The organism is Eubacterium sp. AM05-23 (assembly GCF_003477535.1).
In the GTDB taxonomy this organism is placed as follows: Bacteria; Bacillota; Clostridia; order Eubacteriales; family Eubacteriaceae; genus Eubacterium; species Eubacterium maltosivorans.
This window is the reverse complement of sequence record NZ_QUDF01000002.1, coordinates 57,308-172,650: the sequence shown is the minus strand read 5'-3', so window position 1 is coordinate 172,650 and position 115,343 is coordinate 57,308. Positions and strand designations below refer to the sequence as shown.

The window sequence follows — 115,343 nt, the reverse complement described above, 5'->3', positions numbered from 1 at the left end:
TGTTTTACTGCTGTGCAGCGGTCTGCTGGAGATAGGCATTCATAAACTGGTCTAAATCACCATCCATAACCGACTGAATATTGCCGACTTCCACATTGGTGCGGTGATCCTTAACCATATTATAAGGGTGAAACACGTAAGAACGAATCTGCGATCCCCAGGCAATCTGGCTATAATCGCCTACGACATCATCCAGCTTTTCTTTCTGCTCCTGCTCCATGATTTCAACCAACTTACCCTTGAGCATGTTCATCGCCACTTCTTTATTCTGGTGCTGGGAACGCTCATTCTGGCACTGCACAACAACACCGGTCGGGATATGAGTGATCCGGATCGCCGACGAGGTTTTATTGACGTGCTGACCGCCCGCACCGCTTGCGCGGTAAGTATCCACACGGATATCATCCGGGTTAATTTCAATTTCCACACTGTCGTCGACCTCTGGTGTAACATCCAGAGACGCGAAAGAGGTGTGGCGGCGCCCTGAAGAGTCAAAGGGTGAGATACGGACCAGACGGTGGACGCCTCTCTCTGTTTTCAGATAGCCATAGGCGTTAATGCCCTCGATAAGAAGTGTCGCGCTTTTGATACCGGCAACGTCACCGGGCTGTAAATCGAGCGATTTAACCTTAAAGCCCTTACGCTCTGCCCAGCGGGTATACATTCTGAGCAGCATTTCCGCCCAGTCCTGGGACTCGGTCCCGCCGGCCCCCGGGTGCAGTGAGATAATGGCGTTATTGCTGTCATACTCACCGGACAGAAGGGTTTCCAGCTTGAATTTCTCAAGCTCTTTCCCAAAAGCCTCAATGGTATCTGGAAGCTCGTCCATTTCTTCTCCCTCATCGACCAGCTCGAACATGACAAGAATATCGTCAAGATTATCCTTGAGCTTATCGTATTCGCCTTTTTTCTGGCGTAGGATTTTCAGCTCTTTTAAAACTTTTTGGGCCTTTTGCTGATCGCTCCAGAAATCTGGCGATTCGGTCTGGGCGTTCAGTACTTCTATTCTTTCGCTGACGGCTGGTAAGTCAAAGTGAATCCCTCAAATCCGTCAGTTCTTTTTCCTTTTCATTGACACTCTGTCTGCATTCATAGAGATCAATCACGACATCACATCCTTACTTTTATAAATTTGCGCCACAGCACTTTTTATACTTTTTACCACTGCCGCACGGGCAGGGATCATTCCGGCCAACCTTCTTATTTCTGGCTGCTGTGGGCCGGCCTTCAATTTCACTTTCGTTGGTTTTAACATCATCCATATTGACGTTCCGCTGTTGTTGGGGCGCCCTCTGGATTTTAATATTATAAAGGTATTTTACTGTGTCCTCCTGGATTCTCAAAATCATATCCTCGAACATGGCAAAACCTTCTTTGGTATATTCCTTAACCGGGTCGTTCTGTCCATAAGCGCGCAGGCCGATCCCCTGTTTCAGCTGTTCCATATTGTCGATGTGTTCCATCCACGCTGCGTCGACGCTTCTTAAAAGAATTGCGCGCTCAAGCTCCTGCATGTTAGCATCGCCCAATGTCTTTTCTTTTTCTTCGTAGTTATTCCGGCAATACTGAAGAATCGCTTCTTTGAGCGCATCCCGGCTTTCTGGCTCTTTTGGCAGATTCAAGGTTGCCCCTTCAGCCACCAGCGTCTTTTCAAAGTAATTGTTCAGACCTTCAAGATCCCAGTCATCGTAATAGTCGCCGCCGTTGGTGTACATTTCCACATAGCTGTCAACCATATCCTCGGTCATTTTCCAGATCTGCTCATGCATGTTCTGTCCGTCGATAACCTGCTGGCGCTGGTCGTAGATGATTTCTCTCTGGCGGTTCATGACATTATCATACTGGAGAACATTTTTACGGATATCAAAGTTGCGGGCTTCCACACGCTTCTGCGCGCTTTCAATCCCCCTGGTCAGCATTTTATTTTCGATGGGCGTATCCTCATCAAGACCAATGCTTTCAACCATGCTCTGAATTTTTTCAGAACCAAAAATACGCATCAGGTCATCTTCCAGTGAAACGAAAAACTGAGAGGAACCCGGGTCGCCCTGACGGCCGGAACGTCCTCGCAGCTGATTGTCAATACGGCGGCTCTCGTGGCGCTCTGTACCGATAATATGGAGCCCGCCCAGCTCCTGAACCCCTTCTCCAAGGACGATATCCGTACCACGGCCCGCCATATTGGTGGAAATGGTGACGGCGTCCATCTGACCGGCATTAGAGACAATCTCGGCTTCACGTTCCAGATATTTTGCGTTCAGAACATTGTGCTTAATGCCTTCTCTTTTAAGATATTTACTTAAAAGTTCTGACTTTTCAATCGAAATTGTCCCGATCAGAATCGGCTGCCCGGTGGCATGGCGCTGCTTAACCTCTTCGGCTACCGCTTTGAATTTTCCCTCTTCACTTTTGTAGACGAGGTCGTTCATATCGTTACGAACCATTGGCTTATTGGTCGGGATCGTCACAACGTTCAGATTATAAATGGTGTTGAATTCTTCTTCCTCAGTCTTTGCCGTACCGGTCATCCCGGAAAGCTTGTTAAACATTCGGAAATAGTTCTGGAAAGTAATGGTCGCCAATGTTTTAGATTCACGATTAACCTTTACGTGTTCTTTGGCTTCAATGGCCTGGTGCAGACCATTGGAGTAACGGCGGCCCGGCATCAAACGGCCTGTAAACTCATCGACAATAATGATTTCGCCATCCTTGACGACATAATCGCGGTCCTTAAACATCAGGGCATTGGCGTGCAGTGCCTGATTGATATTGTGGGAAATTTCCATATTGTCCACGTCAGCCAGGTTATCCAGTCCAAAATATTTTTCAGCCTTTTCCACACCTTTTTCTGTCAGCATAACGGATTTTGCCTTTTCATCCTTGGTGTAGTCGCCCTTTTCATCAATGGGGCGGTCGTCGTCCTTTTCATCTCCGTCCCAAGTGTCTTCCTTGAGGCGCTTGACAAACATATCCGCCTGTTCATACAGCTTGGTGCTTTTGTCACCGCTGCCTGAAATAATCAATGGCGTTCTGGCTTCGTCAATAAGAACGGAGTCAACTTCATCGATAATGGCGTAATTGAGAACACGCTGTACCTGCTGCGCTTTCTGTGAGGCCATATTGTCACGCAGGTAGTCAAAGCCAAACTCATTATTGGTCCCGTAGGTGATGTCCGCATTGTAAGCCTCAATTTTTTCATCAAAGCTCAGACCATGGACAACTAGTCCGACTTTTAAGCCTAAAAACTCATGCACCTTCCCCATCCACTCGCTGTCACGTTTGGCCAGATAGTCGTTGACAGTTACAATATAAACGCCTTTTCCCTCAAGGGCGTTCAGATAAGCCGGCAAAGTGGATACAAGGGTTTTCCCTTCACCCGTTTTCATTTCCGCGATGTTTCCTTCATGGAGGACCATACCGCCAAGCAGCTGGACTGGGAAATGCTTCATTCCAATTGAACGGTAAGCCGCTTCACGAACCGTGGCAAAAGCGTCGACCAGGATATCGTCCAGGGTCTCCCCGTTTGCCAGACGCTCCTTTAATAAAGCGGTCTGATTTTTCAATTCTTCATCTGACATGGCGCTGTATTGATCATCCAACGCCAGGATTTTATCTACTTTTTTTTGCAATCTTTTGATCTCTTTTTTATTGACATCAAATATTCCATCTAAAAACCCCAAAGTATTCACTCCTTACAGTTATATAAAAATTATTTAATTCGATATTAAGCACACTTACAGAACAGTATAACATATTTTATCCATTATACCAAAAAAACTTAAAAGGGATTGAAATTTTTTAACTTCAATCCCTTCGTCTTGATTATTTTAATCTTTTTTCTTACGCCAGAATACAACGTCCTTGCCATCAACGTTCAGCTTGACGCGTTCATATCCGGCTCTTTCGCGTTCTTCATCCGGATCTGATGAGCTCGCCTTCACTTCAACGCTGCTGTTGTGAACGGCTGTCTGCTGGGGAACGGCCGCCGCATTAACAGGCGCCGTCGGTTCTTCGATCGGTGGTGTAATGACCGGTTCAGCCGGCTTTTGAACTGCTGCAGCCGCCTGCTGGGCCGCAATGGTCTGGGCCTGAAGCTCTTCTGGTGTAATCTGACGGTGAACAGGCTGGGCTTCTGTTACTGCCTGAGCCTTGGCGACAGCCGCGGCGCGCGCCACAGCCTTTTCTGCCGCGACCTTTTCACGTTCCGCCTTAAAGGGTTCCTTTACATCGACATATCTGGTGCGGCGGCGTTTACGGGCACGGATACGTTCCTGTTCCTGATTAACCTGCTGCCAGATGCTGAGCATATCATCTTCTGTGCGTTCTTCTTTTTCTGTATTAATCATAGTTGCTCCATACTCCGGATTACTGACAATTTTATCGTCCTCAACAACAAACGGCGTCTTTTCCTCTACAACCACTGGCTGCGGCTGGGGAACCGGCTCGATATTGATCACTGGCTCCTGGATAACAACGCGCTGTTCAGGGATTTTTTCCTCCGGTTTTTCTTCAGTTTTAATTTCTTCCTGTTCCTTTTCAAAGGCCAGCTTGCCCTTTTCCTTTTCAGCATAAAATGATTGGGTAAAGAAACCGGAAACCGGTCCCGTATCTTCCTCTGAAAAATCTTCTTTCGCCTCTGCGGGCTCATAGGTTCCGATATCCTTAATCGCTGTGAATACCTTTGTATCCTGACTCGGATCATACTCGTCCAGGATTGATTTCCCCATGCTTCCGTCGCCATTATTCTGAATTTCAGCGATGGCCTCTGGTGTCAGCTTTGGAATAACATCGGTCATACTCTCAAAAGAGCCTTCGAGGTTTTCAATTGGATCTTCCTCAAAATCTTCTTCCGGGTAGTAATCGTCGTTTTCATCATCGTAATCATCAAAGAAATCATCCTCGTCATCTTCATCCGGCGGCAAAATATAGTCTTCTTCACCAATCGGTTCGTCTTTGTTAAAAACGGAATCTGCGGGAGCACGGTTCATCGCGTACTGAATCCAGCCGATAAGGCCTATAAATACAACTGCGCTGCCAATACTGAAACCGCCGATACTGCCGATATACTGCATAAAACCGCCGACAAACGGGATGGGAACATTAATCCCCAGCACCCAGAGTCCGCTCTGCTGCATAACCGCATATACCGCATTTGTTCCTTCGTTAATACTCGTAGCGAACGCTGATGTCGCTGGAAGCGACTCAACAATTTTTGACGCCACAGGCATCTTGCCGCCGTTGATAAAAGTGACAATAAAATTCGCCGTGATTCCAACCGCCATCATAATGGTCCAGAAATCATCCAGATTAAAGACCAGCATGACCAAAATCAAAATGTAGCTGATAAAATTGACCACTGGTAAGAACGCATCAACCGCTTCGATACCGCCAGTATAATAATACAGATGGAGTCCAAACTGCAAAATAATTCCGATAATTCCCAAAGGCAGCAAGGAGATTTTCTTCGCTTTGAAGCCTTTAAAGCTTCCGCCTCTGATAAAGCCAATGATTAGTCCTAGTATAATTGCTATTAGTACAAACATAACTTCCCTACCCTCTGTATTTATTCTGAAAAGTAAACACGTATTCTAATGACATTATATTACGTCTATTTTAAATCAAAAGATTTATTATGTCAAACAAAAACACCCGTTAAATACTACTTCTTAACGGGTGTCAAGGGTTATTTTACTAGAAAATCGGCTCGATCAGACCATAGTTTCCGTCTTTTCTCATGTAAACAACGTTAACATCCTCGGTTTCCGCATTTAAAAATACAAAGAAATCATGTCCTAAAAGCTCCATCTGCATGGTTGCTTCATCGACTGACATCGGCTTAACGGCAAATTTCTTTGTGCGCACGACCTTTGGCGGATGCTCTTCGTAATCTTCCATTGGTTCAAGACCGTCCAGGTTATATTTCAATGCTTCTTCAGCGTAACGTTTTTGCAGTTTTGTTTTATGTTTTCTTAACTGGCCTTCCAGCTTGTCGACGACAGCTTCAATGGAACCAGCCATATCTTCGCTTTTTTCTTCGGCTCGTAAAATTGTTTTACCCATCGGTATGGTTATTTCCAGCATCTGGAAATTTTTTTCCTTGCTGAATGTCGCATACACTTCTGTCTCCTGCCCAAAGTAGCGATCAAACTTTTCGAACTTTTTCCTGAGTGCTTCTTTTAAACCTTCTGATACATGCATGTTTTTTCCGTAAATTGTGAATTTCATAATGATAACTCCTTTCAAAAGGTCACTGTACCAGCACATTAAAACGATTAACAAAAATCGCCATCCTGTACTGGTGATGGCAATATTATACCATAACTCACACGAAAATGCACATACAAATTGTTACAATAATGTAACAGGGAGGCCAAAGGTCTCCCTGTTTTCCCGTCTGACCTGGTTTTTTCCCCCACACTCGCCAGCTGGAAGTTTAGCTCAAGGTTTATATCACAACTCCTCCTCTCGGCTTTACGCCGGCTGGTCTTACATCTAGGCCGCACTATGATCAGCTTTCCGCTTTTAGAAAGCCTTACGTGGATCGCTTCGCCTGCGACTGGCATCGACTTTCAACCACAGACACGGGACCACTTCATTATAAAGAAACCTTTAAGGACTGTCAAGCGTCCAAAAAATAAAGAAACAGGCACGCTTAAGTTGCACCTGTTTTAATAACCTATCTAAATTTTTACTTCAGTTCTTCAACGTCATCGATGGACAGACCTGTGATCTTCGCTATCTCTGCAACCGGATAATCACGATCAATCATGGTGCTCGCAATTTTCAAGCGAACATCGGCTTCGCTATCATTTCCCATACCAGGCATGGTGTGGTCAACTACAGTTCGGTACAACATCTGATTATCTCCTTTCAGCTTTCGCTCGTATTTCGTCTGCTTTTCCACAGCGATTGAATTGGCAATTCCTATTTACGAAACACATTATATCCATCCCCGATTATTTTTCAAGTGTTTAACGCTTTCAAAAATAGAATTCTTAAGTTTTCTCCATCAATATTATCTTGCTTCATAAAAAAACCTCCATTAAATGGAATGGAGGTTTTTTGTTACTCAACTATTTTATTGTCAGACATTTCCTTCCAGAATGTTGATCATAATGGCGTTTTCTACCCGGCGGCGTTCAATCTCGCAGGCAACATCATAGGGTTCCATCACTGTGTGGTTGAAATTATAGGCGTTTGCGTGGCAGCCTCCGCCGCAGAAATACTTACACCAGCAGTTTTGGCATTTTTCTTTTTGCAGGAGATTCGCTTTGCCGAATTCGTCCTTGATTTCAGGATACTGGATGCCTTCATCCACTGTTCCCATCTTAAATTCCTCATTGCCCACAAACTGATGGCAGGGGTAAATATCGCCTTCAGGTGTTACCGCGACATAGTCGCGGCCGGCGCCGCAGCCTGACAGGCGTTTATAGACACACGGGCCATTGCTCAGGTCAATATTGAAATGGAAAAAATTGTAATCTAAGCCTTTTTCATGGCGGTTCAGATAATCCAGAGCCAGCTTATCGTACTCTGCCAGAATCTGGTCTACATCTTCTCTCAAAATCGCATAATCGTGTTCCTCCTCTGCAACGACAGGCTCTACAGAAATGCTCTTAAAGCCTTCCTCAGCCAAAAAATTCACATCCTCACCGAAGTCCAGATTATGCTTGGTATAGGTACCGCGGACATAGTAGTCCTTCTTACCCTCGCGCATAGCTGCCATTTTCTTAATTTTATCAATAATAATATCGAAGGAGCCCTTATCATTGACGGTTCTCCGCATATTGTCATTCACGCATTTTCTTCCATCAAGGCTTAAAACTACATTATCCATATTTTCGTCGATATAAGCCATATTTTCGTCGTCTAAAAGCACACCGTTGGTTGTGATTGTAAATTTAAATTTCTTGTGATGGCTTTCTTCCCTGCTTCTGGCATAGTCCACCAGCTCTTTAACCACATCAAAATTCATGAGCGGCTCCCCGCCAAAGAAATCGACTTCCAGGTTCTGGCGGTCTTTTGACTGTTCGACAATAAAATCAATGGCTTTCTTTCCGACTTCCAGGGGCATCAACAGCTTTTCGCCGTTAAAATCTCCCTGAGAAGCAAAGCAGTAGTTGCATTTCAGATTGCAGTCATGGGCGACATGGAGACAGAGGGCTTTGACCAGATCGTGGTTTTTGTAGACATTCGGGTCATAGTCGCTTTCAGTAAAAAGCATCTTCTGTTCTTCGAGCATTTCAAGCTCCAGAATAACCTCCAGCAGATCCTCCTCTGGATATTTATGCTTCAGCTTTTCAACGATCTGGTCCCGGCTTATTTTCTTATAATGGTCCAGAACCTCATAGGTCATCTCATCCACTGTCAGTACGGTGCCGCTATTGACATCCAAAACAATATAGAGACCATTCAAATAAAACTTATGTATCATGATTATCTTCTTTCTTATCTTTCTTTTCTACAAATTTTATGCAAAGAAAAAGCAGTAAACACTGTTACTGCTTTTTCGCAAACTCATTATTATTTAGATTGTTTACACTGCTGGTTTCCTACTGTGCAGGAAGTTTTGCATGCAGACTGGCAGGAAGTCTGGCATTCACCGCAGCCTTTGTTTTTAACATCCGCTAGAGTACCTTTTTTAACGATTGTGATGTGTTTCATCTCATTCACGCTCCTTTATGCAGTTTTTATTTTTTGTCTTCGTCGACTTCTTCGCCGACTTCGACATTTTCATCTGTCACATCTTCAAATTCAGCGTCCTCTACGGGGCTGTCATTGTAATCCTGAGTTTCCTGGGATTCTTCTTCAATGGTTTCAGGTTCTGAAACAGATTCGGTTGTTTCTTCCTCGGTATCATCTTCCGTTTCTTCACGTTTGATTACCTTTGAAACAGCACTTTTAACGATCATTGCCTTATGGAAATCCGGAAGCATCTCGAGGACGATGTTTTCATCATCGATTGCATAAATTATCCCATAAAAACCACCAATTGTCAAAATTTCATCCCCTGGCTTCATGTTGTCCCGCATGGCCTGTATTTCTTTTTTCTGCTTGTTCTGTGGACGCATAATAAAGAAATAAAAGAAAACAACGAGCAGGATCAGCGGGAGAAATGTCATTAAACCACCTTGCATTTTTTAATTCTCCTTAATATTATATTCCGTATTTTTGAAAAAAACTTTCCTTGAATGCTAAAAGGCTGTCTTCCATAATAGCATTCCGTACTTTTTCCATAAGCTTAAGTGTAAAGTATAAATTGTGATATGTCAATAACCTTGCACCCAAAATTTCATTGCATTTTACCAAATGACGTAAGTAAGCTCTTGTATAATTTCGACAAACGAAACAATCGCATTCTGGATCTAAGGGCGTAAAATCTTCCTTATAGGTCGCATTGCGCACGACCACCTTTCCCTGGCTGGTCATGGCTGTTCCGTTGCGCGCGATACGGGTCTGGAGCACACAGTCAAACATATCCACACCACGTATTACGCCTTCTAAAAGTGCATCCACCGAGCCGACCCCCATAAGGTAACGGGGCTTGTCTTTCGGCAGAAGCGGGACCGTCGCGTCCAGAATCCGGTACATGGTATCTTTGGACTCCCCAACGCTCAAACCGCCGATAGAATAGCCCGGAAAATCAATTTCAGTCAGCCCTCTCACGCTCTCTGCCCGGAGGTCCTCATACATACCTCCCTGCACGATGCCAAAAAGTGCCTGATCATCTGGGCGCTTATGAGCGTCTTTACAACGCTTCGCCCAGCGCGTCGTCATTTCCATGGATTTTTTGGTGTACTCGTAATCCGCATCTGCTGGAGCACACTCATCAAAACACATGATAATATCAGCGCCGATCGTATTCTGCATATCGATGGATTTTTCCGGAGACATAAAGTGACGGGAGCCATCTAAATGTGAACAAAACTCCACACCTTCTTCTGTAATTTTTCTTAAATCATTTAAGGAAAAAACCTGGAATCCACCGCTGTCTGTGAGGATTGGCCGGTCCCAGTTCATAAATTTATGAAGCCCTCCCGCCTTCTCCATAATTTCCTGTCCAGGCCGCAGGTAAAGGTGGTAGGTATTACCGAGAATAATATTGGCATCCATCTCCTTCAAATCCTCACTGGTCATGGACTTAACCGTCGCCTGTGTCCCAACCGGCATAAAAATCGGTGTGTTGATAACACCATGGTTGGTGTGAATTTTACCAAGGCGCGCCCCGGTATGCTTATCTTCTTTGATTAATTCGTATCTGAACATTCAGTTTTTCTCCTAATAAATAAACATGGCGTCACCAAAGCTGAAAAAACGGTAACGCGCGTCAATAGCGTGCTGATAAGCCTCCAGAACAGCTTCACGATTATAAAAAGATGAGACCAACATCAGCAATGTAGACTCAGGCAGATGAAAATTCGTGATCAGCGCATCAACCACCTGCCATTTGTAGCCGGGATAGATAAAAATATCCGTGGATCCCTCGCACGCCTGAACCTCACCATCAAAGCGGGCGGCAGCGCTCTCCAGCGTTCTGACAGACGTCGTGCCAACAGCAATCACTCTGCCACCCTTTTTCCGGGTTTCCTCGATGAGCTTTGCGGTTTCTTCGGGCACCTGATAGGTTTCCTCATGCATGTGATGATCCAGTATATTATCACATTTTACCGGACGAAAGGTTCCGATGCCCACATGCAGTGTAACCTCAGCAGTTCTGACGCCCTTTTGGCGGAGCGCATTAAGCAGCTCCTCCGTAAAATGCAGACCGGCGGTCGGGGCAGCGGCAGAACCCGTATACTTGGCGTAAACCGTCTGATACCGATCCTGGTCTTCTAAAACCTCATGAATATATGGCGGCAGAGGCATGGTACCCAGCTCCCCGATAATCTCCTCAAAAATGCCGTCATATTCAAATTCAATGGTTCTGAGACCGCCCTCTACCTTATCCTTAATCTCACCCCTGAGCTTATCTCCAAAGACCAGACGTGTGCCAGGCATTGCTTTCTTTCCCGGCTTTACCATGGTTTCCCAGGTTTTATCATCCAGCCGTTTGAGCAGCAGCAGCTCAACCTTGCCCCCGGTTTCCTCTTTTTTGCCAAAAATCCGCGCTGGAAGTACTTTTGTATTATTCATAACCAGCAGGTCACCCTCGGTTAAATAATCAATAATATCGTGAAAATGACGGTCCTGGACGGTTCCCTCCATACGGTTGAGCACCATCAGCCTCGACGCGTCCCTTTTCTTTTCCGGCGTCTGGGCAATAAGCTCTTCCGGCAGGTCATAATAAAAATCCTTTGTCGTTAGTGTTTCCAAATTTATTCCTCTATTTCTAAATCCAATTTCACCTGTTCCTGCATGGCTGCCGGTTCAAGGCCCAGATGCCTATAGCCGCCTGATGTGATCACGCGTCCCCTTGGCGTTCTGGCCAGATAACCGAGCTGAATCAGGTAAGGCTCATAAACCTCTTCGATGGTATTTCGCTCCTCGCCGATGGCAGCCGCCAGTGTGTCGATCCCTACAGGACCGCCGTCAAATTTTTCAACGATGGTCGTCAGCATAATCCTGTCAATTTCATCTAATCCTTTGGCATCCACTTCAAAGAGTTCTAAAGCTGTTCTGGCTGTCTCCAGATCAATAATGCCTTTTCCCTCGATTTCGGCAAAATCGCGCACCCTTTTCAATAAACGGTTGGCAATACGCGGCGTTCCGCGTGAACGCACCGACAGCTCCTCCGCGCCCTTTTCATCCAGATTGACAGACAATATCTCCGCCGACCGGCTGATAATAGTTGCCAGCTCGCTCTGGTTGTAAAGCTCCAGCCGCTGAACCACACCAAAACGGTCCCGCAGCGGCGCCGTCAGCAGGCCAGCCCGTGTCGTGGCGCCGACCAACGTAAATTTGGGCAGATCCAGACGAATGGATTTTGCGCTCGGTCCCTTGCCAAGGATGATATCCAGAACAAAGTCTTCCATTGCCGGGTACAGCACCTCCTCCACACTTCGCTGCAGCCTGTGGATTTCGTCGATAAACAGGACGTCTCCCTCCTTAAGGCTGGTTAAAATGGCGGCCAGATCTCCAGGCTTTTCAATGGCCGGTCCAGAGGTCGTCTTTATATTCGTTCCCATTTCCTGGGCAATAATATTGGCTAAAGTGGTCTTTCCAAGCCCTGGCGGTCCATAAAGGAGAACATGGTCCAGCGGCTCACCGCGCTTCTGGGCTGCCTGAATAAAGATGGTCATCTGGCGTTTAACGCGGTCCTGTCCAATATAGTCCTCCAGGCGCTGCGGCCTCAGGCTTCTCTCAATATCAATATCGGTTTCGGTAAAACCGCTTGTCACTATACGATCCTTCATTTTATTCACCTACCGTCCAAGAGGATTTGCGGACATCAGCGCATTCTTCAGAATATCCTCAATGCTCATTCCCGGCTGTATAATTTTTTCAACCAGATCTGATGCTTCAGCATAGCCATAGCCTAATCCCAGCAGCCCGTTAACTGCTTCGTTAAAGAGATTGTCTGCCTCTCTGAGATTTTCGATGGCGCCCGGCTCTGCCGAATCCGCAAAAGCAAAATTCTTATATTTGTCCTTAAGCTCCAGAATAATTCGATTGGCTGTCTTTTGCCCGATTCCCGGCGCGCGCGCAATCGCTTTGGCGTCCTCATTGACAATGTAGCGAATCAGCTCGTCCCTGGTAAACTGTGACAGCAGCCCCATCGCTGCTTTTGGCCCGATACCGGAAATGGTGATAATGGTTCTGAATATCTCACGCTCCTCTTTTGATGAAAAGCCGTAGAGCGTTACATCATCTTCCTTAAACGCCGGATGGATATAGACCTTTACTTCCTTGTGTAATTTGGGAAGCTCAGACATCGTGTTTGCGGAAACATTGATCCGGTACCCCATCCCCTGATGGTCTACAACGATGTAGTCTGACGCCTGCTCTTCATAATTGCCTTTTATATATTCAAACACGTCAAGCCTCCTGTTTTTTTCGTATTGGTTAATTGTATCAATTCAGCCCTGTGAATTCAAGAACCTTTATTCGTTCAGAACATGAAAAAAGCACCCGAAGGTGCTAAATCCCGAATATGCCGTCCACCATTTTTGACGCCTAGCGGATGCTAGGTGGGTGCCCTGTCTCTAAGGGTCTGTTTTCCACTCAAAGGAGGCTTAACATTGCATAGAGAACATCCGGACTCCCTATAAATAAGTGTAGGTTCAAAAATAAGGTTGTAACGAACATCTCAGGATGATTTCATTATATCTGTAATTATTAGAATTGAAAAGGATAAATTTTTGTTAAGGGATTGCTAAAAAAGACTACAAAAACTATTTGACATTATCCAAAATCCGCATTCTGTTTTGTTACATTCTTACTTCAATATATTTAAAGCCTTGGAGATGTTGTCTACCGGCAGCAGCTCAAGCCCTGTATTCTCCAGGCCCCGGGCATTGCCCTTTGGCATGATGCAGCGCTTGAAACCAAGCTTTGCGCCCTCTTTAAGACGCTTTTCAATGTGCTGTATATTTCTGACCTCACCAGTCAGGCCAACCTCGCCGATAATCATCATATCCTCTGGAATCTCAAAATTTCTGAAGCTTGAGTACAGCACAGACACAACGGCCAGATCGAGAGCCGGTTCGTCTATTTTCATACCCCCGACCACATTGATATAAGCATCGAGATTCTGAAGCTGTAATCCCAGCCGTTTTTCCATAATAGCCAGGAGCAGCACCATACGGTTATAGTCCATTCCGGTGGCCATACGCCTTGGGTTACCGAAGCTTGTCTGAGATACGAGCCCCTGAAGCTCGATTAAAAGCGGACGCGTGCCCTCCATGCAGGGCACTACCACTGAGCCGCAGGTATTTTTCGGCCGACTTGACAACATCATTTCAGAGGGATTTGCCACCTCGTGCAGGCCATCCTGCGCCATCTCGAAAATACCGATCTCGTTGGTTGAGCCAAAACGGTTTTTGACCCCTCTGAGTATCCGGTAGGTATGGTACTTTTCACCCTCAAAATACAAAACCGTATCAACCATGTGTTCTAACACACGTGGACCAGCAATATTGCCTTCCTTGGTCACATGCCCGACCAGAATCATCGAAATATTATCTTTTTTGGCAATCTGCATCAACGCGTTGGCGTTCTCCCTTATCTGGCTGACGCTTCCGGGAGCCGAGGTAATCGTAGGACTGTACATTGTCTGTATCGAGTCAATAATGACAAGATCAGGTTTCTCATTCAAAATAGTATCCACGATATAGGGTACGTTAATCTCAGACAGAAAAAAGATATTCTGGGATTTTACATTCATCCGGACTGCCCGCATTTTGAGCTGCTGCTCAGATTCTTCACCCGAAATATACAAGATTTTAAGCCCCTGGCTTCCAAGATTCTCCGTCGTCTGCAGCAGGATCGTCGACTTTCCAATTCCAGGGTCACCGCCCAGGAGGATAACGCCTCCGGGCACGATACCACCGCCGAGGACACGGTCGAGTTCCTTGTTTTTCGTTTTAAAACGATCCTCTTTCTGAGGAATGATTTCCTCAATACGCTTCGGTTTTGTGTATACCGCCCGTTCAAGGGTATTTTTCTTTCCCTGATCGGTGGGCATGTCCAGCTCCTCCACAAAGGAATTCCATTCGCCGCATTCTGTACAGCGCCCCATCCATTTAGGGGTGCTGTACCCGCAGTTCTGGCATACAAACTTCTTTTTTATTTTCGCCATAAACCCTCCGTCATTCGATCCATTTATAGATCAGGTAACCGATCATACCGCCAATAAAATTCAGTATCAGATCATCCACATCCGCGCTGCGGCTCGACAGAAAGGCAAATTGCAGCAATTCAATCAAGGCCGTGGTGCCGACTGTCACAATCAATATATGGGGAAAACTCACCCGTTTCTTTCTGCAAAGCGGGTACAATAGCCCCAAAGGAATAAAAAGCGCTATGTTTCCCGCCAGATTCCGAAAGGAATAGGTAAAGGTATTGTACAGAATACTCACCGCATCTGTCGGCTTAGTGGCCAGAAACTCCCAATTTATAATCCCGCTGTGCACAATATCATAAATATAATTATCAATATTGGTAAGCGGAAGCAGGTTGTAGCTGGATTCATACGCAATGTTTGATGTGGGCAGCAGCGTGACCATTGCCAGAAAACCAATGTAGAACACAAACACAACCCTCAGTAAAAAACGCTTTCGCGCATCTTTTGTCATTATGCCGCTCCATTCTTAGTCTTTAACGGATCTCATTATACCCCTAAAACCTTAATGATGCCAGTGGTTTATAAGTCCAATTTCATATCGCCGGCTTTAATCCAGCCCGCTCTGGCGCAGAGCTTATAAAAAATCATCGTCACAACTGCCGGCAGAATAATCTGGAGCAGGCCGATGCCAAGCACAATCTGCACCATTGGCTGCCCGGCCTCTGTCATGGCCATAACTGTGCCAATCTGCCCGACAAGTCCACAGGTTCCCATCCCTGCGGCGACCGGCGTATTCTGCATCTGAAAAACAGTGGTTGCCAGAGGCCCCAAGACCGCCGACGCCGCCGTTGGCGGTATCCATATCCGCCAGTTTTTAATAATATTGGGCACCTGAATCATGGAAGTTCCCAGCCCCTGGGCCGCCAATCCGCCAATGCCGTTTTCCTTATAACTCTGAACCGCAAAGCCGACCATCTGGCAGCAGCAGCCCACTGTCGCCGCTCCGGCGGCTATTCCCGAAAGGTTCAGCATAATGCACAGCGCCGCGCTGGAAATCGGCAGCGTGAGCACCACCCCTACGACTACCGAGATAACAATGCCCATGATGACTGGCTGCTGTTCTGTAGCCCACATGATCACATTTCCCAGGGCTGTCATAAAAGCACCGATGGGCGGGCCAACCACCACAGCAACGAATGAGCCGATGAGCATGGTCACAAAGGGGGTTACTAAAATATCCACCTTTGTCTCCCCCGAAACGGCCTTGCCAAACTCCGCCCCGATAACCGCAGCGATCAGAGCGCCGGCCGGCCCGCCCTGGGCGTTGCCGAGAAAGCCCGCCACTGTAATGGAAAATAAGACAAGCGGCGGCGCATTAAGGCCAAAGGCAACAGCGACTGCAATGGCTGGCCCTGTCATCGCCTGCGCAGCGGGCCACAGCGTCTCGTTTAAAAAGGGAATATGAAATAATATTCCGACCTGGTTCAGGATACTGCCCATCAGCAGTGTGCCAAACAAACCAAAAGCCATGTACTTCAGCGCGTCGATCAAATAGCGCTGGACGGAAAACTCAATATCCTTTTTCTTAAGAAAGTCCCGCACATTTTCATACTTAGGTTCTTTTTTCATTTTTCCTCCAACTTATTTTTATGTTTTATCTATCTTCACACAGACAAAATAAAAGGATACAATCTGTATTCTGTCTGCTGTGACAAAAAATAAAAATACCGAGCGAAACCCGATATTTTTATTTTTAAGCAATAAACTAAAATACATTATTGTATCCTTATAATTTAAAACTTTTTATGTTTTTTTATTATACCATAATTAGAGGAGAATTGCAAGCCGCTCAGTGATGATCAATACACTCGATTTGATGGCAGATTTTCAAGCTTCCAGCGAGCTGCTCTCCACTTACCTGATTCACATGGCCGCCCCATTCATGATCCTTTGATAAAAAATGAAAATGCCATCCGACAAAATTTTTCTTGTCTGCCCACTCAGGGCAGCGAACGCCGACAAGCGTTCCGTTAATCGCTTTAAGCGTCACACATTTCTGCCGCGCGACAATTTCATCCAGCGCCTCATAGGGATTTTCAACGGGCCAGACGCTGTGAATCTCAATTTCTTTAAACCACCCGTCCAGACGCCCGATCAAGCAGCGCTCATGAATTTGGGATTTCAGCTGCTCATCCAACTGTCTGCACAGATCATCCATACCAGTAAATTCACCCATTTCAAAATAAGTGTCCGGGATGAAGTCTGAGACTGTGGCAAAGGGTGTCCTCTCATTTTCGTCCGCCCTCAATATGCGGCAGTCGCCGTCAGCCCTGTAGGGCACACCATCCAGGACGATCATTTCTCCATTCAGGGCATGGTAGGTCCCAAAGCCGATATCGCCATATTCAAGGAGCTCCTCAACGGTGCCGCAGCCGTCAAAGCCACGATTTTTAAAAGTTTCAAAAGTCGAAAACTGATAAATCGTACTCATTTTTCATCCCTATCTGAATTCCATGGGCACATCGCCTAAAAATTTTTTCCAGGCAGCGAGCACCTCACTGATAATTTTAATGCCTACCGAAGAAATAATAACAACTTCTGTTTTATCAAGCGCTGTTTTCCATGGATTCATGACTGCAAATTCATTGACGCAGCTGACCTCAAAATCACCGGCATTGGTTTTTACAAAGCCCTTAATCCGGTAGGCATATTTTTTGATATCATGCAGAAAGGCCCCAAACTTCTGATAATCCAAAGGCTCATCTGAGCGCAGAACACTTGTTTTAGGCCGCGATTCCCATGTATTGGTGGTCTCAACCGGAGCGGGCTGCTCACCGTTCATTTTTTCAAGGATTTCTTCCATGGAAACCTCGCAGAAAGCGGCTCTGTATATCTGCGTTCTGCTGTTTACTTCCCTTATCTTTTCCTCAATTTGATTTAACCGCTCTTCGCTCTGTAAATCCGTTTTATTGATAATCACTGCGTTGCTGTAGATCAGCTGTTTATGGAGCGACGGAATCAGATCATACTGCTCCAGAAAATACAGGCCGTCCACAATACAGATAGCCCCAAGATAATCGTAGGCTTTTCCGCTGATTGAGGACACTGTCTCTAAAATGGTTCCCATGTTTGAGGGATCGGCTACACCGGAGGACTCCACAAAAACATATTCTAAATCGTAATCCAGAAAGCCTGCCAGTCCTTTAATATAATTTTCCTTTAAACAGGCGCAGAAAACGGAACCGCCTGTCAGCTCAAGCAAATCAAAATCATCGCTTTTAATGAGTTCGCCATCAATACTTTTTTCGCCAAACTCATTCATTAAAACCCCAATTTTTACGTCGTTAAAGCTTTTTAACAGATTTGTTAAAAAAGTTGTTTTGCCAGATCCCAAAAAACCAGTCAAAAGTACCAGCTTCATTTTTCCCTCCACTGAAAACAGGGTGGGTAACCTGAGGCACCCACCCTGGTGTTATTTTTTATAAATATTTTTTCACTTCGTCCACAATTTCCTGGCGGCTTGGAATGATGGAAGACCACACCAGCTGTCCATTGATATAGATGGACGGCAGATGCTGTACGCCCATTTTCTGTGTACGCGCAATATCTTCTTTAATGCAGTATTTATAAACGGCAATATCGACAGCGTCGCCAAATTCTTCTCTGGCCAGCATCGCTGCTTTTTCCATATATGTACAGGCAGCGCACTGAACCGGATCGAGGGTAAAGACTTCGATAAAAGGTTTATCCAGATTTTCATAGTCCGGCAGCTCTACATCGCCAAGGGTATCGACCGCTTCGTAATTTTTAACCATTTCGCGTACTTCATCGGTGTGCTTAACAGCCTGCACACATGCGATGGTGTTTTCCATAGGCACATTGTATGGCATATCGCAGCCAGGGCTCACGATCAGGTTATGATGGTCGATGTTGTCTAACATATCGACAACATATTTCATATTGTCCTGCTGTGTCCCGAAAAGCATAGTTGTTGTCAGAGGGATATTCCCGCCGATTGTAATATTGTACTGGTCTGTAACTTTCTTGGCTTCATAAATATTAACATTTTCATCGATAGAAACGCCGTCTGGATATGTACGGCACATAACATCCATCTGAATAGTCGCATCGCCGCAGACAAAGAAGCAGCCGAGAGCGCCCTTACTGCGGATATAGTCAAAAGCAGCTTTGAACTGATCCATAAACAGATCCTCAATGGATTTTGGTGAAATCTGGCTGATAATCGGGTCGACCAGAGCAATGACATCCATTCCTGCCTCTACATAATAATCCGTCATGGCGTTACAGACTTCTGTGCAGAAAGCGACCAGCTCTTTAACATAATCTGGATACATGATAATATCCATAAAGAATTCGCTGCCACGGATATGTGAAGCCAGGGTAACCGGTCCGCAGATCAGGCCATATAAAGCGGTATCGTCGCCTACAGATTCCTTTACACGGCGCATAACATCCAGAACCATCGGAATACGTCCGTCGGTTTTCTTTGGAATTTTGCATTTGCACGGCACTTTAGGATCACCTGCAAAGGGATGGCTCATGACAGAAGGCGGATTATCTTCTGCCCAGAGCAGCTCGCAGCCTAAAATTTCAGCTTCGATCTGTAAATCGAAAATGACCGGCATACCATCTGGTGTGTATAATTTATGAACCTCCATCAATGATTCATATAACTTATCGCCGTCCGTCAGCACTTCTCTGGCTGTATAGCCTTTTAAGGAACCTGCGTGCACACCGCTGAACGGCACGAACGGCACACCGTCTGTCTGTTCATGTCTCAATGTTTTTAATAAAAGTTCTTTACCCATTTTTTCCTCCAAAATTGTTTTATTCACAGTGGTTCATTTGTTTTAGCTTGTGTTAAGTATATCGCTTAGAAGAAAAAAATGATTGTAGGCGCCTTGGTATTTTTGGGAAAATCTTCACGAAAAAGAGACTGAAGCCGCATATGTATACGAAATCAGCCTGTTTTTTTGGTAAATTTTCCTTGTTTTTTTGTAAAGGCTTTACATCCGGTAAGTTGGATTCGGGAATCCTGGGCGAAACGCCTCGATAACAAGATTCTCAGCGTTGAACCCAAGGCTTTCACCCAGCGCATTCACCTTTTCATGGGTATATTTTTCAAGCAGTACAGGATCGACAGCTGCTCTCAGATTAATGGTCAGCTGTCCTTTTTTCATTTCCTGCCCCAGGGTCTGGTCCAGTTCCACCGGCTGCCGGACACCCACACAGCTCAGCTTTGACGCTCCCTTGTCCGTATCTAAATAGAGTTTAAGGTGGCCGATTTCGCCGCCTTCCTTCGCTACAGCTTCTTTCAGAGCCTCGCCGAGCGCGCTCATCAGAGCATCGCCATTTACGGTGTCTTTGGCATTTATTTCAGCCTTGGCATTCAGCCAGCCCATTTCGGCCTCTGCGTTGCCGTAGGTCTCATAGACAACCTCCATTTTTTTTGCGTTTGAAGCGGCAATATCCGCTGACAGGACTGCCAAGAGCCAGGTTTCAACACCCTTGCCTTCTCGCGCAGAAATTTCCATTACTCGGCTCGCCGGGTATTTTTCATTTAAATAGCCGACCAGTTTTTCTTTGTCGCCATCGTCGAGTGTGTCGACTTTGTTTAAAACAATAAAATCGGCTTCCTCCATCTGCTTATCCATAATGTAATACACACCTTCTGAGAAGGCTTCGGTATTATTTTCCATAAAATCCTTCAGGCGTCCGGGTTCCACCAAAACAGAAAGGGGCAGGACATAAAGTTCGCCGGCTTTTCCCTCTTTAGAGGGTTTCATGATCGTTGAAACCAGGTCTGTGCAGCTCCCAACTGGCTCTGCCAGAATAAAATCCTCCTGGCGCATCTCATCCACGCGCTCTGCGAAGCCTGGATAGTTACAGCAGAAGCAGCTTCCGGTCAGCTCTGTGACCTCCAAATCATGATTCTCAACATACTGAGTATCCACCAGATAATCGGTCTGATCATTTGTAATAAGACCTACTGTATTACCAAGTGTTTTAAGTGTTTTAGCCACTTCAATCATTGCCGTTGTCTTTCCGGCGCCTAAAAATCCGCCAATTACCATTAGCTTTGTCATATTGATCACTTACTCCTCTGTCAGATTAGAACATTTATTAGATTAAGTACACTAAATGTTTTATTCAATTATATAACCTTTTTCAGAAAATGAATTGTAAATTATTACTTTATTTAGGTAGATTTTTGATAAAATCGTCTATCCCAATATTCTGTGAATCTTTACTAAAAACAAAAAAAGCCCAAATAATGGGCTTTTTAAGTGTTTTTAGAGGTATACGTCGTTTTGGCGTGTACCGAATTATGCCGATCGCCTTTCTGTTTTTCGAAACTCACAGCCAGTATTTGAACAAAGGCGGCAGTCGTGATCCACCTCAGCCGTACAAATTTCATGGTCAGCGCCGTATACATATCCCAGGGTCTTTATGGGATTGTACATATAACCCTCTGTAATATCCACCGCCAGCTGACGCCGTCCATCCACAATCTCTAAAATTTCCTTCTGAAAATGGATCGGGATCAGCTGATCATCTGGAGCAAAACGGACCGTCAGTCCAAATCCTCTGCGTGTACAGACATCTTCTCTGATAATCTGATAAAAATCATTTGACAGATCAAATAGAACCTGGTCGGCGATGCTGTCAATCATCAACCCCTTCAGATAATCCTTTTCCATAAAATAAGCGGTGCAGCGTTCACTGATCCCTGGCCCAAGCGTAACCATGCTGCATACCAGATGGCTGAGGCCTGCAAGGTCTTTATGGATCAGCGTCCCTATTTCATTAGAAACAAGCTTATAAATTCCACGCGTCTCGATAAGCCTCGGCAGCTCTTCTGAAAGCTCATCATATGCCTTTTCATACTCATTAAAATTCCAGAGATCCCTGCGAATATGCATTTGTTCAAACAGCTTTTCCCGATCTAAGCGTACAGGTATTCCTCTATAGCATCCCATCTTTTTCTCTCAATTTCTTTTCAAACATGAACAATCTGCACCGGATTACCGCAGGCTTCCAAAAACTTTTTCAGACCTTCTACACTAAAGTGAACTGTGGCTGTATTGACATTGGGGTGAAAGTTCACAAAGTCCTGATCCACGACGTCCTGGTCAATATAAACCTCTACCTCATGCTCCTGATCATTAATAATACCAAAAACAGAGACGGCTCCGGTGGTGACGCCCAGATATTTGAGAAGCCGTTCCTCAGAAGCAAAGCTCAGATTGCTGATTCCAATCTGTTTGCCAAATTCCTTGATATTCATCTGTTTTGACTCTTCTAGAATCACCAGGATGTGCCGGTTCCCTTTTTTGTTGCGCAGTAAAAGGTTTTTACAGTGCGCCCCTTTCACGCCATCCATATATTGCTCCAGTTCATCACAGGTGTACACAGGCGGATGCTCAATTACCTGATACTCTACACCAAGCCCGTCCAAAAAATCATATACCTTTTTCGCTTCAGTTTCCATTATTATTCCCTCTTTCTGATTTTTTCTTTCTAAAATACCCTTCAAAGGCGATAAGCAGAATAACCGCAAACATCATCAGGCTCCCCAGAAAACTGTAGGCTGTCAGAGGCTCCCTGAAAATGACAACACCGCACAAAAGCGCCACTACAGGCTCAAGCACACAGATCATCGCCGCATAGGTCGGACCAATGGCACGAATGGCAACCGTCGAAAAGCCAATACCGATAATCGACAAAACGGCCACCCCCAGCATTGACAGATAAGCAGCGGACTCGAGACTGACAAGGTGAAGTTCTCCTTTTATCATGCCCCAGGCACCAAACACAAGTACCACCACCAGCGCCAGATAAAAAAGCAAGTTGAGCGGGTCCAGCTCTTTGATACTGCTTTCACTGACACTGACCATATAAAGACCAAAGGCCGCACCGGATAAAAGTGCGATGAGCATTCCCACAGGGTTTACTGTAAAATTAAATTCCATGAGAAATGCAATCCCCAGACAGGTCAGAACCAAAGCAATAGCCTTTACGCCGGTCATTTTCTCCTTATAAAAAACAACCATAAAAAGCGCAACAAACAACGGATATGAAAAGTGAATCATGGTGGCCTGACTCATAGGCATGAAGATATAGGATTCGGCCAGCAGAAAAATCGCTCCACCATAACCGATAACGCCGTATATCAGCAAATCCTTAACCTGACTCTTTGTGGGCTTTACAAGCTTTTTCCTGACTGACAGATAAGCGCCGATCACCAGAAAAATAATCAAAAACCGGCTGACCAGTATGGTATCGCTGGTTACTGACAGATTGACCAGATTCTTAGTGAAAAGTGAAATAAAGCCATAGGCCATAGCGCCGATCACAGCAATAATGATTCCCTTAAACATTTTTCTCCCCTTACTTTTCCAAACATACCTCCGCAGTCTTATTTTAAATTATATTTTTTAAGCTTATAGTATAGCTTCTGTCGGCTCATGCCCATCTGCTTGGCGGTTTTCGCGATATTCCCGCCATTTTTGGTCAGGCTTTCGATTATAAACTCTTTCTCTTTTTCCTTCAATTCCTCAAAAATATTCTGTCCTTTGTCAATCGAGACTGATGTTCGTATCTCGCCAGGCTGTTCCGGCTGCCCTTCGTAATTTCCGATTTTATCCTCACCCAAAATGTATTTGGGCAGATGCCTTATACCAATATAGGTCTCATCCGGATCGATAACGTTCATGGCGGATTCCAAAAGATGGCGGAGCTGTCTGACATTTCCAGGCCAGCTGTAATGATCGAAAAGCTGTTTAACTTCTGAATCGACTCCAATGATTTTTTTATCGAACTGTTTATTATACATCTCGATAAAATATTTCGTCAGCAGGCTTACATCATCCAAGCGCATCCTCAGTGACGGGATTACAATATAGACAACAGCCAGCCGGTAAAAAAGGTCGCTTCTGAAATTATTATCCTGAATCGCCTGTGCAGGATTTTCATTACAGCTTGAAATGATCCGCGCACTTACATGGATCATTTTGTTTGATCCAAGGCGTGTGACGGTCCGTTCCTCCAAAACTCTTAAAAGCTTTGACTGAAGAAACAGGGACATGGAATTGATTTCATCCAGAAAAATAGTTCCGCCGTCCGCTTCCTCAAAAAGTCCCGGCTTGTCGGTCGCGCCGGTAAAGGAACCTTTTGTCGTCCCGAACAGCAGGCCTTCCAGCAGCGATTCTGGTATGGCCGCGCAGTTAATGGCCAGAAACGGCTTGTCTCTCCTTGTACTGTAGGCGTGGATACTCTGGGCAAACATTTCCTTCCCTGTCCCGGTTTCGCCGATGATCAGGATATTGGAATCGGTCTGGGCGGCCTGTTTGGCGGACTGGATGCTTTTCGCCAGCTCCGGATTCACTGTGATAATACTGTCGAAGGTATAGCGTGTCTGTTTGGACTCATAGTTTGGCTGAGTGGTGATCGTTTTGATCCGCTCTTTGCTGGTTTGTTTTTTCTCTTCATCCAGCGTCTGAAGAATCCCATTGTAGTCACGGACAATAGCAGCTGAGCCGAATATCTTTCCATGATAATAAAGCGGAATCACTGAGGTCACACAATCCACGAAGGTCCCTGCCTTGGTATAGTAGCCTTGTCTCACATTTTCGATTGGCTTTTGTGTTTTCAGCACTCTTAAAAGCAGACTGGATTCATAATCCAGCGCGTAGATATCCATGGCGTGCCTGCCGATAACTTGTGAAGGCTCATAGTTATCGATTTTTCCCTGAGCCTCATTATAAACGATTATCTTACCATCCTGATTAACGGCGTGAATCCCATCCTTACTGAACTGCACAATGGTTTCCAAAAGGCTGATTCGGGCATTCTCCAAACCTACCACCTCAAAAATCCAGATATTCAGCTTCGTTTCTTCTCCAAAATTCATGCTCTTAAACCGGACATTCACCTGGTTTTTATCAAGATCATAGAAGTATTCAGAGTCCTCATCAATTCCATACTTCAAAAACAGCTCCTCAAGATGAATTTCCAGAGTATCGCTAACATTTAAATGAAAAATTTCTAAAAAGCGGTCATTGAATTTGACAATTTTACTAAACTGGTCTGTTATAACCAGACCCTTGTATCTTAAATCAATAAAATCGATGAATTCCTGAATTGTATCGTTTACTTTTTTGTCTATTTTTGTCATTATCAATACCTCCTTTAGAAACCGTTTGAAAACTAAGTCGCTGCAATCATTATAACAATTTTAAAAATTGGATAAAAGGGGCGAACGAATCCACCCCTTTATTCCATCACTCAATTTTCTCAACACTATTTCCACTGGCCTCTGCTTCAGCTGCGGCGATCCTTTCCAGCCGCTCCTTTTCAGCCGTATCATAAACAGAAAGGTCGCCTTTACTGTAAATATCATATTCGTCAAGCCGTTTCATCGATTTGAAAAATGACGCCATCATAAAGACCATAATCACACATAGCGGCAGCCCACAGACAATAACGGAAGTCTGTAAAGCGTCTGTTCCGCCGGAAATCAGCAGGGTGTATGCCGCCAGAGCCATGATAGCGCCCCAGAAAATACTGACGATTCTCGGAGGACTTGCTTCACCGGTTTCATCTTCAAATTCCTTAAGTGTCATGGCCGAAATAGACATAGTCATTGATTCGGCAAGGGTAACAAATGACAGGATAACAATGAGCAGGGCAATAACGTTCATAAATTTGCTCCAGGGCAGCTGGTTAAAGAACGCGTAGAGAGCCATATCTGAGCCTACCTGTTCAACGATTTGTCCAATGCTTGTTCCGAAAAATTTTTCAAGAATAATGCTGCCGCCGCCAAACACGCCGAACCATACAAAGGAGAATACCACTGGCGCAATCAGATTAACTGTGACAAATTCCCGAATTGTCCGGCCATAAGCCAATTTGACCAGGAATAAACCAATCAGCGGCGCAAAGACCATCCACCAGGTATTGAAGAATACATTGTTTGCTCCTACCCAGCCGGTTCTGGCAATTGGGTCTAGAAACAGAGAAAGATTAATAAATTCATTAAAGTACTGGCCGATGGCGGTAATGGTTAACTCCGTAACGCCAATGGGATCAACGACAATGAATGAAAAGATTAAAACGAAGAAGTATAAAACAGTGTTCAGATTACTGATATAGGTAATCCCTTTGTGCAGTCCAGAAATACTGGAAGCTGTGTAAAACACCGTCATGATGGCGATAATAATCAGCCAATTGACCATATTGCTCTCAAAGCCGATAATCGTATCCAGCCCGCGGGCGATCTGCAGAGTCGCGAAGCCCAGAGATGTGGCGATCCCGCCGATAATTGCAAAAATAGCAACAGCATCGATAAAATTGCCGATGCCGCCATAGGTTTTTTCACCCAAAAGCGGATACAGGGATGTGCAGACGCGGTAACGCTTTTTCGCATTGTAGATTAAAAATACCACGCAAAGTCCTGCGGTCGTGTAGATGGCATAGGGATGCAGACACCAATGCAGAAAGGTATATTTTAAAGCGTTCAGAATCGCACCGGAGGACAGGGGTTCTACGCCCAGGAATGCCGGAGGATTGTAAACAAAGCTGATGGGTTCATAAACGCCATAATAATTGATGCCGACAGCAATCCCAGAGGTTAAAGCGATGGCAAACCAAACCGGTTTGCTCATTTTGGGCTTTGCATCAGGCCCCCCCAGCTTGATTTTACCAAATTTACTGAAGCCGGCCCACAGGCAGAAGATAACCATAAAGAAAGCGGCCGGTGTAATAAACCACGAAAAATATTTCAGAACAAAATTCAATGCCGCATTGGCACCATTGGCAAAGGTCTGCGGTGCAATGCAGCCAAAAGCCACAAAAATAACAAGGGCGATTCCTGATGAAAAGAATACCCATTTATTTACAATATCAAAGAATCCCTTCTTTTCTGTTGTTTGCTGCTTATCCATTTTTCCCCTCACTTTCATAATTCATTTTATGCCACAAGGAACATTATAGAGGAATTAAGGCAGATTGTCATCTGCCTTAATTCGAGATACACACCTTCTTAATTGTATTTAGCGATTAAAGCTTTCAGGATATCGTCGCAGTCCTTGCTGACATCTGACGGGATTGTTTTAGGCTGATGATTTTCAAGAATATCTCTGACTTTCGCATTGGCGAGGTCTTTAAGCTCTGGCTTTCCATCTGCTTCCCAGTTGGTGTACACTTTTCGGTTAAATAACTGTGGCAGCCACCATTCGGTTTTAAACTTTTCAAAAGTCTGGCGTTCAGCTAAGAAGTTTCCGCCTGGTCCGACATTCTTGATAATATTGACAGCCAAAGACTCGTCTGTCACTTCGATACCGCGGATGATCTGCTTGGTCTGTCCAATGATCTCATCCGCGATGACAAGGGCTTCCATAGAGGTTAACAGGCCAGATTCCATATATCCGACATCGTGGATTAAATTACCGCCGTAAAGCGCAGACATGAGGATACTGGTTGCCTGATCAATACCATGCTGCTGGTCGAGACATTTGGAATCTGAACAGCCGGCCGTTGTGAATACCGGAAGGTTATAAAACTGAGACATCTTGCTCAGACCACCCTGCAGCAGGTTAAATTCTGGTGAGCTGTAGGTAATCTGCATTGAGGACATATCCACACAAGTACAGACGCCGCCCATAATATAAGGTGCACCTTCTTTGATCAGCTGATTGATTACCAGACCGGACAGGGATTCCGCCAGCTCGACTACCATCGTTCCCGCCAGTGTAACCGGTGCAGTCATGCCTGCCTGAGCAGCGGAGGTGTAAACAGCTGGCAGCCCGTGCTCTGCCATGGTCATCATAACATCCAGGCCTTCGTTTTCGTGAATCAGCGGAGTGATCGGTTCGGAATAAACAGAGAAGAATGGATACTTTTCAAGCTCTTCATAACTGCCGCGAACTTTTGCGCCCATATCGATCATTGCCTGAACATTGTCTCGGTTATATGCCCAGTGTAAGATTGGCTTCGGAGAGTTTTCAAACATCGCCTTAAAGCAATAGACATCTAAAACGCTGGTTTCAACACCATCAATGGTTCCAAAGTCCATCAGATAGTCAATATTCGGAAGGGCATCCATTACCTTCACAGCCTTGCAGGTATCTTCATAATGAGGAATTTTTCTTTCTCCGGTATATGGGTCCAGCGTATTGATAACGGTTGGTCCAGGTCCGTAATAAAAACGCTTGCCGCCAAGGATCATCTTGGATTCCATATCCTGGGAATAAAGAGTTACCTGAGAAGGCGCGGATTTTATAGCACTCTCAACCATTGCAGCAGGGAATCGAACGCGTCTGCCATCAACGAAGGCTCCTGCTTTTTTTAGAATTTCCAGCGCCTTGTCATTATAAACATCAACCCCGACTTCCTTTAACACCTCTAAAATTGCCTGATGAATCATTGCGCATTGATCATCGTTAAAAACTTCAATACCTAATTGTTGTCTACTTGTGTAGTTGCATAAGTTATCCATCGTTTTCTCCTTTTTCTTTTGATCAACAAATGCGATCGTTTTAACATAAACCTTTTGGAGTGATGTTAATGCAAGACCCGTGCCATATTCGTAAAATTTTTTGAAAAAGCAGTAGTCTTATCCGGGATTAATGATTTTCTAACCTTTATATACAAAAGTTTCCTGCCTGCCGCAAAATTTTATTCCAGTTTATTAAGAAAGATTTTCGATTGAAAACGTATTAAATTATTTGAATAAAAAACGTCAGCTTTGTCAAAAAATGTAAAAATTATTTTGACATTTTTTACACTTGCCAAAAACGTTAAAAAAATAACAAAAAAACGGTGGTAATCTTTTTAGTTTTGTCAAAAAATGTAAAAATTGTTATTATTTGTCAAAAAAATGTCCGGTTTTGATACGCATTTTTTGTTCAGCGTTCTCTTTGATTTTTTTCTTAACACTTTTCTGAAAATACTTTTTCGTTGTTATTTATTAGGTAATCAAAGTTTAAGACCTTTTCTTTTTACGAAAAACAAAAAGGTTGGCACGAGTATTGCGTCTCTTAGCCAGCAAACATAAACTTTTTTAATCTATCAACTTTTGGAGGGAATATATATGAATTTTGATCACGCTTATTTTGAACAAGACAGAGAAAACATTGCAAAGAAACTGGATATTGGCAAAGAAATCATTTATCTGACAAAACCAGAATGTGAAAATATCGGCCTCACCCGCGATGATATTCTGGATATCACTAAAAAAACGCTGATTTCCCACGGAAAAAAAGAATTTGAGATGCCTGCAAAAATCGGCGTCCACCCCTGGACAGAAGTCTTTTTCCATGCAATGCCAGCCTATGTGCCAGAACAAAGAGCCATTGGATGCAAATGGATCGAATGCTACCCAAACAATCCCAAAAAGTATAATCTTCCACAGACGACTGGCCTTTTGGTATTGAACGATGTGCTTTCCGGCGTTCCTGTTGCAGTGATGGACTGTGCCTGGATTACCGCCATGCGTACACCGGCCGTTACAGTCCTGGCCGCCGCTGCCCTTCATCCAGACGCTGAAAGCTTTGGTATGTTCGGCTGTGGTGTACAGGGGATTGAGCATGTGCGCTATGTCACCAGAACACTTAAAAAACTGAAAAAAATTTATGTATATGATGTCGTGGAAGCAGCTGCAGATAACCTGATTAAAATTGTTCAGCCTGAAATCGATGTTGAAATCGTCAAGGCCGCTTCGCCTCAGGAAATTGCTGAAAAATGTGAAGTCATGAGTTCAGCCACTATCATCCTGAAGGATCCCTTATGTGTTGTTAAGGACGAGTGGATCTCAGCCGGACAGACCATTGTTCCCTGCGATATGAACACCTTCTTTGACCTTAAAACGCAGTACCGGGCAGACAAATACATTGTCGACAGCATCGACGAGCATGAGCTGTTTGCAGAGATGGGTTACTTCCCGGCTGATAAGGGGCTTCCAAAGGTTTACTGCCAGACAGGCGAGATTCTCGCCGGCCTAAGCGAAGGCCGTACCTCCAATGATGAATTGATTGTCTGCAGCAATATCGGGATGTCTGTCTGTGATATGACGGTTGCCCGCGCAATCTTCGATATCGCTCTTGAAAAGGGAATTGGCCAGAAGCTTGCCCTGTAAAAACATTCTTTTATAAAATTTAGAAAAAGTGAGGATAAAATTATGAGTAACTATGCAATGATCAGCGATTATGTTGTAAATGGAAATGAAAACGGCGTTGTCAATGAAGTTAATGCCGCCCTATCTGGCAATGCAGCACCTCTTGAAATTATCAATGAAGGCCTGCTGACTGGCATGAATGTTGTCGGTGAAAAGTTTGCGAACGGCGAAATGTTTGTTCCTGAGGTTTTAATGGCAGCCCGCGCCATGAACGCCGGCATGGACATTGTCAAACCGCTTCTGGTCGAAGGCGACGTTACATCACTGGGCACTGTTGTCATTGGCACTGTTAAAGGCGACCTCCACGACATCGGCAAAAACCTGGTTGTTATGATGCTTGAAAGCGCTGGTTTCAAAGTTGTCAATCTTGGTGTTGACGCTAAAAAAGAAGCCTTTGTTGAAGCTGCCAAAGAAAACGACGCAGATATTGTGGCCATGTCCGCCATGCTGACAACCACCATGACCTACATGGACGAAATTATCAAAACCTGTAAAGACGCAGGCATCGATGCTAAATATATGATCGGCGGCGCGCCAGTAACGCCAGCTTACGCTGAAAAAATCAGCGCAATCTACACTGCCGATGCGTCAACTGCGGCCGAAAAAGCAAAAGCACTGGTTTAAAAGCTGAAAATCATACCATTTTGACAAATTCTTAAACTAAAAAATCCTGCCCACTCTGCTTGTCTTCCTCTTTCTAAACAGGGTGGGCCCATTGATGCGGCTGCCGTTAGGATACCGTTGCATCCGAGAATTCAAAAACACTGGAGGAATCCACAAATGTATATTAATCGAAAATTTTATGAAAATTATATCTCTACCCGCGATGTTGAACTTCTGCATGAATACACCCTGAAAGTTTTAAAAGAAGTGGGTGTCTCCTTCAATTGCGAAGAAGCATTGGATATTTTCAAAAACCACGGCGCAACAGTTGAAGGAAGCATTGTTAAATTCGATGAATCCTTATTAAACGCAGCGCTGGAAACGGTTCCCAAAACCTTCACCATTCACACATGCAGCGGTGAAACCCCAATCGGTGAACCTTTCCGCCCCAAAACAGTCGGCTGCTACGGTCCGTCCAAATTTCTATTTGAGGATGATACCTACCGTGTCGCCCAGATGGCGGACATGATTAAATTCCTGAAGCTCATGGACACCAGCGATGTGACTGATTTTGTCAACAACGCGGCTTTCGATACGCCAGACCTGGACAAAAGCCAGGATGATTTCTACCTGCCTCAGGTCGCCATGTGCCTGAAGTATTCTAAAAAGCCAACCTACGGCAATGTGGCCAACAGCCTGAACACTCGCGGCAAAAGCCTGAAAGAAGCAGCCCGCGGCATTGCAAATCTATACAAAGAGTTTTACGATATCTGGGATAAGCCAGTCCTCCTGACCAACGCGTGTGCCCTCTCGCCCCTTGGTTACTCCTACGAGGTGCTGGATAATATTATCGGCTTATGCGAAGAAGGCCAGCCTGTAACCATTATCACCTGTTCCATGACAAACATGACTGCCCCAGCAGCGCTGCTCGGAACGGTGATCCAGAACAACGCCACCATTCTGGCTGGTATCGTCTTGACCCAGCTCATCAATCCAGGCGTGCCTGTTATCTACGGCTCGGTCTCGAGCGCTACGGATATGCGTGAGGTGGCTCTTGCCATTGGCGCGCCCGAAGCACAACTGATCCAGATGTCTTCTCTGGCGCTGGCACGTTATTACCAGATTCCTGTCCGCGTTGGCGTAGCGGGAACCGACGCCATGAAACCAGACTACCAGGCCGGTGTCGAAACCTTTATGAACCTGATGACTACTTATCTCGGCAAAGCGGACTTTATTCTGCACCATGCAGGCATTCTTCAGTCCTATGCCCTTGGCAGCTATGAAAAATTCGTACTGGATGAGGAAGTCAACCGGATTATGCTCCGCTTGAACAAAGGCATTGACATTTCTGACACTAAAGCAGAAAAAGTTTTTGAACAGATTAAAAAAGCAGGTCCTCTTGGCAACTATCTGTCTGGCAGAACCCCGAAGGAATACCGTCAGGAACACTACCTGACCAAGCTTTTTAACCGCGCCGCCGGCGAACCAAACGCCATCTTCGAAAATATCGGCGAGCTTCGGGAACGCGCGGTAAAAGAAATTGACGAACGGGTTGCAGGCTACACGCTGCCCGATCTAACGCAAACACAGAAACAAATTTTAAACAAATTTTTACCTGAATCTGAAAAATTCTAAAACCTCAGAAAAATCCCTCTTTTCAAAACCGGTATGCCGCCCCAGAAAGCATACCGGTTTTATTTTTGTTATTGATTTCTATGAAATATATTTATAAGTTTGATACAATTATTCTATTTTCAATTCGTTTACAATTTTGTAATAAATATAAAATTATTTTTTTGCTTTTATAAATTTTTTGATATATTTGGGTGTTTTAAAGGATTTTTATGGTATTTTTCAACAAAACTTTTGTAGATATTTTCAAAATATGATATAATAGTAAATAATAAAGACAGAAAGGACAGGAAGGCTGATAATTCTATGAAAGCAACTATTTTTAAAGAAGACCACCAGTTGAACCTCGAGGCCATTGAAGAAATTCTCACCTCATTTTATTACGCGACAGATGTTCCGGTAACTTTGTATGACCAGAGCACCCAGCCGTTGGGCACCTACTTTGAGGATAAAAAAATCTGCCGGTACTTTAATCAGTCCGAGACCGAATCCAGCCTCTGTCCAAACGCACTGCACTTTGCCGCCACCTGGGCGCACCGGCTTGGAGAGCCTTATATTTTCGTCTGTCCTTCAGGCTTTGTCAATATTGCCATCGCTATCCTGGACGACCAGCAGTTTGCTGGCTCCGTCATTGCCGGCCCCATTGCCATGGGAACCATTGAGGAGAGCACCATCCGCGATATGTTCACCATCCACCAAGCCTCGCCCGAGGTACTCTACAACACGACCCTCTTTATTCGGAATATGAAAATTTTTACCCCTTCCCAGGTAAATCATCTTGCCAGGCTTTTAAACGCGGCGATCCTGAGCCTGTACCCCAACACAGAAGCCTACGAGAAGCTAAGCTCTGAATACCACGATCAATCCGAAATTGGGGAACGCATTCACGAGCATAAAAAGAACAACATTCCGCTGGTTTATCCCTATGAGAAGGAACAGGAGCTGGTGCGGCAGGTGAAGGAGGGCGACCACGAGGGCGCTCAGGTAACCCTCAAATTTTTAGTCAATGAAATTTTGCTGATTGAGGGCGGCAACCTTGAGGTTATCAAAGCCAGGATTTTAGAGCTTGTCACCATTCTCTCCCGCGCTTCGGTAGAGGGCGGCGCCTCTCTTGAAAAGATTTTCGGACTGAATCTTGATCTGATCACTGAGCTCAATAAAATTGACAGCATTCAGGTTCTCAGCTCATGGACCGTTAAAATTATTGACCATTTCACCAAAAATATTTTTAATAATATTTATTCTGGGGACTCTTATCTGATCAACCAGGCCATTGAGCACACAAGAGCTAATTATATGAACAAAATCACGCTTCAAAAGCTGGCAGACTACCTGCATGTCTCAGACTCCTACCTGTCCAAGCTGTTTAAGGAAGAAACGGGCATCAGCTTCACGCAGTATCTCAACGAAATTCGGATCAACCGGAGCAAGGAGCTCCTGCAGAACACCAAAATGAGCATCGTCGAGGTGGCGCTTTTTGTCGGCTATGAGGATCAGAGCTATTTTACAAAAGTTTTTAAAAAAATTACCGGTATTACGCCAAAGAAATACCGGTCAGGAAAAAAATAAAACAGGAAACGCCTAAGCCACTCCTCCGAGTGGCTTTAATTGAAAGTTGTCCAGCGCCTCATTGATTTCGTCCAGGTCAAAGACGCGCTGCTCCACACAGTAGCGGATGATCAAATCAAAGGTCTCGCTGCCGGAAAGGGCATAGCCGGCCTCGGACAAGAGGGCCTCCAGCTCGGCCAGATCGGCTTCCAGCGCAATTCCCAGAGCGATGACCGTAGCCTTTGACGGATGATATTCCGGGTCACTGCGAATTTTCGAAAAAAGACGCCGGTCTATACCTGCCCGATGGTAAACCGCACTGTCTGAGACGCCTTTTTCATCGATCATCGCGAAAAGCCTTTTGGGAAATCCCGGCCCTTTATGGCGCTCAATATAGCTGTCCAGGCTGGCTGCTGAAGCCTCAGAATGGCAGGTACTGAGCCCTTCGCCTTCCATATTGTCCTGATTGTTTTCTGGAATATCCATCAGCTTTGCTTTCAAGCTGCGCGTACATACTGCCGCGAAGCTTTTTTGTTTTTTTCTGGCTGCTTCATCGACAGCTTGCCTCTGCTTTGTCTCTACAAATTTTCTGAGCCCGGATAAAAAATTTTGTGACAGCATTATAACCTCCGATGTCGCCTTGCAGGCGACCATTTTTTCTTTTAAAGATGTTATTATCATATCATAAAAAGAAAGGAGACGTCATCATGAATCCAAATTTGACAGAAATCATTTTTATACTGGACCGCAGCGGCTCAATGGCAGGGCTGGAGGCTGACACCATTGGCGGCTATAACCAGTTTTTAAAGACCCAGTCCCAAAAGTCCGGTGAGCTTCGTGTCACCACTGTTCTTTTTGATCATGAATACGAGTGTCTGTACCAGAGCATTTGTCCCGAAAACGCTGTGCTCACAGAGCGCCAGTATTTTGTCCGGGGCTGTACAGCCCTCTATGATGCCGTGGGCCAGGCTGTGACTCACACCAGGCGGCGCCTTGCCGAAACGCCTGAGCCCGAACGGCCCTCCAAGGTGATTGTCGTCATTACCACCGACGGCTGCGAAAACGCCAGTAAAGCCTATACGCATCAACAAATTCAAAATATGATCCGGCAGCAGCAGGAAAAATACAGCTGGGAATTTTTGTTCTTCGGCGCAAACATCGATGTGGAAAATGCCGCACAAACCATTGGCGTGCAGGCTGACAGGGCTTTTTCCTATGAAGCCGACAGTGCAGGTGTCTGCAAAATGATGGCAAGCGCCTGCGATATGGTTTCGACCCTCCGAGAAGCTCTATCCTGCAAAAATGACGCTGAGAGCAATTCGTGATTTCAAACAAAAATTTTCGGCCAAATTAAAAAAGCCCGAATTCCGGGCTTCTCATTCGTTTTATCGGTATACGCTGAAACAGCGTATACCGTTTTTGCTTTACTGGCTGTCTTTTGCCTTCAAACAGACCGGAATTCACAGCTGTAGTTTGAGCACAGACTGCAGTCATGATCCTTTTCCGCGATCTGTATATTTTTATCGGCGCCATATACATAGCCCATGGTTTTCAGAGGATTGTACATAAAACCCTCTGTGACAGAAACGTTTAAGCGTTCGCTGCCGCCTGCTTCCTCCAGAATAACCTTCTGATTTTGAATGGGAATAATATAGTCGTCGGGCTGATAACGAACCGTCAGCGCATAGCCCTGCTTCTCAAAAACATCCTCACGGATAACAGGATAAAAATCATCCGACAAATTAAAGAGCAGCTGGTCCGCAATGGAGTCAATCATCAGACCCTTCAGATAATCCTTTTCGGCAAAATAGGCGGTGCAGCGATCACTGATTTCCGCACCCAGGGTGACCATCGCATACACAAAGTGACTGACTTCGCAGAGCCCCTTGTGCATGGGCTCACGGCCATCTGCCTTTTTCAGGACATAAATTCCTCTGGCGTCAACCAGTTTTGGAATCTCCTCCGCGAGCTCGTTATAAGCGGTTAAAAACTCGTCGTAGTTTGACTGCGTTTCATCAATATGCATCCGTTTGAACACAATATCCCGTTCCATACGGATCGGAATATGATAAACCTTTTCCATTTTCACACCTCCTGCTCTCTATTATAACTCATTTTTCCGCTGCGACCAATGCCTCTTCTGTGTTTTCGCGGGTAATAAAAATCACAGACAGCGTCATCAGGATTGAGCCAATCCAGGTATTCATATTGTAGGGATCGCCAAAAATCAAAATCCCCAGAATTAAGGACACTACAGCCTCAAAGGAAATAATCAACGAGGTTTTCGTCGACCCGATACATTTGATCGAGTAAGCGACTGCCCCCAGCACAAAAACCGTTACTGCCCCGATGCAGGTTCCCATTAAAAGCTGCGGAACATCAACTGCCAGAAACTGCGGCGTGCCCGCCAGGAGTCCCTGTATAAAAAAGAAAACACAGCTGAAGCCTGAGAGGTAAAAGACAATGACCAGATTATCCAGCGACTTGACGCTGCTTTTCTGTATCCCCACCAGATAGATGGCGTAGGCCAGACCCGACCCTATGGCCAGCATACTGCCCAAATTAAAAAGCTCCAGACTGAAATTCATCAGGCAAAAGATTCCGAGAATGGCCAGCGACAAAGAGACTGCCTTTACTCTAGTCAGTTTTTCTTTAAAAAGTATGGTCATGATGACCAGCACAAACAGAGGATAGGTAAAATAAAGCATGGTCGCCAGCCCCATGGGCAAAAAATTAAAGGAGGTGGCCAGCAAAAAGGTCGATCCGCCATAGCCCGCCACGGTCAGCAGCACCAGCGTCACCAGCTGTCTGAGGGTAATCCGGCAATTCTGTTTTTTTATGATAAACCATATTCCTGTAATGATAAATACGAATAAAAAACGGTAAAACAGCACCTCCACAGAGGTCATGCCTGTGTTCATCATCCATTTTGTCAGCACCAGAATCCCGCCGCAGCTAAATGCCGCGGCAATCGAGGCGATTATTCCTAAAGACATATCAATATCACTTCCATTTTTTACATAAAGCCGTAATAAGGCCTTTGGGCAACCGCATTATGAACAAAATTGATCATCGTGATAAAATCAAACACTGGCAGATTAAACTCCGCCTGAATCGCTGCGGAATAAGGCGGCATATCGCTGCATTCCAAAAGAATGGCACCCACATCTTCATTTTCATCTAAAATTTCCCGGACCAGTCCTTTGAGTTCTTCACGAACAGCAGCATTGTCAAAATTGCCTCGACGTTCCATAAAGGCCGAGAACTCTGGAAGCTTTCCTGCGGATTTAATCACACACCGCTTAAAGACTTCCTCTGAAACATTGCATTCTGCAAATAATTCTTTTGTCAGATTCTTGCCATCTGCGCATAAAACGCCGATTTTCTGGCTGCTTTTAAGCCCTGCCGCAATCCATGACGCCTGAATCACACTGGATAAGTAAACTGGAATGTCCAATGCCTCGGCCACCTTTTTCTGGAAATGCCCAAAATAGCCGCATGCGCCGCAGATGGCGCGGCAGCCTTCCAGCTCCAGCTGTCTGGCTGTTTTAATCAGCTCTGGCAGAAGGCTTTCATCACCGCTGTGCATTCTGTTCTGGTCAGCGCCCGGTACCCACGCATGGCGTACCGGATAGCTGTAGGTACTTGCGTTGACCACATTTCCGGGAAGCAGGGGATAATGAACATCCAGCAGCATGATTCCAACCGTATACCCTGCAACCCATTGTCCCTTCGTCACATAAAAATGCTGATCCAGATCTTCCTTATCGCCCAGATAACCATAATTGCGTACAATTTCATCCATTCGCTTCTTCTCCTGATTCTAAAATCTCAATGTAGCCTTCATCACCGTTTACCAATACATAATCGCCTGTTTTTACCAGCTCAAAGACATTTTCCTCCAGATCGGTTACAGTAGGTACACCGGTAACCACTGCGGCCACACCGGTGCGGGAATCAATCTTGGGAAAAACCATTCCCGCCGGCGCCTTTCCGCTCATTTTGGCAGCATGGAAATGGCAGGACCAGCCATTCGAACCTTTTCCTCCAGATATGATTAAAATCGAACCGATGATGCTTTTGCCTTCAAAGGGATGTCCAATTTCCATAATCAGGCCAGTTTCTTCATCAATGCCTGACCAGCCCTGAATCGTCTCCTCGCTTACCATGGCAAACCCTTTGGTAATTCCGCCAACAGCACCGCGCCCTTTTATTTTTCTTCCCATTCCCTGACCTCCCAGTATCCGCTGACTGCACTCTCAAGACAGTCCTCAAGACTTCCGTAAAAGACATCCGCTTCGGTGCCCGGCGCAATATAGTGCGCCTGTTTAGCCGAGTCAAACCCGATATTTCTGGCTCCTTCAGGCATTTTTCCACTGGTCAGCGGACAGCTGCTGGTCAGCATAATGGCGCCGGATTCTTCAATGATTTTTGTGTAGCCGCACCGGTCAGCTGTCTCCTTAATCGGCGGGGCCGTCCAGACATGCAGAACGGTATTGTCCGCAATTTTCCGATTTTCTAAAAGTCCTGCGATCTTGCGAAGCTCCTCGATGCTGTAGTGCGGGCATCCCAGACTGATATAGTCAATGGATTGCTTTCCTGTTTTATACCCATTCAAAATCGCCCAGGATTCTTTCAAATCTTCGCCGGTAATTTCGATCACTGCCTGCGGTTCATTCCCGCCCAAAGCCATGTCCAGCGTTACGGCTTCCGGTGAAATTCCCACAAGATGACACATTTCAGGGCCTGCTGTGGTCGCCATAGCCGCAAAAAAGTATTTTACATTAAAAATATTGGGACGGTCCTGAAGTCCGTTAACGACAGGAACCGCGTGTGTCGGAAGCTTTCTGCCAATGGAATAGCCTAAAAGGTCCCAATCCATGCTTGATTTTATCCGGCATTTCACATTAAAAACATGGGTGCCTTTGCGGTTTTCCATTATATGGTTTCCCCATTTTGGCGTACGCCCACAGGCCGCCGCCCAAAATCCTGCCTCGAGGCCGTCAGAATTACCGCAGGCGCTCCACAATGAATTCATCAGCGTTACCGCGTGGGATTCACTGCTGACATAGTGCTCTCCCCGAAGCGGGATAAAACCGCACATATACGGGACACACGTCCCAACCATGTTAACGCCGCGGTCTCTATAATAGTCCAAATATTCCTGGTTCTTTTTTCCTTCCGCACCGCTCACGCCCATTTCGGCATAACGAGTGCTGTCCATTGGTCCGCAGTCGGACTGGCAGTAGCACACATAATCATCCTTTGGCATCTTCTCATCCGTACAAAACTGCATCTGGGCGACGGTTTCTTCAATATCGTCACTTCCGGCAGCGTTTAAATACTCGTGCGCGCCGCAGAAAACATGGGCCATTGTCACTTCGCACAGTTCCTCCGCACCCAGTACCCCTGCGTATTCCACGACCTTTTTCATCGCCTGCTGCTTGAGCGCTCCGTGGGCGCCCGAGAGCATTTCCTGTTCATATTCGGTCAGCTTGACCATTTCCTTTTCCATCCCTCATTCTATGACAGAATGCCTTTCCTATTTTACTTACTAAAAAGCCCCTTGGATTGTGACCAACGATCCAAAGGGCTACTATATATTTTTAGAAGGGTATATAACGAATCAATTTTTTTAAGCGGTAACCATCTGTTTAGCGGTTTCTACAGCCTGGGAAGCTTCGGCAGCATAGGTTGCACCGATTTTTTCGCTGAACACAGGGGTTAACGGAGCGCCGCCTACCAGGTAGCAGGCATCAACGCCGGCATCCTTGCAGCCGTTGATGATTTCTTCCATCACGGTCATGGTGGTGGTTAACATGGCGGACATTGCGACGATATCTGCGTTGTTTTCTTTTGCAGCAGCGATGAAATCGTCTGGTTTGGCATCGACGCCAAGGTCGACGATTTTGAAGCCAGCGCTTTCTAACATCATAACAACCAGGTTTTTGCCAATGTCATGGAGGTCGCCCTTAACGGTTCCGATAACAATGGTTCCAAGTGTCGGAAGATCGGTATCTGCGATCAGTGGTTTAACAATGGCCATACCAGCGTTCATGGCGCGTGCTGCCATTAATACTTCTGGGACAAACATTTCCCCGTTTTTGAATTTTTCGCCGACAACGTTCATGCCGCTTAATAATCCTTCGTTGATAATCGCAACTGGATCTGCTTTGTCAGCAACCATGGCGTTGACTGCTTCTACAACGCCGCTTTCGTTACCGGCTACAACCAGTTCCCCAAGATTTGCTAAAGTACTCATAATTTTCTCCTATTTTTCTTAATCAATTTCCCAATGATTTAGATTTCTTTTAATAATTTTTCGAGCTCAGCTGCTTCTTCATCTGCGATCACATAGGCGTGTTTGGAGTCGTCCGGGAATGCGCCGCTTCTGACTTCTTCGCAGTATGCTGTAAAGCCTTTTAACAATTCGCCGCCTACATCGGCATATTTCTTAACGAATTTTGGTGTAAAGTCATCATAGTAGCCTACCATGTCTGCGTAAATCAACAGCTGGCCGTCTGTGTAGGAACCTGCGCCGATGCCCAGGACTGGAATGCTTAGTTTTTCGGTGATGGCTTTCCCAACAACTGCCGGAACACCTTCGACTAAGATAAAGGCTGCGCCTGCTTCTTCGATCTTCATTGCCTGTTTTACCAGTTCGATGGCTGCGTCTGCGCTCTTGCCCTGGGCTTTGTAGCCGCCCATCTGAGCTGCGAACTGAGGGGTCAGACCAATGTGGCCCATGACTAAAATACCCACGTCGGCAATCGCTTTGATTCTTTCACAGACGGAATCGGTGCCGCCTTCTAATTTGATGGCGTCGACCAGTGATTCCTTGGTGAAGCGGCCGGCATTGAAAACAGCTTCTTCATCTGAAATCTGGTAGGACATGTAAGGCATATCCCCAACAATAAAGGTATTCGGCGCACCGCGTCTTACAGCTGAGCAGTGTGCGATCATGTCATCCATGGTTACGGGATAGGTGGTTTCGTGGCCCAGGGTAACCATCCCCAGGGAGTCTCCTACCAAAATCATGTCAACGCCTGCGCGTTCTTCATATTTAGCGGTCAGATAATCATAGCCTGTCAGATAAACGATTTTTTCGCCTTCAGCGGCCATTCTTCTAAAATCGATAATACTTCTTTTCACGATAGTCTCCTTTTACTTTTTGAGTTTCACAACTTTCCCAAAGCTCTCAAAATTTTCCGGTATATAACATTTCTTTTTATTTATTTCAAAAACAAGAGGGGGCCGGACAGCCGAGACTGTCCGGTATTCTAAATAAGGTTTATTGATGATGTAAAGTTAATGCGGAAATTTATTTTTCGCCTGTTCTTAAGTAGGTGTTTAATTCTTCAACAGACATGCCGTCAATCCCCAGGTATTCTAAAGTATAGCCGTTTTCTGTCAGGTCTCTGCCGTGGATTGCGTTAGCCAGGTTGATCATAGAGTCAACAACAGGTGTTTCTACGCCTAAAACATCGCCTAACTGCTGGTATACATAGCAGCCAACCGGGATATCTTCAGTGATGTAACGGTTGTTCATGTCGAAGGGGCCGGTACCGTACTGGATTGGATCCTGTTTGTCGAATGGAATTAAGTAATCCAGTCCCATGTATTCCTGGCCAAGAACATTTTCACGTGAGAAGAAGTGTTCTTTTTCGTATGGCTGGATGCCAACGCCCAGTTTTTCAGCTAAGCTGCATTCTTCTTCATAGAAGGTGTACTGTACCTGAGAAATGGATGGGCAGTATGCGTGAGAGTAGATTGAGAATTTATATTTGTCTTCACCGAAGATGGTTCCGAAGTTTTCCATTGTGGATACGCCAAGGATTGCGCCTGGGCAGTGAAGTACAGGGTTAACATTTGAGAAACCAGTATCTAATACTGTGTCGCCTGCTACTGCGCCGTCGCCATTGGTTACAGCGTCCATAGATGGTAAATACTTGGAGCTTTCGATGAAAGCTTCTGTATCGGTCGCTGGCATTGCAGCGCCACGCAGGGTGATTGCACGGTAGTATACTCTGATCTTGTGAGTGATAACACCACCCGGCATATCAACACGGCTGCCGTATGTAGAAGAAGACCAGCCGCCGATGATAACTTTTGCGGTGCAGCCAGCTTCACGCATCATTTTGCGTAAGATTAAAGAACCATAGTTATCTGGGAAGATGTGGATAACCTGTCCGTCTTCCAGACATGGGATTAATTTTTCAAAGAAAGGTTTGTGACCAAAGGTCGGTGTTGCCACAACGATGATGCCTGCGCCCTTAACAGCTTCTGCTACATCGGTTGTAACCTTGTCCATTTTAGCAAAGCCTTCACGTTCGAAGCCGTACAGGTTACACTGTTCGCCGTAGAATTTGATCCCGACTTTGTCAACATTCATTAATGTTTTCTGTGCGAAGGGTTCCATGTCGCAAATTCTTACTTTTGCGCCGCCTAAAGCACAGTCCCCTGCGATTGCTTTACCAACACCGCCTGCGCCCAATACCGCGATTGGTTTGTCTTTTAAATAACTCATATCTGCCATTGTTTTCATTCTCCTTTTTTGTTCCTTTGGATTTTCTTTTACTTTTTTAATTTGTGTGATGCCATTATATAACGCAATATGCGTGCCAAATTTAAAACGGCCTGAAAAGATTCTTACTTTTTTTGTAAAAAGCCTGTTTAAGCCATTTTCCGGAGTCCACTGGCAGCTCAAAGGATTTTTACCAAAAATTCAAACCGCAAATTTTTTTGCTCTTTTTGAGGGAATCACGCTTATTTTCTAAAAAAACCGTTATTCTATGGCGATTTTAAGCCCTTTTTAAAAATGTGTAATCGATTTTTGCACATGCATATTTTTTTGCGCCCTCTGTTATCTTTTAGAATTTGACCAAAAAACAGCGCCTTATTCTTCGATAAAAGGCACTAAAAACGGCGCTGTTTTTATTAAAAACCCCGGAGACCTCCTGTTTTTTCATTCGGTTTTATTTAATAGAGTAAAATTTAGCCCTCTTTTTGAGACCCACCTGCCCGATTCCTCAAAAAAATACTCCAAAATATGGAATGATTTGTTGTTGACAATCAAAATCATTCTCGTTAGAATTAAGGTAGAATAAATATTGGGGAACGGATTCTTTGTAGGCTACAACCTCAAAGGTCCGAGAGAAGGAGTATCATCATTATGAAAAAACTTAAAGTAACCGATCAGTCACTCTGTATGAATTGTCTTGCCTGTGAATGGGCTTGTTCAACTGCTTTCTATAAAGACAGAGCTTATGGTCATGATTTATCCTGTATTAAAGTTGACGTAAAAGACAACGGCGACTTGAAAACCAAGGTCTGTGTGCAGTGCGGCAAATGCGCTAAAAACTGCGAAGCCGGCGCAATCTCCCAGAATCCTAAGGGCGTTTACATGATCAACAAAAAGCTTTGTACAAACTGCGGTAAATGCGTTGAAGTTTGTCCATTCGGCCTGATTGTCAAAGCAGAAGACAAGGACAGCCCATCCAAATGTATCGCCTGTGGTATCTGTGCAAAAGCATGCCCAATGGACATCCTTGAAATTGTCGAAAGCTAAGCGCTTTATCTAAAAATTCAAATTCGATCAATTAAAACGCTGTTTTCTTTTACTTGAAGCAGCGTTTTTTATATGAAGGCATCTAAAAAAAGAAGACCGCGGGGGACGGTCTTCTTTAAATACTAGCAAATTGAGGGAGTAAGCAATTTCTAGCATCATTCAGGCAAACAAGTATTTTTTAGTCGGCATTCCACTCCTGTGGAATGTATTTTTCTAATAATTTTTTCTGGAAATCGGCTAATTCAGGGAGTTTATAATTACCGATTCGTTCTTCTACCATATCAGCTGCCAGAGACTCTACACTTTTCGCGCCGTCTTTCAGCCAGTTTTGTGTCGTTTCGCGGTTCGCCAGTTTAGGAAGCATAAATTCTTCTCGATAAATCTTTGGTGTCCGTTTGTTAATGTAGCTTCCGCCTGGGCCGGCCTTGGCAATCTCTTCAACCATCATATGCTTGTCATCCACTGCAAAACCTTTAAACTGGCGCTTAACACTCAACGCGGTTTCTTCATCCAATACCAGTTTTTCAAAGCTGATGGTATTGTAGGTATCCAAGATACCGCAGGCGTGAATGATAAAATCGATGCCTGCGCCATAGGTTGCAAAGAGATTTAATGCGGTTTCCTTACCAGCCTGGTAATCGACAGCCTTGGCGTCTGTGAGCCCGCCGCCTGCCCGTACCGGCAGATGATAGTAATTGGCGATTTCCTTGGCATAGTATACAAACAACGGCGTCTCGGCGCCCCCGATTGCCATGGAGATTACCTTCAAATCGCCGCTTACGGCAGGGAGGCCGTAGACAACCGGCGTTCCTGGATTCACGAGCTGTGCCAGGGTAATGCCTGCCAGTATACCGGCATTGTTGGATACCAGCGTTCCTGCAATACTCGGCGGCAGGGTAACACCCGGGAAGCCGCCTTCCGCAACCACCACAGGCTGTCCAGCTCTCGCATAGACAATTAACGCCTCACACATGGCGGTGCTGATCCCTAAGGGCGACATTACATTGATCAGGCCTGCAACCACTGGCGTCTGGTCATGGATATCATAAAAATCCTGAGCCATCCGGATACTCATCTCAGCTGCTTCTTTTCCATCAACCATGCCCATGACCGGCTTGGTATGATATTTAAGGGCGGTCGCCATCTGATAGCCGCGCCGGATTTCCCTTGGTACGGCAACCGGCTCCATGACATTGGGGTTCCCGGCGTCAAGCACTGCGCTGCTCTCGTGCAGCTTGGTTACATCCACCAAATCCTGGGGGACTATGTCCTCAATTTTTCCATTTTTCAGGCGGTAGATCGGGCCATAGCATGGAACAGACACGCTGCCCCCATCGCCAATAACAACGCTTTTCTCACGCCCTCTCCATTCGAACTGGGATGGCGCGCTTGACAAGGCTTTTTCAACCATATCGGCTTCTATAAAAACCGTGTTGCCGCTGACTCTGGCCCCATGTTCTTTAAAAATCTGAAGGGCCTCTTCTTCATGAAAATTCACGCCGACGTTTTTTAAAACCTCCAGCGTCGCCTCATGAATTTTGTCGAGCTCTTCTTTTTCTGCAAAATTGAATCTTAATCTCATTTTCTCACTCCAACTTGTCAAATATTTTCTGCTTTTTCTTTCTTAGCGGCACGCTTTGCTTTCTTAGCTTCCAGCGTGCTTGCTTTTTCTTCCATAATGTATCTTCTGCTGTTAATCTTTTGTAAATCGATGGTTCCTTCCATTTCTTCCTGCTTCAGCGACTTAACCATTGAAATAATCATCAGAACCATGACAAACATGATGACAATAGAGGCGACAACCGAGGACAGCTGCAGGCTCTGAATCTGTCCTTTTCCGACAAGAATCATGGTGATCGCCAGCGCAGCAATCGAGATCGCCCAGACAGCTCTTAACGGTTTAGAAGGCATGGTTGGATTCTGGTCTTCCTTGGTTGATACCTGAGCGCAGACATATGAGAAAGAGTCTACGGTTGTTGCTAGGAACAGGAAGATTAAAATCAGGAACAGCACTGCCAAAATCTGGCCAAGCGGCAGATGCGACAGCATGGTAAATACAACAGACTGTGTGCCCATGTCATTCATGGAGGCAACCAGACCTAAGTTCTGGAACATTTCCTGGAAGATGGCTGTTCCGCCAAAGGTTGCAAACCACAGCCAGGTAGCGATTGGGGCAGCGCCCAGATGAACCAGCACGATTTCCTTTAATGTGCGCCCGCGTGAGATGTCCGCTACAAAGAGGCCGGTTGACGGTGCGGAAGCGATCCACCACGCCCAGTAGAAAATAGTCCAGCCCTGGGCAAAGCCAGTCTTATCAATGCTGTCAGTCCATAAAGCCATCGGGAAGAAGTTTCCAAGCATATCACCCAGCGAGCTGCTCATGGTATTTAAAATAAAAGCAGTCGGACCAACAATAAAGACGACTACACAAACGATAATGCAGAGCGGAATATTCAGATTACTGAGAATCTTGATTCCCTTGTCAATCCCGCTGACAGCGCTTGTGGTAAACAGCGCGGCCCATGCAACGGCGATGATAATATAGGTCAGATTGTTTTCCGGAATCCCGAAAAGCGAGAACAGCCCCGACGCCAGCTGAAGGATACCAAGCCCTGTGGCTGTGGTGACACCACCGACAACCCCGTACACCAGAAAACCGTCAAGAATACGGAATCCTTTTGATTTAACCTTATCACCAAAGATGGGTTCCAGCACACGGCTGAAAAACGGCGGCATTCCTTTTCTAAACATAAAGTAGCCCATGGTAACCCCAACAACCATGTAAATGGCCCATGGAACCCAGCCCCAGTGGAAAAACGCCTGTGCCAGCGCTCTTACAGCGGATTCTGCTGTGTAAGGCTCCATACCCATCGGCGGTGTCTGCAAGAAGCTCAACGGTTCTGCGGCTCCCCAGAAGACCAGGCCGACGCCGTAACCGCAGGCAATGATCATGGCAAACCATGAGAAGAAAGAATGCTGTGGTTTTTCATCATCTTTCCCAATCTTTACATTCCGGTAAGGTCCAAAGGCCAGCCAGAGGCAGAAGCCCAGGAACAGCAGTCCCAGCATCAGGTAAACCCAGCCAAAACCGTCTGTTAAGAAATTAAAAATAACATTAATCGCATCGCCCATTCCTGTTGGATCAATCAATGCCCAAGCCATCAGAGCTGCCAGAATGGAAAGTGCTGGAAGGGCGACCCACCAGTCAATCTGCTTCAGCCAACTCACTTTTTTCTTTTCGTTCATTTTTTCTCTCCTCTTACAAAATTTTCATCTGCGTTACTGCTTCGTGTCCCCCCTTCAGCAGTAAACTCCAGCAAAATGAATCGCAATTCTATATAAAGCAAGATCAATGCCAAAACAAAAATGGCTTAAATCAGCCGTTTTTAAGGGTTTATTCAGACGCACCGCATAATTTTTATGCATTTCTTTTGATTTTAATATCTTAAAAGTCCCTTAATCTGTAAAGAAATCAGAGCTGCAAAATAATTTTGCCAGCATAATTATTTTGCGAATTGCTTTGATTTGGTATGAATATTGCATTAAATATAGGAAGATGATTGGAGTGATTTTATGAAAAAAAACAAAAAATTTTTTCTCGACCCGGAAACCATTAAGGTTTTTGAGTTGGTAGAAGATATTGCCATCAATATTATTGATGACGGCGGCCGCTTTGTCTGTTTTTCCCAGGGCAGCGAGCTGTTGGATGGCATGAAGCGGGAGGATGTTATCGGGAAGCATGTGCTGGAGGTCTACCAGTTTTATGATGGTGAGGTTTCTCCCGCATTGAGAGTGTTAAAAAATGGCGAACCCTTAAAAGACTTTAACATCCGTTATATGAATGCCAAGGGGATGACTGTCGATGCGATCAGCTGTGTTTACCCTATCTTCGATAAGGCCGGAAGGGAGATTATCGGCTCCATGTGCATTTACAGAGATAAATCCGATTATATCTACCTCTCCAAAAAAATTGAACAACTTGAGGAAAAGCTCAAAAAACAGGAGAAAAACAACAATGGCACTCGTTACCAGATCTCGGATATTTCCGGCGTATCGGAAAGCATCCGCGACTGCACACAGCAAGCCGAGCTGGCTGCCAAGATTTCAGCGCCAGTGCTGATTTATGGCGAAACAGGCACTGGAAAAGAGGTTTTTGCCCAGAGCATCCACAATGCCAGCAGCAGGAGCAACGCCCCTTTTGTGGCTATCAACTGTTCTGCCATCCCTGAGACGCTGCTTGAAAGTACACTCTTTGGTACCGTAAAGGGCGCTTACACGGGCGCCGGTGACACTAAGGGTCTTTTTGAAGCAGCGGAGAACGGAACTGTTTTTCTGGATGAGATTAATTCCATGGACTTAATGCTTCAGTCCAAAATTTTACGTATTCTGGAAACCGGCACTTACAGGCGCGTTGGAAGCACAAAGGAGCTCACCACCAACGCACAGATCATCAGCGCTATGAACGAGCACCCGCATGCTGCCATTGAAAGGGGACGCATCCGCTCTGACCTGTACTACCGGCTGGCGACCCTCACCATTGCCCTGCCCCCGCTCAGAGAACGGCGCGAGGATATCATTCCGCTGGCGCTCTCTTTTCTGAGTACTGAGTCTGCCTCTATGGGAAAAAAGCTCTATGATTTTTCAGAAGAAACCAGAACACTACTCTATAATTACGACTGGCCCGGCAATGTCCGGGAGCTCAAGCACATTATTGTCCGCGCCATTCTGCTGGCTCCTTACAACAGCAATATTATCACATCTGAGCAGCTGCCGGCAGAGTTGAAGAAAAGCACCACCGGGCGCACGCTTTTGGACAATGAAACATGGTCTGCCAAAAGCCACGCTTCGCTCAAAAACCTGACGGATGATTTTGAACGGAAGGTGATCCTGCAGGTTTTAAATACCTACAATTATAATATCACCAAAAGTGCCGAGGCACTTGGCATGGTACGGCAAAGCCTTCAATACAAAATGCGGACCCTTGGCATCCAGAACAACCGCTATCACCACGCCGATCCTAAATCATAAGCATAAAAATAAAACAGCCTTTCGGCTGTTTTATTTTTGCTTTGGAAGTTTTTCGATGTATGTAATTTCCGGCGTGGTCATGTCACCGGTTATTACCAAATATAATTAGTTATTCTGAAGCAGATGCTTTGCCAAATCTTTTTTTCTTATTCTTTTTGGCCTCTGCCTCTTCTGCGGCTTCCGCCTCAGCTGCTTTAATCTGACGGTCAAGATCGGCCGCGTAGGTAATTTCATCTTGTTTGTTTTTACCAGACAGGAAATACCTCAGGAAACCGATGATCATGGCTATTTCCACAAAGAGCATCGGATAGCCCGCAATGGTCTTAACAATTTTTATGCCATTGATGCCGCCGGTAACGACGAACAGAATGGATACTGCACCGATTAAGACACCCCAGAAAACCTTGATCGGAAGCGGCGCTTCTTTAATATCAGAGGTCTGCTGTCTCAAGGACATCTGCGAAATGGTCGATGTCATGGAGTCGGCCAGCGTTATAAACGACAGGGCCACCAGAACAAGCATGATCACACGTATGATCATTGTACCTGGAACAAATTCGAATAATTTCATCATGAATGCTTCAGCACCGCTGGCATTGTAGAATTCCATTAAGTCATAAACGCCAGTTAACTGAATATTGATAGCGAATCCGCCAAAAATACCAAACCAGATAACGCCAAAAATAGATGGCAAAACAACATTAACGACGATAAACTGACGGATCGTACGGCCATAAGACATTTTTACCAAGAATAAACCAACAATCGGTCCAAAGGACAGCCAGTCAGTCATCCAGTATAAATCCCACCACTGTGGCCACATTTCAGAATCAGCGACAGCTGTTACAACTGGTTCTGTATAAGAGGTTAACGCGATGATATTGTTAATGTAGTAACCAAAGGATTCTACTGTAAGATTACAGATGTACTGTACCGGTCCACAGAAAAACATGAAAATCATCAGCGCGATAAAAATCCACGCATTTTTGTCAGACAACCACTGGATCCCTTTATCGAGACCTGTGGCGCTTGAAATCGTATAAGAAACAATAATGACAACTGCGATGGCAGTCCAGACCATTGGACCAGGTGTGATGCCGAATACAAAATCCAGACCTGCGCCGATCTGTAGCAGACCATATCCCAAAGAGCCGGCAACACCACCGACGATGGCGAATAATACGATCCCATCTAAAATATCATTAGCTTTGTCACTCAGGTCCTTACCGTTTTTCCAGTAAACAAGACCTGCGCTGGAGGCATAGCTTTTACCCATGTTCCAGTAAGCATAGCCACAGCAGATGGCTGCTACTGCATAGATGGAGTATGGCTGGAATGCCCAGTGCTGGAAACATTTTGCCAGAGACCAGATAATGGCTGCATAGCTTCCCGGTTCAACACCAGCAGATGCCGGCGGTGTAAAGGAAATGGTCAGAGGTTCAACAGCCCCCCAGAATACGATCCCGGTACCGATACCGGCACAAAGTGAGATCGCCCACCAGTTCCATGTGCTGTATTTTGGCTTGGCATTCGGTCCCCCAAACTTCGTGCTGCCAATTGGATGCACAAACAAGAAAAACAAGAATCCTAAAAATAACAGGATACCAAGAGCTACCAGCCAGCCACCGCTGTGCATGAGCTCCAAGAAAAATGCAGTCATCGTGTCTGTAAAGTTCGGATCCGTCGCACCCAGGATCAAAACAGCGCCCATTAAAACAATAGGAATACCTACAGTTATCAGTCGGACTTTCTTAAACATAATACTTCTCCCTCTTTTTTAGATTTTCGAATATGACAAGCCTTACCCTTTAACCAGCCTATTACCCATATTATTTTGATGGTAACCTTTTAAACTTCCATTGACAATCGAGTGTTTTGCACCCTATACTATGGGAATAAGCTGGTTTTGGGAAAAGCCTATCATTTAGCGAATGACTATGCAATTATATATTGCAAGGTTCGTGCCAATTCGTAAATCTATTTTTTTCTCCTATTTAAGCTAAATTAAAGGGTTTTTCGTGAAAACGGCTTCTTTCTGCAGTGCAAATTTTTATGCACCATCGTTTTGCAATGCTTTTCAAACCCTCTGTTTAAAAGAGTTTTGAACAATATTGTCATCATTTTTTGCGTGTAATCTTTTTTTGCGTTTTTGGAACCGTTTTTTTCTTCAAAAACTTTAAATTTTTCTGGAAATTTTTTATTTTTTTTATTTCTTCCTTTTAATAAGCAAGTTCTTTCGCGTAAACAGGCATAAAAATCTTTTTTAAATTCATGATGAATGCAGACAAATTTGGCACAAAGCTTGCATTAAATAACAGCAACAAGTAAACAGGCAAACATCAACATTTAAATTCAGGGAGGAATAAAAAATGCAAAGAGATTTAGCCATCAATTACATGACGACACGGAAAAATCATACCTGCTACGGTATGGGGATTGGTATTATGGTACTGGACGACGCTTATCCAGGATTCCCAGGGGATGTCCGCAACGCAAGCGCCTGGGGTTTCCCCATTCAGTATGAAATTGCCAAGGGTGTTGACAACTACACACTCGTATGGGAACAGGATAAGACCCCCTGCCGCGAACCGATTGTGCAGGCTGCCAAGAACCTGGAAAGAATGGGCTGCCGTGCTGTCGCCGCTGAATGCGGATACTTCGCATATTTCCAGCAGGATGTCGCTGCTGCGGTTGACATTCCGGTCTTTATGTCCAGCCTGCTTCAGGTGCCGTTTATCCAGCAGCTGATCGGGCCGAAAAACGCGGTTGGCATCATCTGTGCCCAGAAGCGTTTCTTAACCGATACCCACCTCGAAAAGGTCGGCATTGACTTGAACAGTAATTTCCACATCGCTGGCGCTCAGGATGAGTACGGCTGTCCGCAGTTCGATACCCTCTGGGATCACGAAAAACGCCCGGCTGTTCCGGAAAGCTACTATGATGAATCCGAAAAGGACATGATCCGCATTGCCAAGGAATTCATCGCAAAACACCCGGATATTAAGGCCATTATGTTAGAATGCACGGGTATGCAGCCATTCGCAAGAGCGATCCAGCGCGAAGTGGACCTGCCGGTATTCTCCTGGGGGACGCTGCTTGACTATGCTTGGTCCTGCGTTGCCCACCGCGATTACTACGGACATATTTAATTAATATATGTCAGCAATTAATGGTTTGTGCGGGAGTTCTCTACGGGCTCCCCACAATCTGATTAATTGCTGTCTTTACGGCCTTCTGTTAAACGGATTTAAACCATTAATTGCTATGAAAAGAGGAAAACATATGAAATCTTATGAAAATTATATTTCAAAAGATGATGTTCAGAAAATTCACGAGACTTCTTTAAAAGTATTAGCTGAAGTTGGTGTGATCTTTGAGCATCCAGAAATTATTGAACTGTTTAAAAGTCACGGAGCCCGCGTAGACGGCAACACCGTTTATATGGATGAAAAGCTTGTGATGGACGCACTGTCCACCGCACCCGCATCCTTTACTGTTGAAAATTCCAAGGGCAACCACACCTTTGGCGGCGGCGCGCGCGTGCTCATGCCGGCTGTGGGCAGCATCTACCGCTTGGAATCTGGTAAAATCCACAAGATGACCAACGATGAAACCGTTGATCTCTTTAAAATTTCCGATACCAGTGATGTCATTGACTGTAACTACTTCAATGTTTTCCTGGAAGATAAACAGCTGTCCATGGAAGAACGGATCTACAGTCCCGTTGCCATGGTTTTAAAATATTCCCATAAAACCGGGCTTCACCTGATGCCGAACACGTTCCCAATCCAGGGCGATATCCGCGAGCCTTTCAAAAAAGGGCTTGAACTGATCAACCGCTTTGAAGGCCGCGCGGATGTTTACAATAATATCGTGCATGTCAATTCTTTGTCCCCCCTTTGTTTTGACCACGATCCACTTGTAAAATTCCTGGTTGGGGCTGAAATGAACCAGCCGCTGTGGTTCTCGCCGTGCGCGATGCCAGTGCTCACCGGACCACCGTCTGTGGCCGGACTTCTGGCAATGTCCAACGCTGAAGTCGTTGCTGGCATGGTCATGGCACAGCTGGCCCGCCCTGGCATTCCTGTGGTCTATGGACAGACCTCTGCCTCCACCAACTTAAGAGAAATCCAGCTCTCCATCGGCGCGCCGGAAACCGCTCTGATTTCCTACGCGACTGCCGGTCTGGCGGATTTCTACAATGTACCTTTCCGTACTGGCGGCGGCCTGAGTGACGCCAAGGATTTCGACGCCCAGACTGGCTACGAATCCGACATGATGATCCGTTCTACCTTAGATGCTGGCCCTGACCTGGTGCTGCATTCCTGCGGTATTCTCGGCAGCTTCAACATCACCAGCTTTGAAAAATTCTTAATGGACGAAGATGTCTACCGTATGAACAGACGTCTGCTTTCTGGCATTGAAGTCAATGAGGACACACTCTGCTTCGACACCATTAAAAAGGTTGGTCCAAGGGGCAACTACCTCCAGGGCCGTACACCAAAGATGTTCCGCAAAGAATTTTTCACACCAAAATACTTCAATAAAGAAGACCCGAACCAGTGGCAGCAGAATGGCAACAAGCCGGTTGTCGACACGCTTACACAGGCAGTTAACGAACGTCTTGAATCCTACTGCCCACCGGAAATTACCAAGGAACAGGAAGATATGCTTAACCCGTATATCCCTGAAAAATACAGAGATCACATCTAAACTTTCGTTTTACAGGAGGAGAATAAAATGAAAACCACAAAAAGAAATATTGACTTTGGCGTTTTAAATAAAGAAAAGATTGAGACCATTCATGAAAAGAGCCTGGAGCTTCTCGCAGATTTCGGTATGCGCGTCGCTGGCGACCGCACCCTGGAAGCCTTAAAAGCATACGGCTGTGAAGTAGACGGCAATATGGTTAAATTCCCAAAAGCAGTGGTTGAAAAAGCACTGAACACCATTCCTAAAGAATTAACCTTATACAACCGTGACGGAAGCCCGAGCATGGTCATCAACAGCAAGAACAACGTTTATTTCGGTACGCACTCTGACCAGCTTGAATACCTGGACTACAAGACCAACAAGGCCCGCACTTTCATGAAGGCTGATACCAAAACCATGTGTACGCTTGCCAGCGCACTGGAAAACATCAGCTTTGTCCTGTCTGTTGGGATGAGCGGCGACGTTGACCCGGCGGTTCAGTCCCAGGTCACTTTCATCGAAACCGTTAAAAACTTTGACAAAACCATCAACTTCTCAACCAATGACATCGAATCCTTACAGGAAATCATTGATATCGCAGCTGTTGTCGCTGGCGGTCACAAGGAACTGGCTGAAAAACCATTTATCTTCAACTATTGTGAACCCATCCCACCCATGACCCACCCCATCGAAAGTACTGAAAAACTCTTTATCAGCGCAACCAACAAGATTCCGGTTGTCTACATGCCTTACTGCATGATGGGTGGTACTGCTCCCATCACCATCGCTGGCGCCCTGACACAGAACAATGCTGAAATCCTTGCTGGCGTTGTCATCACACAGGCTGTCAACGAAGGCGCACCGATGATTTACGGCTCCATGCCTACAGTCTTTGACATGAAAACCACGGTCGGCTCCTATGGGGCTCCGGAATTCCACCTGTCCGTCGCTGCTGCCTCCGAACTGGCAGACTACTATCAGCTGCCCTTCTTCGGCACTGCCGGCTGCTCTGACGCTAAAACCGTTGACCCACAGTCTGTCTCTGAAATCCAGATGGAACTCTTCTCTACCATCCTGAGTAAAGCCAATATCGTTCACGATATCGGTGTTCTGGATCACTGCAACAGCGTCGCGCCCGCAATGGTGGTTCTGGCCAATGAAATGATCAATCAGCTCAGCGCATACTCTAAGGGTGTTGAAGTCAACGACGAAACACTGGCCATGGACGTTATCAAACAGGTCGGCCACGGCGGACATTACCTCAACGAAATGCACACCCTCTCAAATTTCAGAAGCGTATGGTATCCTGAATTCTATGACCGCAAGATGGTTAACCCCGATGAATCTGAAATCATGAGTCAGGTTACTGAAAAAATCGACAACATTCTGGCAACACATGAAGTACCCGCTCTGGAACCAGATGTCTTAAAACAGATCGAAGAAATCGAAAAGAAATACATCTAATCCCCTTATTAATAATATGTTTGAATTTTGGGCAGTCTCATTTTGGGCTGCCCTCTACCCATTTTTTGTAATGTGTGCTATGCTTAATACAGAACAGTTAATCGTTGGAGGTAAGCGCGTTTGAAAACTAAGAAAGACACGATTGAAGAGGCATTGGAGCGAGAGAGTCTTCCCGTAAAGGCAATCGAACGCATTGAGGATGTCTGCATCCACGTCGTTGACAATACAGGCAAAATCGTCTGCTATTCCAAGGGCTGTGAAAAGATCGAGAACATGAAGCATGAGGATGTTATCGGGAAGGACACCCATACGCTCTATAACTATGTTGAAAACGAGTCCATGCAGGATTATGTGTTAAAAACTGGAAAAAAGGTTCAGGATGTTCATGTCAAATATGAGTCTCCCTCTGGCAAGCTGGCCGATGTGATCAGCAGCACCTATCCGGTATTTTCAACCGATGGCCAGAAAAATGTGGAGGCTGCCATCTGCATTTACCGGGATATCTCGGACTATATGCACATGGCAAAAACCATCGACAAGCTGCAGAACGACTTAAAAAACCAGCAGCTTAAGGACAACGGCACCCAATTTACCTTTAAGGACGTGGTCGGCTCCAGCGTGGCGACGCTGGAATGCGTGCGGCAGGGTAAAATCGCCGCCCAGACCAACGCCCCTATCCTGCTTGCTGGTCCCACCGGCACCGGTAAGGAAGTCTTCGCACAAAGCATTCACAATGACAGCAGCCGTGCCCACAATCCTTTTGTGGCGATCAACTGCTCTGCCATTCCTGAGAATCTGCTGGAAAGCACCCTCTTCGGGACTGTCAAGGGCTCCTTTACTGGCGCGGTGGACGCTAAGGGCCTGCTGGAAACCGCCAAGGGCGGCACGCTGTTCTTGGATGAAATCAACTCCATGAACATGACCCTTCAGTCCAAGCTGCTGCGCGTACTGGAAACGAAACGCTACCGCAAGGTCGGCGGCAACAAGGAGCTGGAGATGGATGTCCGGGTGCTCAGCGCCCTGAACCAGGACCCGCTGGAGGCCGTGGATGAAGGGCGGCTTCGCTCTGACCTTTACTACCGCCTTGCTGTTTTTTCCATCACCCTCCCCAGCCTGACTGAACGGCGCTCCGATATTATGGAGCTGGTGCATTCCTTTCTCTCCTCCGAGGCGGTGGCCATGGGCAAGAGCCTGTACCAGGTTTCCGACGAAGCTGCCGATATGCTTCTCGGCCACGACTGGCCCGGAAACATCCGCGAGCTCAAGCATACCGTCACCCACGCCATCTACATGGCCCAGCATCAGGACACTGTGCTGACCGCCGACCTGCTGCCGTCCTACATTAAGAAAAATCATACCGAAAAAAAGCTGCATGACAAATTTCTGGCCGACCGCGAGAATGATACCGACCTGAAGTCAACCCTCAACCGCATCGAAAAGCAGATTTTAAACGAAGTGCTGACAAACAATGACTTTAATATCAGCAAAAGCGCCAAGGAACTGGGCATTTCGAGGCAGAACCTGCAGTATAAGCTAAAAGTCTATCAGATCAAACAAAACGGCTGAAAACAGTCTTTATTCTAAAAACAGAGGTATACGTTGTTTCGGCGTATACCTCTGTTTTTAAATTTATTTCGCGAAATCGACCACCGCGCAGTTTACAGTCTCGAATCCTGCATTGGTGGGCAGGTGGGCGCTTTCCGGTATCTGGATGAAGGTGACGTTATCCTTTTGGGCGGCCAGATGCCTGAAAAAATCCGCTGGACCGTAGATATCGCCCTCGGCCTGCAAAATCAACATGGGTACCTCCAGGTTTTCCATGGCCTGCTTTTCATCGGCCTCGTAGATCTGCTGTCGGAGCGTTGTGAAGCGGGAGCCCCCGAAGATGGACGCGTAATAAGCGTGGTAGATATCTGCCAGGCTGAAATCCGGGCTGTAGAACACGCGTACAAAGTAGCCCATGAGCCGTGTGTTGGCAGACAGATCCTTCCAGTAAAACATCCGGCTGGTTTTGAGGGTCACCATCTCCTCAAGCTTTGAAAAGCCCTCGAGATCGTTGCGTTCATAGCTCTCCTCGAGCACTCTTCTGTCCCAATAAGACATATCCTCTGTTTTCAGCGCCTGAAAAGCCATCTCCTGCGCGTCCTTCAGACTGGTGATGGGCCCAAGATTAATGATTCCCGCCAGGTCGCCGCCTACGGTTTGGGCGGCAGAAACCGTCAAAATCGTTCCGTTGGAGTAGCCGAACAGATAAATTTTGCGGCCGGGATACTGTGCTTTCATGGCCCTTACCAGGTCGCAGGTCATGGCGACCTGGCGCTCAAGTGTCACCGACTCTGTATCGTCTGTAAAATTTTTCCCGCAGCCCCAGCAGTCCCAGTACACGACCAGAAAATGCTCTGTGAGCTCTGGCGTGTCGCCCCGGTAGCCAGTGCCGTAAATAATGGGGGACTGGGGACCACCGTGCAGCATGATGAGTACCGGCAGGCCCTCCCTTTTTCCCTCGACGAGCACGCTCTGCTCTTCACCGTCCAGTTCCAGTGTCTCTAGCCGGCTGACCGCGTTGTTCTTAACCGCACGGTCATAAACCGCCCGCATGGCGATCGCGCGGCTGATTAAAAGCACTGTGGCCAGCAGGGCAAGCGCCACCGCTGTAAATTGGACAATCTTTAAAATTTTACGCTTTTTTTCCATTTTCTGCAAAACACCCTTCTCACAGGTCATATTCCTTTAAAAAGCCGCGTATCTGCCGGATGTAGCTGTCCGTTTTCTTAAACAGCGAACGGTGGTGCGCGCCCTTAAAAAGCACCAGACTGGCGCCGGGAATCCACGCTGCCATCTGCTGGGTATGGCCGGTCCGGATAAGGTCCTTTGTTCCCGCCAGCAGAAGCACAGGGCTGTCGATCCGGCTCAGCTCCTCCTCAGAAAGCCGCGGTGACCAGCCCATGAGTCCGTACCGCTGCGTGCGGCTCCCCACCGGGATGCCCAGCTTTTCAAGGAAGCTCCAGAGTCGGTACTGAAGCCTGATGAACAGGTAAGGCAGGGCGCGCATTCCCCTTGGATGGACATTTCCGCTGACTGCAATGACAGCCCGCACCCGGTGCGGCGACTGGACAGCCAGCTCCAGAGCGATATTGGCACCGTCGCTGAAGCCGAGGACAACGGCAGAGGGCAGGCCCAGCCGATCCATCACAGCCAGCACATCCTCTGCCATCAGGCCCGTGGTCAGCCTTAAGGGGCCGGTGTCGGAGCGGCCGTGGCCCCGGCTGTCGATCAGGACGATCTGATAACGTGGCAGAAAATAGTCAATCAATCCTCTGAAATCCTCCTTGTCGCCGCCGTTGCCGTGGAGCATGATAAGCGGCATCCCGTCCCCCACGGTCTCGTAATGGATGCCTGCGCCCCGGTTCCACACCTGGCCTCTGTTATCCTTCATTTGGCTTATCTTTTTTCATCTTTCCCTGGACAAAGGACCGGGCATAGTCGATAACGCCCTGGGGATTCTGGATTTTTATGATGGCGTAGGCCATCTTAGGCGTCATGATTCTGGGCATGAAGGCAAAATAGCCTGGCACCCAGAAGGGATTGTACTTGACCTTTGCCCGGTAAAGCTCCTTGAATCCATAGACCTCGTTGAGGTTTTCGTAGACAAATTCCAGCAGCCTGGTGGTGGTGCTGTCTGGCTTTCCCTCCTCGGACAGGTTGGCCAGGGGCGCCAGGCCCATGGTCGCCCAGTGAATTCCCTCGTCCTTAAATTTCTGAAAGGCCTCGACCATAATGATCTCATTGACGCCCCGGGGCGCGTCCTCTGTCCTTCTCGTGACGTCTGCGTAATAGCCGTCCATGCCCGCAAAGGGTACAAAAACGATAAAACCGACCAGCTTTCCCTCGGCGTTCTCGGCGTAAAAATAGCGCTTGTCCATAGGGTTATCCAGGCCTACGCCGCCCAGAGTAAAGGACAGCTCCCCGCTGTTTTTGCCTTTGAGCCAGTCATTCGAAACAGCGTCGATGGCCTGCTCGATGGCCTCGTCCCTTTTTTCGAGGGGCCTGTACTCGTGCACGGTCACGCCTGCCTTGGTGGCCTTGTTCACATTGGCCCGCACCTTGGCAATTTTTCCGCCCTGCATGGTAAATTCGGTCAGGTCGAACCGAGCCTCCTCACCGCATTTGATGGCACCGAAGCCGAGCCTTTTATAGTCCTCAAGATAGCAGTCGGTGATGCCCATAAAAACCAGGCTGAAAGCACTGTTTTTACAGAAGTCTCTGAACTCCTCAAGCAGCGCAGGAAAGTCGGCGTCGGCACAGATGGGGTCGCCGCCCACGACCACCACATCGTCCACAACGCCGTAGGCCACAACACCGTCTACATTCTTCCCGAAATACAGGGTCTTGTCATCCTCCAGCGTCAGGTATGAAAGCGGATTCTGTCCATACTTCTGAACCAGCCGTCTGGCGTGCTCAAGCCCACTGCTGGTAGTTCCTCTTTTTTCCAGAAAGGGCTTAACCGCAAAGCCAAGCGCGACAATGATACACACCCAGCTGAACCAGAAAACAAAAGTGTTAAATTCCGGGTGCGTAGCCACACCGGCGTCCTTCACGCTGCCTGCAACAAAGATTACCTGAAAGGTCTGGAGCAGGCACTGTCCAAAGCTCAGGCCGCCTGACGGGTCAAAGATATTGGTATCGTCAAAATAGATGGAGGACGCGCTTAAAAAGATAGCGTACAGCCCCATAAGAACGAAAATAATGCCAACCCCCAGCGCCCTTTTGTCCGACGCCCGGTTAAAATCTCTGGCAAAAATCAGCAGCACCACCAGCACCAGCGCCTCAAGGACAATGATGAGAACCCCCACCGCATGGTGTGCCCGGAAAAGGTGGCCTGCCATGTTAATGCCGAGCAGGGCAACAGTCACGATCCATGCCACCCGCTTTCTCTTGTACAGGTTGTAGGTGGTTACCAGAAGCACCACAGCCAGGACTCTCTGGACCAGCTTGCGGCTGTTGATCACATTGCTGACAACCTGCTCGAGGGCCGGGTTCGGGATAAAACTGAATACCAGCAGCACCAGTGACAGAGCAAAGGTAATACCCACAGCGACATTGATCATCTGGTTCCGGTTATTAAAGGTCATGCTCATGCCCGTGTTTCTCCTTCCTGGATCGTCTCCTTCTCATTTAAGACAACACTGATCGTATAAAGCACCGGAAGAGCAGCCACCACAAAATCAGAGGCGTCCAAGGTATCCACCACAAATAAAAAGGCGTAATACATGACCAGCACTACAAGGATTCCAAACCCGATCCTCCCGCAGCGTCTCAACTTCTCCTTCCCAAGGGCCGCATTTCGAAAGCCCATGATACCGGCAACAATACTGGCAACAGCCAGAACAAGGCTGAAAACCCCCATGGTCGCCAGAAGCTCAGAAATCTGACGCGCGCCAAGCTCCACATCGTTCACTGCCATCCGCATGATGGTAAACCCGCCAAACTCAAGAAAAGCTGCCAGAACCATCACGACGCCAAACAGGATCACCAGCACTGAGCTAACCTTCTGAAAGTTGATTCTTCTCTGTTTTGTCATTTTCCAACTCCTGTTAAATAAAATTTCTGCTGCGCTTATACTTATACCCATTTTTCTACGAAAAAGAGGTATACGCTAAAACGACGTACACCTCTATATATTGTGTTTTTTTACTGACTATATTTTATTTTCCCTATATCTTGCAATCACTGGCTGACAGCCTTTTCCATGAGGGATTCAGCCTTTTCAAAGTCGACCTTCAGTCCCGCATGCCCCTGAAGATAGAGATCGCCCAACAGCTCAAGGGCGTCCGGAACGCCAAAATGCGCCGCGGCCTTCACCCAGTCCACCACGGTCTTTACATTATTGGTGGCAAAACGATCCTCGGGCGCCTGGCAGATTTCGTACTGGCAGTAAACACTGCCCAGCTCAATGCCCTTATTTAACCATTTTTTGGCGCGGAACATACCTGTTTTTCCGCTGACATAACGGCCGTAATAACGGTAAAGCGCATAGGCGGCCTCGGTAAACCCAGCGTTCATGGCTTCGTGGTAAAGCTCGCAGGACTCGGCGTTGAGGTTGACGCCGGTTTCCGAACAGGTCATATACTCATGGGCCATGCCGGCATAAAAGAATGCCGCACCGTTTCCAGATTCCGTCGCCTTTTTGAACCAATACAGGCCTTCTTCTGCACCCACCTTTGTGCCCCAGCCCAGAAAGTACATTTTTCCAAGCAGCACCTGGGCGGAGATATCGCCGCTCGCGGCCAGATCCGATACATTTTTAAACACCTTTGCGCCATGGCTGAAAAGCAGCTTCTCAAAGCCCTCCCGGTCTTTGGGGTCCGGCAGGGTATTATAGTGAATGGCTTCTGCATTTAGTTCATTCTGAAAGCTTGCTCTGAGCACATCGACATAACGATCCTTAAAGATAACGCAGAGTGTCTTGTAGTCATTTTCCAAGGTCTCCAGAATTTTTTCATTGTCCCACTGGCATCCGATCATCTCATCCAGGTTATGGCCGATGACCTGACCATCAAGATAGTAGGCAGAATTGACTAACCGCCAGAAATAGCTGTAGCTTTTACTTTCCGGATCATAGACCACACAGGCATAATCCAGTAATCTTTTATATAATCCTATGACTGCTTCACTGTAGATTTCGACCCATTCATCCATCGTATAAGTGACCAGTGCATCCTTTTTTTCTTCAGCCGCCATTTGCAAACTCCTTAATTTATCCATACTGTACGCATTATTTTATATTATATCAATTTTTCTGAAAAACGGATACTGTTTTCAGGAAACTTAATAAAAATTAATGAATTAGCAGCCCTTTATTCTTCCTCGGAACGATCCTTAAATATTTCCGAATAAGAAATAAAATAATCCTTATAAACGGTCACCTTAATCCGCTGAGGGCTGTCATAGATGACCGGAATCCACGGGTTTTTCACAAAATTATAGGAAAGGATCACCTGCTTAACCGGGTCGATCACCCAGTATTCTTTTACACCGGCAGCCATATAAATGTTCATTTTTTCAAGATAAGCGACTTCCATGTTTTCTTTGGACGCGATCTCTACCACCCAAGCTGGAAAGCTCTCATCCTTAATCTGCATGGCGATCTCCGGCCTTAAAATAGTATTCGGCAGCACTTCCGCGTCGATCACGAGCGGGTCGTGGGGCATAGCCAGCTTGTCCAGCGGCCTGTGGGTCAGCACATACCTGCTGGAAGCGGCGTGCAGATAGCGTACGATATCCTTATGCGCTTCATCAAGCTCTGGTTTTTCATAGGCCACGCCGTTAATGATCTCAGAGTTTTCACCCTTCAGGGCATCCTCATTACCTTTTTCCAATCTTAATAGTCTTGTCATATTGATTCGCTCCTTAGTATTGATACCTTGCTGAATTATTATCATTTCGGTTTATTCATTATAGCATTTTCTATCAAACTATTATACCAAATTATGGATGCTTTTAACATTAAATGCTACAGATCTGCTGATTGTCTCTGACAATCAGGTGGAAGACAAATGTTATCGTGAAGGGACAAAGCGTTAAGAAGAGGCCTGTTAAGTTGAAAGTTGATAGTGCATAGTGGATAGTTATGGTACAAATCTGCCACTGGCAGATTTGATTTCTAATCGCTTTTACGTTAGCAAAAGCGTTCATAAACTATCAACTGTCAACTATCAATTATCAACTATTTTTCAGGCTTCCTCCTTAATCCGGCTGATTTCGGATTCCAGTTCTTTTTTCAACAGGATGAGCTGGATCAGATCTTCCTGCTCGGAGAGCTCCTCGAAATCGCGCTCATAGGCAACGGCCTTGTCGGCCTGGTCGAGCTTGTATAAATTGTCGATATTGTCGAGAATGCTGTTAACTGTGCTTGACTTCATCTTGAACAGCTTCTGGGCCTGCTGAATCTCGTCACGGATAGCAGACATCTCCTGATCCAGCCCGATGACAGAATCAGCAGTATTGTGAAGCCGGGTCTTCAGGGCTTCCGGCAGTTTTTCCTTGTATTTATAGCTGAGGGAGTGCTCGATGATGGACCAGAAATTCATGGCCAGAGTGCGAACCTGAATCTCAGCATAGATTTCTCTGTAACCCAGGGCACAGAAAACCGGATAGCGGATGATCAGGTGATAGCTCTGGTAGCCGCTCTCCTTGGGCGTTCCCCTGCCCGATTTCAGACTGGACTGGTCCTCACCCTCCATATAGTTTTTGACATCCACAATGTGCATATCCTTCCCATCGCGCTCGTGGATAATATCGACCACCTCATAAATGTCCTCCACAAACTGGCAGATAATGCGGATGCCGGCAATATCTTTAATATTTGTCTCGAGATCTTCGACGTCAAAGCCGTATTTATTGATTTTTTCAAGAATACTTGAAACGGTTTTCACCCTACCTCGAACCGACTCAATGGGTGAATTCTCTCCCAGCGTCATCGATTGGTTTTTCAGGCTGTTAAATTTCAGGACCAGCTCATCCACCGCCTGCCGGTAGGGAATGAGAAACTCCTGCCAGTATTGTGTACTCAATACAATCACCTCTGGTTTCACTACTTCATAACAGACTGCCGGAAAAACGGATTTCCCGGCAGTCTGTTATCTTATCTATTTTACAATAACGGGCGCCATTTTGCACGTATTATTTCCTGTTTTTCATGAAAATTTTTACCCTGCCATACGCCCTCACAGCGCATACGCTCCTCCAGACTTTCTTTGATCTTCCACCAACTGGTGTTCCAGTTGGTGATGATGCTGTCCGCCTCCGGCGCCCGGCCAATAATGCGCTGAACGACCATATCCGGGTTTAAATGCGTCAGAAATAAAATACAGCGCTCAATGTATTCTTCCTTGGGAAAAAGGCTGATTTCGCCTTTTAAATACATGTCCGCAAGGGCCGTGCGCCGCTCCACATACAGGGCGTGGCATTTGACAAAATCCGACCCCGCCGCCGAGACCACGCCGGCGGTTTCCACCACGTCGTCCCGGTCGTCCCATGGCAGGTCGAGGATCACATGGGTACAGAGCTGAAGCCCATAGCCCTTGACCGCCGCGGCCGCCTCGATATAGTCGGCCAGGCTGTGCCTGCGGTTCAATATTTTAAGGGTCTTGTAGTTGGCGGTCTGCAGGCCCAGCTCAATGGACACGTCCAGCTGTTTTTCCTGCTGGAAGCGGCTTAAAAAATCCAGCTGCTCACCGCTTATGCAGTCCGGTCTAGTGGAGATGGCCACGCCGGCAATGCCCTCGCCGCTGCCCACTGCCTCACGCACCCAGCGTTCAAGCTGCGGTGCGCTGCAGTAGGTGTTCGTAAAGCTTTGAAAGTAGGGAATAAATAATTTTGCCTTATAGCGTTTTGCAATGTAGGCCCGGTTTTTTTCCACCTGTTCGGCTACGCTCAAAGCGTCGGACAGGGTCTCGTTGCCGCCGCCCTTGGCGCCGCAGTAGATACAGCCGCCCTCTCCCGCGGCGCCGTCGCGGTTTGGGCAGGAAACCGGCACGTTAACCGGAAGCTTATAAACCTTACTACCGTAACGCTCTTTGAGCCATTGTGAATAAACCCTGTAAAGCGGGTGCTCTTCCATAATCGTTCCTCCAATTTTTGACAAAATAAAAAAGACGCCCGCAGTCTTACCAGCAAATTCTGGGAGCGCCTCTTCATTTCTTACAGATAATTTTTCACGCAATCTGGAACTGTGCTCTCTTCGCAGCTCAGGCTGAGCACAAATTTGATATCCTGTTTTTTCTGGATTTTATCCAGTTTTTCAAGGATTCCGGAAATGTCTTCCGGACCATCTGCATCAAGAATTCTCAGTAAATTATCGATATAAACAACATCGACGTCATAATTTCCGGCGATTACTCCACTGATAAAACCGTAAAGCTCATCTTCCCCTTTAATTTCAAAATCCTCGGAATTAATAAAACGAATTTTGGTATCAACAGTCACTCTGTATTTGTCTCTGTCGTTGATGAACAGGATATCGCCCTTTGCAGAACCAACCTCTGCGTTGGCCATATCGATCATTTTTTTAGTCTTTCCGCTTCCCTTTGCTCCATATACAAATTCAATCATTTAAGACACCTACTTTCTATGTTGTTATTAACATTATACAGGTGAAAACGATAAAATACAATCCCTTTTCGCCATATTTTAATTATATTATTTTCACAAATAAGAGAAAATATTTTACCACATCTCCACTTTAATTTTCTCACATTAATCTTAATCTGAGCTTGCAAATGTTTATAATACCGAAAACTTTTTCTTCTGTCAAGCCTTATATTTAAAATGCCCTGCAAAATTCGAAGACTCTGCAGGGCCTCGGCTTTTTATAAAGCCGTTTTTAATTCACGCGTTTTCTGTAAACTGCGCAGCCGCCAATAATCAGGGCCAGAAGCGCCAGGCTCAAAAGCGCGGCGTACTGCGGCTGGACGATGACGCCTGTGTTCACGCTGCCCGCCTTGGCCGTCGTACTGCTTTCGTCCGCTGGCGGTGTGATGACACTGCCGCCGGTTTTATCGCCGGGCTGATCCAGGGTGTCTGCCGCTGTGGCGGAGAACACGCGGTGCGCCTCGTTTGTGTTGGAGCCAGCCAGCACATAGAAGTGGCCGCGGTAGGCCGTGGAAGCCGGCGTAATCAGAGCGCTGTCGGCCGCCCGTTTACCGTAAACCTCGAGAGTGTTGCCGCCAGAGGCCAGGGTGTAGGTGTCGGCATTGTTCAGTGTATTGACGCCGCCTGCCAGCTGGTATCCTCCCTTAACCGCAGCGCCGGCAAAGCCATACTGCTGTTCCTGGGTGACGCCTGGCTGCTCGATGATACGGGTACTGCCGTCTTCTGTCACCAGCTCAACATCCTGCACCGCGCCCAAGTTCCAGCCCAAGGCAAAGCCGCCGCTGACCAGGTACTCACCGTTCTGGTAAGCTACCTGAGGGCTGATCCGCCCTGTTTTCAGCGTGATTCCGGTATCTGTCAGCGCGCCGGTTTCCACATTCAGCTCGTAAACGGAGGTGGCGTCGGTGCTATCACTCATATTTAACCCGCCGAACAGCAGCACGCGGCTGCCGTCGTTAATTATGCCGGGAAGCAAAACCTTACTCAGCGCAGCGGTCTGATCTTCACCATATTCCAGCATCTGCCAGTTGCTGCCGTCGTAGAGTGCAAAGTAAATTTTGTTGCTGGTCAAATCCGTCCCATACACCAGCAGCCTGCCGTTCCAGGTGGTTCCGACAATGTTGGTGACAGGGGCAGGCAGCGCCACTGTGCTCCAGCTCTGCTTTTCAGGATCATACCGCCAGATCACATCGGTTGTGGTATTGCTGAGCAAATTGCTGGCAGGCAGGTAGTACAGGCTGCCGTCATAGCCCACCAGCTGGCCGCCGTCCATATTGTAGAAGGCTTCGTCCTGGGGCAGTGGAAGGTTTGTCTGATCGTAGTAGACAACGTCCGTTCTGGCGCCCAGCTCAAAGCTGTCCTGGCCTTCTTTCCCATCGTTTTTGACCACGATCTGGGTCATGCCGCCCCCAAAACCCTCAGGCTTTTCGACGGTGAGCGTGGTCTTGCCATCGGCTGTTGTCTTTGTCTCCTGAACAACCGCATCGCTGCCGCCCAGGGTCACCGCAGGCGTACCACCAAAGAAGTAGCCCTCAACGCTGACCGTATTGCCGTCCTCAATGGCGCGGTTGATGACCGGGTAGGGATCGCTGGCCTTGGACAGATCCACCTGTCCGCCGGAAACACAGAGCGCTGTAAAGGCGTCGTCCCGTTTTACGCTGCCCACAAGGCGGGCCGCCAGGTTTGCGGCGCTCTGATCCGGATATTGGCTTGCCATGACCGCGGCCGCTCCGGCGGCAGACGGACACGCCATGGAGGTGCCGTCCATATAGATGTAAGGCTGAGCGTCGTTCCCGATGCCAAAGCTGTCCAAAACCACGGTGCCCGCGGCAAGAGCAGGCTGCAAAGAACCATGATGGGCATTAATCTTACCTGTTTTCAGGCTGATTTCAACCTTAAAATGGTCATAATCTGTATTGACAGGCAGTTCTCCGGAAAAAGCGGCCCAACCGCCGTAAACGCCAGACGCCTGCTCACCGATGGCAGTCATCTGTTCGTTTCCGTCCTCCCCGATGGTGCGAACTCTGACCGCCATTGCCACCATATCCACATTCTCATTGTCGAGCACTGCGGCCCGGGCGCTGAAATAGCGCTGCCCGGACGTGTCAGCCTTCACCAATTGGGAGAGATCCAGCGGAGCGCTCAAAATCGTCTGTCCATCCACAGATACGTCTGTCTGAAGGCATCCCGGTCCGTCGTAATAGCTATCAGAATCGCTGACAAGCTGTGCGCCATCAAACTGCCAGTAATGATCCTTGTCTTCAAAGTTTTCATAGTAAAGACGGTTGGCGTCAAACTCGGCAAAATACTGTTCGGCGCTCACCAGGCCTGTTCCGGTACTCTGGTTCTGGTGGTAGGTGGACAAAATCCGGGAACCGGGGGCCATGACGTCGGTCACGCGCTGCCCATAGCAGCTGAAGCCCGAGCGGCGTCCCTGATAATCGGTGGCATTCACGGTCACTGCGTAGGAGTTGTCCTTGAGGGCAGCGGCCATAAAGCTGGTGTTGTCAATGTCCAGATCACTGTTGCCTGAAGCAAAAACCGAGATGGCTCCTGCCTCGCCCAGGGTTTCCACGGCCCGGCTCAGGGACTGTGACTGTCCGGCAATGCCCCAGGAGTTGCTGACAACGCGCAGGTTCACGCCCGCGCCGCAGGCCTGTACCATATAGTCGTAGCCCTTTAAAATGCCCGCCGTGTCATCAGGACGCTTGACGGCCATGATCTGGGTGTCTCTGCCAATGCCGGACACGCCGATATCGTTCCACTCGGCGCCGATAATGCCCGCGCAGTGGGTGCCGTGGCCGTTGTCATCGTCGTTGATATCACCGTTGTCCTCTGCCGGGTTGTAGCCGTGAGGGCCGCCGGGCAGCCCCACCGTATTAGTCCACATTTTTCCTGCCAGGTCCGGGTTGTCGGCATCCACGCCGCTGTCAAACACGGCCACTACTACAGGATCGGTAGCGGAAGCGGCGGTGTTCTGGACCTTCCAGGCGTCATAGTTCATGTCAAAGCCTGGCGTGCCGCCAAACTGGCCGCTGTTGTCAAAGCCCCACTGGTAGTCTGTCATTTTATGGGCATTGCGGTTCACATCTTCAGCTTTGATAACCTTAGCCGGCTTCTCAGCGGCGTCTTCATCCGCTTTGGCTTCGGCTGTATTCCCATCGCCTTCGGGCTTTTGAGGCTCGTCCGCCGTCTGGGCAGCTTCCTCGGCCTTTTGGCTCTGGCCTGCCCCGGCGGCTTCCCGGGCTGTCTCCGGCGCAGTGTTTTCATCCATGGCCGAAAACGCCTCTTCGAGGCCCTCCGTCAGGGCCGCGTCATCGGTGTATTCCTCTACCCGGTAATTGGGCTCGGCAAAGACGACCTGATCGTAATTCTCAAGCTCAGCGATCAGCTCGGCCGTGGTTCTGCCTTCCCCTTTAACCAGGGCCAGCACCTGGCTCTGGGAGGCGGCGCTGCGCAGGCCAAAGGTCTGCGGCTGGGCTCCGTCTGTATCGCCGCTGTCCACGGTCATCAGTACTTCGGCGTTTGCCAGAAGCTCCGGAACAGCGCTCCGGCTCCGCATGCCGGCCGCAGACGTTTCCATACACACGATGGCTTCGCCCTCAATATAGTCTCCCGAGAGAGGCTCCGCAGTGCCGCTGTTTTCTGCCAGCGCCGCGGACGGCAGGGCGGTGAAAACCAAAAGGCAGCACAGTAAAAGTGCAGATAGCTTTTTCATTTTTTTCTCCTCCTACTTTCATTTTTAAACTCTGGCACTATTATATCATAAGGGCCTCTCTAATCCATAACCATTCGTCACGAGTTTTGACCGTTCATCACTTTTTTTAAAAATATTCTAAATATTGAATGGCTGCCTGTCAATTATAAATTTTGATTCCTGAAAATCTGAAATTCTGTTTGATTAAGGATATTTATCGTTAATTTTGTTTTAAAGGTTCATAAAGTATGCTATAATCCATCTAGAAGTATAAAAAGTGAGGTCAGAAATTTGGAATCCATTAAAGAGTACAGTGAACTAGTGAGCCTTTTCGATAAACAACTGCAATTTGCCCAGAACATCCAAAAGAAAATTATCCCGCAGCCCAGCGAATTTGTATCGGATACGTATCACCTTTACGCGATGCTCAAGCCCTTCCGCAAAGTCGGCGGCGATTTTTACGATTTCCATAATCTGGATGATGACAAGATCAGCCTGATTCTGGCCGACGCTACCGGACACGGCATCGACGCGGCCATGATTACCAGCATGGTCAAGCTGATTTATTCCTACGCTATGGAAAACGAGCTGGTGCGCGAGCACCCCAGCATGCTCCTGGAACGCATGGAGCGCGACATTGAAAAGCAGCTGACATCCACCTATTTCAGCGCCTTCGCGTTGGTTCTGGACCCCGGCGCAGGCACGCTGCGGTACGCAAATGCCGGCCATCCCTCGGCCATTCTGGCAGGCGACGGCATCACACTGCTCAAACCAAGCCTGCCCCTTGTGGGGCTGCACCAGCTCATGTCGAGCATTAACTATCAGGACATTACGGTTCCATTTAAAAACGGTGATAAGTTTATCATCTTTACCGATGGCCTCATCGACGCGCAGAATACCAGCAACGAGCTTTTCTCCATGGAGCGTCTGACTGGCATTGTAGAAAAACACAGAACCCAGCCCATCAACACCATCTGCCAGGAAATCCTGAGGGAGTACAACCTGTTTACCGAGGGCACCGACGATATGGACGATGTCTGCCTGCTGGGCATCGAGTATGACGACTAAGCATTTATGACAAAATTCTGAACAAATATTAACAATTTATGACGATTCGCTGTTTCTAATGGAACTCTAATAAAAGCCAGCTAGAATAGACTTAACCGAAACGTAAGACTATGAAGAAGGAGGCGGAATCAGATGAATCGCAGCAAAAAAGTTTTAATCCTGACCTGTTCCCACGGATCAGGCCACAAGATGGTGTCCGCAGCCCTGAAGGATGCCTTTGAACAGAAAGGCTACACTGCTGTTGTTCGTGATCTGTTCAATGAGACCAACCGACTTGTCAATACCATTATCGAAAAATCCTATCTTCTTTCCTATAATATTGGCAGCAGCTTCTATAAGAAAATGTACTACGATATGGAAAAGGACGCCCACAGCAAATTTATATACAGACTCTGGACACTGACCGAAAAAACCCTGTTGGACATGGTGGACGAGATCCATCCTGACTGCATTGTTAACACCTACCCTTATACGGTATCCTCCATCCTGAAGCAGGCCCATTATCCGGACATCCCGGTTTACACAGTGGTTACAGACTTCTGCATACCGGCTGCCTGGCAGCATGAGGACACCGATAAATTTTATGTTGCCTGCCAGAATGTGGAAAACCATCTGATGGCCTACGGCATTCCCCCAGAGCGCATTTTGAAGACCGGGATTCCGATCCGGGAGGCCTTTTACGGCCACTACGACCGTCACCACCTCCAGGAAAAATACCATCTGGACCCAGACAAACGCACCCTGATCATCTGCGCCGGCACCTACGGTGTGGTCAAAAACCTGAAAGCCATCTGCGAAAAGGCAGACAGCCTGCATAACCTTCAGACCATTGTGGTCTGCGGCAAAAACAAATCGCTTTACAGGGAGCTGTCCGCAGTGTCCTTTAAAAATACACAGATTTTTGGCTTTGTCTCAGACATCCACGAGCTCTACTGCTGCGGCGATTTTATGATGACCAAGCCTGGCGGCATCACCCTGAGCGAAGCGGTGACCACCCGCATGCCGCTGATCCTGCACAACCCGGTGCCGGGCCAGGAAGGCGAAAACGCCGAATGGTTTAAAAAATGCGGTGCGGCCATCATCACCCACACCACCACCGAGCTGCTGGTGGCCATCGAGGCCCTGAAGGACAATGAGGTCAAACAGTACGCCATGAAGAGCGCCCTGCGCAAAATGTATTACGGCCACTCAGCCGAGCGCATTGTCAGTGATATTCTGGAGCAGCTGCCGTTCTCCGAACCGGTGCTGCCCTTTGAGGAAACCTCGCTTTTCCTTTTAAAAGAAAACTAAAAAAAGAAAGGCTGGAGCCATGCTCCAGCCTTTCTTTTTAGAGTGTAGACAAACTTTAACACGAAGAGATAAAGCGTTAAAAAGAGGCTTTTTAAGTTGAAAGTGGATAGTGGAAAGTTCAAGTGCAAATCTGCCTTTGGCAGATTTGATTGGGTGCGGCCTGCGGCCGCGATTCCAGTCGTTTTTGCGTCAGCGAAAACGTTCCACAACATTCCACCTTCCACCTTCAATTTTCAACCCAAACAGCTTCAAGCTTTCGCTTTGCCGCTCATGACCGGCTTTGTCGACAGCTTTCTTTTTTCATGAAAACCGTTTGAGCTCCTCAAAAAGCTTGCTGATGTCAATGGGCTTGACCAGATAGCTGTTCATACCGGTGTTTATGGCCTGGCGACGGTCCTCCTCAAAGGCGTTGGCCGTCATGGCGATAACCGGTATGGTTTTGGCGTCGCTCCGGTCCAGCTCCCGGATAGCCCTGGTGGCCTCCAGCCCGTCCATTACCGGCATCCGAATATCCATTAAAACAGCATAATAATAATTAATCGGCCGGTTTTTAAATTTATCGACTGCCTCCCGGCCGTTCTCCGCAGTATCCACACACATCCCCTGCATTTCCATCAGGGTTTTGGCGATTTCAAGGTTGAGCTCGTTATCCTCCACCAGAAGCACCTGAAGACCTTCCAGGCTGGAAACCGCCTGTCTTTGCTGCCTGCGCTCATAGGGCTCGATATTGAGGTGCATCAGAGTCTCGTAAATCACCGACTGGAACAGGGGCTTGGAGATAAAATTATTGGCGCCTGCCCGGCGCGCTTCCTCCTCAATATCACTCCAGTCATAGGCCGAGATGATGATAATGGTCGTATCCGGCCCCACAATCTTCCGAATCTGTCGGGTGGTTTCAACGCCGTCCATATCTGGCATCAGCCAATCGATGAGCGCCACGTCGTAGGTGAAGCCAGCCGTTTTCATTTTCTGCACCTCCTCGAGGGCACGAGCGCCGGAATCGACCCAGACCGGCGAGATGCCGATGTTCGACATGATGGCTGCTGTCTGCTCGCCGATCATGGCGTCGTCGTCCACGACCAGCACGCGGATATCCTTTAGCGCGTCCTCGGTCATGCGCCGCCTTTTTTCCTCCTCGGTGTCGTAAACTGGCTCCAGGGGCAGGCTCAGTTCAAAGGTGGTGCCCCGGTTTTTTTCGCTGGTCACCGCGATGGCGCCGCCCATGAGCTGGACAATATTGTAGACAATGGACAGCCCCAGGCCAGTGCCGATCTGGTTGCGGGCTGTTCCGGGGTTCTCCTGCTCAAAGGGCTGGTAAATCTTTTTCATAAATTCCTCAGACATTCCAACCCCTGTATCGCTGACACGAATACTCAGGTAAGCCAGCCCGTTCTCACGCTTCTGTTCCTGTAAATCCACTGTGATTCTGCCGCCGGGCGGCGTGAACTTCACTGCGTTGGAGAGCAGGTTCATCATGATCTGGTTCAGGCGGAGCTCGTCGCCGATGTAAAAGCGCTCCATAGGCTCACGGTGGTGAACCACAAAATCGATGTCCCGTTCTCTGGTCTGGGGATAGATGATGGTGTTAATCTCATTGATAAACTCTGTGAAATCAAACTTCCGCTTTGCCAGAACAATCTTTCCGCTCTCGATCTTCGACATATCCAGAATATCATTGATCAGGGTCAGGAGGTAGCGTGAGGAGGAATCAATCTTTTCAAAGCAATCCCGCACACGGCCTGGCGTACCAGCCTTGAGCTGACCAATGGTGCTCATACCAATGATGGCGTTCATGGGGGTACGGATATCGTGGCTCATGCGGGATAAAAACTCTGATTTGGCCTTGTTAGCCGCTTCGGCCGAGGCCAGCGCGTCCCTCAGCAGCTTTTCCTGCCTTGCCTTTTCGGCCCGCTGCTCATCCAGCACTTTCATAAGGCCGATGGCAAGCATATCATCGCTGTAAGGATTATCAACCCGGATCACATAGAGTGAAATCCAGTGGTATCCACCATCGTCCCCCAGCATCTGTATTTCCATATAAAGCTCGCGCTCACCCTCCTCGTACCGCTGCATCAGCGCATTTCTTGAGAACTGCCGGCCAAAATCCTCCTGGTAGGAGGGGTACGCTCTGCGCATGGTGAGCTCCATCATCTCGTCGTAACGGCCCTTTTCGTCATATTTGACAATGTTTTTTTCCTGAATGAAGCATTCGTAACTGTTCTGTGTCAGGTTAATGCTCATAATTAAGGGATAAGCGGTACAAATCGCTGCCCGCAGCGAACGGTTCTCAATAAGCTGTTCCTGCTCCCGCTCCATCTGGAGCACGCGTGTCTCGGTAATGTCATTGAAAACTGCCTGGATGACCTCGTCACCGTCGGAGTTGTTCAGCCGCTCCATGGACACGCTCACAAAGCACTGCTCGCCGTTTTTACGCCGTCCCTCACGCTCATAGGAGACCCTGCCGCCGTACTGCGAAATGCTGCTGACAATCTGCCGGAACTTATCCTGCTCCCCGGCGAGCACAGCGGTAAAGGGGTCTCTCACCTGTTTCCAGTATTCCTCCTCACTGTAGCCGTAGATCTCCCATGCCCGGCGGTTGGCGTTGATAATTCTATGCTCAGGGCTGGTGGTGAACTGGATGATGCCGCAGGGCACTGTATTGTACAGCTGGGTCAGAAAATCGGTCTGGCGTTTATTTTCAATGCTGGCCTGCTGGATCAGCATATCCTGTTTTTTGCGATGTGTGATATCTGTCACCAGACAGTAGATTACCTTTTCGCCGTCACGGTCGATCACACCCTTTCCAATATCCAGCACCCAGATAACGCTGCCATCCGGACGACTGATCGGGTACTCGACCGAATAGGTCTCATTCTGGTCGACACAGCTCTTAATATCATCATAGACACGCCTGTACTCAGCGGCGTCAACCGGAGCCATCGTCTTTCCGCCGATGGCTTCAATCATCTCCGTTTCGCTTTCATAGCCATAGAGCTCACACAGTCCCTCGCTGATCCACTTGATACTGTAGCCCTCGTTCAGATGGCAGATGGCCATGCCGCCCGGCAGTTGGGACATCATGAGCTCAATCTGCTGGTTCTTTTCCTGCAAAAGCTCCTGTAAATTTTCATAGGCCTCTCTGGCGGCCCTGACCGGGAACAGCTCATCATCCTCTATGGCCGAGAACGGGATAGAGTTGTGGATATGCATACACTTCAGCTCGCCATCTATACGCTTGAACACAAAGGTACAGCGCTGCTGCTCCCGCATGCTGGTCTCTGAGCCCTCCACAGTCTCGATCCGGCTGACGCCCTCGCAGATGTAGCAGTCCTCTGAGATCTGTTCCACCACATATTCCTCTTCTGTCATGGTGCAGGGGATCAGGTCACCCTGCCCCTCCCTGAAGCAGGCGGCCACAGCCTCAGCCCCCTCTGCCTTCTGCATCTCACCGCCGCCCAGCCATACGATATTGGGCGCAAAGGTGGATATTAAAAACTCAACGTCACACTCACAGAAATAACGCCTGAGTATTTTATCGGCAAAGGCGGTAATTTCTCTTTTTTCTTCTGTTGTCACAGGGTTCCCTCTCCTTACGGCAGACCGCTCATACCGGCAGACTGCCCGTTTTTCCTGATTCCTCAATCCATTTTATCGATTAATTCTGAGATCCAAAAAGCTCCTCAAAAATATGCTCCACAGCCTCCCGGCTCCGGCGTTCGAGCTCCTGATACTTTGCCAGAAGCGTTTCACCCTCTGGCGTCAGGCAAGCGCTGCCGCCGTTTCTTCCGCCCTGCTGGCGTTTTGTCACCTTGTAGCCGAGTTCCTCCTCCATGGTGTTGATCATTTTCCAGCCCTTACTGTAGGAGATGCCCATCTGCTCGCAGGCCATCCTGACCGAATCTGTCCGCCTGATCTGCATGAGCAGCTCTGCCGGCCCCGGCCCAAAGAAAATCCGTTCTCTGGCCAGCCTGAGCTTAAGCGCCGGATGCAGCGCGGCGTCAAACTCCTGCGCCTCCCAACCCGCTGATTGTACTTCCCGATTCATCCCTTATCCTCCAATGATAAAAAGGTTTATTCTTTTATTATATCATGATTTTGTGCATTTTTGTCAAAAGCTTGGGATTTATCACAAAAAAAGACACACTGAAATTTTCAGTGTGTCAGAAGCTTTATGTTTTATTCCACGTCCACTTCCTTCAAATCTGTCTCTGCCCGCATTTCGACGGCGCCCGAATCCAGATTTTTCTGATCCTGATTAAGGATGAGAACCGACGCGATGATGATCACGCCGCCGAGAATCACCAGGTTCATGACAACCTCCGGGTTTACCAGGTCACCCAGAGCTACCGGATACAGGAACAGGAAGGGCAGGGTCGTTACCGCGCCCACCACGGCCTGATAGTTCAGGACAACGGTTTTCTCATAGCCGATGTCGTGCGGATCGCCTTCTACCGTACCGATGACAATCTTGCCCAGAGTGGCCACATCACCGGCCTGGAGCTGCGGCTTCAGGTGCTTTAAGCCAAGCTGCATGGTCCCGGCGCAGAGCAGCGCCTCCTGGCAGGCCTGCCGGTAGGAGGCCATGCACGCCTCGCCGCTGCAGGACCGCACATATTCGCAGAATTCGCACTCCCTGCCTTGTAATCGTTATGCCTATTATACCAGAAATTCCATAAAAAACCGGGGACGCAGTATTTTGCATCCCCGGCGCTTTATTCCACCAACTCCACGTGCACGTAGCCACTGCTGTAGTAGGGCAGCACGTTAAGCCCCACTCCCTTGGCCTGGGCGGCCAGATCGCCGACACCCACACCGGGACAGTAAAGGTCCGCGGCCCGGCCGCGCTTGTGAAAGGACCATGAAACCCCGCCGACCTCCTCATTCCTGGGCCCGCAGCGCACCCCCGAGGTCAAGATCACCGGCCGCCCGCAGGCGCAGCGCAGGGCCTCCACCCGGACGGTAAGCTCAGGATCAGGCATCACCGGAAAGCCGGAACAGTAGCCCGCGCAGTCGCAGGCATACTCCCACAGTCCAAAGTGCTCTGAGGCCATGGGCGTCTCTGGCTCCGCCGTTACAGCCTCCTCCTGGAGCGTCTCCTCTGGCTCTGGTACTGCCGGCTCACCGGTCAGTGCTGGCTCTGCCGTCCTCGCTTCAGTCTCCTCCCGGGCGTCTGCCGCAGGCCCCTCCAGACAGCGCACCTGAACCGCGGCAGCCCCGACGAGCAGGCATGCGGTCAGCCCCATAACAATCAAAATCCGCCTGTAAAATTTCTGCATTCTGTAAACCTCCTTTTATGACTCACTACGTCTTTATAGTGGCACGAAGAGCGTTTTCTTACGGTTTGGGATTGACAAAAGCGCGGGCCGCCGATACAATGGTCAGAACGACCCGTTAATTTCCTGCCAGATACCAGAGGAGGCCCCATGAACAAACAAAAGCTGCTCTTTGCCCTGGCCATGCTTATTTTTGGGAGCATCGGCCTCTTTGTCCGCACCCTGCCCTTTACCTCAAGCCAGATCGCCCTGGCCCGGGGGCTTATCGGGAGCGCTTTTCTCTTTGTGTCCAGCTTCATCCTTAAAAAGGGGCTCTCGCTCAGGCGTATCCGAAACAACCTGAAGGTTCTGCTCCCGCTGGGGATCATGCTCGGCTTTAACTGGATCCTGCTCTTCCAGGCCTACCGATACACCAGCATCGCCAACGCTACGGTCAGCTATTACTGCGCGCCGGTCATTGTCATGCTGCTGACGCCCGTGGTTTTTAAGGAACCCCTGACCCGTACCAACGTCCTCTGTATCTTCGCAGCTATGGCCGGTATGGTCTGTATATCCGGCGCGGGCGGCGCACTCGACCGCCAGAACCTGATCGGCATCGCCTATGGCTTTGGCGGTGCTGTCTTTTACGCGGCCATTGTCCTGACCAACAAGTTTTTAAAGGATATATCCGATTTTGAAAGCGCCTTTACTCAGCTGTTTGTCGCAGCTCTGGCCCTTCTGCCCTATGTTCTGCTGACAGATGGCATCTCCCTCGCCGGGGCTTCGGCAGGCGGCGTCCTGCTGCTGTTTCTGGTGGGCGTGGTGCACACAGGCTTCAGCTACCTTCTGTACTTTGCCTCCCTGCCCCGGCTGGATAACCGCACCATCGCTACCTTTAGCTATATCGACCCCATCTCCGCCATTTTGCTGTCAAGCCTCTTCCTCGCCGAGCCCATGACCCTGGTGCAGTCCGCAGGGGCTGTGCTCATATTGGGCGCAACCCTGATAAACGAGCTGGTGGGCATGCGTAATGCGAAGTATTGAGGAAGAAGTGAAAAAAGGTGCTGAGGGAAACGATTTTTTCGAGGTTGCCAAACTGCTGAGAGACAGCATCCATAGGCCGAATCCAATCAAATCTGCCTGTGGCAGATTTGCACCTGAGCTTTCCACCTTCCACTATTTTCAACTTAAAAAGCATCTTTTTAACGCTTTACCGCTTACTGTCAAGTTTTCCGACAACCAAAAAAGAGCGGTTTCCCGCTCTTTTTTTCTAAGCTCCCTCGATGGCGACATCGGTGGTTTTGGTCTCGACCTTTTTGGCGCTGGTCACTGCCGCCAGGCCGATGCCCTCCGGCGCAAAGGCATCCTGCGCCAGAATAGCCTTGGCGCCGGTGTTGATTTCGGCGTCGGTGACGCCCTCTCTCAAATCCGGAATGGTAAGATTAAAATTCTTGCCGTCTGTGCGTTCATAGCTTACTACTAATTCTTTACTGGTTTTTTCTGCCATTTTCTACTCCTCCTTATTCCTGTGTGCGTGTCAGCTCTTCGGCGACAACTTTTTCCTTTTTCTCCATGATGGGCTCCTGCAGCTTGGCGATGGCCTCCGCGGTTGACACAAAGGCCTCGTCGGTGACGTCTGTCCTCAGATCACCATAGGTCTTGGTTTTCTTCACAATTTTTCCGCCTTCCTCTCCAAAGTTCAGGATGGTTTTCATATCCACCGCCCGTACTGTTTTTTCAATTGCCATATTCGCTGGCCTCCTTTATTTTTTTGACCGCTCTCTGCGGCTCATGGTTGTATAATGGCAGCCTGGGCGAAATCTTACGGCGGTTTTGGCGTTTTTTTAAATTTCCTTTATAAGGCTGGCCAGACGCCGAAGCCCGCGGTGAATCAGCTGGCTCACGGCGTTCTCGCTCAGCTCCCATTCTGCCGCCATATCCCTGACCCGGCGGCCCTCAAGGTAGTGGGCGCGGATGGCAGCCTGCTGGCGCGGCGCCAGCTTTTTAACCATTTTTCCGAGACCGGCGGCCTGGCGGGTGCGGGTGTCTGCGGCTTCCCGGCGCTCGATTACTTCCTCCACCGCGCTTTCTGGCGCTGCCAGCAGCTCACCCAGGGGCAGCGCCTCGCCGCCGGCCTCCTCGTCCAGCCGCAGGGCGTTTCGCTCGGCCTGCTTTTCAGCCATTTTTGGCTTCTGCACAAAGTGGTAAAAGAGCTGGCGCTTCACATAGGCCGAAAAGTAAACGCCTCTTTCCGGCGCGTAAGCGCGGATGGCGGTCAAAAGCACCAGAAACCCCTCCTGCAGAGCGTCCTCATAGCTGCCGGTATCGTAGACGTAACGCTTAACCATGCTCTTGACTAGCGGCGTATAGGCGATGAGCAGCTGGGTCTGGGCCTCGGCGACACCCGCCCTGGCCGACAGCACCAGAGCGTTGATGAGGGCGTACTGCCCGTCGCTTTCATTCACATCCACACCTCTCGTATGCCCCTGCAGTCCACAGCGATCTCCGGAAAGCATTCCAGAACGCTTTTAAAATGATCGTTAAAGTAATCCTCTGCCTCCTCGCGGCTGCCTGCCCAGACCTCTGCCTCAAAATTACAGGTTCCCTCGAGAATATAGCGCATTTTTCGTCGGCGCACAGGCCGTCCCGTACCATATCGATTCTGCATTGATGTGTCCTCCTGATTTATAAAAGAATAATATAGGTATTGTTAATAAAGTATTTATGGTGGACATCTGTGACAGCCAGGGCGCACCCATTTTAGCCTTTTTGGCGTTTTAGGTGTCTGCCCTGTCCGGCACGAAAAATTATCCACAGTTATCCACATTATCCACAGCCATTATCCACAACCCTGTCGACAATCACATAGACCTCCAGCGCCTGGCCCGCCACCGTGGTGCGGACTGCCGGAGCCACGTTGTCTGCAAAGGGGATGAGGGTGTAAAGCCCCTGGGACTTGCCCTTTACAGCTTTCTGATAGCGGATAAGGCCCGCGTCCTCCAGCTCCCTGCGGTGGCGGGCGATGTTGCGGTAGGTGTTGTCCAGCTGTCTTTCCAAAAGCTCTGGCCGCACAAAAAACCGGACGCGCCAGAGCCACTCGCCGTTGGCGGCCAGATAGGCGCAGCGGCTGCACCGGTACAGCAGCAGCTGCCACAGGTTCCTTGCCCCCTGGCTGAGCCTGTGATCCATGAGCCACTCGAGCCAGGCGTCCAGCTCCTTAAAGTAATCCACTGGCCCGCCTACCGGATTTCTTCAAGACCTTTTTCTGCAAAGAGGCGGACAAAATACGCCTGGCCCTTTGGCGTCACATAGGTGGTGTGGTCTAAAAACACCTGCCCCGGCCCGGCCTCAAAGCTGCTCTCCCGCACCTCGAACAGGCCCATCTCCATGGCCCGCTGGGTGGGGATATTTTCCTCCCGGTCGCTGTAGCACAGGTAGCCGTTTTTCCGCAGCCAGCCCATGAGCCGGTTCCGCCCTGTCCGGATCTTTTTTCCGTCCTTCAGGCTTATATTCTGGACCAGTGTGGTAAGCTTTTTCATGGAGATGCTGTCTCCGGACACCATGATGCCCTGGGCGAACCGGGCCAGATCGTTCTGCGCGTCCAAGGTTTTCTGCAGCGCGACGAAGTTCTGGGTCTGGAGTATAAGGGCCTCGATCAGCCGGTTTTCACGCTGCTGCCCGGCGCTGTTCACGCGCACGGCGGGCAGCAGCTCGTCGTAGATCCAGGCCTCGAAGCGTCTGGCGGCTGGAAGCTTGCTGGACGTCACCAGGCGGTAGAGATCGCCCTCGGGAATAAAGAGCATTTCCAGCAGCCGGTTGGGGCTCTGGGGGTGGACGACCAGCCGCTTGTGGGCGTGGCGGCAGTGGCGGCGCACCGCCTCGGCGGGCCGGGCATAGCCCAGAGCGCTGGCCGCGTCGGCGCCGCTTACGAGCACGCGCCCCTTCTCGTCGATCAGGCGGATCATGCCAAATTCATCATTCATAAATTCCTGTAATTGTGTGTTCATTGTTTCCTCCAAAAATAAATTTCGAAGCGCGCTTCTGTACTTAAGTGATTCCTAGTATAGAGCATCTTACGCTCTTTTGCAGACGCAAAAATGGCGTCTTACTGCCTTTAAGCCCGTGGCTGCGCCCGGTTTTCACGCTTTTTTATCGTGATTTCCTGTAAAAACAGGACTTTTAAAAGTTTTTCCGCCATTCTTGCCTGAGATTTTAAAAACCCTTTCAGCATCAAAAGCGGTATACGCTGTTTTAGCGTACACCGCTATATCTTGTATTTTTATCTTTCATTCAATCCTTTTTATACCAGAAATGTGCTTTCGCCTTTTCGAAAAGCTTTTTACTGAGACCCATGAGCTTTTTAAAGCGCTCGGGATGGCTGTCCCGCTTTTTGGGGAAGAAAAAGCCGCAGTACTCCAGTCCCTCGTCATTCTGCACGCCGCCGCACTTCTCGTACAGGGTGGCGTTGTAGCAGCCGTAGGCGGTGTCCCGGCCCACCTTATCGGTCCGGCATTTGGTCTCGACCATCACATCCTCTGTTGCCTGGACATAAAAGGGAAGGTGCCCGCCCTTCTCAAGGCACAAAAGCTTTTTTGTCTTTTCCACAGCCAGCTCCCGGGTCATGCAGAAATGGGCCAGATAGGCCGGAAGCACCACATCCCGGTAGGAAGCGGGCACCATGGCGGGGTCGCGACCCAAAAAGGCCACTGCCGTCACATCACCGTACTCCTCCTGATAAAGGGGATTCATAAAAGACACCACATAATCGGTCAGCGCCCTGTCAAAAGCCTCTAAATCCATCACCTCAGCGCGCTCTTCTTCGATGAGCGCCATAAACTTTTTCATCTTACTACTCCTTCTAAAAAAATTTACACAAAAAAGAACAGCAGGGCAGAAAATAGCCCTACTGTTCTTCAGGTGTCAGTGCAATTAATCCTGTCGGGGGACACAGGCCCCTCTATTCAGCTGTCTCTTCCATAAAAAGCTCGATGCGGGTCGATTTTCGGACAGGGTCTGAAAACCGGCTTTCTCTGATCTGCACCTCGCGCTCATACAATTTATTTTTGACGGCCTGCACGCTCTCCAGCGCCTCGATCAGCTCCTCGACAGCCGCGTCCTCTTTATAAATGACTTTTTTTCTCATGTTCAAGCTCCTGTAATCCAGACCGCTCGTAAAAGCCCCTGGCCCTGGCTACTTCCTCCTCAGAGGTGTTTTGCACTGCCCGCACACGGTGCAGGGTGCGCTTTGGCCTTTTGACCATGGCGCGCACGCCCCGCATCACCCAGGCGGCTGGCAGCAGCGCAGGCCTGCCTTCCACCCAGGGAAAGACCTGGCGCATGTGGTCCATGGCCGGGAACAGCGTGCGCCACAGATAGCGGCGCTGGACAGCCGTGAAATCCTCCTGGGCGTCGTAGACCTTTGAAAAGGCGGAAAGCTCCATATTCTGCGTGGTGCCATAGGTGCCGTTGCCCAGAATAAAGCGGCCCATCTCATCGGTGAGCTCATCGCCCGGCCGCCCATCAAACCAGACCCCGGCCAGGCGCAGGAGGTTATCCCCAAAGGCCCTCAGACCCATGGCCTCAAGCCCCGCGCCGATGGCCGTCCAGTCCACTGTGTCCTGGTAAAAGCGCCGGAACACCCACAGATCCATGATGGAGCGGATACCCGTGCCGCCCTGGGCGTAGTGCTTGGTCAGGTGCGCCAACATGTAGAGGTAGAAATCCTCCGGGGTCATGGCGTAAATGCACCGGGTTCCCTCCTTTAAAACCGCCCGGTCAAAGATATGGTCAAAATAGCCCCCGAAGGCGTATTGCTCCGGCAGGATATTGCGGTGTATCTCCAGATTCATGTAGGGTCTGCGGTAGTAGACATCGTGATTGCCGCCTGCGTGCTCGCAGGAAAAGCCCCTGTCAGCCAGAATTTCGCCCACGGCCTTTGTGTTGGCGTCGTCCACCAGAATATCCACATCGGCCATGAGCCGCATGTCCGGCCGCGGATAGGCGTATTTGAGCACAAAGCCTTTCAGGGGCAGGGCACGGACGCCCCGCCCGTCAAGGGTTTTCAACAGCTCAGTCACGGTAACGTGCTGGGTGGCCTCCTTGGCGATACCCGTAAGCCTGGCCTGCCGGAAGGCCTGTCTGACTGCCTGGGGAGGCTGCTCCTCCTCCGCAAGCCTTTCCAACCCGTAGTCGGCCATCCCCGCCACCGAATGCCGCCGGGCTGTTTTGTACACCGCGTCCCAGTCGCAGCCGGGCGCTGGCGGCTCGGGCCGCCGGTCCTTTAAGACAGCTGCCAGCAGCTCCACCACATAATCTTTTTCGTCTTTTATCATTTTACTTCTCTCAATCTTTTTTCCATGATTATTTTTCCATCCACAATCCGCAGCACCACATCGCAGACCGTAAGAGCAGCCGCCTTGTGGGTAACGATGAGGCAGGTGCGGTTTCTGAGGCCCTGGATGTTCTCAAGCACCCGCTTTTCGGTCTGGGCGTCCAGGGCCGAGGTCACCTCGTCCAGCAGCAGCACCGGCGCGCCGCCCAGCACCGCCCGGGCAATGGCCAGACGCTGAACCTGCCCCTCGGACAGGCCCATCCCCTTCTCGCCAATGAGGGTATCCATGCCCATTGGCAGGGCATCGATAAAATCCATGGCGCAGCTGAGCTCAGCCGCCTGGGTGATCTCTTCCTCCGTGGCTTCCGGCCGGATAAAGGCAATGTTCTCCCGGATGGTGCCCGAGAGCAGAAAATTGCCCTGGGGCACATAGGCAAAAAGCCCCCGGGTCTGCCTGTCCGCCGCGATGCGGAATCCGTCGTCCATTCTCAGCCCGATATGCCCTGAATCCGGCGTGAAAACACCCAGCAGCAGCTTGAGCAGGGTGCTCTTGCCAATGCCCGACAATCCCGAAATCACCGCGAAGCTGCCCTTTTCAAGGTACAGATCTGCCTGGTTAAGCACCGGGTCCCGGTCATAGTGAAAGCTCACCTGTCGCAGTTCAATGCCCAGCATATGGGCGTACAACGCGCCGGCGTCATAGGGCGTGCCGTCCACTGCCGGTTCATTGGGCAGAGCCTCGATATCCATCATCCGCTCAGCCGAGGCCAGGACGCCATAGTATTGGGGCAGCATGCCCGACAGGCCCACAAAGGGCGACTGCACCTGGTTGACCAGCTGCAGCACAGCCGTCAGCGTCCCGAAGCTCACCGTGCCCGCCATCAGCCCGCGGCAGCTCCACACCAGGGCGTACAGGTAGCCCAGGTTAAAAATAAAGCTGATGCCCGTGTTGGCCGCCACGCTGATGGTGTTCTTGCGGATTTTCTCTCTGTAATTGTCCTGCTGAAGCCGCCTGCCCTTGTCCTCCATGGCCCCCTCCACCTGAAAGGTGCGGATGACCAGAAAGCTTGCGAGCAGCTCCTGCAAAAAGGCGCGCACCCGCCCGTCCGTCTCCTGAACCCGCTTGTGCAGAGCCTTGAGCCGCTTTCTGAAAAAGCGGGTGACCACAAACATGGCCGCCCCGGCCAGGGCAAAGATGAGCGAGAATCGCCAGTCCAGCACGCAGAGCACCCAGAAGGCCGAAACGATCTTGGTGATAAGCCCCGAAAAGGTGGGCAGCAGCGAGGTGACGCCGCCCGAGATGGCCTGCACGTCGCTGGTGAGGCGGTTGAGCAGGTCGCCGCTGTGGTAGGCCATAACGGCCTGGTAATCTTTTTTTAAAACAGCCGACAGAAAACGGGATTTAAAGCCCATTTCCAGCCGGCCCTGTATGCTGGCCTGGGCATGGCGGCAGGTGGCCTGCAGAAGCGCCTGAAGCGCGATAATGCCTAAAAAAACCGCGCTGCGCCAGACGAGCGCCTCCATCCCCCCTGTCGTGGCCCCGTCAATGACGCTCTTAGACGCCAGCGCGAAGGCCACCCCCATGCAGGCCAGCCCAATATTGGCAAAAACCAGCAGCACACAGGCCAGAATCTGCCCTCTGGCATTCTGGTAAAGCCAGGAAAAAACTTCTTTATCGGTGTAGGTACGCCTGGGCTGCGCCGGTGCTCCTTTTGTTGACATGGTAAACCCTTTCGTAAATTTAATTGCAAATGGAAAATTGAGAATGGAGAATTAGAAGAACAAAACGCAGACGCGTTTTGAAAGGAATCGTCGCTTGAGCCCGGCGAAAGCGTTCCGACATTCTCCATTTTCCATTCTCAATTCTCCATTTATTTGCCTCAATCCTTCCCTTTTACATCCCACGAACGACCTTGACGAACCCATTTAAGCCCCAATCCTGTACACCCTCGCCATCCCTGAAAGAACGGAATCATCAGGATCGGGACGGTGTGGGCGCACAGGGCCGGGGCTGTTAATGAAAGGCGCGCAGCAGCCGGGAAACCGCCCCGCGCCCCCGCAGCACCACGTACCGCGCCGGGTACAAAAGCCACCAGACCCGGCAGTACAGACGGTACAGCGGGCTATCGCAGGAGATGTAGCGGCCGCCGCGCCAGAAGCCTTTGATGATGCCGATGATCTGGTCGGGGCGGATGCCGCGCTCGATGTGCCACTGGTTATCTCCCAGCATGTTATAGGTGCCGTCACGGTTGACCGACACCACGCGGTGCGTGATATATTTTCCCTCCGGCTCCCTTATAAACAGCGGAAAATCATACTTTTTTAAAATGCCGCCCGGCGCTGCGGTCAGGCAGACCTGATCTCTGCGATGGTGCAGCAAGGGCGCCATGCTGTTGCCGGTGATGGTGAAGATGACTTCGCCGTTTGCGGTTAGTTTTTCGGTGATGAGGGGGTGCAATAGCAACATATTCATTCTTTGTTTATTTATATAGTGCATTAATGATCACTAAGCCTTTCATACGCTACTTTTACTGCCTCCTCAGAAATATTGCACTTTAATTGATAGCACGGCACTGTCTTGATAAGCTGCTCAAACAGTGTTAATAAAAGCGCTACTTTATCCCTTTCCTTTGGAATTACTGTCTGACTTAAAAATTGGGGCAGTACGGTTCCGGGCGTCATTCTGACAATTTTATTCTCTTCTCCCTGCTGCAAAAAGCAAATTCCCTTTAGTGGTGCCGCCGTATTAATGGCCTGGCCTTCTTTACCGCACCAGGGGGTTCCATATGCGTAAAATTCATTGCCAGTCCAACAAATAATCGGTTTGTCACCATTGAGTATTTTTGCTCTTTCTTCAAAATAAGTACACCATAGATTAGCATGTGTTGTCTTTCCCGTTCCACTTTCCCCTGAAAAAGCGTAAGCGCTTCCATCCATCATCACGACTGCTGAATGAAAAAAGAATCCATTGTACTCAACCATCTTTTCACAAATTTTTCTGAAAAGGACATAGCTTTCACAAACGCCCAAGGAAAAACAAGCGCCAGCCTTTTTCTGTTCCTCTAAAATTTCATTTTTTGTAGCTGAAACCACAAACTCAGGCGTTCCACGGTCAAGATAGTCCTCACACTGTATTTTTACAGCTTCATACTCATGTCGCATGCCAATGCGCATATCCACCAATTTTATGATTAGCATATCAAAAGCCCCGCTTCGCTATTTTACAGCATTTCGCCATAAAGCAGCCGATTATTTCTGGCCATCGCCTTTAAATAATCTGTACATTTATCCGCCGATCCTGTTTCTGCCTGCAAAACTGCCGGACATTTTTGACAGTACGCATATTCTTCACAGTTCACACACTCCAAGCAGCCTTCTTCTTCTTTTACTTTCTCTTTTAAATCGAGCCAGGCTGTTTTAAAATCTGTTTCAAAAGGACTGGTATAAAATCCTGTAAAAAAGGCACAGGTGGTCATGAGTCCCTGGGCGTTGATAAAAAAGGAGCTTTTTCCCGCCGAACAGCGAAAGCACTTTTCTTTTCTGGGTTTGTCATCCCGTTCATATTTTGGCAACACGCCAGCGCTTTTAAACATCTTCTGTATTTCCAGTATGTCCTCCGCATTCATACGAACCGCTGTGTCCAGATTTTTACAATACCCTCTTTCTGGCCCCAGATATGGTGAAAAACGAAATTTTAAATGCTTTTGCCGGACATACTCCGCCATTTTAGCATAGTCGTTTTTTAAAGGGGCCATGGCGTTTGTCTTTACCGATACCGGTATATTGTCCTTGAGCAATTCGTCAATGGCTGCAAACACAGTGTAATAAGCGCCGCTTTGGCCGCAGGTGCTTTCATAACTCTTTTCCGACATGCCATACAATGAAATATCCACCCGGTCTGGCGGCCTCTTTTTTAAAAATGCTCTCTGTCTTTCCCCGATCAGTGAACCATTGCTGAAGATCGTTACCTTGGTTCCCATATCATAGGTTTTACAGTAAAGCTCTTCGAAATCTGGTCTTGTAAAAACCTCGCCACCTGTAAAGCAGACCACAAACATTCCCTGATCAGCAGCAGCCTGAATAATATCCAGCCATTCCTGGGTGCTTCTTTCGGCCATCGCCAAACTGCTCTGGCGGTCACAAACGTAGCAAAAGCTGCATCCAAAGTTGCACCGTTCAGTCAACTCAAAGGTGCCTGTAAGGGGAATTCCTTTTTGCGACGCCTTTTTCTGTAATTTTTCAAGCGCTTCCTGATACATCTGTCACATCTCCAAAAAACCAAACTCTGTCAAGCGTTTGATAAAGGCGTCCAGGTCCTGTTCCGCGGTTTCCCGATCCACATCGTAGACTTCCAGAATATTGGTCAGCATTTCTTCTTTCGTACCGCCTTTTTCCAGCTGCTTCCACAAAAAGCCGCCAATGCCTTCCAAGTTAATCATCCCTCTGAAATCAAGGGTGGTGCTGCCTGTGGGTACCACCACGGTTTCACCCACGATTTCTCTCAGATAAAAGCCTTCTTTTATTTTCATTTTTCCTCCCATATTGTCTTATATGCCAGCTGAACCGCCTGGGTATCTGGCCGGCATTTCATCTTATAAACTGGTATTTTTTCAGCCAGCTCGATTAAAAAATCCATCTGCTGTCTGCTCTGGTCAGGCGTACCGCTAAAAAGCTCGTTCTGCCGGTACAAAAGTCCAAAGGCCTCTCCCTGGCTGACGCGCGCTATGCTGTTTTCTGCCGCCTGCTCCAGGTATACGCCCGCTTTAAGCACGGCCCGGTCATTGGTGTTTACAAACTCACGGCCGCACCACGGCGTCCCGTAAACATAATACTGGTGATCGCTCCTCCGGATTGCAGGATGATCACCATTTAAGATCACGGCTTCATCTTTTCCAAAATACTGCTGCCAGAGCCGGCTCTGGGTGCTTTTTCCCACGCCGCTGGGCCCTAAAAACAGCACACACGCTCCCTCCAGCGCTGTTGCCGCGGCGTGCAGCGTACAGCCCCCAAGCTTTAGCAATATTCTCGAAAAAGCAAATCCTGTGTTAATGTACTCCATGTTTTCCATAGAAGCCTTGTAGGAATGCCGGTATACCGCTTCGTCATAATACATGACCTCCTTCAGACCGTCATCATCCTTTAAACGGCCGAAACGAAAGCGTCCGTTTTCCCGAATGAAAAGTCCCCGCCAGCCCTCGCCGACAGTGCTGATCCTCTGTTCATAGCCCGGGTAGTCCTGCCGCCCGACCACCCTGCCTTCCAGCTTGATGGGCGATTTTTTTCGGTTGATGATCTGGCATCGGGGGGCTTCCTCCCCCACCAGCCGGTACCTCTCAAGCTGCTGACCGAGGATTGAACCCAGGGCCTCGACTTCAATGGCGAGATCCGCAATTTTATAGTATCCCATACGTCTTTCCTCTCAACAGACAGAGGAATGGCCTTTTACGCCATTCCTCCCTGTGCCAATTTGTCATCAGTCGTTACCACATTCTAAATCCTGTCCTGATGCCATTATCTCAGTTATTTCAAACTCGACCACTTCAATTTTAGGTGTTTGATATTCCTGTTTCATGTTTTCCCTCCTAACTCAATAGATTGGCAGAGTACCAAGCCCCCTGCCAGGGCCAGAATTTTACGGTAAAATATTAGTTTGCCACTGTCATGGTCGCTGTCACCATATCGGAATAAAGCTTGACCTGCGCGCCGTTTTGATCACGGTAGACGAGATAGGCTCTGGCCGAGATCGTCTGGTCCACTGGAATATTGCGTAATGTTCTGGAATACTGTGCCGTGGCTGTTTGCAGCGTTGACGACTGAACCGTCACGCCCGTGCCCGGGTTATCGTAATTCAGCTCTTCCGTTGTGGCTGTGCCGTTTTTATAGATGAAACCACCCTCGACAAAGCTGCACCCGTCCGGTACCACCCGCTGGGCCATGAGCAGCATGCTGCCCGTGCCTCCCGCGCTACTGGCTGGGGTCACTTTGATGAAATCTTCCATATAGCAGAGCGCTGTCTGTTCAACAGCCACATCCGTCAGGACATAGGTGGCGATATATTTTGTGTTTTGCACAATATAGGAAGTGTAGACCGCATTGTAGTTGACGATGGGACCGCTTGTCTGCGCCAGATCGCCTGTCACTTTTTGCCAGCCGGCAAACTTCATGCCCGTTTTTTCCGAAGCGCGAATCGTAAAGCTTTTACCGAATCCTACTTCCACCTGTTCCGTTCCCGTTTGTCCATCAATGGTGCCGTCCACTACTGTCACTTTAACCGTACCATCATCCTTGTAAACTGGTATAAAGGTTCTGTCGGTGATTATCACCTCTGCCATCAGCTCGTCCACGGTGTAGACCTTGCCTGTAGCCTGATCCTGCCATCCTGTAAATTTTCGGCCTGCAACACTTGGCGCGTCTGGGCATTGTGTAATTTTGCCATTATCATCTATCTGCTGCCGTTCGATAAGGATTCCATTGGCAGCGTTAAAGATAACGGTGTGTTTGTCCACTACTTTTTCGATGTAATTGGCCATATAAACCTTTGGCGTTCCACCAATGATCGTTGCCATTGACGCGTTGGCGCTGGCGTTTGTATTGCTTGTTAAATCCAGCCAGTGGCTAAATTCATATCCGCTTGGCGCTTCGGCTGTTATGGTCACACGTTCTCCTGAGATGATTTCTTCACTAAAGTAGCTGTCACTGGCACTTGGTATCTTTGTGCCCATGCTGTTTACAACAGTGATTTTGCCGATACCGCCGACAATGGTCAGTCTTGTCTTTTCTTTGTCCACTGCCTGAGCTTTCAGATTGGCATCCGCTGTTACCACATATTGGGATTCAAGATCTGTCGCTACCTTTGTGGTATCCTGATACCATCCGGCAAAGTACTGATCTGTTACCAGAACATTATGTACTGCCTTTAAGGTAATCACATCCTTGGCGTAAACTTTTCCGTCTGCGGGTTTGACCACTTCAACACTTCCAAAGTAGCTGCCTGGCGTAATAGCAGGAGCTGCGGTAACCGTAACCGTCAACGGTTTGATTTCCGCCTTTCCGTCCGCCTGGATAAATGGATAAGCCGAGGCGTTGATGTCTGCATCGTAATTCCAATAGCCTGTTTCCTGATTATCGTTCAGCTTAACCGCAAACCGCGCTTTCTGCATATCTTCTTTGGTATAAGTATGCTCGGCTTCTTTGGTTTCTGCACCTTCGTAGTAGCTGTTTGTCAGCGTCCCTTTTTCGGTTTCTTTGACAAGGCCTGCGGTGCTGTTGGTAAAGCTGTTTTTGATGGTTCCGCTGTTGACGGCCGTCATTGTGCTTGTCTCTGGCCGCATGAAGATGGCGGCGTTGTTTTCGAGTGTTCCCTGATTGTCCTTAACCATCTGCGGGAAGGTTCCCGTAACCGTTAATTTTTCGATGACCGCGTTCTTGCCGACGGTTCCAAATAACGGTGAGGTTGAACTGTTGGTGTCAATGCCGTATCCATCGCCGTCGAAATGTCCGTTAAACGCGTTGGTCTTGCCGATCGGCGTCCAGGTATCGACTGTGATGTCATTCGTCAGCTTGTAGTATGCGTCGGCATAGTATTTTTCTACGCCTAATACGGTGTATTTTTCATTGGCTGCGATCTTTTGTGCCAGAACGCTCAGCTGTTCGGGTGTCGCGATGGTAAATGGCGTCGCTTTTTCGCCGTTGCCTTTATCAAAGCGGTCGGTCGGGTGATCGACGGTCCAAACACGGTTTCCGCCGTCCATGCTGATCTTCAAGGTCATATTGCTGCCGACAAAGGAGTTGTCGTCCGTCGTCTCTGCATTTGCTCTGATCTGGGTCGGCGCGGCTGCATCGTAGTCTTTAACTGCAACGCTGAAGAAGTTCGGGATTGGATTAGATGTCGTAAATTGGACTGTTTTGCCGTTTGCGACGGTTAATTTGCATCCGCCGACGCCGCTGCTCCCGTCCACAGTTCCTGTGAAGGTCGTATCGTTATTGACTAACAGGTTTACGCCTGCTTTCAACGTCCAGTCTTCCGTCACTTCATTTACTTGTGCCGGCACTGTCAGGGTATCGCCTGAAACGGCCGTATCCATGCCGGCATTGATGTTCCGCACGGCATTTCTGAGCTGGTTCTTTTCGGTTTCGACCCGGTAAGCGGGAACTGCACCGAAAAGGATACTGCTTCCTGCGTTCACGGTGACGGCGCAGTTTGTATTGTCGGGGCCGCCATTTGTTCCATAGCCGATCATTGCATTGGTCGCCGTATTATTGATATTAAAGGCGGACAGTGCCTGGCCTGGTTTGGGTGTGTCGTCCACGCGGATATCCACGCCGTCGTTTCCACCGTTAAAGATAATGATGTTTTCAATTTGTGGTGCCGCGTTCTCTGCGCTCTGCGCATATACCATTGTATTGTCGATCTTTATTTTCACATTGGTGCTGGCTTCCGCTGCAATCACGCCATAGATGTTTTCCTGACCTCCGCCTGGATTCTGGCCGATTAAGGTTGAATCCTCGATGGCTGCGTTAGTCCCATTCGCCTGATAGAGTGAAAGGGCTGCGTAGCCTTTGACGTAGGAGCCGTTTTTAATCGTCAGGCTGCTGTTTTCTGCTTTTTCTGTATCGATGGCGTAACCCCACGTATCAATGTGTGTGCCGTCGACGGTTAGATTATTATTTTTGCCGTTGAGGACAATGCCTTTGTTAAAGCCTTTGTCGTCTGTACCTTTTATTACTGTAGTGGCAACTGTAACGTTTCGGTTATCGCCGTCGACGGTGATACCGTGTTCCCGTTCCTCTGGCACATCCAGATAGCAGCCGGTAATGCTGTCTGCATCTTTGGTTACAGCCTGATTGCCTTTAAGCACAATGGTGCGCCCATAGTTTGCAAAGTCTGAAGCTCCTGCCGTCGTCTGTTTTGCGTAGCAGTTGGTGATAACTGCGTTGGCGGCGTCATCGACGATCACAGCGCCTTCTCTGCTGGTGCTCATCATACTGAGATTTTCTAATGTGGCGTCTGCCTTTACCAGCAGCTGTCCATTGATGACTGCGCCTGGTTTGGAGGCGCCGTCCTTGACCGGCTGGCTGTCGCCTAAGCCTTTAATGGTCAGCGCTTTGCCGATGGTGATAGCGTCTGCGCTGGTGTAGTCGGTTTGCGCCAGGTTGATGGTATCGCCTGCCTGGGCCTGGTTTTCGACGATGTCTTTTAAGACTGCGCCGCTTCCTGCTGCGTCTTCTTTGCCGTAGAAGGTGATTTCGGCGTTGTTCGGTAAGTCGCAGGTGATGGCGCCGCCGCTGCGCGGTGCGCCGTAGTATTGTCCTTTATAGACAACAATATTGCTCTTTGGTTCATAGCTGATCTCTGTCAGTATCTGAGCGCCTTCCGCAACTGTATTATCTTTAAGTGTGCAGGCATTGGCATTTTCATAGGTACCCAGGATACCGCCGATACCGACATTTAAGTCGCGCTGCTGGAATCCTTCAATCGGGTTGATGTTTTCGATTTTGATCGCGGTCTGTGCGCCGACGAAGCAGTTTGTGATCGTCGTGTGCTGTCTTGCGAAACCCACAATCCCGCCAATGTCACGGACACCGGCGATAACGCTTCCTTGTGATTCCTGCGGTAGTGCAGCATCAACCGTACAATTCTGAACGTCTGCCGTACTGGAGGCCTGTCCAATGATTGCGCCCGCCTTGTCGCCTTCACCGCCTGTAGCATCATTTACGCTGGCAATCGTGCTTCCGTCTACAGAACAGCCTGTGATTTTAGCTGTTTCTGCATCTGTTAATCCTGAAGCAATCCAGCCGATAATACCTGCTGTGTGGCCCTGGGCCTTAACCGTTGAGTTGATGACTTTGACATTCGTAATGGTCAAACCGCCAGCACCTCTGTTTGTGGTGGTCGCGCCAGCCAGAGCGCCGGCATTCTTTTTAGTCGTAATAATATTCGCGCCGTCAATGGTTAAATCTTTAACGGCTGCGCCATTATTAATAGCTCCGAACAAACCGACATTCGCCTTATGTGAATTGATGGATAAACCGGTAATACGATGGTTTGCTCCGTCAAAAGTACCTGAGAAGGCTTTTTCAGCATCTGTCTGGGCATAATTATCAAAACTGCCAATCGGTGTCCAGTTCCCATACGCGCTTAAATCCACATCCTCTGTCAGGGTAATGGTCTTGTCTGCAAAGGTATCCTTACCGGCGTTCACCTGATCGGCGATCCATTTCAGCTGTTTGGCGTTTGAAACTTCAATCTTACCGCCTTCGGGCTTCAGCAGATTGTACTGCACGTTTTCTTCTGTCAGCACATTTGATGCTTCCTGAGTATTGTTCCATGTAACCTGATCGACTGCTGTGCCGTCAAATTTCTGGCGCATACCGATCAGTTTTGTTTGTCCTGGAACGTTGGCACTCTCTCCTGTAACCCAGGTGATATCCTTAAAGTTAAAGGTGTTTTGGCCTGCCGCAGCCGTTTCTTCATACGGCTCCCCGCCTTCGTCATTAACGGTGGAGTAGATCAGCAGGTCGGTCTGGTTGGTTGCGCTCTTTTCAAAGCGGCAGTTGTTCAGCTCGATGGTACAGCCGTAGGGCCGGACGGTTAAGCCGTATTGGTAATGACCTGGATCTTCCCCATAGCTTGCATTAATGCCGGCATAAAACAGGGTGTTTTCCGCCTTAAAGGTCACGCCCTCGTAGTTTTCCTGGAGCGTCACGGTACCGTAGGCTTCGCCTGGGGTTCTATCTGAGGCATGATAGCCCATCAGCTTTGAATCTTTAACAATAATTTGGGTGTTGGTGGGCGTCTTGCCCTGGTCTTCATTTTTTAAGTCGCCGGCTGAGGTCATGATGGCCGCCCAGCCTGTGATGGTGGAGCTTTCGACGTTCAGCGTCTGGTTCTTATTTCTGACGCCGATGCCGTAGTATCGTTCCGCCTTGATGTCCGCGTTTTTGACGGTCAGGCTGTCGTTTTCGCCTTCCATGCGGATGCCGCAGGCGCCGGTAGCTGCAGTTGTATTGACAATTGTCATATTCTCCAATGTCGCCCCTGCGCCGCCTTTGGTAACTACCACGCCGTTCCTTTCACCGGCGGCCGTTTCTGCGTCCATATTTTTGACGGTGACGTCTTTTGCGGTGATCGTGATCTTGCCATCAAGCTTGGTCGCATAAGTTGCTCCGGCTTTGGCCGCGCCCTCAAGGGTTAAGGCTTTGTCGATGGTGATGCTTTCTGTAAAGGTCTTACCTTCCAGTCTTAAGACGTCGCCCGCCTGTGCGTTTGCGATGGCGTCGGTGATGGTGGTATAGCCGTCCACGTCATTGCCGCCTCTTGAGATAACGACTGGCGCGCTGAGCTGTGTCATCGCTTCGTCCAGGTAGTACGGTACTTTCCGGACGAGATCGCCGGTATATTCAGCTTTAAAATCTTCGGTTGGTTTTTCTGTTGAATCCGCGTCCTGAACATGCGGCAGGGTCCCGGCTGCTTCTTCTCCAAACTGGTAATAGTTCTTGGAGAGGTCAAAGCTGCCCGTGTTCTTTGTCGGACTCAGCTCAAACGCGTAGCGCGTGTTGATGAATTTGTTATTTTTTATCGAGATATTTTCCGGATTGTCGCCTTTGATATTGTCGACGCCAATCCCACGGTTTGCGCCCTTAAAGGTATTGCCCTCAATTTTGACGCTTCCGCTTTCCGCCACAACGCTCAGCACGCTGGTGCGGCCGTCGCCATCAATGGTTTCCTGACCAATGTTAAAGGCATTGCCGGTCACTTCGCTGCCTTTGCCCAGTGAGGTAATGCACACACGGTAGGGGACGTCCACGACATTGTCCTTGAAGATGACCGTCGCCTTTGGATTTCCGCCGCCGTAGATTAAATTGTGGCCGTTAATGCCTTCTGCTCCGGTGAAATGACAGTTTTCAACGGTCAGTGTGCCCTCGCCGCTAAAGTTGATCGCGGACTGTTTTGGCTGTGTCACTCTGATTTCGAGGTCCTTTAAAGCGGCGTTTTTACCCTCGCCCATCAGGATCATCGTGTTTTGATCTCCGTGGCCGCCTTTTGGTTCTTCATTGCAGGTTAAAACGGTTTGCTGTCCGCCTTCGGTGCTGCCGACCAGGGTGACGTTTTTACTTAGGGTGATACGATTATCTTTTAAATCATAGGTTTCCGCTGGAATCAGGATGGTGTGGCCGTCTTTTGTCTCATTAGCATCAATCGCTGCCTGAATGGTTTCAAAGAACGCGCCCGTATCCTGATTGACGACCATTTTCTGCCAGTTTTCAGACGGACCGCCGACCAATGGACCGGCATTGTCTTCCTCAGATGAGGTTACTTCCGCTTCCGCGCTGCATCCGCCAAGCTTATTGCCTGCGTATGCGACGCGCCCGATAAGGCCGCCGGCGTAGATCGCTTTTCCGCTTTCGGCGCCTTCGCCTGTCGCAGTAACCGTATTGAGGTAGCTGCCATTGTCGGCTACTTTACAGTTAATATAGACATTTTCTGCATTACTGTTACCCACCATGCCGCCGACGTCGCGGACGCCGGTCACGGCGCAGCCGGTTACGGTACAATCCTTGATCTTATAGCCTTTTTCGCCGATAAAGCCAATGAGCCCGCCGGCTTTGTCGCCGTTATCGTTATCGTTCAGCGCCACGGCTGTAACTGTTACATGATCAGCGCTGCAGTTTTCAACACTGCTGTAGATATAACCCGCCATCGCGCCGGCAAAATGATTGGCCTTGACGGTGACGTTTCTTACCGTGACATTCTTAATACTTTCCTTGCTGACAATACTGCCGACCAACGCGCCAGCGCTCTTACGCGCCGTAATGGACGCCTGGTCGATCGTCACGTTTCCAATACCTTTGTCAGTCTTTACGCAGCCAAAAAGCCCTGCGTTATCCAGCTCTGGATTATCGATCGTTAAATTCTTAATGGTCTTGCCGTTCCCGTCAAAGGCTCCTGCAAAAGGATGCTCTGCGGTGCCGATGGGCTGCCAGGCTTCGCCTTTGAAATCCATGCCGTTTTCGTCTAAGCTGTCTGCCAGTTTGATGGTGATGCCCTGGCTGTTCAGTGCGCCGGAATTGATCTGTCCGGCTAACCAGTACAGCTCTGCTGGCTCGCTGACGGTGTAGGTCTTATTGAGCCCTGCTTTTACTTCTTTGCCGATATTGGCGGTCTGTACGCCCACTACCGCAGTACCGTCTGCCTTGACACGATCTTTGTTATAATCGTAGGCAAAATATTTTTCTGCGGTAATTTTTCCGCCGTCAAAACCTTCGCAGCCTGTCAGCTTAACGGATGCGTCGAGCTTGAGATTGACGGCGAGCGCGCCGCCTGCTTTCAGGCTATCAAGCGTGGGGGCGTTTTTCCCCTGCACGGTTAAGGTTCCGTCTAAAACGGTATTGCTCTGGCCTTTTAAGGTGAGCGTCTTGTTGTCGATGGTTATTTCTTCCTTGTAGGTACCCGACGGTATGGAGATGGTTTGTTTATTCTTTGCTTCCTTTACCGCGTCCGCAATGGTGACATAGGTTCTTTTGGTGTTTTCATTTTTGATCATGGAATTTTCATTTGTCCATGCCGCGCCATTTTCGCCGACGCCGCTCTCCACATAGCCCTCCGGCGCGTCGACTGTAATATCAGATCCGTCGGCATAGTAATGATCCGAGAAGATCTGATATTTTTCTTTTAAGACAGATTCCGGTTCAGCCAAAAGTGTGAAGCTTGCCGGGTTCGTGATACCGCTTCCCTGATCCACGTTCACGCCATACCAGCCATTGCCGCTGGTGTACAGGCCGCCTGCGGTTACGGTAGAACCGTTGACCACGATGCCTGCGGCGGCGTTGTCTTTGGCGGTGATGTTGTTTAAGGTCACATTTTCTGCCTGAACAATGTTAATGCCGTGTCCGTTGGCAGTGACACTTCCTGTTATTTTTCTTGCACCCTGAACAGTTAAGTTTTCTAAGGTCACGTCCTTTGTATTTTCAATTAAAATCAATGAAGCTGTTTCTCTGTCTGTCGCCTGCCCTTCTTTAGGGAACCACGCATCGCCGCGGGTGATGACGACGGTTTTATTGTCTTCCCCTTTAATCGTAACTGGCTTATTGATTTTAAGCGTCTGGTAGAGATTATGTGTCCCTTCCTTAACAACAATCGTATCATTTGCGGCCGCGTCGTCAATGGCTTCCTGAATATCTTGATATTCTTTGTCGCCGTTTAGCGCAATGATATCATAGAACGGCAAAGGCTTTGCCGCGCCCTCTGCCGGCTGATAAACAGAAGTCGATGTCTCGTCGATCATCGTTTTAGCCTTAACGTCCGCTATGGCTTTTGAAACACTGCCTGATTTGTTGCCATAATCACTCACTTCAAAGCCTGAATTGATTGTCCCGGTTACGTCGATAAAACGCGCATTTTTCAGGTTAACGCTTTTGATCGTTTCTGCATTTTCAATACTTAAAAGAGTTTGATCAAACGAGCCGGTTTTACCGTTGGTAATGGTCGAATCGGTGATATTTAAAACATTATCATAAGTTTGAAAAACAGGATCTTGACCTTGATTTGCAGCCGGCCAGTCATAATTCAACATGATGGTGGTAAACGCATTCGCAGAGCCTGCCGCACCTTCTACCGTGTTGATTCCTTTTAATACAGAACCATTTTGAATATTGTAGGTACCATAGCTGGCCCAGATATTAAAAGCGGCCCAGCCGTAAATGGTCGAATGGTCTACTGTGACGTTCAGCCCTGCGGCATCGGCAAGTCTTTTTCCGTCGACTATTTGCTCAGTCCCGTAGACATTCACAGCATATTTAAAACCTTTAATTTCGCTTTCTTTTTCAATTTGGACGGTTACGTCTTTTGGATTGAGAAGCGCTATTCCTCGAGTATCAGTGCTTCCCCATTTTTCTTCGTATTCCCGATTGAGGCCGTTTAAAATTTTGCTGCCGTTCGTCAAAGTAACGGCTGACCCCTGGTGCTGTCCGTCGCCAAAATTGATTCCTCGCATCTCGGCGCTGAATTCGAAATCCATGATGGTATTATCCAGCGTAATCTGCGCTTTATAAAGATTGTCATTAGTCGAATCTGATAAACTGCCAACATGAACGCCGCGTTGATTCTCACCATTACCAGTAACTTTCAAACCTTTTAATGTGAGCGCGGTGCCGGATTCTTCTGTTCCGTCTAAAATAAAGATACGTTCTGCTGAGGACGTAATCTTATATTTTTGACCATCGCCGTCAAACGTTAAAGCTTTATTGCCATATTGTATTGTCTGCACGGTCGTGATATCCTGCTGAAGTTTTATGACGCTGCCTGTCGGCGCTTCTTCTACAGCCGTATTGATATCGTCATAGTTTGCGATAAACTTTCCATCCGCGCCGGTTACCGCAATGGGCTTTGCAACGTCGTTTTCATTATTCAGCACATTACTCGGCGGGGCCGTCTGCAATAACGCCGGCCGCTCCTGCCTTAACGAATTATCTGTCGCATTTTCTTCTGTCGTCCCTGTTTCCTCATCCACCGGTGTCGGCGCCACGACGGCCGGTGCTGGTTCGTCTGCGGACTGTTCTGCCGGGGCTTCGACGCTATTTGTCGTCTCGCCGGCCGGAGCGGTTAGTTCTTCCGCAAACACTGAGAAATTCATGGACATGAATACCATCAATACTGTGAGCAGCATTGACATGGTCCGTTTTAATTTAGACTTTCTCACTTTCTTTACCTCCTGTTTGAATCCCTGATCCCGTAGACTTCTTTACATTTTAGTTTCCGGCGACACCTCTCTATCTTAACGTAAATTTAATTATTATATCGTACACTATGTACGATTTGGGCTAAGAAATGGGCGGAGAAATAGGCGTTCCTCCGCGATCACAAAAAGTTTTATATTCTAGAGTTGCCATCTCTGAATACCAGAATAAAAGTGCTATGCTGCGTAAGCTAAGAAGTCGTGAATTTACTCGTGAAATAGTACCATTTCACGAGTTTCAAGCGCTAAGTCCCTTATCTAAACCATTCTGATAGATTCCGACCATTTTTTTGACCACTTTTATTTTTCTTTATCTATTGGATTTTCTGATATTTTATTCATTTCGATGCGGTCTTGTTCTGTCAGAGGATGGATATAGCGTTTTAGTGTAATCGCAATATTGGAGTGCCCCAGCAGTCTGCTCAGCACAGACAGCTGCATGTTTTTACTGGCGGCCCTTGTGGCAAAGGTGTGTCTTAAAATATGAAAATTTCTTTTTTTGATGCCCGCATTTTTTAAGACACCTGCAAAATAAGCTTGATAAACTCTTGGATCAATAAAAGATCCTTTTTTACTCGAAAAAACAAACTCTCCCTTCACAGAAAGGCTGCTCTCATAGTCCTTCAGCAAAGAATAAATCTCTTGATTCATCGGTATGGTCCTCTCAGAGCAATAGGATTTTGTCCCTTCAAAAACCATTTCTGTTTTCCTGCCGTTCTCTCCAGAGGCGTTAACGCGATGCACCGCGTCGCGCACCATCAGTGTTTTTTCCTCAAAATCAAGATCGCACCACCGAAGCGCGGCTAGTTCTCCAATCCGTATTCCTGTTTTTAACGTCAGCAGAACAGCCGTCGCCTTTACCTTATCCTGATCATAGAACAGAGCTTTCTCAAGCTTCAGATATTCATCCTTGTTAAAAACATCCGTTTTTCTTTTTCTTGTCGCGGGAATACTTACCTCCTTACAGGGATTGGCTGTGATCATCCCTGATTTCACAGCCTGTTTGAGTGCAGAGGATAATATCGAGATATGGCGCCTGACCGTTGCGCTCGACAGTGCCGTTCGGTGTTGATTTAATTTGGTTTTGACATAATCCTGAATGACTTCATTCGTCAATTCGTGCAGCCTGTAATCACCCATCGCGGGAATCAGATGGTTCTTTATAACACTGTCATATTGTGCATAAGAGGATTTTTTAATTTCTGGTTTCTTGCCAACTTCGAGCCACTCTACCAGCCATTCCCGCAAAAATAAAGAATGCTCCTCAGAGTTTATAATTTCCTTTTCTCTGAATTTTTCAGTGATGACACCGCCGGAATTTTTACGCCTTCTGTTCTTTCTTAAGACCCTTTGCAGTTCAACTTCTTCAAAATTTTCTTTTTCGCAACATTCTAATTTTTCAACTACCTTTTGATAAGTTTTCGCATACAAATACCGATAGACCGCCTTACCATAAATATTTTTATAGCCCACAATACACCGCGCTTCATAACGCCCGTCCGCTCTTTTTCTTACATTTTTACGGTAGCTCTTCATACTGTTTTCCTCCCTTGTACGACCATCTTTTTGACCATACTATGGTCAATTATATCTAAAATAAAGGGTAAGAAATGGATTTATATGGTGTTTTTTTTATTTTGCGCGTAAAAAAGTGCGTGCATTTATTTTTTAAAGGTGATATAATATCCCCATCTAGTTGTTTTAATAGTTTTTTTATCAAAATTTGGAATATATCGCACTCGTGAAATGGTACTATTTCACGAGTTTTTTCTTTTTTGCACAAGTTTTTACCTTGAAAATGAAGCTTTATTTTCAAACGTTGTATTTGAATGATAAGCAATAAAAAAGCGGTATACGCTGTTTTAACGTATACCGCTACATTTTGTGTTTTTTACTTTTACTATCTATTTACTTTCTATATATATCATCCCGTTCAATTCTGATAATCAGCCTTTCCTCACACCCCATTCCGACTCGTTGCCACCACCTGTATGCTGTCGGCGATGGTATAGGTCTGACCAACGGCCACCAGCTGGTCGTATTTATCATAATATTTTTGCTTAAAATAGAACACGGGTGTGCTCTCTGAGATACTCAGGGCGTTGATAATGTCCTGGGTTGGGCGGATCATGCGGATCTCGAGGGTTTTGTTGATTTCCTTTTCCAGAAAATAGTCGATCCGGCGCAGGTTGTCGTAATAAAACATTTTCTTGGTGTCACCGCTGAAGTGATGCAGGAGATATTTAATATCATAGGACACCGGCGCGTCGAGATAAGAATTGAAGGTCCGGCGGATTTTAATGGTCTGGATCTGCTCGCTGCTCTGGCTGTCAAATTCCTCCAGGCCGTTAAAATCAAAAATCTGGGAAATACTCAGGATCTTGGTGTCCAGAATGGTTTCCTTAATATTGGTGATCTCGTTAAAAAACATATGAAACAGGTCGTTTTCGCTTTCCTTCACATAGCAGCCGGAGCGCTCCCGGGTTTCGATATAGCCTTCGTTGGACAGGATCGACAGGCTGTTGCGCACGGTGATGCTGCTCACGTTGTATATTTTGGTCATTTCCTTGATGGAGGGCAGCTTATCCCCTGCCACCAGATTGTTATTGATGATCTTGTTTTTTATGTCCTCTACGATGTTTTCATACTCTTTCACAAGGGTCCCTCCTACTCTGTCCTGGCAAAAAACCGTGTTTTATCCGGCAGGATGTAAAGCTTGCCCCATCCAAAGGGCAGACCGCTCTGGTCGTAGACGTTAAGCTCGACAAGCATCAGGATACTGCCCACTGGAATGCGCAGTTTTTCGGCCACATCTGCGTCGGCGTTGACGCCTTTAATCCTCAGGTCCTGGTACATCTCATAGACAGAAATCTTGTTCTTAACCAGATCTGAAAAATCCTTATATTTCAGGCTTTTTTCTGAAATATTGATCCCTGCAAAGTAGGGCAGATATTTTTCATCATAGGCGATGGGCAGCCCATCCTCATAGATCAGCCACTTCAAGGCCACGACTCTTTCATTGGGGGCGATGTTCAGGTTATAGACCATGTAAACGTCTGGCGTTACAAGACTTGAGGAGATCAGCTTGGCCTCGTCATAGCCATTGTTAAAAATGGTTTTACAACTGTAGCGCATGGAAAACTTATTTTTCTTAACATTTTTGATGTAGTTGCCCTTCCCCTGAATGGAGTAAAGATGCCCTTCCGAGAGTAAGACTGAAATCGCCTTCCGGACGGTTATCCGGCTGGCGCCATACTCGGCGCAGAGGGCAGTCTCTGAGGGCAGCGGGTCGTTATCCTTGTAAACATTGGTGGATATTTTATGCTTGATGCTCTCAATGATTTCTTCGTACTTAAATTTAGAATTGCTCATTGCTTCTTACCCTGTCTTTTTTCGTTAAACAGCTTTTTCAGGCGGATACACTCGGTCACGCCATCCTTGGCGGTCTTGGCAAAGGCATCGGCACCGGAGATGGCCGCGATGTCGATATTGACCATGGCGCCGCCGATAATGGTGGTGATGTCCTTTGTCTCGGGGTCGCCCTTGAGCAAATCGATGGCCCGCTGAATGGCGCCAACGGTGTTGGTCAGTACTGCGCTGATGCCGATAATGCTGGGATGGCAGCGTTTTGCCTCCTCCACAAAACGCCCGGCCTGCACATCTACCCCCAGGTCGATGACGTTAAAACCGACTGAAACGGCCAGGGAGTGGAAGATCGTTTTTCCGATATCATGGATATCGCCTTCGATGGTTCCCAGCAGAATGGTGTCGGCAAAAACCTCCTCCTGCTGGTTTGCCGGAAACTGCATTCCCTCCATGTTTAAAATATCCTCAAAAATAACGCCGGCCATCATCAGGTCCGAGATGCTGTATTCCCCGCGTTCGTAAAGCAGTCCCACTTTGTCCAGACCGTCATTGACGGCGTTGACAATTTCCATAGGGGCAGCCCCGAGATCCAGCGCCCGCTCCACAATGCGGGTCACCATTTCATCTTCCAGCTCTACGACTTTTTCGGTCAATGCTGCTAAGTTCATTCGCTTGCCTCCTGTATATCATATTATTTATATGCTCAAATTTGTTCTTTATTTTTACTGATTATATCATAATTTAGAATTCATTGACACCGCAAAGCCTTTTCTGCCACCTCTGCTTTGTCATTTTCCATTTTTACCCTTTGCCTTTGCTCTCGATATACTGCATATAGACAATGGCGCTGACGGATATGACCATCCCGATGATCTGAACGGCGGAGAGCCTCTGTCCATAGAGAAAGAACCCCGCGGCCGCCGCGACAGTCGGCTCCAGGACATAGGTCATGGAGGTGTAGGATGCGTCGATAAAGTTATAAGCCGCCGTGGTGGCGCCGTATGAAATGGCGACATTGATAAAGTACAGCAGCAGCACAAGCCACAGTGCAGCGCCGTGCTGGACGGTCATACTCCCCAGCTCCCTAAAAAGATCCGGAATCGAATAATTAAAGGAGTAAACGATCATGGCGCCCAGACAGGTGTAGGTCTGGACCACATAAAAGGGGATCTCTTTTTGTATATGAAAATAGTCGATGGTATAGGCAAAGGCCAGGCTTACGGTTACTGAGACGCCCCAGAAAATGCCGGCTGCCGTGACATCGCCGTCTCCGCCTGAGAATATTTCCAGGACAAAGAGGATTCCGACCAGGCTGATCAGGCAGCAGACTACCTTTTTAACTGTAATTTTTTCGTTAAAAAACAAACGCATCAGAAGCACCAGCACGACGGCGTTGGAGAAATTAAACAGTGAGGTGATGGCCAGAGGCAGGCTCTCGATTGCCCTTACATAAGTATAATTGTAGGTGGCGTACAGGATGCCCCCGCTCACACAGATGGTGGTCAGGTACAAAAGCTTATTTTTTAAGATCAGGCTTTTAGGATTTTTGATCAGCGCCACTGAGAAAAAGCATATAAAAACAAAGAAGGGCGTTAAAATCGTCCGGCCGCTTTCACTCAGACCAATGAAATCAAAATAATTAAAGAAGATTCCAAAGATGCCGGTCGTAACCGCGCCGGCGCAGCCTAAGAGAATCCCTGCCATCGGTTTTCTGTTTTTAAAAAGCTCCATTTGCTCACCTTATCCGCACCACTTCTGTGCATAATATTATATGTTCAAAATGTATTTTTTGTAAATTCTGCTTTTTCAAATTTTGTTTATTATAACATGTTTTTAGTTCATACCACAACAAAAAGTTTTTTTCAGGTTTAAACCGCATAATTTAAAGGTTTTCTAAGGTTTTTATTTGTAAATAGATTTTTTTTAAGATTTTTCTTGACAAAGGTACTGGAACGTATTAGAATACAGGTACAGTGTATAACACAATATGCACAAAATTAGGAGGAAAGAAAAATGAACTTTACTTATGAACCCCTGACTAAAAATCAGATCGAAGATGTCCATCAGGCTACCCTGGATGTACTGGAAAAATGCGGCGTTGAAATGTGCGACGAACGCGCCCATGAAATTTTTAAAAAACACGGCGCCACGGTTGAAGGCAATATTATCAAGATTCCACCAAAGGTTGTCGAAGACTGTATGAAGCTTGCTCCGAGATCCTTCATACTGGACGCGGCCAACCCGGACCGCTCTGTCAACATCGGCGCGACCGACCGCCCTCTCATCGCTCCGAACGCTACCTCCCCCTTTATCATCGATGAAGAGTTCAAACGCCGCAAGGTTAATTTTGATGATATGCGCAATTTCTTCAAGCTGTCTCAGAGCAGCAGCTGTGTCGATATTGGCGGGCAGCTGATCGTATTCCCAACAGACAACTGTACCTACAAGGAGGGCGTTATCACCGCCATCTATGAATACTTCCTGCACATGGACAAGCCCATGAATCTGTGCTCTGTCGACCGCAACACCATCGATATGACCATGGAAATCATGCACCTGCTCACAGAAAAGGAAGGCGGTTATCCCCTATTCGCGTCTCTGTCTCCGATTTCGCCGCTCCGCTTTGACGAAGAGCTGCTGGATGGCCTGTTCTACGCGGCTGAAAAGAATCAGGTCATGGAGGTTACTCCCTGCTCCGCAGCCGGCCTGACCGGCCCGATCACCGGCATTGACAACGTGGTCCTGACCAACGCGGAAAACGTGGCCATGTTCACACTGATCCAGCTCATTAATCCAGGCCTGCCAGTGGTTTACTCCACCTATACCTGCATCACAGACATGCGTACCCTTCAGCTCTGCACCGGCGCTTCTGAAAGCATTAAAATGTGCGCCATGGCACGCCAGATGGCCGGTTACTATGAAGTGCCCTTTGATATGCCGTCCGGCAGCACTGACGCCAAAAACTGCGACGTACAGGCAGCGCTCGAATCGACAGCTGCCATCATGAACGCCTTTGCCGCCAAGCTGGATATCGCCATGTTTATGCTGGGCAGCCTCGACAGCTTCAACAGCGCCAACTATCGTAAATTCATTCTGGATGAAGAAATCATCAAGCATGTTCAGGCCTATATCAAGCCGGCCAAGGATATGAATATTGACAAAACGGTTGACCTGATCACCGAGGTTGGGCAGCACGGCACCTATGTCAAACATAAAAACACCCTGCGCAACTACCGCAAGGAACACAGCTTCCCGGATTTCGGCGTCCGCAGCACCTATGAAGAATACGTTATCGAAAACAAGGATATCACACAGCGCATCGACGACCAGCTGAAAAAACGGATGGACGCCTACGTTGCACCTGAAATTCCGGAAGACAAAAAAGTCAAGATGAAAGAAATCTTTGACAAATACCTGCATTAATGATTTTCGGGGGTTCTGTGCACAGGACTCCCTTCCCTGCCTGATTAAATGAATTCTATATTAAGGAGAGAAAAATGGACGCAACGAAAAAAAGAGGTGTAGGGTTTGGTATCTTTCTGGCCTGCAGCTCCGCTGTCGCTACCGGTACCTTCGGTATTTTTCTGCATTACCTGGCTGCCTTTGGACTCAGCGACGACACCGTCACGCTGATCGGCCCGGTATTCATGTTTTTTGCTTTTTTACTCATCGCGCTGATTAAGGACCGCAGACTGCTCCTCGCACCGAAAAAGCTCTATTATTTTACAATGATCGCAGTCAGCGGTTTTGTGCTTTATCCGCTTTATAATTTTACTTATGTCCGCGTATTCGCAAACCTGCCCATGGCCATCGCATCGCTGTTTCACTTTTCAAATTCCATCGTTCTGGTATTTTTGATGCGGATTTTGTTTAAGCAGAAAATCACCAAAGAAAAGCTCATCTGCTGTGTGCTGGCCATTGTGGGCATCATGCTGGTACTTCAGATTATCACCTTTGGCGCGGTGGCTCCGGACGACAGTGTCCCGATCACCAGCATGGGGATTTTCTGGGGTGTTGCGGTTGCCTGCGCTCTGGCTTTTGTGTACTCAATCGACTATTTTCACATCAGCCATGATGTGCCGGTTATCACCACTCAGATTTATGCCTGCCTGTGCAGCTCCATCATTCTGCTGCTCACCTCTAACCCGGCGGCGGTCGGCCAGAACATCATGGAATCTGTTTCCGCAAATGGTGCTATCGTCATTGTAGTGGCGATTATCTACTGCGCGGTGCTCATGTGGTCTTACTATTCCATTACGGCCTGCTACAATTATATCGATGCCTCCTACGGCGCGCTCACCTTTGTTCTGGAGCCCAGTGTCGCAGCCATTCTTGGCTTTATCATCCTGCACGAAACCCTGACGCCGCTCCAGATGCTGGGGATCGCCATTGCGGTTTGCGCCATTGTGTATATGCAATACTCCGAGGGCAAACGCGAAAAGGCTGAGCTTGCCGCCCAGGCGAAGTCATCCGATCTCACCCAGGATTCTGCAAATGCAAATCCTGAAGTTGACGTCGAATAGCCTTTATGCCCAAAGGAGTGTGAAAGATAATGCCTTTTCTCAGACATAAGGGCGCTGCCTACGGCGTCCTGCTGGCTGCTTCCTCCGCGGTGGCTACCGGTACCTTTGGCGTGTTTCTGAACTATTTTGACAGCCTTGGCATTTCCGAAAACGCCATGTCGACTTTTACGCCGTTAGCTGTCCTTGCCTTTTACCTGATCTATACCCTGATCACACAGCCAAAGGTTCTCAAGCTGCCCAGGAAGCTGTTCTATTTTACCCTCATCGTGTGCAGCGGAATGATCGCGTCGCCTATTTACATCTATACCTCGATCCGGTCTTTCAACTCACTGCCCATCGCTGTCGCCTCGCTGTTGGATTTCTCGAACGCCATTGTTCTGGTTTTTTTGATGCGCATCTTTTTTAAATCAAAGATCACCAAGGAAAAGCTTATCGCCTGTGTCATCGCTGTTTTCGGCATGGTGCTGGTGCTTAATCTTTTTAACACGCATGTCAGCGATATTACAACCATTGGTATTTTCTGGGGGCTGGCCAACTGTTTCAGCTTAGCTTTCGCCTACCTTTTTGATTATTATCATATTTCAAACGGCGTTTCCTATCTGGCGTACCTGGTCTATTCCAACGCCATGGGGCTCATTGTTTTTTCCTTTAAAACCACGCCTGCCGAGGTGTTCCGGGAATTTGCGGCCGCTGCCCCTTCAGGCGGCCTGACCATGTGGCTCATGCTGCTCGGCTACTTTGCCGTTCTGGTTATCTCCTATGGGACCATCGCCGTTTCCTACAATTATATCGAAGCTTCGACGGCTTCCCTGACCTTTGTCCTTGAACCCACCACGGCCGCGCTTCTGGGCTTTATGGTCCTGAGCCAGCATCTCGGCTCCCTCCAAATTGTCGGGATGATCATTGCTGTGGCTGCCATTGTTTATATGCAGTATACCGGCGACAAGGCGGATGAGGTTCAGGCAAAAGAGAATGAAAAGAAAAAAGTGGTTCAAAACGAGTGATAAATCTGGAAATGAAAAGAAAAAATGGCAGCCGTACCGATTGGGGTACAGGCTGCCATTTTTTTACTTTTTTTATAAAGCTTCTCAAAAACGTCTATACCGGTCGCGGTTCTTTCCTTTCTTCACCCAGAATTCTTAAAAACATCATAAATTCATCACATTCGTCATGTAAAATTTTTGTAAAGTTTGAAATGAAAGGAAATACTTATGAACACACCCACTCAGAGCAACAATGTTTTTCAAAGGATCGAGAAAAAATATCATCTGTCCGGCGAAAAGTACTGGCCGCTCATACAGGCTCTAAAGCCCTATATGCAGATGGACGAATACGGGCGCCACACCATCTGCAATATTTACTACGACACCCCCCACTACGACCTGATCCGGCATTCCATCGAGAAGCCGCCCTATAAGGAGAAGCTGCGCCTGCGCAGCTACGGCGTACCAGGGCCCCAGGACACCGTCTATATTGAGATCAAGAAAAAATGGCAGCGCACTGTTTACAAGCGCCGGGCCGCCATATCCCTGAACCAGGCCGAGGCCTGGCTCAACCGCGGCCTGCGCCCGGACCTCGACACTCAGATTCTCCGGGAGATCGACTATTTTCTGTCTTTTTACAGGCCGGTTCCCAAGCTTTTTCTGGCCTATGACCGCATTGCCTGCTACGGTATTGAAAACAACAATATCCGCATTACCTTTGACGCCAATATCCGCAGCCGGGAATCAAACCTGAGCCTTGCCCGCGGGGATAGCGGCACAGCACTGCTCGACTCGAAGGCGGTTCTCATGGAGATCAAGATTCCCGACGCCATGCCCCTCTGGCTGAGCGGCATGCTCTCAGAGCTCGAGATCTACCCTGTGTCCTTTTCCAAATACGGCAGCGTCTACAAGCGCAAGCTTATAACCGAAGGGAGGAACCCCGCTTGTTCACAACAATCATAGACACAGCCACCACCGGCCAGATGTCCATCAGCACTGCACTGATCTGTACCTTTGTATCCCTTATTCTGGGGCTTGTCATCGCAGTGGTTTACATGGCACACGGTACCTATTCCAAAAATTTTGTCATCACGCTGGCTCTTCTGCCTGCCATGGTGCAGATTGTCATCATGCTGGTCAATGGCAATCTGGGCACCAGCGTGGCCGTGCTCGGCGCCTTCAGCCTGATCCGCTTCCGCTCGGTTCCGGGAAGCTCCCGGGAGATCAGCAGCATCTTCTTTTCCATGGCGGTGGGGCTGGCCACCGGCACTGGCTACGTGGTGTTCGCCGCAGTCATCACCATTGTTATCAGCCTGGTCATGCTCATTCTCTGCCGCTCTCCCTTTGGCGAGCGCAAGCCGCTTGACAAGGAGCTGCGCGTCACCATCCCCGAAAACCTGGACTATTCTGAAATTTTTGATGATATTTTCAGTACCTACACAAAAAAGGTGTCTCTGGAACGCGTTAAAACCACCAACCTCGGCAGCATGTATGAGCTCTCATACCACATTGTCCTGAAGCGGGATGAGGATGAGAAAGCCCTCATCGACGCCATTCGCTGCCGCAACGGCAACCTCACGGTGATCTGTGGCCGGCCCCAGACGGTTTCTGAGGCCCTTTAGGAGAAAAAACATGAAAAAAACAAGCCTTTTATTTTTAGCCTTTATTCCGCTCTTTATCCTCCTGCCGGTTCTCACAGCCGGCTGCAGCGCAAAGGCCGGAATCTCCTCCGGCGCAGACGCCACGGCCACAGCAACCGGTTATGACGCGGAGGACTATGACACAGACTACAGTGATGAAAATCCCCAGAGCGTTACGCTGAAGAAAAACAGCATTGATTTTTCCGGCGACGGCGCCACCGTAAACGGCAGCACCCTCACCATCACAGGGGCCGGCGCTTATGTGCTCTCCGGTACCCTGAATGACGGCAGCATTGTCATAAACACTGACAAAAACGCCACGGTCCGCCTTGTGCTCAAGGACGCCCATATCACCTCGGGCAGTGGCGCGGCCATCTACAGCAGGCAGGCCGGCAAAACCCTCGTTACCCTGGAGGCCGGCACCCAGAACAGCCTGACCGACAGCGCGTCACGGGACAGTGCGGACACAGATGCGCCGAGCGCGGCGCTTTATGTGCAGGATGACCTGACCATCAACGGCGACGGCGCATTGTCGGTGACTGGCAGCTACAACGACGCCATTACCTCAAAGGACGACCTGAAAATCATGTCTGGCACCATCACCATCCCCTCCTCGGCGGATGACGGCATTGTGGGGCGCGACGCCACCAAAATCGCGGGCGGCGCCATCACCATCAACGCTGCCGGCGACGGCATCAAGGCCACCAATGATGAGGATACCGCCAAGGGCACCATCCAGATCGACGGCGGCACCTTTGACATTACCGCAGGGGCTGACGGCATCCAGACCGAAAACACTCTTACGGTGGGCGGCGGCACCTTCAGCCTGGTCACAGGCGGCGGAAGCGCCAACAGCAGCGATAAGGCAGGAACCCCCGGCAGCACCTGGGGAAGCTGGCAGCAGACGCCCCAGACTGCGTCCGACGACGCCAACGACACGCCCCAGAGCGCCAAGGCGCTGAAGGCCGGAAACGCCATTGTCATCAAGGGCGGTACCTATCACATTGACTCGTCTGACGACTCAATTCACTCTAATGGCACCATCGACATTAAAGACGGCACCTTTACCCTGAGCTCCGGCGATGACGGCATCCATGCCGACACCTTCCTGACCATCGACGGTGGTATCTTTGACATTACCAAGTCCTATGAAGGCCTGGAGAGCATGAGCATCACGCTGAACGGCGGCAAGGGCAGTATTGTGTCAAGCGACGACGGCATCAACGCCGCGGGCGGCGACGGCTCCTCACAAAACGGCCGGCCTGGGCAGAACCCCATGGAAAGCGCCAGTGTGGACGACGGTTCCATTGTGCTGAACATTAACGGCGGCGAATGGTATATCAACGCCGGCGGCGACGGGCTCGATTCCAACGCCTCCATCAACCAGACCGGCGGCACGGTTACCATCGATGGGCCCACCGATGGCGGCAACGGCGCTCTGGACTACGACGGCACCTATAACCTGACCGGCGGCACTCTGATCGCGGCGGGCAGCTCCGGTATGCTCCAGACGCCGTCGTCAGACTCTGCCCAGAACAGCATCTCTCTGACCTTTAACGCTTCTCAGGCGGCCGGCACCACCATCAGCCTGAAGGACGCGAACGGGGAGGAAATCGCAGACTACACCCCGTCTAAGACATTCCAGAATATTATCATCAGCACGCCGGATATCCGGACCGGCGTCACCTACACACTGACAAAGGGCGGCGCAGACCTGACCACTGTCACCCCTTCTTCCTCCGTCACAAGCATTGGCGAGGACGGAAGCACCCACAGCGGCGGTATGGGCGGTGGTCCCGGCAACATGGGCGGCCCAGGCGGGAACCGTCCCGGCAGCAGCACTCCGCAGGATATGCAGGGCGGGCCGGGACAATAAGGATTAAAAAAAGAGCTGCACCTGGCGCGCAGCTCTTTTTTTAAATACTCTCTTTTAAAAACCGTTTCTCAAACTCCTCGACCGGCATGGGTCTGGAATAATAGTAGCCCTGGGCAGCCTGGCAGCCGCAGGCATTCAGGAAGCCTGCCTGATCGCCCGTTTCTACGCCCTCGGCAATGACCTGAAGCTCCAGGTCGTTGATCATGCCGATGGTATGCTCAATGATGGTTTTACCTTTCTGGGTCGCCACGCTCTCGTTAAAGAACTCACGGTCCAGCTTAATGGTGTTGACTGGTACATTTTTGAGCATATTGAGCGAGGAATAGCCTGATCCAAAATCGTCCATTGAAAAGGAGATTCCTTCCTCTCTCAACCGCTCCATGCCGCGGTACAAATCCACCGTGTTCTCTACAAAGCTGCTCTCAGTCAGCTCGACTTCTAAAAGCGCCTTGGGAATATCGTAGCGTCTTATAATATGCAGCAGCTTTTTATAAAAATTCGGGTTATATACCTGCACTCTGGACACATTAACCGACACCGGAACTGCTTCCATCCCCCTGTCCAGCCAGGATTTAATGATCCGGCAGGTTTCCTCCCAGACGTATTCGTCCAGCTTGATGATGAAGCCGTTGCGCTCAAAAAGCGGGATGAAACGGTAGGGCGTCAGGAACCCTCTTTCAGGATGATCCCAGCGCACCAGCGCCTCCGCACCGATCACGCTGCCTGTCTGCACATTGTGTTTGGGCTGGAGATACACCTTGAACTGGTGCTTTTTCAGCGCGTCGTCCATCTCGTTTTCGATCCGCTGCTCCTCAATCTGTTTGGCTCTCAGCTTTTTATCGTAAAAGGCCCACTGCTTGATGAGGCTCCCTTTAATGGTCTTCTGGGCCAGGTTTGCCCAGTCACATAGGATACTGATCTGGACATTCCGGTCCCTCACAATGCAGATACCGCAGGAGGGCATAACCTGATAGGTTTCTGAATACTGGTTGATCTCCGCCAGTATTTTCTGAATACGCCTGAGCAGTGGCTCACCCGAACCATAGGACATACAGAGACAGAACACATCGCTGTTCATGCGCCCAAAAGCGTCCATCGGCCCCATATGGCCCGAAATAACAGTTGCCATAAAGCGGAGCAGCCGGTTTCCCTCCTCCCGTCCGTACAGATCATTGATAAACTTAAAGCGGTTGACATCCAGGCGCACCACGGCATATTTCTGCTCCGGATGCTCCCTGAGCAGCTTTTCTGCCCGGGAATAAAAGGTATTGATGTTATAGATACCGGTTAACATATCAAACTCTGCCCGGTACTTCAGGGTTTCGTGCGCGCGCTTGGATTCGTCGATGTCGTTCAGGGTACCGATCACCCGGCTGATGCCGCCATCCTCATTGTAAAGCACATTAAATACAATTTTACACCAGATATAGCGGCCTTTCTTATTGCAGAGCCGGATTTCCAGCTCTACCTGCCCGTTGCTGATGGCGTCCATGCTCATTTTCTGCTTTAATATTTCAATATCGCCGGGGTGGACGACCCCATCGTCAAGCCAGATTTCCTTGATGTCCCGGCCGTCATAGCTGCCCATAAAATTTTCCGAAAACCGGGGCGCATAATAGCGCTCTCCGGTCTCTGGGTTCCACTCAAATACCAGGGTGTTTGTCTGCCCAATCACCAGACGGTAACGCTCGTCATCCATCTGCTTTTTCTGAAGGCTTTGGTTTTCCTTCTCAACGGCTTCCAGCTGTTTTTTATAATCAATATCCATGATAAAGCAGAGCAGGATCTCATCCTCCTCGCCTTCAATATCCGCTGGAAAAACGGTCAGCGAGGCCCAGTGATAGGCGCCGTCCTCCCAAAGCTTACGGAACTCTCCAATGACGCTGGTCTTTCCGGAAGCCAGTGCCGCGTGTATTTTATCAATATCAAAAAAATCCAAAAAACGTCTCGAATCCTCCGGGTGAATCATGTGCGCTGCCACATCGGCAATACCGTCTGTCAAAGCGCCGTCTTCTGGCGGCGTCACATATTTACCCTCTACATGGTAGATGATCCGATAATGATTTTTGGTAATGTTCAGTTCATAGAGCTCGTCGTAAATATTACGCAAAGCTACGTTATAAACATTATTTTCAATGGTTTCGTTTGTCTTTTTTCCTGCCATTTTACAGCTCCTGTTATGGGTTTAACTGCAGCTGGCTACCCTACAATGTATGTTTAGGCCCTGTAGCTTTGCGTCTCTGTCTTTCAGCAGATTTGCCCTAGTATTAATCTCGTTTATATTTTACTCTATTATATAATAGATTTTTTTGAAACACAACTCCTATTTTCCACCAAAAAAGCAGGCTTAAGCCTGCTGGTATTTCTGGTTATTCGTTCTCTTCCTCTTCGTTAATCAGGTAGGTTAAGGTAAACAGACTGTCGGTGATGTTCACACTCTCTACCACCACGTCGTCCGGCACCGTCAGGTCCAGAGGCACGAAGTTTAGAATCGCTTTGATCCCGAGCTCTACGACACGGTCTGTGGTTTCCTGCCCGACCTTCTGCGGTACACTCAGGATACAGATATCAATCTTATGGTGCGCCACAAAGGCGTCGAGATCGTCCATGTGGTACACGGTCACGTCTCCGACCTTTTTGCCAATCTGATCCGGATCCACGTCGAACATGGCCTTGAAGTGAATGCCCTCTTCCTTAAAGCGCTCGTAATTGACAATGGCATGTCCCAGGTTCCCAGAACCGATGATAATGCAGTTATACTGGAGATCAAGCCCCAGAATTTTGCGAATGGCCTCCTTCAGCTCTTTTACCTTGTAGCCGTAGCCCTGCTGTCCGTAAGCGCCAAAGGAATTCAGGTCCTGCCGGATCTGCGAGGCGGTCAGCCCCATCATAGCCGCCAGCTCCTTAGACGAGATTTTTTCAATATGTTGATCCTGTAAATCGGTTAAATACTGGTAATACTTGGGCAGACGCTTAACAACTGTCATCGATACCCTTTTTGAAAAAGTTTGCATTCTGCACTCCCCTCCTGCGTCGTACTTATCCTTTTTATTATATCAAGTTGTTAAAAAAACGTCAATTTTTATGGTCGAATTAATTAAAAAAGTGTCAAAGTTTTTTAATTCCTTCAGAAACCGGGCAAACAAGCGCCTTCGGGGTGTCTTTAAAAGCAATTAATCGGTGATGTCCGACATCAAGTTAAGGTGCGGGCTGCCAATCACCTTGGCCACATCCAGCACAAAAGCAATGCCCATGCCCGGCCTGTCGATTTCGATTTTCTTCTGGATCGAGCAGAGCACCGCGTTCCTTATGGACGCGTCCACCAGAATCAGAACGATCTCCTTTTCAGGCTCAATGGTGATGCCGAAAAACCGGGCGTTCTCATGGATGCCGGACCCGCGGCCATACATAACGGTCGCTCCGTCAGCGCCGCCCTGCTTGGCCGCGTCAATGACCTCGCCGGACATATCTTTTTCCACAATCACCACAATCAGTTCGGTCTTAATCTTATTTCTGTCTTCCATTTTTTCCTCCATCATTCGCTAAGTAATCTACATATTATATATGATTAAAATCTTCTGTCAATACCGGTTAAGAATCACGCGGCTGCTTTTCACACTGCCTTTTCCTGTAGGCCTCCTTCTGCTTATAAAAGAAGCCCAGAAGCAGGGTTGTCAGAATCGGCGCAAGGGCAATCAGCGCTACCACGCCAAAGCCGTCCAGCAGCGGATTTCGTCCTGGCGTCGCGCCCGCCACAGCCACTGAAAGAGACAGAATAAAGGTCGAGCACATGGGGCCAGTGGCTACGCCGCCGTTATCAAAGGCCATAGCCAGAAAATTCGGCTCCACAAAGCGGCCGAGAATAAAGGCCAGTATATAGCCCGGAATCAAAATCCACCAGAGCGAAATACCGGCCAGCAGCCGGATCATGGCCGTCATAACCGCTAACGCCACGCCCAGCGAGATCGCAAGCAGCATAACGCGTGCTTTGATGGCGCCGCTGGTCATTTCCTCAACCTGCTTTACCATGACCTGGACGGCTGGCTCGGCAAAGGCGACCAGAAAACCGATGGCAAAGCCCAGCGGAATGAGAATCCAGCTGTACTCAAGCTCTGCAAGGGCTGTGCCCAAAAATTCGCCGGCCGGTACAAAGGCAATGTTTACGCCCTGGAGAAACAGCACCAGCCCCAGGTAAGTCACCACAAAGCCGCCTATAATCCGCTTGATAATAGGAGCCCGCAGCCGCAGCGCAATGACGTTCAAAAACAGAAAAATCAAAACAATGGGCAGGATGGCCAGAAAAACCTCCCATGCCACCTCCGGCATACCGTGAAATAAATGATTGATCAGGCTCATCTGAAGATCACCCCCAAAATCATGACGGCCAACACCGGTCCCAGCGAGGACAGGGCAACCATCCCAAAACTGTCTGTTCCTTCCCTGCTGGTTCTTACGCCGCTGGTGATCCCGCTGCCCAGACTCAGTATAAAGGGCACTGTGATGGGACCAGTAGTGACGCCGCCGGAATCAAAGGCTACTGGCGCCATCTCAGGGTTCGTAAAAAAGGACAGGGCAAAAACAGCGATATATCCAATGATCAGGATATGGTACAGCTTCATCTGAAAAACAAAGCGCAGCAGCGCGATAACCAGAAAAATACCGACCCCAACGCCGACCACAGCGATGAGCATCGTCCGGTTGATGGTCCCCTCCGAGACTGCTGCCACCTGGCCAGCCAGCACCTGCACATCCGGCTCGGCAATGGTCACAAACATGCCCACAAAAAAGCCGGCGATAATCAGAATTTTCAAGCTTCTCCGGGAAACCAGAAAATTTCCCACACGCTCACCAACCTCCATCATGGAGATGTCCGCGCCAAACAAAAAAAGCGCCATGCCGATCATCATCATGATGGCGCCGCCGATAAAGGACGCGAGCATCTCAGGCGTGAAGGGCGCCCAGATACCACTGATGATCA

Annotated in this window: 98 protein-coding genes, 1 other RNA gene and 1 riboswitch (1 of these 100 cut by a window edge); of the genes, 21 read left to right on the top strand and 78 right to left on the bottom strand. The window is 48.5% G+C overall.

Going from position 1 to position 115,343, the window contains the following annotated elements; translation table 11 throughout:
- Positions 1 to 4 precede the first annotated feature (4 nt).
- The 26 genes from prfB to DW091_RS02915 all read right to left on the bottom strand — a co-directional run bounded on the left by prfB (position 5) and on the right by DW091_RS02915 (position 28,277).
- A protein-coding gene (gene prfB, locus DW091_RS03035; RefSeq protein ID WP_224168730.1) for a peptide chain release factor 2 occupies positions 5 to 1,106 on the bottom strand; the annotation gives its coding sequence in 2 pieces (ribosomal slippage) (positions 5 to 1,030 and positions 1,032 to 1,106; 1,101 coding nt in all).
- Positions 1,107 to 1,124: 18 nt separating this feature from the next.
- Positions 1,125 to 3,680, bottom strand: coding sequence for a preprotein translocase subunit SecA (gene secA / locus DW091_RS03030; RefSeq protein WP_058695472.1), 2,556 nt, complete (start codon positions 3,678 to 3,680; stop codon positions 1,125 to 1,127).
- A gap of 147 nt (positions 3,681 to 3,827) precedes the next feature.
- The gene (locus tag DW091_RS03025; RefSeq protein WP_096918966.1) at positions 3,828 to 5,543 is read right to left on the bottom strand and encodes a DUF5317 family protein; all 1,716 of its coding nucleotides are present in this window, start codon (positions 5,541 to 5,543) and stop codon (positions 3,828 to 3,830) included.
- Positions 5,544 to 5,691: 148 nt separating this feature from the next.
- Positions 5,692 to 6,225 (bottom strand): ribosome-associated translation inhibitor RaiA, encoded by a 534-nt coding sequence (gene raiA, locus DW091_RS03020; RefSeq protein ID WP_013381912.1) that lies wholly within the window; start codon positions 6,223 to 6,225, stop codon positions 5,692 to 5,694.
- 463 nt (positions 6,226 to 6,688) lie between these two features.
- Positions 6,689 to 6,853, bottom strand: a complete 165-nt coding sequence (locus DW091_RS20000; protein ID WP_158577813.1) for a hypothetical protein — start codon at positions 6,851 to 6,853, stop codon at positions 6,689 to 6,691.
- Between the two features lie 231 nt (positions 6,854 to 7,084).
- Complete coding sequence (gene scfB, locus DW091_RS03015; RefSeq protein WP_118517366.1) at positions 7,085 to 8,434, bottom strand: thioether cross-link-forming SCIFF peptide maturase; 1,350 nt, start codon at positions 8,432 to 8,434, stop codon at positions 7,085 to 7,087.
- A gap of 89 nt (positions 8,435 to 8,523) precedes the next feature.
- A complete protein-coding gene (gene scfA, locus DW091_RS03010) occupies positions 8,524 to 8,664 on the bottom strand; it encodes a six-cysteine ranthipeptide SCIFF (protein ID WP_013381915.1) in 141 nt (46 codons plus the stop codon).
- Positions 8,665 to 8,690: 26 nt separating this feature from the next.
- Entirely contained in the window at positions 8,691 to 9,137 is a 447-nt protein-coding gene (gene yajC, locus DW091_RS03005; RefSeq protein ID WP_058695475.1) for a preprotein translocase subunit YajC, read from the bottom strand.
- Between the two features lie 19 nt (positions 9,138 to 9,156).
- Positions 9,157 to 10,266, bottom strand: coding sequence for a tRNA guanosine(34) transglycosylase Tgt (tgt, locus tag DW091_RS03000; RefSeq protein WP_058695476.1), 1,110 nt, complete (start codon positions 10,264 to 10,266; stop codon positions 9,157 to 9,159).
- A gap of 12 nt (positions 10,267 to 10,278) precedes the next feature.
- Complete coding sequence (gene queA / locus DW091_RS02995) at positions 10,279 to 11,313, bottom strand: tRNA preQ1(34) S-adenosylmethionine ribosyltransferase-isomerase QueA (protein ID WP_199678127.1); 1,035 nt, start codon at positions 11,311 to 11,313, stop codon at positions 10,279 to 10,281.
- Between the two features lie 2 nt (positions 11,314 to 11,315).
- Entirely contained in the window at positions 11,316 to 12,353 is a 1,038-nt protein-coding gene (gene ruvB, locus DW091_RS02990; protein WP_058695478.1) for a Holliday junction branch migration DNA helicase RuvB, read from the bottom strand.
- Positions 12,354 to 12,362: 9 nt separating this feature from the next.
- A complete protein-coding gene (gene ruvA, locus DW091_RS02985) occupies positions 12,363 to 12,974 on the bottom strand; it encodes a Holliday junction branch migration protein RuvA (protein ID WP_074616611.1) in 612 nt (203 codons plus the stop codon).
- 103 nt (positions 12,975 to 13,077) lie between these two features.
- Positions 13,078 to 13,256: non-coding RNA, 6S RNA (gene ssrS, locus DW091_RS02980), on the bottom strand.
- Between the two features lie 119 nt (positions 13,257 to 13,375).
- Positions 13,376 to 14,737, bottom strand: a complete 1,362-nt coding sequence (gene radA, locus DW091_RS02975) for a DNA repair protein RadA (RefSeq protein ID WP_096918968.1) — start codon at positions 14,735 to 14,737, stop codon at positions 13,376 to 13,378.
- Positions 14,738 to 14,747: 10 nt separating this feature from the next.
- Positions 14,748 to 15,233: a VanZ family protein gene (locus tag DW091_RS02970; protein ID WP_058695481.1), complete on the bottom strand. Its 486-nt coding sequence runs from the start codon at positions 15,231 to 15,233 to the stop codon at positions 14,748 to 14,750.
- A 68-nt stretch (positions 15,234 to 15,301) separates the two neighbouring features.
- Positions 15,302 to 16,351 carry a PTS sugar transporter subunit IIC gene (locus DW091_RS02965; RefSeq protein WP_118517365.1) on the bottom strand — a complete coding sequence of 350 codons (1,050 nt, stop codon included), beginning with the start codon at positions 16,349 to 16,351 and terminating at the stop codon, positions 15,302 to 15,304.
- A gap of 220 nt (positions 16,352 to 16,571) precedes the next feature.
- On the bottom strand, positions 16,572 to 17,213 hold the full coding sequence (locus DW091_RS02960; protein WP_074616608.1) for an acetolactate decarboxylase: 642 nt from the start codon (positions 17,211 to 17,213) through the stop codon (positions 16,572 to 16,574).
- A 9-nt stretch (positions 17,214 to 17,222) separates the two neighbouring features.
- Positions 17,223 to 18,143, bottom strand: coding sequence for a GTP-binding protein (locus tag DW091_RS02955; RefSeq protein ID WP_118517364.1), 921 nt, complete (start codon positions 18,141 to 18,143; stop codon positions 17,223 to 17,225).
- 58 nt (positions 18,144 to 18,201) lie between these two features.
- On the bottom strand, positions 18,202 to 19,551 hold the full coding sequence (locus DW091_RS02950; RefSeq protein WP_058695485.1) for a uroporphyrinogen decarboxylase family protein: 1,350 nt from the start codon (positions 19,549 to 19,551) through the stop codon (positions 18,202 to 18,204).
- Between the two features lie 198 nt (positions 19,552 to 19,749).
- Positions 19,750 to 20,829: a GTP-binding protein gene (locus DW091_RS02945; protein ID WP_096918971.1), complete on the bottom strand. Its 1,080-nt coding sequence runs from the start codon at positions 20,827 to 20,829 to the stop codon at positions 19,750 to 19,752.
- 240 nt (positions 20,830 to 21,069) lie between these two features.
- The gene (locus tag DW091_RS02940; protein WP_118517363.1) at positions 21,070 to 21,723 is read right to left on the bottom strand and encodes a 5-methyltetrahydrofolate--homocysteine methyltransferase; all 654 of its coding nucleotides are present in this window, start codon (positions 21,721 to 21,723) and stop codon (positions 21,070 to 21,072) included.
- Positions 21,724 to 21,743: 20 nt separating this feature from the next.
- Positions 21,744 to 22,235, bottom strand: a complete 492-nt coding sequence (locus tag DW091_RS02935; protein WP_118517362.1) for a prolyl-tRNA synthetase associated domain-containing protein — start codon at positions 22,233 to 22,235, stop codon at positions 21,744 to 21,746.
- Positions 22,225 to 23,124, bottom strand: coding sequence for a DMT family transporter (locus tag DW091_RS02930; RefSeq protein WP_074616604.1), 900 nt, complete (start codon positions 23,122 to 23,124; stop codon positions 22,225 to 22,227). Before DW091_RS02930 ends, DW091_RS02935 begins: the two co-directional genes overlap by 11 nt.
- A gap of 38 nt (positions 23,125 to 23,162) precedes the next feature.
- Positions 23,163 to 24,920 (bottom strand): sigma 54-interacting transcriptional regulator, encoded by a 1,758-nt coding sequence (locus tag DW091_RS02925; RefSeq protein WP_096918973.1) that lies wholly within the window; start codon positions 24,918 to 24,920, stop codon positions 23,163 to 23,165.
- Between the two features lie 106 nt (positions 24,921 to 25,026).
- On the bottom strand, positions 25,027 to 26,688 hold the full coding sequence (locus tag DW091_RS02920; RefSeq protein WP_058695490.1) for a BCCT family transporter: 1,662 nt from the start codon (positions 26,686 to 26,688) through the stop codon (positions 25,027 to 25,029).
- 98 nt (positions 26,689 to 26,786) lie between these two features.
- On the bottom strand, positions 26,787 to 28,277 hold the full coding sequence (locus tag DW091_RS02915) for a trimethylamine methyltransferase family protein (protein ID WP_224168738.1): 1,491 nt from the start codon (positions 28,275 to 28,277) through the stop codon (positions 26,787 to 26,789).
- A 558-nt stretch (positions 28,278 to 28,835) separates the two neighbouring features.
- On the opposite strand from DW091_RS02915, the gene DW091_RS02910 reads away from it, so the two are divergent.
- The 4 genes from DW091_RS02910 to DW091_RS02895 all read left to right on the top strand — a co-directional run bounded on the left by DW091_RS02910 (position 28,836) and on the right by DW091_RS02895 (position 33,722).
- Positions 28,836 to 29,879: an ornithine cyclodeaminase family protein gene (locus DW091_RS02910; RefSeq protein WP_118517361.1), complete on the top strand. Its 1,044-nt coding sequence runs from the start codon at positions 28,836 to 28,838 to the stop codon at positions 29,877 to 29,879.
- 42 nt (positions 29,880 to 29,921) lie between these two features.
- Positions 29,922 to 30,542 carry a corrinoid protein gene (locus tag DW091_RS02905; protein ID WP_118517360.1) on the top strand — a complete coding sequence of 207 codons (621 nt, stop codon included), beginning with the start codon at positions 29,922 to 29,924 and terminating at the stop codon, positions 30,540 to 30,542.
- Between the two features lie 156 nt (positions 30,543 to 30,698).
- Positions 30,699 to 32,156 (top strand): trimethylamine methyltransferase family protein, encoded by a 1,458-nt coding sequence (locus tag DW091_RS02900; protein WP_096918974.1) that lies wholly within the window; start codon positions 30,699 to 30,701, stop codon positions 32,154 to 32,156.
- A gap of 303 nt (positions 32,157 to 32,459) precedes the next feature.
- Entirely contained in the window at positions 32,460 to 33,722 is a 1,263-nt protein-coding gene (locus DW091_RS02895; RefSeq protein ID WP_058695495.1) for a helix-turn-helix domain-containing protein, read from the top strand.
- A gap of 12 nt (positions 33,723 to 33,734) precedes the next feature.
- On the opposite strand, the gene DW091_RS02890 is transcribed toward DW091_RS02895, so the two are convergent.
- Positions 33,735 to 34,322: an XRE family transcriptional regulator gene (locus DW091_RS02890; protein WP_118517359.1), complete on the bottom strand. Its 588-nt coding sequence runs from the start codon at positions 34,320 to 34,322 to the stop codon at positions 33,735 to 33,737.
- 86 nt (positions 34,323 to 34,408) lie between these two features.
- On the opposite strand from DW091_RS02890, the gene DW091_RS02885 reads away from it, so the two are divergent.
- Entirely contained in the window at positions 34,409 to 35,026 is a 618-nt protein-coding gene (locus tag DW091_RS02885) for a VWA domain-containing protein (protein WP_118517358.1), read from the top strand.
- A gap of 119 nt (positions 35,027 to 35,145) precedes the next feature.
- On the opposite strand, the gene DW091_RS02880 is transcribed toward DW091_RS02885, so the two are convergent.
- The 8 genes from DW091_RS02880 to DW091_RS02845 form a co-directional block, all read right to left on the bottom strand.
- The gene (locus DW091_RS02880; RefSeq protein ID WP_058695498.1) at positions 35,146 to 35,784 is read right to left on the bottom strand and encodes a 5-methyltetrahydrofolate--homocysteine methyltransferase; all 639 of its coding nucleotides are present in this window, start codon (positions 35,782 to 35,784) and stop codon (positions 35,146 to 35,148) included.
- A 28-nt stretch (positions 35,785 to 35,812) separates the two neighbouring features.
- Positions 35,813 to 36,697, bottom strand: a complete 885-nt coding sequence (locus DW091_RS02875) for a DMT family transporter (RefSeq protein WP_096918977.1) — start codon at positions 36,695 to 36,697, stop codon at positions 35,813 to 35,815.
- Positions 36,698 to 36,717: 20 nt separating this feature from the next.
- Positions 36,718 to 37,506 (bottom strand): aspartate/glutamate racemase family protein, encoded by a 789-nt coding sequence (locus tag DW091_RS02870; RefSeq protein ID WP_058695500.1) that lies wholly within the window; start codon positions 37,504 to 37,506, stop codon positions 36,718 to 36,720.
- The gene (locus tag DW091_RS02865) at positions 37,499 to 37,927 is read right to left on the bottom strand and encodes a DUF126 domain-containing protein (RefSeq protein ID WP_074616596.1); all 429 of its coding nucleotides are present in this window, start codon (positions 37,925 to 37,927) and stop codon (positions 37,499 to 37,501) included. Before DW091_RS02865 ends, DW091_RS02870 begins: the two co-directional genes overlap by 8 nt.
- Complete coding sequence (locus DW091_RS02860) at positions 37,912 to 39,216, bottom strand: aconitase X catalytic domain-containing protein (RefSeq protein ID WP_199678122.1); 1,305 nt, start codon at positions 39,214 to 39,216, stop codon at positions 37,912 to 37,914. The genes DW091_RS02865 and DW091_RS02860 overlap by 16 nt, the downstream gene beginning before the upstream one ends.
- Positions 39,217 to 39,336: 120 nt before the next feature.
- A complete protein-coding gene (locus DW091_RS02855) occupies positions 39,337 to 39,963 on the bottom strand; it encodes a corrinoid protein (RefSeq protein ID WP_058695503.1) in 627 nt (208 codons plus the stop codon).
- 38 nt (positions 39,964 to 40,001) lie between these two features.
- Positions 40,002 to 40,853 carry a 3-methyl-2-oxobutanoate hydroxymethyltransferase gene (panB, locus tag DW091_RS02850; protein WP_038352949.1) on the bottom strand — a complete coding sequence of 284 codons (852 nt, stop codon included), beginning with the start codon at positions 40,851 to 40,853 and terminating at the stop codon, positions 40,002 to 40,004.
- A gap of 169 nt (positions 40,854 to 41,022) precedes the next feature.
- Positions 41,023 to 42,237 (bottom strand): NAD/NADP octopine/nopaline dehydrogenase family protein, encoded by a 1,215-nt coding sequence (locus DW091_RS02845; RefSeq protein WP_058696424.1) that lies wholly within the window; start codon positions 42,235 to 42,237, stop codon positions 41,023 to 41,025.
- Between the two features lie 636 nt (positions 42,238 to 42,873).
- On the opposite strand from DW091_RS02845, the gene DW091_RS02840 reads away from it, so the two are divergent.
- Complete coding sequence (locus DW091_RS02840; RefSeq protein WP_013381949.1) at positions 42,874 to 43,269, top strand: 4Fe-4S binding protein; 396 nt, start codon at positions 42,874 to 42,876, stop codon at positions 43,267 to 43,269.
- A gap of 178 nt (positions 43,270 to 43,447) precedes the next feature.
- Here DW091_RS02840 and DW091_RS02835 read toward each other — a convergent pair whose 3' ends face one another.
- Both DW091_RS02835 and DW091_RS02830 read right to left on the bottom strand, forming a co-directional pair.
- Positions 43,448 to 44,851: a trimethylamine methyltransferase family protein gene (locus DW091_RS02835; RefSeq protein WP_096918978.1), complete on the bottom strand. Its 1,404-nt coding sequence runs from the start codon at positions 44,849 to 44,851 to the stop codon at positions 43,448 to 43,450.
- A gap of 17 nt (positions 44,852 to 44,868) precedes the next feature.
- Positions 44,869 to 46,515 (bottom strand): BCCT family transporter, encoded by a 1,647-nt coding sequence (locus tag DW091_RS02830; protein WP_058695505.1) that lies wholly within the window; start codon positions 46,513 to 46,515, stop codon positions 44,869 to 44,871.
- A gap of 327 nt (positions 46,516 to 46,842) precedes the next feature.
- On the opposite strand from DW091_RS02830, the gene DW091_RS02825 reads away from it, so the two are divergent.
- On the top strand, positions 46,843 to 48,297 hold the full coding sequence (locus DW091_RS02825; protein ID WP_118517357.1) for a sigma 54-interacting transcriptional regulator: 1,455 nt from the start codon (positions 46,843 to 46,845) through the stop codon (positions 48,295 to 48,297).
- A gap of 109 nt (positions 48,298 to 48,406) precedes the next feature.
- Here DW091_RS02825 and DW091_RS02820 read toward each other — a convergent pair whose 3' ends face one another.
- On the bottom strand, positions 48,407 to 50,056 hold the full coding sequence (locus DW091_RS02820; RefSeq protein ID WP_118517356.1) for a BCCT family transporter: 1,650 nt from the start codon (positions 50,054 to 50,056) through the stop codon (positions 48,407 to 48,409).
- A 610-nt stretch (positions 50,057 to 50,666) separates the two neighbouring features.
- Here DW091_RS02820 and DW091_RS02815 point away from each other — a divergent pair.
- From DW091_RS02815 to DW091_RS02800, 4 genes are all read left to right on the top strand, one after another.
- The gene (locus DW091_RS02815) at positions 50,667 to 51,446 is read left to right on the top strand and encodes an aspartate/glutamate racemase family protein (protein WP_058695508.1); all 780 of its coding nucleotides are present in this window, start codon (positions 50,667 to 50,669) and stop codon (positions 51,444 to 51,446) included.
- Between the two features lie 133 nt (positions 51,447 to 51,579).
- Complete coding sequence (locus tag DW091_RS02810; protein WP_224168729.1) at positions 51,580 to 53,010, top strand: trimethylamine methyltransferase family protein; 1,431 nt, start codon at positions 51,580 to 51,582, stop codon at positions 53,008 to 53,010.
- A 27-nt stretch (positions 53,011 to 53,037) separates the two neighbouring features.
- Positions 53,038 to 54,453, top strand: coding sequence for a trimethylamine methyltransferase family protein (locus DW091_RS02805; RefSeq protein WP_118517354.1), 1,416 nt, complete (start codon positions 53,038 to 53,040; stop codon positions 54,451 to 54,453).
- A 120-nt stretch (positions 54,454 to 54,573) separates the two neighbouring features.
- Complete coding sequence (locus tag DW091_RS02800; protein ID WP_118517353.1) at positions 54,574 to 56,019, top strand: sigma 54-interacting transcriptional regulator; 1,446 nt, start codon at positions 54,574 to 54,576, stop codon at positions 56,017 to 56,019.
- A 63-nt stretch (positions 56,020 to 56,082) separates the two neighbouring features.
- On the opposite strand, the gene DW091_RS02795 is transcribed toward DW091_RS02800, so the two are convergent.
- From DW091_RS02795 to DW091_RS02750, 10 genes are all read right to left on the bottom strand, one after another.
- Positions 56,083 to 57,147 carry an alpha/beta hydrolase gene (locus DW091_RS02795; protein WP_158577812.1) on the bottom strand — a complete coding sequence of 355 codons (1,065 nt, stop codon included), beginning with the start codon at positions 57,145 to 57,147 and terminating at the stop codon, positions 56,083 to 56,085.
- Positions 57,148 to 57,166: 19 nt separating this feature from the next.
- Positions 57,167 to 57,889, bottom strand: a complete 723-nt coding sequence (locus DW091_RS02790) for an alpha/beta hydrolase (RefSeq protein ID WP_118517351.1) — start codon at positions 57,887 to 57,889, stop codon at positions 57,167 to 57,169.
- Positions 57,879 to 59,591 carry a DUF2156 domain-containing protein gene (locus DW091_RS02785; protein ID WP_118517350.1) on the bottom strand — a complete coding sequence of 571 codons (1,713 nt, stop codon included), beginning with the start codon at positions 59,589 to 59,591 and terminating at the stop codon, positions 57,879 to 57,881. Before DW091_RS02785 ends, DW091_RS02790 begins: the two co-directional genes overlap by 11 nt.
- On the bottom strand, positions 59,588 to 60,034 hold the full coding sequence (locus tag DW091_RS02780; protein WP_058695515.1) for a hypothetical protein: 447 nt from the start codon (positions 60,032 to 60,034) through the stop codon (positions 59,588 to 59,590). The genes DW091_RS02785 and DW091_RS02780 overlap by 4 nt, the downstream gene beginning before the upstream one ends.
- Before the next feature lie 146 nt (positions 60,035 to 60,180).
- The gene (locus DW091_RS02775; RefSeq protein WP_058695516.1) at positions 60,181 to 61,194 is read right to left on the bottom strand and encodes a tetratricopeptide repeat protein; all 1,014 of its coding nucleotides are present in this window, start codon (positions 61,192 to 61,194) and stop codon (positions 60,181 to 60,183) included.
- 116 nt (positions 61,195 to 61,310) lie between these two features.
- Entirely contained in the window at positions 61,311 to 61,850 is a 540-nt protein-coding gene (locus DW091_RS02770; RefSeq protein ID WP_058695517.1) for a Uma2 family endonuclease, read from the bottom strand.
- Between the two features lie 336 nt (positions 61,851 to 62,186).
- Positions 62,187 to 63,026 carry a GTP pyrophosphokinase family protein gene (locus tag DW091_RS02765; RefSeq protein ID WP_074616585.1) on the bottom strand — a complete coding sequence of 280 codons (840 nt, stop codon included), beginning with the start codon at positions 63,024 to 63,026 and terminating at the stop codon, positions 62,187 to 62,189.
- Between the two features lie 80 nt (positions 63,027 to 63,106).
- Positions 63,107 to 64,177 carry a TIGR01212 family radical SAM protein gene (locus DW091_RS02760; protein ID WP_317985593.1) on the bottom strand — a complete coding sequence of 357 codons (1,071 nt, stop codon included), beginning with the start codon at positions 64,175 to 64,177 and terminating at the stop codon, positions 63,107 to 63,109.
- The gene (locus tag DW091_RS02755; protein ID WP_013381967.1) at positions 64,156 to 64,566 is read right to left on the bottom strand and encodes a hypothetical protein; all 411 of its coding nucleotides are present in this window, start codon (positions 64,564 to 64,566) and stop codon (positions 64,156 to 64,158) included. The genes DW091_RS02760 and DW091_RS02755 overlap by 22 nt, the downstream gene beginning before the upstream one ends.
- Before the next feature lie 271 nt (positions 64,567 to 64,837).
- Positions 64,838 to 68,323, bottom strand: coding sequence for a S8 family serine peptidase (locus DW091_RS02750; protein WP_118517349.1), 3,486 nt, complete (start codon positions 68,321 to 68,323; stop codon positions 64,838 to 64,840).
- A gap of 270 nt (positions 68,324 to 68,593) precedes the next feature.
- Here DW091_RS02750 and DW091_RS02745 point away from each other — a divergent pair, with 270 nt between their 5' ends.
- The 3 genes from DW091_RS02745 to DW091_RS19935 all read left to right on the top strand — a co-directional run bounded on the left by DW091_RS02745 (position 68,594) and on the right by DW091_RS19935 (position 70,966).
- Positions 68,594 to 69,370: a PP2C family protein-serine/threonine phosphatase gene (locus tag DW091_RS02745; RefSeq protein ID WP_207741489.1), complete on the top strand. Its 777-nt coding sequence runs from the start codon at positions 68,594 to 68,596 to the stop codon at positions 69,368 to 69,370.
- A gap of 132 nt (positions 69,371 to 69,502) precedes the next feature.
- The gene (locus tag DW091_RS02740; RefSeq protein WP_118517348.1) at positions 69,503 to 70,660 is read left to right on the top strand and encodes a glycosyltransferase; all 1,158 of its coding nucleotides are present in this window, start codon (positions 69,503 to 69,505) and stop codon (positions 70,658 to 70,660) included.
- Between the two features lie 96 nt (positions 70,661 to 70,756).
- Positions 70,757 to 70,966, top strand: a complete 210-nt coding sequence (locus DW091_RS19935; protein WP_147365270.1) for a hypothetical protein — start codon at positions 70,757 to 70,759, stop codon at positions 70,964 to 70,966.
- Here DW091_RS19935 and DW091_RS02730 read toward each other — a convergent pair.
- The 4 genes from DW091_RS02730 to DW091_RS02715 form a co-directional block, all read right to left on the bottom strand.
- Positions 70,961 to 74,236, bottom strand: a complete 3,276-nt coding sequence (locus tag DW091_RS02730; RefSeq protein WP_118517346.1) for a response regulator — start codon at positions 74,234 to 74,236, stop codon at positions 70,961 to 70,963. The two genes, DW091_RS19935 and DW091_RS02730, sit on opposite strands and share 6 nt — an antisense overlap.
- 79 nt (positions 74,237 to 74,315) lie before the next feature.
- The gene (locus DW091_RS02725; RefSeq protein ID WP_058695524.1) at positions 74,316 to 74,705 is read right to left on the bottom strand and encodes a LysR family transcriptional regulator; all 390 of its coding nucleotides are present in this window, start codon (positions 74,703 to 74,705) and stop codon (positions 74,316 to 74,318) included.
- Between the two features lie 131 nt (positions 74,706 to 74,836).
- A complete protein-coding gene (locus DW091_RS20265; RefSeq protein ID WP_187368453.1) occupies positions 74,837 to 75,271 on the bottom strand; it encodes a hypothetical protein in 435 nt (144 codons plus the stop codon).
- A 101-nt stretch (positions 75,272 to 75,372) separates the two neighbouring features.
- Complete coding sequence (locus DW091_RS02715; protein WP_224168728.1) at positions 75,373 to 75,936, bottom strand: D-Ala-D-Ala carboxypeptidase family metallohydrolase; 564 nt, start codon at positions 75,934 to 75,936, stop codon at positions 75,373 to 75,375.
- 147 nt (positions 75,937 to 76,083) lie between these two features.
- On the opposite strand from DW091_RS02715, the gene DW091_RS02710 reads away from it, so the two are divergent.
- Complete coding sequence (locus DW091_RS02710) at positions 76,084 to 76,956, top strand: DMT family transporter (RefSeq protein WP_118517345.1); 873 nt, start codon at positions 76,084 to 76,086, stop codon at positions 76,954 to 76,956.
- Positions 76,957 to 77,182: 226 nt separating this feature from the next.
- On the opposite strand, the gene DW091_RS02705 is transcribed toward DW091_RS02710, so the two are convergent.
- From DW091_RS02705 to DW091_RS02605, 21 genes are all read right to left on the bottom strand, one after another.
- The gene (locus DW091_RS02705; RefSeq protein ID WP_118517344.1) at positions 77,183 to 77,419 is read right to left on the bottom strand and encodes a DUF2922 domain-containing protein; all 237 of its coding nucleotides are present in this window, start codon (positions 77,417 to 77,419) and stop codon (positions 77,183 to 77,185) included.
- Between the two features lie 13 nt (positions 77,420 to 77,432).
- Positions 77,433 to 77,660 carry a hypothetical protein gene (locus tag DW091_RS02700; RefSeq protein ID WP_058695529.1) on the bottom strand — a complete coding sequence of 76 codons (228 nt, stop codon included), beginning with the start codon at positions 77,658 to 77,660 and terminating at the stop codon, positions 77,433 to 77,435.
- Positions 77,661 to 77,756: 96 nt separating this feature from the next.
- Positions 77,757 to 78,383: a sigma-70 family RNA polymerase sigma factor gene (locus DW091_RS02695; RefSeq protein ID WP_158577811.1), complete on the bottom strand. Its 627-nt coding sequence runs from the start codon at positions 78,381 to 78,383 to the stop codon at positions 77,757 to 77,759.
- Positions 78,374 to 78,580, bottom strand: coding sequence for a hypothetical protein (locus DW091_RS02690; protein ID WP_118517342.1), 207 nt, complete (start codon positions 78,578 to 78,580; stop codon positions 78,374 to 78,376). The genes DW091_RS02695 and DW091_RS02690 overlap by 10 nt, the downstream gene beginning before the upstream one ends.
- 158 nt (positions 78,581 to 78,738) lie before the next feature.
- A complete protein-coding gene (locus tag DW091_RS02685) occupies positions 78,739 to 79,143 on the bottom strand; it encodes a hypothetical protein (RefSeq protein WP_118517341.1) in 405 nt (134 codons plus the stop codon).
- An 8-nt stretch (positions 79,144 to 79,151) separates the two neighbouring features.
- The gene (locus DW091_RS02680) at positions 79,152 to 79,919 is read right to left on the bottom strand and encodes a phage antirepressor KilAC domain-containing protein (protein WP_118517340.1); all 768 of its coding nucleotides are present in this window, start codon (positions 79,917 to 79,919) and stop codon (positions 79,152 to 79,154) included.
- A 283-nt stretch (positions 79,920 to 80,202) separates the two neighbouring features.
- A complete protein-coding gene (locus tag DW091_RS02675) occupies positions 80,203 to 80,757 on the bottom strand; it encodes a hypothetical protein (RefSeq protein WP_058695534.1) in 555 nt (184 codons plus the stop codon).
- A gap of 112 nt (positions 80,758 to 80,869) precedes the next feature.
- Positions 80,870 to 81,055, bottom strand: a complete 186-nt coding sequence (locus DW091_RS02670; RefSeq protein WP_118517339.1) for a hypothetical protein — start codon at positions 81,053 to 81,055, stop codon at positions 80,870 to 80,872.
- Entirely contained in the window at positions 81,033 to 82,244 is a 1,212-nt protein-coding gene (locus DW091_RS02665) for a nucleotidyltransferase family protein (RefSeq protein WP_118517338.1), read from the bottom strand. The genes DW091_RS02670 and DW091_RS02665 overlap by 23 nt, the downstream gene beginning before the upstream one ends.
- The gene (locus DW091_RS02660; RefSeq protein ID WP_118517337.1) at positions 82,241 to 83,965 is read right to left on the bottom strand and encodes an ABC transporter ATP-binding protein; all 1,725 of its coding nucleotides are present in this window, start codon (positions 83,963 to 83,965) and stop codon (positions 82,241 to 82,243) included. The genes DW091_RS02665 and DW091_RS02660 overlap by 4 nt, the downstream gene beginning before the upstream one ends.
- Before the next feature lie 292 nt (positions 83,966 to 84,257).
- Entirely contained in the window at positions 84,258 to 84,710 is a 453-nt protein-coding gene (locus DW091_RS02655; protein WP_224168727.1) for a S24/S26 family peptidase, read from the bottom strand.
- Positions 84,711 to 84,739: 29 nt separating this feature from the next.
- Complete coding sequence (locus tag DW091_RS02650; RefSeq protein ID WP_147365269.1) at positions 84,740 to 85,417, bottom strand: hypothetical protein; 678 nt, start codon at positions 85,415 to 85,417, stop codon at positions 84,740 to 84,742.
- 47 nt (positions 85,418 to 85,464) lie between these two features.
- Positions 85,465 to 86,502, bottom strand: coding sequence for a radical SAM protein (locus DW091_RS02645; protein WP_118517334.1), 1,038 nt, complete (start codon positions 86,500 to 86,502; stop codon positions 85,465 to 85,467).
- 3 nt (positions 86,503 to 86,505) lie between these two features.
- Positions 86,506 to 86,772 carry a PqqD family protein gene (locus DW091_RS02640; protein WP_118517333.1) on the bottom strand — a complete coding sequence of 89 codons (267 nt, stop codon included), beginning with the start codon at positions 86,770 to 86,772 and terminating at the stop codon, positions 86,506 to 86,508.
- Positions 86,769 to 87,650, bottom strand: coding sequence for a hypothetical protein (locus DW091_RS02635; protein ID WP_118517332.1), 882 nt, complete (start codon positions 87,648 to 87,650; stop codon positions 86,769 to 86,771). The genes DW091_RS02640 and DW091_RS02635 overlap by 4 nt, the downstream gene beginning before the upstream one ends.
- A gap of 238 nt (positions 87,651 to 87,888) precedes the next feature.
- Entirely contained in the window at positions 87,889 to 97,941 is a 10,053-nt protein-coding gene (locus DW091_RS02630) for an InlB B-repeat-containing protein (RefSeq protein ID WP_118517331.1), read from the bottom strand.
- 336 nt (positions 97,942 to 98,277) lie between these two features.
- Positions 98,278 to 99,513 carry a tyrosine-type recombinase/integrase gene (locus DW091_RS02625; RefSeq protein ID WP_118517330.1) on the bottom strand — a complete coding sequence of 412 codons (1,236 nt, stop codon included), beginning with the start codon at positions 99,511 to 99,513 and terminating at the stop codon, positions 98,278 to 98,280.
- A 421-nt stretch (positions 99,514 to 99,934) separates the two neighbouring features.
- Entirely contained in the window at positions 99,935 to 100,633 is a 699-nt protein-coding gene (locus DW091_RS02620; RefSeq protein ID WP_058695544.1) for a GntR family transcriptional regulator, read from the bottom strand.
- A gap of 11 nt (positions 100,634 to 100,644) precedes the next feature.
- Positions 100,645 to 101,349, bottom strand: coding sequence for a GntR family transcriptional regulator (locus DW091_RS02615; protein ID WP_058695545.1), 705 nt, complete (start codon positions 101,347 to 101,349; stop codon positions 100,645 to 100,647).
- Positions 101,346 to 102,011, bottom strand: a complete 666-nt coding sequence (locus tag DW091_RS02610) for a cobalamin-dependent protein (protein WP_118517329.1) — start codon at positions 102,009 to 102,011, stop codon at positions 101,346 to 101,348. The genes DW091_RS02615 and DW091_RS02610 overlap by 4 nt, the downstream gene beginning before the upstream one ends.
- 133 nt (positions 102,012 to 102,144) lie before the next feature.
- Positions 102,145 to 103,074: a DMT family transporter gene (locus DW091_RS02605; protein ID WP_118517328.1), complete on the bottom strand. Its 930-nt coding sequence runs from the start codon at positions 103,072 to 103,074 to the stop codon at positions 102,145 to 102,147.
- A 282-nt stretch (positions 103,075 to 103,356) separates the two neighbouring features.
- Between DW091_RS02605 and DW091_RS02600 the strand changes: the two genes are divergently transcribed.
- From DW091_RS02600 to DW091_RS02575, 6 genes are all read left to right on the top strand, one after another.
- On the top strand, positions 103,357 to 104,766 hold the full coding sequence (locus tag DW091_RS02600; protein WP_118517327.1) for a trimethylamine methyltransferase family protein: 1,410 nt from the start codon (positions 103,357 to 103,359) through the stop codon (positions 104,764 to 104,766).
- Between the two features lie 74 nt (positions 104,767 to 104,840).
- Positions 104,841 to 105,866 carry a DMT family transporter gene (locus tag DW091_RS02595; protein ID WP_074616559.1) on the top strand — a complete coding sequence of 342 codons (1,026 nt, stop codon included), beginning with the start codon at positions 104,841 to 104,843 and terminating at the stop codon, positions 105,864 to 105,866.
- Between the two features lie 29 nt (positions 105,867 to 105,895).
- Positions 105,896 to 106,870, top strand: coding sequence for an EamA family transporter (locus tag DW091_RS02590; protein WP_074616558.1), 975 nt, complete (start codon positions 105,896 to 105,898; stop codon positions 106,868 to 106,870).
- A gap of 207 nt (positions 106,871 to 107,077) precedes the next feature.
- Entirely contained in the window at positions 107,078 to 107,812 is a 735-nt protein-coding gene (locus DW091_RS02585; protein WP_058695551.1) for a polyphosphate polymerase domain-containing protein, read from the top strand.
- Entirely contained in the window at positions 107,794 to 108,471 is a 678-nt protein-coding gene (locus DW091_RS02580; protein ID WP_118517326.1) for a DUF4956 domain-containing protein, read from the top strand. Before DW091_RS02585 ends, DW091_RS02580 begins: the two co-directional genes overlap by 19 nt.
- Before the next feature lie 10 nt (positions 108,472 to 108,481).
- Positions 108,482 to 110,365 (top strand): carbohydrate-binding domain-containing protein, encoded by a 1,884-nt coding sequence (locus tag DW091_RS02575; protein ID WP_118517325.1) that lies wholly within the window; start codon positions 108,482 to 108,484, stop codon positions 110,363 to 110,365.
- A gap of 40 nt (positions 110,366 to 110,405) precedes the next feature.
- On the opposite strand, the gene DW091_RS02570 is transcribed toward DW091_RS02575, so the two are convergent.
- The 5 genes from DW091_RS02570 to DW091_RS02550 form a co-directional block, all read right to left on the bottom strand.
- Entirely contained in the window at positions 110,406 to 112,529 is a 2,124-nt protein-coding gene (locus tag DW091_RS02570) for an EAL domain-containing protein (RefSeq protein ID WP_058695553.1), read from the bottom strand.
- 23 nt (positions 112,530 to 112,552) lie between these two features.
- A riboswitch (cyclic di-GMP riboswitch) is annotated at positions 112,553 to 112,636 on the bottom strand.
- A gap of 98 nt (positions 112,637 to 112,734) precedes the next feature.
- Positions 112,735 to 113,379: a redox-sensing transcriptional repressor Rex gene (locus DW091_RS02565; RefSeq protein WP_058695554.1), complete on the bottom strand. Its 645-nt coding sequence runs from the start codon at positions 113,377 to 113,379 to the stop codon at positions 112,735 to 112,737.
- Between the two features lie 159 nt (positions 113,380 to 113,538).
- The gene (locus DW091_RS02560) at positions 113,539 to 113,889 is read right to left on the bottom strand and encodes a P-II family nitrogen regulator (protein WP_074616553.1); all 351 of its coding nucleotides are present in this window, start codon (positions 113,887 to 113,889) and stop codon (positions 113,539 to 113,541) included.
- Between the two features lie 67 nt (positions 113,890 to 113,956).
- Complete coding sequence (locus DW091_RS02555) at positions 113,957 to 114,721, bottom strand: DUF1538 domain-containing protein (protein ID WP_118517324.1); 765 nt, start codon at positions 114,719 to 114,721, stop codon at positions 113,957 to 113,959.
- Positions 114,718 to 115,343 carry the 3' portion of a DUF1538 domain-containing protein gene (locus tag DW091_RS02550; RefSeq protein WP_058695557.1) on the bottom strand. The gene runs 67 nt beyond the window's last position, so the window shows 626 of its 693 coding nt (coding positions 68–693); the start codon falls outside the window, past its right edge — the gene reads right to left on this strand; it ends in the stop codon at positions 114,718 to 114,720. Before DW091_RS02550 ends, DW091_RS02555 begins: the two co-directional genes overlap by 4 nt.

Excerpts from the sequence above, each read along its gene's own strand:
- DW091_RS03025 (WP_096918966.1), bottom strand. The coding sequence starts at position 5,543 with ATGTTTGTACTAATAGCAATTATACTAGGACTAATCATTGGCTTTATC.
- raiA (WP_013381912.1), bottom strand. The coding sequence starts at position 6,225 with ATGAAATTCACAATTTACGGAAAAAACATGCATGTATCAGAAGGTTTA.
- scfB (WP_118517366.1), bottom strand. The coding sequence starts at position 8,434 with ATGATACATAAGTTTTATTTGAATGGTCTCTATATTGTTTTGGATGTC.
- scfA (WP_013381915.1), bottom strand. The coding sequence starts at position 8,664 with ATGAAACACATCACAATCGTTAAAAAAGGTACTCTAGCGGATGTTAAA.
- yajC (WP_058695475.1), bottom strand. The coding sequence starts at position 9,137 with ATGCAAGGTGGTTTAATGACATTTCTCCCGCTGATCCTGCTCGTTGTT.
- tgt (WP_058695476.1), bottom strand. The coding sequence starts at position 10,266 with ATGTTCAGATACGAATTAATCAAAGAAGATAAGCATACCGGGGCGCGC.
- ruvB (WP_058695478.1), bottom strand. The coding sequence starts at position 12,353 with ATGAAGGATCGTATAGTGACAAGCGGTTTTACCGAAACCGATATTGAT.
- radA (WP_096918968.1), bottom strand. The coding sequence starts at position 14,737 with ATGGCGAAAATAAAAAAGAAGTTTGTATGCCAGAACTGCGGGTACAGC.
- DW091_RS02970 (WP_058695481.1), bottom strand. The coding sequence starts at position 15,233 with ATGACAAAAGATGCGCGAAAGCGTTTTTTACTGAGGGTTGTGTTTGTG.
- DW091_RS02965 (WP_118517365.1), bottom strand. The coding sequence starts at position 16,351 with ATGAAAAAAGAACCTAAGTATGAAAATGTGCGGGACTTTCTTAAGAAA.
- DW091_RS02960 (WP_074616608.1), bottom strand. The coding sequence starts at position 17,213 with ATGAGTACGATTTATCAGTTTTCGACTTTTGAAACTTTTAAAAATCGT.
- DW091_RS02955 (WP_118517364.1), bottom strand. The coding sequence starts at position 18,143 with ATGAAGCTGGTACTTTTGACTGGTTTTTTGGGATCTGGCAAAACAACT.
- DW091_RS02950 (WP_058695485.1), bottom strand. The coding sequence starts at position 19,551 with ATGGGTAAAGAACTTTTATTAAAAACATTGAGACATGAACAGACAGAC.
- DW091_RS02945 (WP_096918971.1), bottom strand. The coding sequence starts at position 20,829 with ATGACAAAGCTAATGGTAATTGGCGGATTTTTAGGCGCCGGAAAGACA.
- DW091_RS02940 (WP_118517363.1), bottom strand. The coding sequence starts at position 21,723 with ATGGGATGCTATAGAGGAATACCTGTACGCTTAGATCGGGAAAAGCTG.
- DW091_RS02935 (WP_118517362.1), bottom strand. The coding sequence starts at position 22,235 with ATGGAAACTGAAGCGAAAAAGGTATATGATTTTTTGGACGGGCTTGGT.
- DW091_RS02930 (WP_074616604.1), bottom strand. The coding sequence starts at position 23,124 with ATGTTTAAGGGAATCATTATTGCTGTGATCGGCGCTATGGCCTATGGC.
- DW091_RS02925 (WP_096918973.1), bottom strand. The coding sequence starts at position 24,920 with ATGACAAAAATAGACAAAAAAGTAAACGATACAATTCAGGAATTCATC.
- DW091_RS02920 (WP_058695490.1), bottom strand. The coding sequence starts at position 26,688 with ATGGATAAGCAGCAAACAACAGAAAAGAAGGGATTCTTTGATATTGTA.
- DW091_RS02910 (WP_118517361.1), top strand. The coding sequence starts at position 28,836 with ATGAATTTTGATCACGCTTATTTTGAACAAGACAGAGAAAACATTGCA.
- DW091_RS02905 (WP_118517360.1), top strand. The coding sequence starts at position 29,922 with ATGAGTAACTATGCAATGATCAGCGATTATGTTGTAAATGGAAATGAA.
- DW091_RS02900 (WP_096918974.1), top strand. The coding sequence starts at position 30,699 with ATGTATATTAATCGAAAATTTTATGAAAATTATATCTCTACCCGCGAT.
- DW091_RS02895 (WP_058695495.1), top strand. The coding sequence starts at position 32,460 with ATGAAAGCAACTATTTTTAAAGAAGACCACCAGTTGAACCTCGAGGCC.
- DW091_RS02890 (WP_118517359.1), bottom strand. The coding sequence starts at position 34,322 with ATGCTGTCACAAAATTTTTTATCCGGGCTCAGAAAATTTGTAGAGACA.
- DW091_RS02885 (WP_118517358.1), top strand. The coding sequence starts at position 34,409 with ATGAATCCAAATTTGACAGAAATCATTTTTATACTGGACCGCAGCGGC.
- DW091_RS02880 (WP_058695498.1), bottom strand. The coding sequence starts at position 35,784 with ATGGAAAAGGTTTATCATATTCCGATCCGTATGGAACGGGATATTGTG.
- DW091_RS02875 (WP_096918977.1), bottom strand. The coding sequence starts at position 36,697 with ATGTCTTTAGGAATAATCGCCTCGATTGCCGCGGCATTTAGCTGCGGC.
- DW091_RS02870 (WP_058695500.1), bottom strand. The coding sequence starts at position 37,506 with ATGGATGAAATTGTACGCAATTATGGTTATCTGGGCGATAAGGAAGAT.
- DW091_RS02865 (WP_074616596.1), bottom strand. The coding sequence starts at position 37,927 with ATGGGAAGAAAAATAAAAGGGCGCGGTGCTGTTGGCGGAATTACCAAA.
- DW091_RS02860 (WP_199678122.1), bottom strand. The coding sequence starts at position 39,216 with ATGGAAAAGGAAATGGTCAAGCTGACCGAATATGAACAGGAAATGCTC.
- DW091_RS02855 (WP_058695503.1), bottom strand. The coding sequence starts at position 39,963 with ATGAGTACTTTAGCAAATCTTGGGGAACTGGTTGTAGCCGGTAACGAA.
- DW091_RS02845 (WP_058696424.1), bottom strand. The coding sequence starts at position 42,237 with ATGGCAGATATGAGTTATTTAAAAGACAAACCAATCGCGGTATTGGGC.
- DW091_RS02840 (WP_013381949.1), top strand. The coding sequence starts at position 42,874 with ATGAAAAAACTTAAAGTAACCGATCAGTCACTCTGTATGAATTGTCTT.
- DW091_RS02835 (WP_096918978.1), bottom strand. The coding sequence starts at position 44,851 with ATGAGATTAAGATTCAATTTTGCAGAAAAAGAAGAGCTCGACAAAATT.
- DW091_RS02830 (WP_058695505.1), bottom strand. The coding sequence starts at position 46,515 with ATGAACGAAAAGAAAAAAGTGAGTTGGCTGAAGCAGATTGACTGGTGG.
- DW091_RS02825 (WP_118517357.1), top strand. The coding sequence starts at position 46,843 with ATGAAAAAAAACAAAAAATTTTTTCTCGACCCGGAAACCATTAAGGTT.
- DW091_RS02820 (WP_118517356.1), bottom strand. The coding sequence starts at position 50,056 with ATGTTTAAGAAAGTCCGACTGATAACTGTAGGTATTCCTATTGTTTTA.
- DW091_RS02815 (WP_058695508.1), top strand. The coding sequence starts at position 50,667 with ATGCAAAGAGATTTAGCCATCAATTACATGACGACACGGAAAAATCAT.
- DW091_RS02810 (WP_224168729.1), top strand. The coding sequence starts at position 51,580 with ATGAAATCTTATGAAAATTATATTTCAAAAGATGATGTTCAGAAAATT.
- DW091_RS02805 (WP_118517354.1), top strand. The coding sequence starts at position 53,038 with ATGAAAACCACAAAAAGAAATATTGACTTTGGCGTTTTAAATAAAGAA.
- DW091_RS02795 (WP_158577812.1), bottom strand. The coding sequence starts at position 57,147 with ATGGAAAAAAAGCGTAAAATTTTAAAGATTGTCCAATTTACAGCGGTG.
- DW091_RS02790 (WP_118517351.1), bottom strand. The coding sequence starts at position 57,889 with ATGAAGGATAACAGAGGCCAGGTGTGGAACCGGGGCGCAGGCATCCAT.
- DW091_RS02785 (WP_118517350.1), bottom strand. The coding sequence starts at position 59,591 with ATGAGCATGACCTTTAATAACCGGAACCAGATGATCAATGTCGCTGTG.
- DW091_RS02780 (WP_058695515.1), bottom strand. The coding sequence starts at position 60,034 with ATGACAAAACAGAGAAGAATCAACTTTCAGAAGGTTAGCTCAGTGCTG.
- DW091_RS02775 (WP_058695516.1), bottom strand. The coding sequence starts at position 61,194 with ATGGCGGCTGAAGAAAAAAAGGATGCACTGGTCACTTATACGATGGAT.
- DW091_RS02770 (WP_058695517.1), bottom strand. The coding sequence starts at position 61,850 with ATGACAAGACTATTAAGATTGGAAAAAGGTAATGAGGATGCCCTGAAG.
- DW091_RS02755 (WP_013381967.1), bottom strand. The coding sequence starts at position 64,566 with ATGATTGAATTTGTATATGGAGCAAAGGGAAGCGGAAAGACTAAAAAA.
- DW091_RS02750 (WP_118517349.1), bottom strand. The coding sequence starts at position 68,323 with ATGAAAAAGCTATCTGCACTTTTACTGTGCTGCCTTTTGGTTTTCACC.
- DW091_RS02740 (WP_118517348.1), top strand. The coding sequence starts at position 69,503 with ATGAATCGCAGCAAAAAAGTTTTAATCCTGACCTGTTCCCACGGATCA.
- DW091_RS02725 (WP_058695524.1), bottom strand. The coding sequence starts at position 74,705 with ATGAATCGGGAAGTACAATCAGCGGGTTGGGAGGCGCAGGAGTTTGAC.
- DW091_RS02715 (WP_224168728.1), bottom strand. The coding sequence starts at position 75,936 with ATGCAGAAATTTTACAGGCGGATTTTGATTGTTATGGGGCTGACCGCA.
- DW091_RS02710 (WP_118517345.1), top strand. The coding sequence starts at position 76,084 with ATGAACAAACAAAAGCTGCTCTTTGCCCTGGCCATGCTTATTTTTGGG.
- DW091_RS02705 (WP_118517344.1), bottom strand. The coding sequence starts at position 77,419 with ATGGCAGAAAAAACCAGTAAAGAATTAGTAGTAAGCTATGAACGCACA.
- DW091_RS02700 (WP_058695529.1), bottom strand. The coding sequence starts at position 77,660 with ATGGCAATTGAAAAAACAGTACGGGCGGTGGATATGAAAACCATCCTG.
- DW091_RS02690 (WP_118517342.1), bottom strand. The coding sequence starts at position 78,580 with ATGCAGAATCGATATGGTACGGGACGGCCTGTGCGCCGACGAAAAATG.
- DW091_RS02680 (WP_118517340.1), bottom strand. The coding sequence starts at position 79,919 with ATGAACACACAATTACAGGAATTTATGAATGATGAATTTGGCATGATC.
- DW091_RS02675 (WP_058695534.1), bottom strand. The coding sequence starts at position 80,757 with ATGAAAAAGTTTATGGCGCTCATCGAAGAAGAGCGCGCTGAGGTGATG.
- DW091_RS02670 (WP_118517339.1), bottom strand. The coding sequence starts at position 81,055 with ATGAGAAAAAAAGTCATTTATAAAGAGGACGCGGCTGTCGAGGAGCTG.
- DW091_RS02665 (WP_118517338.1), bottom strand. The coding sequence starts at position 82,244 with ATGATAAAAGACGAAAAAGATTATGTGGTGGAGCTGCTGGCAGCTGTC.
- DW091_RS02660 (WP_118517337.1), bottom strand. The coding sequence starts at position 83,965 with ATGTCAACAAAAGGAGCACCGGCGCAGCCCAGGCGTACCTACACCGAT.
- DW091_RS02655 (WP_224168727.1), bottom strand. The coding sequence starts at position 84,710 with ATGTTGCTATTGCACCCCCTCATCACCGAAAAACTAACCGCAAACGGC.
- DW091_RS02650 (WP_147365269.1), bottom strand. The coding sequence starts at position 85,417 with ATGCGCATTGGCATGCGACATGAGTATGAAGCTGTAAAAATACAGTGT.
- DW091_RS02645 (WP_118517334.1), bottom strand. The coding sequence starts at position 86,502 with ATGTATCAGGAAGCGCTTGAAAAATTACAGAAAAAGGCGTCGCAAAAA.
- DW091_RS02640 (WP_118517333.1), bottom strand. The coding sequence starts at position 86,772 with ATGAAAATAAAAGAAGGCTTTTATCTGAGAGAAATCGTGGGTGAAACC.
- DW091_RS02635 (WP_118517332.1), bottom strand. The coding sequence starts at position 87,650 with ATGGGATACTATAAAATTGCGGATCTCGCCATTGAAGTCGAGGCCCTG.
- DW091_RS02625 (WP_118517330.1), bottom strand. The coding sequence starts at position 99,513 with ATGAAGAGCTACCGTAAAAATGTAAGAAAAAGAGCGGACGGGCGTTAT.
- DW091_RS02615 (WP_058695545.1), bottom strand. The coding sequence starts at position 101,349 with ATGAGCAATTCTAAATTTAAGTACGAAGAAATCATTGAGAGCATCAAG.
- DW091_RS02610 (WP_118517329.1), bottom strand. The coding sequence starts at position 102,011 with ATGAACTTAGCAGCATTGACCGAAAAAGTCGTAGAGCTGGAAGATGAA.
- DW091_RS02605 (WP_118517328.1), bottom strand. The coding sequence starts at position 103,074 with ATGGAGCTTTTTAAAAACAGAAAACCGATGGCAGGGATTCTCTTAGGC.
- DW091_RS02600 (WP_118517327.1), top strand. The coding sequence starts at position 103,357 with ATGAACTTTACTTATGAACCCCTGACTAAAAATCAGATCGAAGATGTC.
- DW091_RS02595 (WP_074616559.1), top strand. The coding sequence starts at position 104,841 with ATGGACGCAACGAAAAAAAGAGGTGTAGGGTTTGGTATCTTTCTGGCC.
- DW091_RS02590 (WP_074616558.1), top strand. The coding sequence starts at position 105,896 with ATGCCTTTTCTCAGACATAAGGGCGCTGCCTACGGCGTCCTGCTGGCT.
- DW091_RS02585 (WP_058695551.1), top strand. The coding sequence starts at position 107,078 with ATGAACACACCCACTCAGAGCAACAATGTTTTTCAAAGGATCGAGAAA.
- DW091_RS02575 (WP_118517325.1), top strand. The coding sequence starts at position 108,482 with ATGAAAAAAACAAGCCTTTTATTTTTAGCCTTTATTCCGCTCTTTATC.
- DW091_RS02570 (WP_058695553.1), bottom strand. The coding sequence starts at position 112,529 with ATGGCAGGAAAAAAGACAAACGAAACCATTGAAAATAATGTTTATAAC.
- DW091_RS02565 (WP_058695554.1), bottom strand. The coding sequence starts at position 113,379 with ATGCAAACTTTTTCAAAAAGGGTATCGATGACAGTTGTTAAGCGTCTG.
- DW091_RS02560 (WP_074616553.1), bottom strand. The coding sequence starts at position 113,889 with ATGGAAGACAGAAATAAGATTAAGACCGAACTGATTGTGGTGATTGTG.
- DW091_RS02555 (WP_118517324.1), bottom strand. The coding sequence starts at position 114,721 with ATGAGCCTGATCAATCATTTATTTCACGGTATGCCGGAGGTGGCATGG.